Origin of the sequence: Pseudomonas sp. 8O (assembly GCF_902506495.1) — a bacterium.
GTDB lineage: Bacteria > Pseudomonadota > Gammaproteobacteria > Pseudomonadales > Pseudomonadaceae > Aquipseudomonas > Aquipseudomonas chaetocerotis.
Map to the genome: position 1 here is coordinate 342,268 of NZ_LR733263.1, position 115,343 is coordinate 457,610.

General features: G+C 62.9%; 89 protein-coding genes, 1 other RNA gene and 2 pseudogenes (2 of these 92 only partly in view). 48 read left to right on the forward strand and 44 right to left on the reverse strand.

Annotated elements, in window-relative coordinates; translation table 11 throughout:
• A protein-coding gene (locus GV002_RS01575; protein ID WP_160016753.1) for an adenylate/guanylate cyclase domain-containing protein crosses the window boundary here: on the forward strand, positions 1 to 1,164 show its 3' portion. Its footprint begins 225 nt before the window's first position; only the last 1,164 of its 1,389 coding nucleotides appear in the window; its start codon lies beyond the left edge, outside the window; the stop codon is at positions 1,162 to 1,164.
• Positions 1,165 to 1,354: 190 nt separating this feature from the next.
• Here the strand turns inward: GV002_RS01575 and GV002_RS01580 are convergent, their stop codons facing one another.
• Together GV002_RS01580 and GV002_RS01585 are read right to left on the reverse strand one after the other, a co-directional pair.
• The gene (locus GV002_RS01580) at positions 1,355 to 2,383 is read right to left on the reverse strand and encodes a glycosyltransferase family 4 protein (protein WP_160016754.1); all 1,029 of its coding nucleotides are present in this window, start codon (positions 2,381 to 2,383) and stop codon (positions 1,355 to 1,357) included.
• Entirely contained in the window at positions 2,380 to 3,192 is an 813-nt protein-coding gene (locus GV002_RS01585; RefSeq protein WP_160016755.1) for a UDP-2,3-diacylglucosamine diphosphatase, read from the reverse strand. Before GV002_RS01585 ends, GV002_RS01580 begins: the two co-directional genes overlap by 4 nt.
• Before the next feature lie 134 nt (positions 3,193 to 3,326).
• On the opposite strand from GV002_RS01585, the gene GV002_RS01590 reads away from it, so the two are divergent.
• The 3 genes from GV002_RS01590 (at position 3,327) to GV002_RS01600 (ending at position 5,432) form a co-directional block, all read left to right on the forward strand.
• On the forward strand, positions 3,327 to 4,073 hold the full coding sequence (locus tag GV002_RS01590) for an AraC family transcriptional regulator (protein ID WP_160016756.1): 747 nt from the start codon (positions 3,327 to 3,329) through the stop codon (positions 4,071 to 4,073).
• 175 nt (positions 4,074 to 4,248) lie between these two features.
• Entirely contained in the window at positions 4,249 to 4,584 is a 336-nt protein-coding gene (locus GV002_RS01595; RefSeq protein ID WP_160016757.1) for a tRNA-binding protein, read from the forward strand.
• The gene (locus tag GV002_RS01600) at positions 4,581 to 5,432 is read left to right on the forward strand and encodes a DMT family transporter (RefSeq protein WP_160016758.1); all 852 of its coding nucleotides are present in this window, start codon (positions 4,581 to 4,583) and stop codon (positions 5,430 to 5,432) included. The genes GV002_RS01595 and GV002_RS01600 overlap by 4 nt, the downstream gene beginning before the upstream one ends.
• A 24-nt stretch (positions 5,433 to 5,456) precedes the next feature.
• Here the strand turns inward: GV002_RS01600 and GV002_RS01605 are convergent, their stop codons facing one another.
• Positions 5,457 to 5,738 (reverse strand): SelT/SelW/SelH family protein, encoded by a 282-nt coding sequence (locus tag GV002_RS01605; protein WP_160016759.1) that lies wholly within the window; start codon positions 5,736 to 5,738, stop codon positions 5,457 to 5,459.
• Positions 5,739 to 5,809: 71 nt separating this feature from the next.
• Here GV002_RS01605 and GV002_RS01610 point away from each other — a divergent pair, with 71 nt between their 5' ends.
• A complete protein-coding gene (locus GV002_RS01610; RefSeq protein WP_160016760.1) occupies positions 5,810 to 7,996 on the forward strand; it encodes a patatin-like phospholipase family protein in 2,187 nt (728 codons plus the stop codon).
• A gap of 51 nt (positions 7,997 to 8,047) precedes the next feature.
• Here the strand turns inward: GV002_RS01610 and GV002_RS01615 are convergent, their stop codons facing one another.
• The 3 genes from GV002_RS01615 to recQ all read right to left on the reverse strand — a co-directional run bounded on the left by GV002_RS01615 (position 8,048) and on the right by recQ (position 13,139).
• Positions 8,048 to 10,084, reverse strand: a complete 2,037-nt coding sequence (locus tag GV002_RS01615) for a FimV/HubP family polar landmark protein (RefSeq protein ID WP_160016956.1) — start codon at positions 10,082 to 10,084, stop codon at positions 8,048 to 8,050.
• A 338-nt stretch (positions 10,085 to 10,422) separates the two neighbouring features.
• On the reverse strand, positions 10,423 to 10,854 hold the full coding sequence (locus tag GV002_RS01620; RefSeq protein ID WP_090336714.1) for a MarR family transcriptional regulator: 432 nt from the start codon (positions 10,852 to 10,854) through the stop codon (positions 10,423 to 10,425).
• Between the two features lie 152 nt (positions 10,855 to 11,006).
• Entirely contained in the window at positions 11,007 to 13,139 is a 2,133-nt protein-coding gene (recQ, locus tag GV002_RS01625; protein ID WP_160016761.1) for a DNA helicase RecQ, read from the reverse strand.
• Positions 13,140 to 13,310: 171 nt separating this feature from the next.
• On the opposite strand from recQ, the gene GV002_RS01630 reads away from it, so the two are divergent.
• The 4 genes from GV002_RS01630 (at position 13,311) to lapD (ending at position 17,155) form a co-directional block, all read left to right on the forward strand.
• A complete protein-coding gene (locus tag GV002_RS01630; RefSeq protein WP_160016762.1) occupies positions 13,311 to 13,895 on the forward strand; it encodes a YecA family protein in 585 nt (194 codons plus the stop codon).
• Between the two features lie 45 nt (positions 13,896 to 13,940).
• On the forward strand, positions 13,941 to 14,339 hold the full coding sequence (locus GV002_RS01635; protein ID WP_160016763.1) for a YbaN family protein: 399 nt from the start codon (positions 13,941 to 13,943) through the stop codon (positions 14,337 to 14,339).
• Positions 14,340 to 14,518: 179 nt separating this feature from the next.
• The gene (lapG, locus tag GV002_RS01640; protein WP_160016764.1) at positions 14,519 to 15,199 is read left to right on the forward strand and encodes a cysteine protease LapG; all 681 of its coding nucleotides are present in this window, start codon (positions 14,519 to 14,521) and stop codon (positions 15,197 to 15,199) included.
• 9 nt (positions 15,200 to 15,208) lie between these two features.
• Positions 15,209 to 17,155: a cyclic di-GMP receptor LapD gene (gene lapD, locus GV002_RS01645; protein ID WP_160016765.1), complete on the forward strand. Its 1,947-nt coding sequence runs from the start codon at positions 15,209 to 15,211 to the stop codon at positions 17,153 to 17,155.
• A gap of 96 nt (positions 17,156 to 17,251) precedes the next feature.
• Here lapD and GV002_RS01650 read toward each other — a convergent pair whose 3' ends face one another.
• Entirely contained in the window at positions 17,252 to 17,593 is a 342-nt protein-coding gene (locus tag GV002_RS01650; RefSeq protein WP_079784014.1) for a tryptophan synthase subunit beta, read from the reverse strand.
• 151 nt (positions 17,594 to 17,744) lie between these two features.
• Positions 17,745 to 28,829, reverse strand: a complete 11,085-nt coding sequence (locus GV002_RS01655) for a retention module-containing protein (protein ID WP_160016766.1) — start codon at positions 28,827 to 28,829, stop codon at positions 17,745 to 17,747.
• Positions 28,830 to 29,274: 445 nt separating this feature from the next.
• Between GV002_RS01655 and GV002_RS01660 the strand changes: the two genes are divergently transcribed.
• Genes GV002_RS01660 through GV002_RS01670 form a run of 3 tightly spaced genes read left to right on the forward strand, consistent with a single transcriptional unit; the run spans position 29,275 to position 34,185 of the window.
• Positions 29,275 to 30,630 carry a TolC family outer membrane protein gene (locus tag GV002_RS01660; RefSeq protein ID WP_160016767.1) on the forward strand — a complete coding sequence of 452 codons (1,356 nt, stop codon included), beginning with the start codon at positions 29,275 to 29,277 and terminating at the stop codon, positions 30,628 to 30,630.
• Between the two features lie 33 nt (positions 30,631 to 30,663).
• Positions 30,664 to 32,814 (forward strand): type I secretion system permease/ATPase, encoded by a 2,151-nt coding sequence (locus tag GV002_RS01665; protein ID WP_160016957.1) that lies wholly within the window; start codon positions 30,664 to 30,666, stop codon positions 32,812 to 32,814.
• Positions 32,815 to 32,826: 12 nt separating this feature from the next.
• Positions 32,827 to 34,185 carry an HlyD family type I secretion periplasmic adaptor subunit gene (locus GV002_RS01670; RefSeq protein WP_160016768.1) on the forward strand — a complete coding sequence of 453 codons (1,359 nt, stop codon included), beginning with the start codon at positions 32,827 to 32,829 and terminating at the stop codon, positions 34,183 to 34,185.
• A gap of 228 nt (positions 34,186 to 34,413) precedes the next feature.
• Here the strand turns inward: GV002_RS01670 and GV002_RS01675 are convergent, their stop codons facing one another.
• From GV002_RS01675 to GV002_RS01685, 4 genes and pseudogenes are all read right to left on the reverse strand, one after another.
• Positions 34,414 to 35,007, reverse strand: coding sequence for a tRNA-uridine aminocarboxypropyltransferase (locus GV002_RS01675; RefSeq protein WP_160016769.1), 594 nt, complete (start codon positions 35,005 to 35,007; stop codon positions 34,414 to 34,416).
• 81 nt (positions 35,008 to 35,088) lie between these two features.
• Positions 35,089 to 36,129 (reverse strand): methyl-accepting chemotaxis protein, encoded by a 1,041-nt coding sequence (locus tag GV002_RS01680; RefSeq protein ID WP_372241812.1) that lies wholly within the window; start codon positions 36,127 to 36,129, stop codon positions 35,089 to 35,091.
• Positions 36,130 to 36,372: 243 nt separating this feature from the next.
• A pseudogene (locus tag GV002_RS24505) lies at positions 36,373 to 36,654 on the reverse strand (PAS domain-containing protein); the annotation flags it as partial.
• Positions 36,655 to 36,771: 117 nt separating this feature from the next.
• Positions 36,772 to 37,665, reverse strand: coding sequence for a LysR family transcriptional regulator (locus GV002_RS01685; RefSeq protein ID WP_104729638.1), 894 nt, complete (start codon positions 37,663 to 37,665; stop codon positions 36,772 to 36,774).
• A gap of 415 nt (positions 37,666 to 38,080) precedes the next feature.
• On the opposite strand from GV002_RS01685, the gene GV002_RS01690 reads away from it, so the two are divergent.
• From GV002_RS01690 to GV002_RS01735, 10 genes are all read left to right on the forward strand, one after another.
• Positions 38,081 to 38,923, forward strand: a complete 843-nt coding sequence (locus GV002_RS01690; protein ID WP_160016771.1) for a sugar phosphate isomerase/epimerase family protein — start codon at positions 38,081 to 38,083, stop codon at positions 38,921 to 38,923.
• Between the two features lie 9 nt (positions 38,924 to 38,932).
• Positions 38,933 to 39,973, forward strand: a complete 1,041-nt coding sequence (locus GV002_RS01695; protein ID WP_160016772.1) for an isopenicillin N synthase family dioxygenase — start codon at positions 38,933 to 38,935, stop codon at positions 39,971 to 39,973.
• Positions 39,974 to 40,015: 42 nt separating this feature from the next.
• Entirely contained in the window at positions 40,016 to 40,822 is an 807-nt protein-coding gene (locus GV002_RS01700) for an ABC transporter substrate-binding protein (protein WP_160016773.1), read from the forward strand.
• Positions 40,823 to 40,950: 128 nt separating this feature from the next.
• Entirely contained in the window at positions 40,951 to 42,465 is a 1,515-nt protein-coding gene (locus GV002_RS01705) for an amino acid ABC transporter permease/ATP-binding protein (RefSeq protein WP_160016774.1), read from the forward strand.
• Positions 42,462 to 43,184 carry a class II aldolase/adducin family protein gene (locus tag GV002_RS01710; protein ID WP_160016775.1) on the forward strand — a complete coding sequence of 241 codons (723 nt, stop codon included), beginning with the start codon at positions 42,462 to 42,464 and terminating at the stop codon, positions 43,182 to 43,184. The genes GV002_RS01705 and GV002_RS01710 overlap by 4 nt, the downstream gene beginning before the upstream one ends.
• A 170-nt stretch (positions 43,185 to 43,354) precedes the next feature.
• Positions 43,355 to 44,314, forward strand: coding sequence for an agmatinase (gene speB, locus GV002_RS01715; RefSeq protein WP_072424662.1), 960 nt, complete (start codon positions 43,355 to 43,357; stop codon positions 44,312 to 44,314).
• A 79-nt stretch (positions 44,315 to 44,393) separates the two neighbouring features.
• A complete protein-coding gene (locus GV002_RS01720) occupies positions 44,394 to 45,788 on the forward strand; it encodes a YjiH family protein (protein WP_160016776.1) in 1,395 nt (464 codons plus the stop codon).
• A gap of 73 nt (positions 45,789 to 45,861) precedes the next feature.
• Positions 45,862 to 47,463, forward strand: coding sequence for a 5-guanidino-2-oxopentanoate decarboxylase (locus tag GV002_RS01725; RefSeq protein ID WP_160016777.1), 1,602 nt, complete (start codon positions 45,862 to 45,864; stop codon positions 47,461 to 47,463).
• Between the two features lie 185 nt (positions 47,464 to 47,648).
• The gene (locus tag GV002_RS01730; protein ID WP_160016778.1) at positions 47,649 to 48,989 is read left to right on the forward strand and encodes a purine-cytosine permease family protein; all 1,341 of its coding nucleotides are present in this window, start codon (positions 47,649 to 47,651) and stop codon (positions 48,987 to 48,989) included.
• A gap of 284 nt (positions 48,990 to 49,273) precedes the next feature.
• Positions 49,274 to 50,005 (forward strand): MBL fold metallo-hydrolase, encoded by a 732-nt coding sequence (locus tag GV002_RS01735; RefSeq protein ID WP_160016779.1) that lies wholly within the window; start codon positions 49,274 to 49,276, stop codon positions 50,003 to 50,005.
• 6 nt (positions 50,006 to 50,011) lie between these two features.
• Here GV002_RS01735 and GV002_RS24225 read toward each other — a convergent pair whose 3' ends face one another.
• The gene (locus tag GV002_RS24225; RefSeq protein ID WP_017677423.1) at positions 50,012 to 50,140 is read right to left on the reverse strand and encodes a PA1414 family protein; all 129 of its coding nucleotides are present in this window, start codon (positions 50,138 to 50,140) and stop codon (positions 50,012 to 50,014) included.
• Positions 50,141 to 50,227: 87 nt separating this feature from the next.
• Positions 50,228 to 51,946: a bifunctional isocitrate dehydrogenase kinase/phosphatase gene (aceK, locus tag GV002_RS01740; RefSeq protein WP_160016780.1), complete on the reverse strand. Its 1,719-nt coding sequence runs from the start codon at positions 51,944 to 51,946 to the stop codon at positions 50,228 to 50,230.
• Positions 51,947 to 52,157: 211 nt separating this feature from the next.
• Here aceK and GV002_RS01745 point away from each other — a divergent pair, with 211 nt between their 5' ends.
• The gene (locus GV002_RS01745) at positions 52,158 to 53,048 is read left to right on the forward strand and encodes a DMT family transporter (RefSeq protein WP_160016781.1); all 891 of its coding nucleotides are present in this window, start codon (positions 52,158 to 52,160) and stop codon (positions 53,046 to 53,048) included.
• A 72-nt stretch (positions 53,049 to 53,120) separates the two neighbouring features.
• Here the strand turns inward: GV002_RS01745 and cysK are convergent, their stop codons facing one another.
• The gene (cysK, locus tag GV002_RS01750; protein ID WP_160016782.1) at positions 53,121 to 54,092 is read right to left on the reverse strand and encodes a cysteine synthase A; all 972 of its coding nucleotides are present in this window, start codon (positions 54,090 to 54,092) and stop codon (positions 53,121 to 53,123) included.
• Between the two features lie 207 nt (positions 54,093 to 54,299).
• Between cysK and GV002_RS01755 the strand changes: the two genes are divergently transcribed.
• The gene (locus GV002_RS01755; RefSeq protein WP_160016783.1) at positions 54,300 to 55,145 is read left to right on the forward strand and encodes an AAA family ATPase; all 846 of its coding nucleotides are present in this window, start codon (positions 54,300 to 54,302) and stop codon (positions 55,143 to 55,145) included.
• A 134-nt stretch (positions 55,146 to 55,279) separates the two neighbouring features.
• Positions 55,280 to 56,458 carry a vWA domain-containing protein gene (locus GV002_RS01760; protein ID WP_160016784.1) on the forward strand — a complete coding sequence of 393 codons (1,179 nt, stop codon included), beginning with the start codon at positions 55,280 to 55,282 and terminating at the stop codon, positions 56,456 to 56,458.
• A 127-nt stretch (positions 56,459 to 56,585) separates the two neighbouring features.
• On the opposite strand, the gene GV002_RS01765 is transcribed toward GV002_RS01760, so the two are convergent.
• Complete coding sequence (locus GV002_RS01765; RefSeq protein WP_160016785.1) at positions 56,586 to 57,632, reverse strand: DUF2167 domain-containing protein; 1,047 nt, start codon at positions 57,630 to 57,632, stop codon at positions 56,586 to 56,588.
• Positions 57,633 to 57,847: 215 nt separating this feature from the next.
• Entirely contained in the window at positions 57,848 to 63,940 is a 6,093-nt protein-coding gene (locus GV002_RS01770) for a peroxidase family protein (RefSeq protein ID WP_160016786.1), read from the reverse strand.
• 553 nt (positions 63,941 to 64,493) lie between these two features.
• Between GV002_RS01770 and GV002_RS01775 the strand changes: the two genes are divergently transcribed.
• Entirely contained in the window at positions 64,494 to 65,966 is a 1,473-nt protein-coding gene (locus GV002_RS01775) for a sensor histidine kinase (protein WP_160016787.1), read from the forward strand.
• Between the two features lie 11 nt (positions 65,967 to 65,977).
• Here GV002_RS01775 and GV002_RS01780 read toward each other — a convergent pair whose 3' ends face one another.
• From GV002_RS01780 to GV002_RS01795, 4 genes and pseudogenes are all read right to left on the reverse strand, one after another.
• The gene (locus tag GV002_RS01780; protein ID WP_160016788.1) at positions 65,978 to 66,646 is read right to left on the reverse strand and encodes a response regulator; all 669 of its coding nucleotides are present in this window, start codon (positions 66,644 to 66,646) and stop codon (positions 65,978 to 65,980) included.
• Between the two features lie 79 nt (positions 66,647 to 66,725).
• Positions 66,726 to 67,874 (reverse strand): calcium-binding protein, encoded by a 1,149-nt coding sequence (locus GV002_RS01785; RefSeq protein WP_256667013.1) that lies wholly within the window; start codon positions 67,872 to 67,874, stop codon positions 66,726 to 66,728.
• Positions 67,875 to 67,890: 16 nt separating this feature from the next.
• Positions 67,891 to 68,046: pseudogene (locus tag GV002_RS01790) on the reverse strand (aspartate aminotransferase family protein); the annotation flags it as partial.
• A 126-nt stretch (positions 68,047 to 68,172) separates the two neighbouring features.
• Complete coding sequence (locus GV002_RS01795) at positions 68,173 to 69,531, reverse strand: glutamine synthetase family protein (RefSeq protein ID WP_160016789.1); 1,359 nt, start codon at positions 69,529 to 69,531, stop codon at positions 68,173 to 68,175.
• 795 nt (positions 69,532 to 70,326) lie between these two features.
• Between GV002_RS01795 and GV002_RS01800 the strand changes: the two genes are divergently transcribed.
• From GV002_RS01800 to aguA, 5 genes are all read left to right on the forward strand, one after another.
• Positions 70,327 to 71,706: a glutamine synthetase family protein gene (locus tag GV002_RS01800; protein ID WP_160016790.1), complete on the forward strand. Its 1,380-nt coding sequence runs from the start codon at positions 70,327 to 70,329 to the stop codon at positions 71,704 to 71,706.
• A gap of 177 nt (positions 71,707 to 71,883) precedes the next feature.
• On the forward strand, positions 71,884 to 72,942 hold the full coding sequence (locus GV002_RS01805; protein ID WP_160016791.1) for a polyamine ABC transporter substrate-binding protein: 1,059 nt from the start codon (positions 71,884 to 71,886) through the stop codon (positions 72,940 to 72,942).
• Between the two features lie 71 nt (positions 72,943 to 73,013).
• Positions 73,014 to 73,658, forward strand: coding sequence for a TetR/AcrR family transcriptional regulator (locus tag GV002_RS01810; RefSeq protein ID WP_160016792.1), 645 nt, complete (start codon positions 73,014 to 73,016; stop codon positions 73,656 to 73,658).
• Between the two features lie 253 nt (positions 73,659 to 73,911).
• Positions 73,912 to 74,796 (forward strand): N-carbamoylputrescine amidase, encoded by an 885-nt coding sequence (gene aguB / locus GV002_RS01815; protein ID WP_160016793.1) that lies wholly within the window; start codon positions 73,912 to 73,914, stop codon positions 74,794 to 74,796.
• 70 nt (positions 74,797 to 74,866) lie between these two features.
• A complete protein-coding gene (gene aguA / locus GV002_RS01820) occupies positions 74,867 to 75,973 on the forward strand; it encodes an agmatine deiminase (protein WP_160016794.1) in 1,107 nt (368 codons plus the stop codon).
• A 76-nt stretch (positions 75,974 to 76,049) separates the two neighbouring features.
• Here the strand turns inward: aguA and GV002_RS01825 are convergent, their stop codons facing one another.
• From GV002_RS01825 to GV002_RS01885, 13 genes are all read right to left on the reverse strand, one after another.
• Positions 76,050 to 77,039 carry a cytochrome-c peroxidase gene (locus GV002_RS01825; protein ID WP_160016795.1) on the reverse strand — a complete coding sequence of 330 codons (990 nt, stop codon included), beginning with the start codon at positions 77,037 to 77,039 and terminating at the stop codon, positions 76,050 to 76,052.
• A gap of 117 nt (positions 77,040 to 77,156) precedes the next feature.
• Positions 77,157 to 77,345 carry a DUF2892 domain-containing protein gene (locus tag GV002_RS01830; RefSeq protein ID WP_160016796.1) on the reverse strand — a complete coding sequence of 63 codons (189 nt, stop codon included), beginning with the start codon at positions 77,343 to 77,345 and terminating at the stop codon, positions 77,157 to 77,159.
• 14 nt (positions 77,346 to 77,359) lie between these two features.
• Complete coding sequence (locus tag GV002_RS01835; RefSeq protein ID WP_160016797.1) at positions 77,360 to 77,779, reverse strand: DUF6691 family protein; 420 nt, start codon at positions 77,777 to 77,779, stop codon at positions 77,360 to 77,362.
• 2 nt (positions 77,780 to 77,781) lie between these two features.
• Positions 77,782 to 78,216 carry a YeeE/YedE family protein gene (locus tag GV002_RS01840; protein ID WP_160016798.1) on the reverse strand — a complete coding sequence of 145 codons (435 nt, stop codon included), beginning with the start codon at positions 78,214 to 78,216 and terminating at the stop codon, positions 77,782 to 77,784.
• Positions 78,213 to 78,527 (reverse strand): ArsR/SmtB family transcription factor, encoded by a 315-nt coding sequence (locus tag GV002_RS01845; RefSeq protein ID WP_160016799.1) that lies wholly within the window; start codon positions 78,525 to 78,527, stop codon positions 78,213 to 78,215. Before GV002_RS01845 ends, GV002_RS01840 begins: the two co-directional genes overlap by 4 nt.
• Positions 78,528 to 78,861: 334 nt before the next feature.
• Positions 78,862 to 79,251 (reverse strand): glycine cleavage system protein GcvH, encoded by a 390-nt coding sequence (gcvH, locus tag GV002_RS01850; RefSeq protein WP_072423510.1) that lies wholly within the window; start codon positions 79,249 to 79,251, stop codon positions 78,862 to 78,864.
• A gap of 94 nt (positions 79,252 to 79,345) precedes the next feature.
• Positions 79,346 to 80,443: a glycine cleavage system aminomethyltransferase GcvT gene (gene gcvT, locus GV002_RS01855; protein WP_160016800.1), complete on the reverse strand. Its 1,098-nt coding sequence runs from the start codon at positions 80,441 to 80,443 to the stop codon at positions 79,346 to 79,348.
• Positions 80,444 to 80,816: 373 nt separating this feature from the next.
• Positions 80,817 to 82,433 (reverse strand): ABC transporter permease, encoded by a 1,617-nt coding sequence (locus GV002_RS01860; RefSeq protein WP_160016801.1) that lies wholly within the window; start codon positions 82,431 to 82,433, stop codon positions 80,817 to 80,819.
• A gap of 201 nt (positions 82,434 to 82,634) precedes the next feature.
• Positions 82,635 to 83,636: an extracellular solute-binding protein gene (locus tag GV002_RS01865; RefSeq protein ID WP_160016802.1), complete on the reverse strand. Its 1,002-nt coding sequence runs from the start codon at positions 83,634 to 83,636 to the stop codon at positions 82,635 to 82,637.
• 111 nt (positions 83,637 to 83,747) lie between these two features.
• Entirely contained in the window at positions 83,748 to 84,965 is a 1,218-nt protein-coding gene (locus GV002_RS01870; protein ID WP_160016803.1) for a 2-octaprenyl-3-methyl-6-methoxy-1,4-benzoquinol hydroxylase, read from the reverse strand.
• Positions 84,966 to 85,058: 93 nt separating this feature from the next.
• Positions 85,059 to 86,243: a 2-octaprenyl-6-methoxyphenyl hydroxylase gene (ubiH, locus tag GV002_RS01875; RefSeq protein WP_160016804.1), complete on the reverse strand. Its 1,185-nt coding sequence runs from the start codon at positions 86,241 to 86,243 to the stop codon at positions 85,059 to 85,061.
• 93 nt (positions 86,244 to 86,336) lie between these two features.
• Complete coding sequence (gene pepP / locus GV002_RS01880) at positions 86,337 to 87,671, reverse strand: Xaa-Pro aminopeptidase (protein ID WP_160016805.1); 1,335 nt, start codon at positions 87,669 to 87,671, stop codon at positions 86,337 to 86,339.
• A gap of 19 nt (positions 87,672 to 87,690) precedes the next feature.
• A complete protein-coding gene (locus GV002_RS01885; protein WP_160016806.1) occupies positions 87,691 to 88,245 on the reverse strand; it encodes a YecA family protein in 555 nt (184 codons plus the stop codon).
• Positions 88,246 to 88,435: 190 nt separating this feature from the next.
• Between GV002_RS01885 and GV002_RS01890 the strand changes: the two genes are divergently transcribed.
• The 4 genes from GV002_RS01890 to GV002_RS01905 all read left to right on the forward strand — a co-directional run bounded on the left by GV002_RS01890 (position 88,436) and on the right by GV002_RS01905 (position 89,845).
• Positions 88,436 to 88,645, forward strand: a complete 210-nt coding sequence (locus GV002_RS01890) for a TIGR02449 family protein (protein ID WP_003458652.1) — start codon at positions 88,436 to 88,438, stop codon at positions 88,643 to 88,645.
• On the forward strand, positions 88,642 to 88,947 hold the full coding sequence (locus GV002_RS01895; protein ID WP_003458649.1) for a cell division protein ZapA: 306 nt from the start codon (positions 88,642 to 88,644) through the stop codon (positions 88,945 to 88,947). The genes GV002_RS01890 and GV002_RS01895 overlap by 4 nt, the downstream gene beginning before the upstream one ends.
• A 67-nt stretch (positions 88,948 to 89,014) precedes the next feature.
• Positions 89,015 to 89,193, forward strand: a non-coding RNA gene (gene ssrS / locus GV002_RS01900) — 6S RNA.
• A 55-nt stretch (positions 89,194 to 89,248) separates the two neighbouring features.
• A complete protein-coding gene (locus GV002_RS01905) occupies positions 89,249 to 89,845 on the forward strand; it encodes a 5-formyltetrahydrofolate cyclo-ligase (protein ID WP_160016807.1) in 597 nt (198 codons plus the stop codon).
• 54 nt (positions 89,846 to 89,899) lie between these two features.
• Here the strand turns inward: GV002_RS01905 and GV002_RS24230 are convergent, their stop codons facing one another.
• Positions 89,900 to 90,031: a hypothetical protein gene (locus GV002_RS24230; protein ID WP_256667014.1), complete on the reverse strand. Its 132-nt coding sequence runs from the start codon at positions 90,029 to 90,031 to the stop codon at positions 89,900 to 89,902.
• A 193-nt stretch (positions 90,032 to 90,224) separates the two neighbouring features.
• Here GV002_RS24230 and GV002_RS01910 point away from each other — a divergent pair, with 193 nt between their 5' ends.
• Genes GV002_RS01910 through GV002_RS01930 form a run of 5 tightly spaced genes read left to right on the forward strand, consistent with a single transcriptional unit; the run spans position 90,225 to position 97,542 of the window.
• The gene (locus GV002_RS01910; protein WP_160016808.1) at positions 90,225 to 90,674 is read left to right on the forward strand and encodes an EVE domain-containing protein; all 450 of its coding nucleotides are present in this window, start codon (positions 90,225 to 90,227) and stop codon (positions 90,672 to 90,674) included.
• 49 nt (positions 90,675 to 90,723) lie between these two features.
• Positions 90,724 to 92,580, forward strand: coding sequence for a diguanylate cyclase (locus GV002_RS01915; protein WP_160016809.1), 1,857 nt, complete (start codon positions 90,724 to 90,726; stop codon positions 92,578 to 92,580).
• 44 nt (positions 92,581 to 92,624) lie between these two features.
• Positions 92,625 to 93,716 carry an HlyD family efflux transporter periplasmic adaptor subunit gene (locus GV002_RS01920; RefSeq protein ID WP_160016810.1) on the forward strand — a complete coding sequence of 364 codons (1,092 nt, stop codon included), beginning with the start codon at positions 92,625 to 92,627 and terminating at the stop codon, positions 93,714 to 93,716.
• Positions 93,713 to 96,418, forward strand: coding sequence for a ribosome-associated ATPase/putative transporter RbbA (gene rbbA, locus GV002_RS01925; protein ID WP_160016811.1), 2,706 nt, complete (start codon positions 93,713 to 93,715; stop codon positions 96,416 to 96,418). Before GV002_RS01920 ends, rbbA begins: the two co-directional genes overlap by 4 nt.
• Positions 96,418 to 97,542, forward strand: coding sequence for an ABC transporter permease (locus GV002_RS01930; protein WP_160016812.1), 1,125 nt, complete (start codon positions 96,418 to 96,420; stop codon positions 97,540 to 97,542). The genes rbbA and GV002_RS01930 overlap by 1 nt, the downstream gene beginning before the upstream one ends.
• Positions 97,543 to 97,625: 83 nt before the next feature.
• Here GV002_RS01930 and GV002_RS01935 read toward each other — a convergent pair whose 3' ends face one another.
• Positions 97,626 to 98,030, reverse strand: a complete 405-nt coding sequence (locus tag GV002_RS01935) for a flagellar basal body-associated FliL family protein (RefSeq protein ID WP_160016813.1) — start codon at positions 98,028 to 98,030, stop codon at positions 97,626 to 97,628.
• A gap of 155 nt (positions 98,031 to 98,185) precedes the next feature.
• Between GV002_RS01935 and GV002_RS01940 the strand changes: the two genes are divergently transcribed.
• Entirely contained in the window at positions 98,186 to 99,166 is a 981-nt protein-coding gene (locus tag GV002_RS01940) for an NADPH:quinone oxidoreductase family protein (RefSeq protein WP_160016814.1), read from the forward strand.
• Positions 99,167 to 99,233: 67 nt separating this feature from the next.
• Here GV002_RS01940 and GV002_RS01945 read toward each other — a convergent pair whose 3' ends face one another.
• From GV002_RS01945 to GV002_RS01965, 5 genes are all read right to left on the reverse strand, one after another.
• Positions 99,234 to 100,202, reverse strand: coding sequence for a CDP-6-deoxy-delta-3,4-glucoseen reductase (locus GV002_RS01945; RefSeq protein WP_160016815.1), 969 nt, complete (start codon positions 100,200 to 100,202; stop codon positions 99,234 to 99,236).
• Entirely contained in the window at positions 100,202 to 101,668 is a 1,467-nt protein-coding gene (gene ubiD, locus GV002_RS01950; RefSeq protein WP_160016816.1) for a 4-hydroxy-3-polyprenylbenzoate decarboxylase, read from the reverse strand. The genes GV002_RS01945 and ubiD overlap by 1 nt, the downstream gene beginning before the upstream one ends.
• Positions 101,669 to 101,802: 134 nt before the next feature.
• Positions 101,803 to 103,062 (reverse strand): transcription termination factor Rho, encoded by a 1,260-nt coding sequence (rho, locus tag GV002_RS01955; protein WP_003458629.1) that lies wholly within the window; start codon positions 103,060 to 103,062, stop codon positions 101,803 to 101,805.
• Positions 103,063 to 103,371: 309 nt separating this feature from the next.
• The gene (gene trxA, locus GV002_RS01960; protein WP_003458627.1) at positions 103,372 to 103,698 is read right to left on the reverse strand and encodes a thioredoxin TrxA; all 327 of its coding nucleotides are present in this window, start codon (positions 103,696 to 103,698) and stop codon (positions 103,372 to 103,374) included.
• 109 nt (positions 103,699 to 103,807) lie between these two features.
• Complete coding sequence (locus tag GV002_RS01965) at positions 103,808 to 104,512, reverse strand: FadR/GntR family transcriptional regulator (RefSeq protein WP_160016817.1); 705 nt, start codon at positions 104,510 to 104,512, stop codon at positions 103,808 to 103,810.
• A gap of 287 nt (positions 104,513 to 104,799) precedes the next feature.
• Here GV002_RS01965 and GV002_RS01970 point away from each other — a divergent pair, with 287 nt between their 5' ends.
• The 6 genes from GV002_RS01970 (at position 104,800) to ppx (ending at position 109,740) form a co-directional block, all read left to right on the forward strand.
• Positions 104,800 to 105,585 carry a transporter substrate-binding domain-containing protein gene (locus GV002_RS01970; protein WP_160016818.1) on the forward strand — a complete coding sequence of 262 codons (786 nt, stop codon included), beginning with the start codon at positions 104,800 to 104,802 and terminating at the stop codon, positions 105,583 to 105,585.
• Positions 105,586 to 105,602: 17 nt separating this feature from the next.
• On the forward strand, positions 105,603 to 106,268 hold the full coding sequence (locus GV002_RS01975) for an amino acid ABC transporter permease (RefSeq protein ID WP_160016819.1): 666 nt from the start codon (positions 105,603 to 105,605) through the stop codon (positions 106,266 to 106,268).
• A complete protein-coding gene (locus GV002_RS01980; protein WP_178094578.1) occupies positions 106,265 to 106,915 on the forward strand; it encodes an amino acid ABC transporter permease in 651 nt (216 codons plus the stop codon). The genes GV002_RS01975 and GV002_RS01980 overlap by 4 nt, the downstream gene beginning before the upstream one ends.
• Entirely contained in the window at positions 106,902 to 107,633 is a 732-nt protein-coding gene (locus GV002_RS01985; RefSeq protein WP_160016821.1) for an amino acid ABC transporter ATP-binding protein, read from the forward strand. The genes GV002_RS01980 and GV002_RS01985 overlap by 14 nt, the downstream gene beginning before the upstream one ends.
• The gene (locus GV002_RS01990; RefSeq protein ID WP_160016822.1) at positions 107,630 to 108,151 is read left to right on the forward strand and encodes an ureidoglycolate lyase; all 522 of its coding nucleotides are present in this window, start codon (positions 107,630 to 107,632) and stop codon (positions 108,149 to 108,151) included. Before GV002_RS01985 ends, GV002_RS01990 begins: the two co-directional genes overlap by 4 nt.
• A gap of 86 nt (positions 108,152 to 108,237) precedes the next feature.
• Entirely contained in the window at positions 108,238 to 109,740 is a 1,503-nt protein-coding gene (gene ppx, locus GV002_RS01995) for an exopolyphosphatase (RefSeq protein ID WP_178094550.1), read from the forward strand.
• 255 nt (positions 109,741 to 109,995) lie between these two features.
• Here the strand turns inward: ppx and ppk1 are convergent, their stop codons facing one another.
• Positions 109,996 to 112,179, reverse strand: a complete 2,184-nt coding sequence (gene ppk1 / locus GV002_RS02000) for a polyphosphate kinase 1 (RefSeq protein WP_160016823.1) — start codon at positions 112,177 to 112,179, stop codon at positions 109,996 to 109,998.
• Between the two features lie 19 nt (positions 112,180 to 112,198).
• Entirely contained in the window at positions 112,199 to 113,212 is a 1,014-nt protein-coding gene (gene hemB, locus GV002_RS02005; RefSeq protein ID WP_160016824.1) for a porphobilinogen synthase, read from the reverse strand.
• 334 nt (positions 113,213 to 113,546) lie between these two features.
• Here hemB and GV002_RS02010 point away from each other — a divergent pair, with 334 nt between their 5' ends.
• Entirely contained in the window at positions 113,547 to 114,101 is a 555-nt protein-coding gene (locus tag GV002_RS02010; protein ID WP_160016825.1) for a DedA family protein, read from the forward strand.
• Between the two features lie 59 nt (positions 114,102 to 114,160).
• Here GV002_RS02010 and GV002_RS02015 read toward each other — a convergent pair whose 3' ends face one another.
• Positions 114,161 to 115,343 carry the 3' portion of a sterol desaturase family protein gene (locus GV002_RS02015; RefSeq protein ID WP_160016826.1) on the reverse strand. 98 nt of this gene lie beyond the right edge of the window, so 1,183 of the gene's 1,281 nt are visible here — the last part of the coding sequence; the start codon falls outside the window, past its right edge — the gene reads right to left on this strand; the stop codon is at positions 114,161 to 114,163.

The following is a 115,343-nucleotide window of genomic DNA, read 5'->3' on the forward strand; positions in this document are numbered from 1 at the left end:
ACCGACCTTGCCCTGCTGTTCTTCGATGCCCTGCACGCCGGCGCATCCTGCGTGCTGCTGGGATTTTCCGCCGTACCCAGCCTGATGTTCCTGCTGACTCTCTGTTTCAGTGCACTGGTCGTCGGCGGCATGCGCTATCTGGGTCTGGTGCTGTTGGTGGCCGCCAGCGGCATGGCGCTGTGCGCCGCGCTGGTTGGGGTTCATCCCAATACCGACACTCCAACTGTGGTGGCGCTGGTCAGCATCCTCTTCACCACGCTGTACATCTGCATCACCGCCTACTTCGTCAACCAGCAGGGCCTGCGCCTGGCCCAGGTACGCAGCGAGATCAAGCGTGAGCAGGAAAAGGCCGCACGCCTGGCGCGCAACCTGGCCAAGTACCTGTCGCCGCAGGTCTGGGAGTCGATTTTCACCGGCAAGAAGAGCGTGCGCCTGGAAACCCAGCGCAAAAAGCTCACGGTGTTCTTCTCCGACATCAAGGGCTTCACCGAGCTGTCGGAAGAGCTGGAAGCCGAAGCGTTGACCGACCTGCTCAACACCTACCTCAACGAAATGTCAAAGATCAGCCTGAAATACGGCGGCACCATCGACAAGTTCATCGGTGACTGCGTCATGGTGTTCTTCGGCGACCCGAGCAGCAACGGCGCCAAGAAGGACGCGGTCGCAGCGGTGTCCATGGCCATCGCCATGCGCAAGCACATGAAGGTGCTGCGCCAGCAATGGCGCGCGCAGGGCATCACCAAGCCGCTGGAAATCCGTATGGGCCTCAATACCGGCTACTGCACGGTGGGCAACTTTGGCGCCGACACGCGTATGGATTACACCATCATCGGCCGCGACGTGAACCTTGCCAGCCGCCTGGAAAGCGCCGCCGAATCCGGCGAGATCCTGATTTCCCACGAGACCTATTCGCTGGTCAAGGACGTGATCATGTGCCGCGACAAGGGTCAGATCGCCGTCAAGGGCTTCACCCGCCCGGTGCAGATCTACCAGGTGGTGGACTTCCGCCGTGACCTGGGCGCCACCTCCAGCTACGTCGAACACGAACTGCCGGGCTTCTCCATGTACCTGGACACCAACGGCATTCAGAATTTCGACAAGGAACGGGTGATCCAGGCGCTCAACCAGGCGGCCGAGAAGCTGCGCGACAAGGTCATTCTCTGAAGCGAACCGCTTGGAGTGCCATTCGCGGCTGAAGCCGCTCCTACGGTGAAGCAGGCGCCGAACCTGCCTTTGTGGGAGCGGCTTCAGCCCGTAGGGCGGACCGGGACGCCGGCCGCTCGTAGCGAAGCGAACAGTCCGCCGTTTTCCGGTGCTCCACACGTACGGCGGCGTACTGCTTCGCGAGTACGCCCTACGCCTCCAGTGCCTCGGTCAACACTGGCTCACCGTCGATCAGCGCCTGCAACGCCAGAAACTCCAGCGCCGAGGCGCGCCAGGACTGCGCTGCCGCCAATTCTGCGCAACGCTTACGATCCAGCTCCAGCGCGCCCAGGCAGGCGGTGTGCAGATCATCCTCCATCACCCCACTGAGCCCCTGCTGCAGCACATCCAGCGGCCCGGCCACGGGAAACGCAGCCACCGGCGTACCGCAAGCCAGCGCTTCCAGCATCACCAGCCCATAGGTATCGGTACGCGAGGGGAAGACCAGCACCGAGGCATCCTGATAGGCCTCGGCCAACGCCTGGCCATGGCGATAACCGAGAAAGCGCACCAGCGGATACTGCTGTTGCAGCGCCTCACGCTGCGGGCCGTCGCCGACCACGCGTTTCTCTCCCGGTAGATCCAGATCGAGAAAGGCCTGCAGGTTCTTTTCCGGAGCGATGCGTCCGACATAGAGAAACACCGGCCGCACCGGACGAGTGCGCGTCTCGTCCGGCCGGAACAATCGGGTATCCACCCCTTTGCGCCACAGTTGCAGCCGTTGCAGAGCCCAGTTGGCGAACTCCTCGCGCAACCGCTCGGTGGTCACCAGCACGGCCTGACTAGGGCGATGGAACGCGCGCAGAAAGGCATAACCGAAGCGCGGCGCAATCCACGGCCAGCGGGTGCTGACGTACTCCGGGAATCGCGTATGGATAGCCGTGGAAAACGCCAGCCCACGCTTGACCAGCCAACGCCGCGCTGCCCAACCCAGCGGCCCCTCGGTCGCGAGGTGCACGCAGTCTGGACGAAAGTCGCGAATCGCCGCACCGACACGCCACAGATCCCACACCAGCGGTATCTCCGGGTACGTCGGACAGGGCACAGCGCGAAAATCGGCGGGCGACAGCAGTTTGACCTGATGGCCCAACCCACGCAGTTCGCTGACCAACGCGGCCAGGCTGGTGACCACGCCATTGACCTGAGGCGCCCAGGCGTCGGAGACGATGAGTATCCTCATGTGCCGGTCTCGAGGGCGACGGCCGGCTCCTCGCTGGCCAGTTGCGCTTCGGCCAGACGATAGAGTTCGATCTGCCCGTCCCAGTGCTCGATCAGCGCCGTGCAGGATTCCACCCAGTCGCCGCAGTTCATATATTCCACACCGCTCACCTGGCGAATCTCGGCATGGTGGATATGGCCGCAGACCACGCCCTGCAAGCCGCGTTTGACGCACTCGTGAGCGATGGCTTCCTCGAAGTCGCTGATGAAATTCACCGCCGTCTTGACCTTGTGCTTGAGGTAAGCCGACAACGACCAGTATCCGTACCCCCAGCGGCTGCGCCAGTGATTGAGCCAGCGATTGAGGGTCAGGGTGAACTCGTAGGCAGAGTCACCGAGAAAGGCCAGCCAGCGGTGATAACGGGTGATCACATCGAACTGATCGCCATGGATCACCAGCAATTGACGGCCATCGGCCGTGACGTGCACGGCCTCATCCACCAGTTGGATATTGCCCAACAGCAGGCTGGAGTAACGGCGCAGGAATTCGTCATGGTTGCCGGTGACGTAGATGACCTCGGTACCGCGCTTGCTCATGGTCAGCAGGCGACGGATCACGTTGGTGTGCGCTTGCGGCCAGTAAATGCCACCGCGCAGTTTCCAGCCATCGATGATGTCGCCCACCAGATAGATGCGGTCAGCGTGATAGCGCTTGAGAAAGGCTGCCAGGTGTTCGGCCTGACAATCGCGCGTGCCAAGGTGCACGTCGGAGATCCACAGGGTACGGACACGTTGCTTGCGGCTGGGCTTGGCGAGCTGGGCGCTGGTCATGGGCGACCTCCGGCTGGGTTTAGTCGAGCTTGAGGGGTCGCGGTGAAATGCTTGTGACAGGAAAAAGACCGTTCGATGACGCAGCATCACCTCGGCCCAGGCGTTACACTCCGGCGGTTACCGAGGAAACCGCCATGCTCCCGACCCTGTCCCTGCGTCATTACAGTCACGAAGTGCTCAGCCATAGCCACGACCATGCGCAACTGGTGTTCGGCCTGGCGGGCGAGCTGCAATTCGAAGTGGATGGTCAGGGCAGCCAGGTACTGCGCCACCATCTGGCCGTAGTACCGGCCGAAGCCCGCCATACCTGCGGCAGCCCACGTGGCAGCCAGTGCCTGGTACTGGACCTGCCGGCCAACGACTGGCTGGAACGCCAGCTCGGCCACCATGCGAACGATATCCAGCGTCTGCTGGACAAGCCCAACGCCCTGCAACTCGATGCCTCGCAGGGCCAGCTCCTCAACTGGCTGGCCAGCAGCCCGATCAATGACCCGATCATCGCCGGCCAGGGTGCGGCTTTGCTACTCGGCAGCCTGGCCTGCAGCCGCCGGCATGCCGAAGTGCCCGGCTTGCCGATGGCGGCACTGGATCACTACATCGAGCAGCACGCGGCGCATCCGCTGCAGGTGGCAGATCTGGCGCGCCTGGCCGGTCTGTCGGTGGCGCGCTTCCACGCCCGCTTCCTCACCGAGACAGGGCGCACGCCCATGGAACACATTCGCCAACAGCGCCTGCACCTGGCCGAGCAACTGCTGCGCGGCAGCGACCTGGCCGTTGGCGAAATCGCGGCCCGAGTCGGCTACAACTCGCAAAGCGCGTTCACCGCTGCCCTCTCTCGCCATCTCGGCATGACCCCGCGACAGTTGCGCCGCACGCGCTAACAACCTTATTCGCGCCCCGCCCGTGAAATCGCCCCGGATTTCATCCGGGCTACAGCGGGTTCGCCGCACGCACCCGAGATGCTAACGAGAGTCTGGCGACAAAACTCATCACTCCCGCGACAGACAGCTGCCGTCTGCGCCGCCTAGACTGCGCCGCATTATCGAGGAGTAGCCCATGCAAACCATCGAATGGCAGGATTTCGAGAAAGTGGAGCTGCGCGTCGGCACCATTCGCAGCGCCCGCCCCAATGAAAAAGCGCTGAAGCCGGCCTACGTGCTGGAGGTGGATCTCGGCGAGCTGGGCATCAAGACCTCCAGCGCCCAGATCACCGCGCACTACAGCTGTGGCGAGCTGCCAGGTCGCCAGGTGCTGTGCGTGTGCAACTTCGCCCCCAAACGCATCGCCGGCGTGCGCTCGGACGTGCTGGTCACCGGGGTGTATGACCGCGAAAACCGCGTTGTCCTCGCCGGTTTCGACCAACCATTGCCCAACGGTGCGCGCCTGGCATGACGGAACGTAACGCCCTGCTGGCGATTCACCTGGGTGCACTGCTGTTCGGTCTGTCGGGCATCTTCGGCAAACTCGCGGCGACCACGCCGAACATGATTGCAGGCGGCCGCGCACTTTTTGCCGTGCTCGCCTTGAGCCTGGCTGCGCTGCTCTGGCGCAGTCGCAACGCGATTCGCCCGAGCCTGCGGCAGATGGCTTTGCTGGCACTCGGTGGCCTGCTGCTGGGCACGCACTGGGTCACCTTCTTCGAAGCGGTGAAGGTCTCCGGCGTGGCCATCGCCACCCTGGGTTTCGCCAGCTTCCCGGCCTTCACCGTACTGCTGGAGGGTCTGCTGTTTCGCGAACGCACCCGTCCCAGCGAGTTCGCCATGGTCGGCGTGGTGTGCGTGGGGCTGATCCTGGTTACGCCGCAGTTCAGCCTGAACAGTGATGCCACAGTCGGATTGCTGTGGGCGGTGCTGTCAGGTTTTCTGTTCGCTCTGCTGTCGCTGCTCAATCGCGCCAGCACCCGTGGCCTCGATCCGGTAAAGGCCGCGTTGTACCAGAACATCACCGTGCTGCTGTGCTTCCTGCCCCTGGCCTGGCCGCTGCTGCCCAGCGTGCGCGCGGTGGACTGGCTGTGGCTGGCCATGCTCGGCATCTTCTGCACGGGCCTGGCACACAGCCTGTTCGTCGCCAGCCTGCGCGTGCTCAAGGCGCGTACCACGGCAGTGATCTTCGCCCTGGAACCGGTCTACGGGATTCTGTTCGCCTGGTGGCTGTTCAGTGAACAGCCGACGCTACGCATGCTGGCCGGAGGTGTGCTGATCGTCAGCGCCATCTTCGTTTCAGCGCGCATGGCGCGTTGAAACGAGCGGTGCGCACGGCGCACCCTACCGGTCGTTGTGGCCCAGGTCGCGGGTTGGATCGATGAGATCGCGCACCCGTTGCTTGAGCACCTTGGCCTCGGGGAAGCCACCATCGGCCTTGCGTTCCCAGATCTGCTGGCCATCACAGACGATGCGGAACACGCCGCCCGTGCCCGGCTCCAGGCTGACCCGGCCCAGCTCGTCGGCAAAGGTGCTCAGCAGCTCCTGAGCCAGCCAGGCGGCGCGCAGCAGCCACTGACACTGAGTGCAATAGGTGATGACGATTTCAGGCTTCTGATCAGGCATGGCAGCGGCTCTACTGTGGGGCTTGATGCCTATAATAACGGCCTTTGCCTCTGCTCCTGCCGGAATCCACCATGCGCCGCCTGCTTCTTTCGCTGCTCTGCCTGTTCACCCTGTCCAGCCTGCCCGTCATCGCCGCCGAACGTATCGGTCTGGTGCTGTCGGGCGGCGCCGCTCGCGGCCTGGCACACATTGGTGTGCTCAAGGCGCTGGAAGAACAAGACATTCGCATCGACGCCATCGCCGGTACCAGTATGGGCGCCATCGTCGGCGGGCTGTATGCCGCCGGCTATTCGGTGGCTGAGCTTGAGCGCCTGGCGCTGGAACTGGACTGGCAACAGGCGCTGTCCGACTCACCGCCACGCGAGGACATCCCCTTTCGCCGCAAGCAGGACGACCGCGATTTTCTGATCAAGCAGAAACTCAGTTTCCGTGACGATGGCAGCCTGGGCCTGCCGCTGGGCGTGATTCAGGGCCAGAATCTGGCGCTGCTGCTGGAGAGCCTGCTGGTACACCGCAGTGCCACCCGCGACTTCGATCATTTGCCGATCCCCTATCGCGCCGTGGCCACCGATGTGGTCACGGGTGAACAGGTGATCATGAGCAGCGGCCACCTGCCGCAGGTGATGCGCGCCAGCATGTCGATCCCGGCGGTGTTCGCCCCGGTGGAAGTGGACGGCCGCCTGCTGGTCGACGGCGGCATGGTCAACAACGTGCCAATCGACGTCGCGCGGCAGATGGGCGTCGATCACGTCATCGTCGTCGACCTGGGTATGCCACTGAAACCGGCCAAGGAACTGCTCACCGTGGTCGACGTGATGAACCAGTCGATCAACCTGATGATGCGCAAGAACTCCGAGGCCCAACTCGAAACCCTGGAGGCGGACGACGTATTGATCCTGCCTCCTCTGGCCGGTTTTGGCGTCGCCGACTTCAATCGTGGCGAACAGATGATAAACGCCGGTTATCGTGCCACGCAGATCCAGGCAGAGCGCCTGGCCCGCTTGCGTACCAGCAGCGCCGGCAACCCTGCGCTGGCCATGGCGCGCTCGCGCGAACAGCGCACACCGGTGATTCGCGAGATCCAGGTGGAAAACGACTCGAAAGTCGGCGACGCGGTGATTCGTCGGCACATTCGCCAACCCCTCGGCGAGCCGCTGGACATGAATCGCCTGCAGAAAGACATGGGCACGCTGTACGGCCTGGACTACTTCGAGCGCGTGCAATACCGCGTGGAGCCGCTGGACGAACAAGGTAGCGCGCTGGTGATCGATGCGCGTGGCAAGCGCACCGGAACCGACTACCTGCGCCTGGGGCTCAATCTGTCCGACGACATGCGTGGCGACAGCGCTTTCAACATCGGCGCCAGCTACCGCGTCAACGGCATCAACGAGCTCGGCGCCGAATGGCTGACACGCCTGCAGCTGGGTGACCGCCAGGAGCTCTACAGCGAGTTCTATCAGCCGCTGGACGCCGGCTCGCGTTACTTCGTCGCGCCCTACCTGTTCGGTGAGGCGCAGAACGTCGAAGCGATCCTGGACAACGACCCCATCGCCGAATACCGCCTTGAGCGTTACGGCTATGGCCTCAACCTCGGCCGGCAGATTGCCAACAACGGCGAGATTCGTTTCGGCATTGCTCAGGCCTGGGGCGAAGCGGATGTCCGCGTCGGCGAGCGCGATCTGCCCAGCTTCAGTTTCAGCGAGGGTTACTACGAACTGCTGTACTCCTTCGACACCCTGGACAACCTCGACTTCCCGCGCACCGGCGAGGACATCGGCCTGATGCTGCGCAAGTACGACCGGGGGCTGGGCTCGGACGAGGAATATCGACAATGGCAGCTGAAGCTGGACAAGGCCTACAGCCATGGCCCCAACACCTGGCTGTTCGGCGGGCGCTACGGACGCACGCTGGATGAGGCGGAAGTGGTCACCTCGGGCTTCATTCTCGGCGGCGCCCAAGAGCTGTCGGGCTTTCGCCAGGACTCGCTGAGCGGCCAGAACATGGCGCTGGCGCGGATGATCTACTACCGACGCATGACACCAACCTCGATGTTGCCGCTGAACTTCCCGCTTTACCTGGGCATGTCGCTGGAGCGCGGCCGCGCCTGGAACAACGACAACGCCTTCGACAGCGGCTACATCAACGCCGCCAGCATCTTCCTCGGTCTGGATACACCGCTGGGGCCGCTGAACTTCAGTTACGGCTTCAACGACGAGCGGGAAAAAGCGCTGTACCTGAACCTGGGCAAGAGCTTCTGAAACGACGAGGCCGCGCATCTGCGCGGCCTCGTCACATGACAGCGGGGTCGATCAGGCGATTTCTGCCAGCAACTGGCGAGCGGCCTTTTTCTGCTCGTCGTCACCGTGATCGATCACCTCGTTGAGGATGTCGCAGGCGGTGGCGATATCGCCCTGTTTGATATAGGCCAGCGCCTGGTTGAGCTGGGCCATATGCTCCGGATTGCCCGCCAGGTGGTCGATATCGCCCTGCAGCGCGGCAGTGGCATCGGCATCGCCGGCGAAAGCGTCGAGGAAGTTGTCATCCAGCCCCGGCGTGTCATCGCTCAGCACCATTTCCATCTCACCGAAGGCGCTCAACTGTTCGTCTTCATGATGCAGCTCGAACACCTCGGGCAGCTCCTGCAGGTTGCTGGCGAACGACGCATCGAACTCCGGCTCCGCAACAGCCTTGGGTTTGGCCTTGGCGGCAGCCGGAAACGGGCTGACCAGATCCCAGTCGGCATCCAGCGACAGATCATCGAGATTGAGCTGAAAATCAGGTTCAGTCGCAGGCACTGCCGCAGGCTGCAGCGCAGCGACAGGGTCGAGAGGTGCCTGCTGAGTCACCCGCAGATCAGGATGACGCGCCTTCAGCGCATCGATGCGTGCATCATCGAACGCTTCGGCGCGCAGCACGGCCTCCTCACGCGCGAAGCCCGCTCCATCGCCCAGCAGTGCCAGAACTTCCAATAGACGGAAGCGCAGATCGCTGCGCTGCGGGTCCTGAGCCAGCGCCTTGTTCAGCTCACCACGCGCCTCACTGACACGACCGTAGGCGATGTAGACATTGGCTGCCTCGAGCGGATCGACCGGCCCTGGCGCACGCACCGGGGCTGGAGTCGGTACTGCCTTGGCCACCAGAGCTGCGCCAACGGGAGCGGCAACCGCCGCGAGTTGTGGACGGGGCGGTTGCTGAGGCGGCTGCGCCTTTGGCTGCACCTGCACCACCGTCTTGGTTTTCTCGCCACGCCGCCGCACGGCCCAGAAAAGCGCACCGAGCAATAGCAGAAGCCCAATACCACCGGCCAGCAGTGTCGACCACCAGCCTCGTTCTGCTACCGCAGGCTCCTCGATACCGGCCGGTGCTGCGGCAATGGGCTGGGCGACCGGCTCGGCCGGCGTACGCGCAGCCAGCTCAGCCAACTGAGCATCCTTCTGCGCCAATTGCTCCTGCAACTGCTGCAGTTGCAATTGCAGTTGCGCCAAGCCTTGTTGCAGCTGCAGATTTTCCGCCGCCTGATTGGCCAGCTCCAGATCGACCTGACGCTGCTTCTCGGCCAGCAGCTCCAGGCTTCCGGTTTGCTGCGGTGCTGGCTCCAGGGCGGCCAGGGGCGCGCTCACGGGCCCTTCGGCAGTGTTTTCAGCAAGCGCAGGTGCGGCCTCGGCAGCAGCCGGGGCAGCAGTCGGCTGGGCAGCCCCCGCACGCGCCGCATCAGGCAGCAGCAGGTCGGCGCCAGCCTGTAGACGACTTGGATCGCCGCCAGCAAAGGCATTCGGGTTGAGGGCCAGAATGCCCTCCATCAGCGCCTGCTGAGATAGCGTACTGCCCTGCTCACGCAGACGCGCAGCGATGGACCAAAGGCTGTCGCCACGGCTGACCTGATGACGGTGCCCTGCAGATGCACTCGGTGGTGTGACCGTGCTGACCGGCGAGAGCGGTGCTACGGCGCGAGTGGTAGGTTGCGCAAGGGCTGCTGCGCTTGGCGCAGCCACAGCGGAGTAAGCCGAAGAGCTGGGAGGGTCCAGCAACACGGTGTATTCACGCAGCAACTGGCCATTGGGACGCGCCACTTCGACGATGAAGTTCAGGTATGGCTCACGAACCGGACGGTTCGACACCACGCGGATCACGCTACGTGACCCCTGTAGAAGCGGCGTGAAACGCAGATCATTGAGAAAGTAGAAGCGCTCGACACCCGAACGGCTGAACACTTCGGCCGGTGCCAGAGCGACACGCAGATCCTGCGCGCCCAGATCGCCCACTTCCAGCAGCTCGATTTCAGCCTCGAAAGGCTGATTCAGCGCCGAATGCAGCGTGATTTCACCCAAACCCAGCGCCGGCGCCATTCCCGAATAGAGAGCGGATCCCGACGCCAAACCCAACATCAACTGACGCACCCGAGCCATGTGACCTCCAGGGTTATCCGGCTCGAACGCCACCTCCTCGACTTCCTGTCTGAGCATCCCTTGGCCGGGAGGCTGGCGCCCTTGATAGTTTCGAAACGGGTGACAAGGTCCTTGTCGAGGCCGTCTCGAATTGCATTATGGCTACTAATTCACAAAGTAGCGGCTTGGACGCCAGTTTGCCGACGAAAGCACGGTGCCATCAAGGTAAATCAGTCAAAAATTAGGCACAGAAAAAATCCGATCAAAAATTGATCGGATTTTTGACAGTACAGACAGACTCACTTCATCAGGTTGCCGAGCACTCGAGCATGCACCTGCTGACAGCGACGCAGATCCTCCTCGTCGATGCCGGCGAAGACTTCATGGCGCAGTTGGGTGGAAATCGCTTCGATCTTCTCGATCAAAGGCTGCGCGTCCGGCTGCAACGCAATCTTCTTGGCACGGCGGTCTTCGGGTACCGCCACGCGAATGACCAGCCCCTGGCTTTCGAGACTGTCGAGCAGGCGTGCCAGCGTCGGCCCTTCCACGCCGATGCTTTGCGCCAATTCACGCTGGGTCGGCATTTCGCTGAAGCGCGCCAGGTGCAGCAGCACCAGCCAGCGAGCCTGGGACAGGCCCAGCCCTACCAGGCGTCTATCGAGTTCAGAACGCCAGGCACGGGATAGCTGGGCAACCTGCATGGCAAAGCGATGTTGATCGGGGTAAGACATGGGCAAGCGGACTCATACAAAGGTCAAAAACTAATTATTAGCCAGCTAGCCATAACCCGATGCGCAGGGCAAGCGCAGATTGCGTCACGAGCATTGCAGAATGCGACCGACTCGCAGCCCCGGCTCCAGCTCAGGCCGCTACCAAGGGACGCTTACACCTCGAACTCGGCCTGCAGTGCTGCACGCACGCAGTAGAGCACCGCCTCGTCGACCCGCCCGGCGAACAGCGGGGCGATCTCGCTGACTGTCGGCAACTCGCCCTCGCCATCGAGGAAGGCCTCCTGAATCTCGCCCAGCAGTTCCTCCGGAAGATCCAGCGCCTGTTCCAGGCTCAATTGCTGCTGGGCGATGGCCTCGGCCAGCAGGCTGTAGACGTTTTTCTCAGTGCACCCCAACTGGCCGGCGATCTGCGTCGGGGTCATACCCGCGCGAGCCAGGCTGACCAGCTCGTGACGCAAATCGGCCACCGGAGCCGGCGCGTCATCTGCGCCGCTGCCGTTGAGCACTTCCAGGAAGGCCTGGCCGTAGCGCTCCAGCTTGCGCGCGCCAACGCCACTGACCTCGGCCATATCGCTCAGCGAGCTGGGCTGGCTGCGCAGCATCTCCAACAACGTGGCATCGGGGAAGATCACGTACGGCGGTACGCTGTGCTCCTCGGCCAGCTTACGACGCAGACTGCGCAGCGCCTCCCACATTTCCCGCTCATGGCCACGCACCAGTTGGCTGGCGGCGCTGCTGGAGGCCTTGGCCGCCTGCGCCGGCTTGGGTTCACGGCGCAGTTGCAGGCTGACCTCACCACGCAGCAGTGGCCGGCAGGTCTCACTCAGGCGCAGACCGCCGAAACCGTCCAGATCGACATCGGCCAGGCCGCGGGCGACCAACTGGCGGAACAGGGTGCGCCATTCGACTTCGGAAAAGCCCTTGCCCACACCGAATACCGCCAGGTGCTGATGACCAGCGGCGCGAATCTTCTCGTTGTCACGGCCCAGCAGAATGTCCACCAGATGGCCGACGCCATAGCGCTGGCCGCTGCGATAGACGGCCGACAACGCCTGGCGCGCCGGCTCGGTGGCATCCCAGGTTTCGACGCCATCGATGCAGTTGTCGCAGTGGCCGCAAGGGTTGGGCAATTCTTCATCGAAGTAGGCCAGCAGCGCCTGACGGCGGCAGCGTGTCTCCTCGCACAGGGCGAGCATGGCATCGAGCTTGTGTTGCTCGATGCGCTTGTGACGCTCATCGCCGTCGGAATTGTTGAGCATCTGCTTGAGGAAGATCACGTCCTGCAGGCCGTAAGCCATCCAGGCATCGGCCGGCAAGCCGTCACGGCCGGCGCGACCGGTTTCCTGGTAGTAGGCCTCCAGCGACTTGGGCAGATCCAGGTGACAAACGAAGCGCACGTTAGGCTTGTCGATGCCCATGCCGAACGCGATGGTCGCTACCATGATCAGGCCTTCTTCATTGAGAAAGCGCTTCTGATTGAAGGCACGCAATTCGTTGGGCAAGCCGGCGTGATAGGGCAAAGCCGGGAAGCCCTGACTGCTGAGAAAATCGGCGACCTCCTCGACCTTCTTGCGCGACAGGCAGTAGACGATACCGGCATCGCCCTTGCGCGCCGTAAGAAAACCGAGCAGTTGCTTGCGCGGCTGATCCTTGGGCTGAATGCGGTAGAAGATGTTCGGCCGATCAAAGCTCGACAGAAAGCGCTCGGCGTTGTCCAGATGCAGACGCTGGACGATTTCCTCGCGGGTACGTTTGTCCGCGGTAGCGGTCAGGGCGATGCGCGGCACATTGGGAAAGAGCTCGGCAAGCTGACCGAGTTGCAGGTACTCAGGCCGGAAATCATGGCCCCACTGCGACACGCAGTGCGCTTCGTCGATGGCGAACAGGGCGATATCCAGGCCCTGCAGGAAGCTCAGCATGCGCGGCTGCACCAGGCGCTCGGGCGCCAGGTAGAGCATCTTGATCTGCCCGCGACGGATACGGTCGGCGATCTCGCGCTGCTCGTCAGGGCTCAGCGTGGAATTCAGCGCCACGGCTGCCACACCCAGCTCGTCCAGGGTGGCCACCTGATCATCCATCAAGGCGATCAGCGGAGAGACCACCACCGCCAGGCCCTCGCGCATCAGTGCCGGCACCTGGAAACACAGCGACTTGCCGCCGCCGGTAGGCATCAACACCAAGGCATCGCCGCCGCCGGCCACACGCTCGATGATCGCGGCCTGATTGCCGCGAAAGGCGTCGTAGCCGAAAACGTCTTTGAGAATGCGCATGGCGTGGTCGAGCATGAAGGCCTCCAAATCTAGCCGCGCATTATGCCGCAGGATCGCAGGCAACAGGGCACCTACCCGTCCGAAGCCGCTGAATCACCGTTAGTAGAGCGCCCGTGCTGGTCGCAGAGGCGGCGGTGAACTAGAATCCATCCTCGTTTATCCCCTAAGCCTCAAGGTAACCCCACGATGTCCTTCGCTGAGCAACTGTCCCGCCTGCAAGCCTTTCTCGATGCCGATGAGCTGCACGAAGAGGCGTTGGACTACGTGGCCGCCCATGGCTACCTGACCGCCCTGGCGATCTGCCCGGATCAGGTACCGGAGCGTGAGTGGATCGATGCGCTGTTCGCCGAGACGCCGAACTACCGCAGCGACGCCGAACGCGAAGAGATCGAAAGCACGCTGGTCCACCTCAAAGCCCACATCGCCCGCCAGCTGGCTGGCGAGGAAGAGCCCGAGCTGCCGTGCGACCTGGACCTCGGTGACGAGCCGGATGACTCCGATCTGCGCGGCTGGTGCATCGGCTTCATGGAAGGCGTGTTCCTGCGTGAAGCCGTGTGGTTCGAAGATGCCGAAGACGAAGTCAGCGAATTGTTGCTGCCGATCATGGTCGGCTCGGGCCTGTTCGACGAACAGACCGAGTTTGCCGAGATCGCCCGCGACCGCGACCTGGTGGACAGCATGATCGACCAGATTCCCGAACTGCTTACCGCCCTCTTCCTGCTGTGTCAGGCTCCGGAAGAAAAACCCGCACTGCTCAAGCCCCGCCACTGACCTTACCAGCCGGGGCACTGCCCCGACCGCCGCCAAGACCCGCACATGCCGCGTGACATCCAGCCAAGCCGCCATCGCAGTGTCCGCTACCTGCTGCTGACCATCGGCTGGCTGAGCGTGGCACTCGGGGTTATCGGCATCTTTCTGCCGGTGCTGCCAACCACGCCGTTCCTGCTCCTGGCGGCGGCCTGTTTCGTGCGCAGCTCACGGCGCTTCTACCTCTGGCTGGTCACCCACCCGCGCCTGGGCCCATGGATTCGCGACTACCTGGAGGGCCAGGGCATCCCGCTCAAGGGCAAGGTCTACGCCCTGGTGCTGATGTGGGCCAGCATCAGCTTCTCCTGCTATCTGGTGCCCATGCCCTGGGCGCGAGCCTTCATGCTCGGCAGTGCGGTGCTGGTCAGCCTGTACATCCTCAAGCAGAAGACCCTGCCCAATCCCTGAGTGCTCTGCGTAGCCCGGATGCAATCCCCCAGCGCCAGCCCCGGATTGCATCCGGGCTACGGGAGCCAGTCACCTCCTCGACAACCTTTTGACACTGTTTTCTCGTTCCAGCGAAGCGACCGGCAAAAAGCCGACACCTCGCCTAGACTCTGCCAATCGAGCCTGGAGACGACGACCCCATGCGACGGCTGCGCGTTCAGGGATGGCGTTGGCGGCTGCTGATCCTGTGGATCGGCGGCGGGCTGCTGGCCGCGCTGGCAGTGGCCGATTGGGACTTCGCGGTGATCGTGAAGAACGCGGAAAACCGCTATGGCAACCTCGGCCCTGCACGCAAACGCATTCTCGACTGGGAAGAGTCGATCAAGAGCAGCACCAGCCTGAACGAGGCGGACAAGCTCAACGAGGTCAATCGCTTCTTCAACCGCACCATCCGCTTCGTCGATGACAGTCAGCTCTGGCGCGAGAACGACTACTGGGCAACCCCCGTGGAAATGCTGGTCAAGGGCGCAGGCGATTGCGAGGACTACTCCATCGCCAAGTATTTCACCCTGCGCCGCCTCGGCATCCCCAGCGAGAAGCTGCGCATCACCTACGTCAAGGCACTGAACTACAACCAGGCGCACATGGTACTGACCTACTACGCCAGCCCCACTGCCGAGCCGCTGGTGCTGGACAACCTGATCAACGACATCCGCCCTGCCTCACAGCGCAAGGACCTGCTGCCGGTGTACGCCTTCAACGCCGAAGGCCTCTACCTCGCAGGCTCCAATACGCGCAAGAGCGACACCAAGAAGCTGTCTCGCTGGCAGGACATCCTGAAAAAAATGCGTGCGGAGGGCTTCGCCATCGGCGAAGGCTAGGAGGAACCCATGTCCCTACTCAAGCAGCTGTTTCTCGCCATCTGCCTGTTTCTGGTGGTGGCCTTCACCGGCAGTTTCATCGCCGGCGTGGAGAGCTCGCGCGAACAGTTGATCAGCCAGCTGCGCTCTCACGCCCAGGACGCTGCCACGGCGCTGGGGCTGTCGATGACGCCGCACGTGGACGACCCGGCGATGATCGAGCTGATGGTCAGTTCGATCTTCGACAGCGGTTACTTCGCCAGCATCCGCGTGGTTCGCATTGCCGACGACAGCGTGATCGTCGAGCGCAGCACCGAGATCAGACCTGAAAACCTGCCCGGCTGGTTCGTCGATCTTGTCGATTTGCAGCCCCAGGGCGGCGATGCGCTGATCATGCGCGGCTGGGAGCAGGCTGCCAGAGTGGAGGTGCTCAGCCATCCACAGTTCGCCCTGGCCAAGCTGTGGGACAGCGCCCTCGGCAGCCTGTTCTGGCTGCTGCTGTGTGGCCTGGTCAGTGCCGTGCTCGGTGGCTGGCTGCTGCGTACCCAACTGCGGCCGCTGGACAACATGGTGCAGCAGGCGCAAGCGATCAGCCGCCGCGAGTTCCTCACGCTGCCGCGAGTGCCGCGCACGCCGGAGCTCAAGCGTGTGGTGCTGGCAATGAACCAGATGGTCGACAAGCTCAAGACCCTGTTCGCCGAAGAAGCCGCGCGCAGCGAGAAACTGCGCGGTGAGGCCTATCAGGACACCCTCACCGGCCTGGCCAACCGCCGCCAGTTCGACATACGCCTGAGCAACCAGTTGGTGATCAACGAGCAGCATCCTGATGGCTACCTGCTACTGCTGCGCCTCAACGACCTGGGCGGCCTCAACCAGCGCCTCGGCGGCCAGCGTACCGACGCGCTGATCGCCGCATTGGGCGATCAACTCAAGCAACTGCTGGCGTTACCGGAGCGCAGCCAATGGCTGGCATCGCGCAACCGCGGTGGCGAGTTCACGCTGCTTGCGCCCGGCCTCAATGGCGAAGACGCAGAGCGCCTGGCCAGCGAGCTCAGTGAAGCCCTGAACAGTCTGAAGCAGACCGGTGCCAGTGACTGCGATCCCGTTGCCCACATCGGTATTGCCGCATTTCGCCCCGGCGAACAGAGCGAAGCCGTGCTGAGCCGCGCGGATCAGGCGCTGGCTCAGGCACAGAGCAACACAGACAGGTGCTGGGAACGCCTCGACGACTTCACCGCCCGGACCACTCAGGGCCTGCACGACTGGCGCGCCTGGATCGACGATGCGCTGACCCAGGGCAAATTGCAGCTGTATTTCCAGCCTGTCGCCGAATGCGCTACGGGCACGCTCATGCAACACAAGGTGCTGGCACGCCTGCTCGATCCGGCTGGCGAAGCCATCACGGCCGGGCGCTTCCTGCCCTGGATCGAGCGCCTGGGCTGGGCCGCGCGCTTCGATCTGGCAATGCTCGAACATAGCCTGGCCCACCTCACACAACATCCTCGCCCACTGGCGCTGAGCCTGTCTGCCGCAACCCTGCGCAATGAACAGGACAAAGCGCGCCTGCTCGATGTACTGAACCGTCATGAGGACGTCGCACACCTGATGACGCTGGAAATCGACGAACGTCACCTGCCACCGCCTGCCGAGCTGGAAGCGCTGAGCCAGGCGATTCGTGAGGCGGGTTTCAACCTGGGCCTGCAGCATTTCGGTGGGCGCTTCAGCCTGATTGGCAACCTCACCCACCTGGGCCTGGCCTACCTGAAGATCGATGGTACCTACATCCGCGCCATCGACCAGGAGAGCGACAAGCGGCTGTTCATCGAAGCGATCTTCCGCGCCACCAACAGCATCGACCTGCCGCTGATCGCCGAGATGGTGGAGACCGAAGAAGAACTTGCAGTGCTGACCGAACTGGGCATCCACGGCGCCATGGGCCGCCTGATCGGCGCGCCGGCGCCCTGGGGCAACCAATAATTGCGGGAGCCCCGCCCCAGGGGGGAGTTTCCAGAGGTTACAGGTTGTCGCACCGACTGCTTCGCCGCAGGGCGCGGCTCCTACAATGGCGTGGTTCTAAACCAGATCGTGCTCGTCGTCGCCAAGCAGGCCGCTGAGGCCCTCGATCTCGGCACGGGCGATGGCACGCTGGTCGAGCTTCTGTCGCGCGGCCTCGGGCAGGTCGGTGTAGCGGATAACACCTCGTTCGACCAGCACGCTGACCACGTCTTCCAGTACACGCACCAGCTCCAGGTCAGACTGTTTCAGGCTGTCCAAGCGCGCTTTGACCTCTTCCTTGGCCTCGAGCCAGCTATGCAGCTCTTCGCTCTCGACAGCCAGGTTCTCCGTCATCCCCTCGAAGGGTTCATGTTCGACTCGCAACAAACGCCCGGCCGCGTCGCGCTGTACGTAAACCATTGCTGCCTCCAGCAAACGCCATAAAAAAACCCGCTACTCGGAACGAGTAGCGGGCTTACTCTAGTTGAGTGCACCAACTAAGGAAACTCTGACAAGCATTTCCCCTTGCCTGAAAGGCCGCCAGCGCAGCGCTGACGGCCTCCCTTACACCTCAGGCGACCAACTGATTCTGGTCCAGCATACCCTGGATGATATCCGCAGTATTGCCACCGGAGAGGATGGTGTTCTCCAAGGTGATGGTCTGATCCACCGGTGTGCCACCTCCTGCGCTGGCGATGTTGATCACCGTACTGCCCGGATCGCTGACGAAGTCGAAGCTCAGGTACTGGGTCAACACATCGGCGCTCCCCGGGTCAGTGACGCCCTGCAGCAGCTGGGACAGATCCAGTGCATCCTCGCCATTGCCGAAGTCCTTGACGATATCGTGATAGCTGCCGCCGCGATCATCGACGTTCCACACGAAGGTGTCGTTGCCGGCACCGCCAATGAGGATGTCGTGACCCTTGCCGCCGACCAGGGTGTCATTGCCATCACCGCCCTCCAGACGGTCATTGCCACCCAGACCGTCGAGCGTGTCGTTGCCACCCAGCCCGAGCAACACGTCGCTGCCTTCACTGCCCAGCAAGGTGTCGTTGAGCGCGTCATTGCCCATCACCACATTGGGTTGCACTGCAGCGCTGGAGCCGATACCGACCACCAGACGCGCCGTGCTGACATCGCCGTCGGGCTGGGTCAGCTGATAGGTGAAGACATCTTCCCGGCCCAGGTTGGCGTAGTCGGGATCCGGCGTGTAGATATAGGCGCCGTCGCTGTGCAACAGCAGGCTACCCCACTGCCCGTCGATGGTTTTCGAGGTGCCCACGGCGACGAAGCTGCCGTTGTCCAGCACGCTGAGCGTCGCCCCCTCGCTCCCCTTGCTGTCCACCGCGCCCCATGGATGGTCGCTGTAGAGGTAGTTGTTGGCATCGGTCAGCACGTTGCCCGCTACCGCCGTGGCCGTGTCGACCAGCATGGCAGCAGCCACGGTGATCAGGGTGATGTTGTCTACCCGGACACGGAAGCTGCTGCTGTTGTTGGTGCGATCATTGACCTCGAGGTAGAGGCGATAAGTACCCTCGCCCACGCTGTTGCTGGTGACGGTAGTCGAGTTACTGGAGGCATGGGTGCCGCTCTGCACCAGCGCCCAGGCACTGCCGCTCTGCTTGTACAACGTCCAGGTGAACTGGTCTCCCGAACCGCTGCTGCTGAAGTTACTGATATTGCCCAGGTTGAAAGACACCTTGGCAGTGTTGCCCTCGGCCACCTCGAAGGTCGGTGTTGCAGCCTTGGTACTGACGCCGGCATTACGATTGCTGTCGACGAGCTGCAGGGTACTGTTCTGCACGCTGACGCCATTGGACGAGCTGATTGCGGTCACGCCCCATTTGCTACCCGAAACATCCAGGACACTGGCTTGCGTGATCACCGTGGTTTCATCGCCTGTCACGTTAGTGTTGTTGCTGGTATCGAATATCCAGGGGTTGTAGTTGGGCCCGGAAGACGCCGAATTGCTGGTATTGGAAAAGTCCGCCAGTACCTTGGTTACCGGGTCGGGCGTGACCCATTTCTGCCCGACGATCGCCTGGTTGTAGTTGTCGTAGGCATAGACCTCGCTACTGTCGGTAATGGTCAGATTCAGGTCGGCGGATACCGCATCACCGTCCCGGTCGATCAGGGTGTAGCGGATGGTATCCGTCACATCTTCGGCGATATCGTCATTGACGATGTAGGTGTAAGCCCCGCTGACCAGGTTGACGCTGAACGAGCCACCACCTGCCGTGTTGAAGGTCAGCGTATGGCTCGCCTCATCGTAGGCAGCCGACTCACTGGTGTACGTCACACCGTTGTGAGTGATCGCGGCGATTGGCTGCAGAGCCGGACCATCGGCACCGAAGCCATTGCTGCCTTCGCTGATCAGGTTGCCGGAGATCACCGTCCCCGTCACCGTGCCTTGCAGGGTGTCGTTGAGCTGATTGAGGTTGGAGACCAGGATGCCATCGGTGTTGACGCCCGCCTTGCCGTCATAAGCGATGGGGTTGAGCAAGGTCTTGTCGAGGTCACTGCCCAGCCCCATACCCAGCGCATAGGACTTGATGCCTCTGGCCGTGAGGAAGGCGATCCAGTCCGCCTCTTCGCCGGTACCGATGCCGTCGCCCAGTTCCGGGTTGTATTGACTCCCGCTGTTGTTGTTGCCCGGGTTGGCGTTGGACAGGGTTGGTTGACCATCGGAAAGGAAGTAGGAGACGTTCTGCACCTCGCTGCCGGTCAGCTTGCCGGGCGAGCCATAGGCATCCATCGCCTCGATCAGCGCATCGTCATAGTTGGTCGAGCCATTGCCGGCGTTATTGGCCAGGTCGGTGAGCCAGGCTTTCGCATCGACGGCGGTCATCCAGACTTCGCCCACCGCACTGGCGGTATTGGCAAAGGTGACGATGCGCACCATCACGTCACCGAGGTTGTCGTAGCTGTCGATCAGACGCTGCACGGCATCATTGGCCAGCGCCAGCTTGCTGCTGAAACCGCTGACACCCGACGGCGCTTCGTCCATGCTGCCTGACAGATCCAGCACGACCATCAGGTTGGTCTGGATGCCTTGCGGCTCGCTGGCAGACTTGGCGATGTCGTCGGGCGTGGCCGGCGAGTCGTCATCCACCGTGATCGTCAGGCTACCCGTGGCCGGAGCCGAAGGCGCAGCAGAGTCCCAGAGCGTGTAGGAGAAGGCCAGGTTCAGGTCGTTCTCGTCTGCCGTACCATCGACGTCTGGTGCCGGATGGTCGAGCGGCTTGAACAGCTTGAAGCTGTATTGCCCGGTATCCGAGTTGGTCAGGCTGAGGGTGAAGACCGGATTGCCACCGGCATCGAACGCACTCAGCGTCTTGCCATCAGCACTGAGCTGATAGTTGAGCGCCGAACCGCCTGAAGACAGGCTGCCAAGACCACTGGCATCCCAGGCGAAACCACCGAAGCTGTCCACCTGATAACCGAGCGCACCACCAGCCGTGGTGGCTTCACCAGCCAGGTCGTTGGGACCTCCGGCCAGCCCATGGGTCAAGCCATCCTCGTCGACGCTGCCGGAAGCCTGGCCGCCGACCGGGTCATTGCCGCCAAGCGTGAGAGTCACGGTGGCCGTGGAAACGTCGCCATCGCCGTCGGTGATCTGATAGGTGAACACCTCCGAACCGGCGCTGGCACCACTGCCGGCGCTGTAGACCAGATTGCCGCCGGCATCGATGACCAGCGTACCGCCCTGACTGCCCTGGCCGATGATCTGCACCGGCGAGACGCTTGCCTTGCCATCGTTGCCAAAGTTGTCGTTGCCGATGAGAGCGTTGATGTTGCCGACGACCTGATCGACCGCCGTGCGTGAGACCTCACCGGCAATCTCATCGTTGACCGCCATCGGTGCGTCATCACGGAAGCCCAGCACCTGGCCCAGGTCGATACTGGCCGAGGCCTGATCGTCGTCGGCATCGGTGATGGTGGCCTGCAGTCCGATCTTGTCACTTCCCAGCAGATGCAGTTCATCCGGCTGGGCAGTGGGATGAACCACGGCCCTCAGTTGCGTCAGGGTCACCAGCCCTGCAGCATCGACCCTCAGGGTGAAGACCAGCTCATTGCCGGTTTCGGTACGACCTTCGAGCACCGAACCATTGAACACCAGCTTGACCGCTTCATCGCTCTCGGTATCGACCAGCCCGGAGTCTGGCGATTTGATCACCAGTTGATAGACCAGGGAGCCAGGGCCGTCGGCACCATACTCGCCGTTGAAGGCCGAGCTGAAGTTGCGGCTGACGCTTGCATCCGGCGTACCCAGGTAGGTCTCGTCCACCTGCAGCGGCATACCCCAGGTAACGTTGGTGTTGACGTCGTTGTAGTCATAGTCGGGAGCGTCGGTGAGATCCTCCCAGTTCTGGTTGCCTGGTTCGGCGTTGTCCTGCAGATGCGAGCCGCCCGGGTTGAACTCGGCACGGTCGAACAGCACGTTGGCACCACCAGCGCCAGTCAGTGGCACCCCGCCCAGCAGGGCCTGCCAGTTGCCATCAACATCCTGCTCGAAGGTCAGCTCGGCACCATTGCTCAGCGCAGCATTGGCTGCACCATTGGGGATGATGAAGAAGCCGATCTCACTCGGATCGAGCCCATCCAGATCGAAGGTGGCGCCTGCCACCTGCGCCTTCACATCAGCCCAGATCACCTTGCCCACGGATGGATTGCCGTCGGCATCTCGCGAGTAATAGCCATAGCTGTTTTGATAACCGGCATCGCTGCCGAGGAAAGTGGCCTGCGATTCGAAGCCCGGCTGCATGGCCTGAATGGTCGGGGTGTCGTCGTCGATGTTGACCACGAGCTTGCCCTCGGCGGTATCACCATCACCGTCGGTCACGGTGTAGCCGATCTGCAACTTGATGTCGTTTTCATCCTGGCCAGCCGGATGCATCAGAGGTTTATGCAACTCCAGCTCGTACTTGCCGAGCGCCGGATCGGTCAACACCACGGTCACCAACGTGCCGCGCTCGGCACTGCTGATGGTCAGCGTGTTGGTGACGGCGTTCCAGGTCGAGGTGACATCCTCGCAGCCCAGCACGCTCGGCCCGGACAAGGCGATACCACGCAGACCATCGGAGCCGGCGTCGAACACCAGCGTGCCGGTGACCGTGGTATTCGCCCCAGTTACATCACCCTCACCACCATTGATGCCATTGGGCAGGCCTTCATCGTCCAGCGCATGGGCCGCCTGGGTGATGCAAGCGGAAGGGCCGTCGTCCTCGAAGCCGACGACCTTGCCCAGATCCAGGTTAGAGCTCCACGAGTCGCCGTCCTTGTCATAGACGGTCACACCAAGCTTCAGCACACCGGCACGAATCAGTGCCAGTTCGTCATGGTTGCTGGTCTTGCCGTGGACGATGGCTTCGTATTGCACGAGGGTCACACTGCCATTGCCGGCATTGACGCTGATCTTGAATACGGTCACGCCATCGGCGACACCCAGCACGTTGCCGTCACCGTCCTTGTAGAGGCGAATGTCGCCGCCAGCAGTGGCATCCAGCCCAGAGTCCACGCCGTCCTGACTCAGATTCAGCTGGTAACGGGTACGCGATGCGTCCAGGCCATCCGACCCCGCATCCACGGTGAGCCTGAACAGATCCTTGCCGTCGATGCTGGCGTAGCCGAGCACATCGCCGTGGCCTTGCTCATCGTTCGGCGCAACATGGCCCTGCTCGTTCTGGCTGGAACCTGTGGTGTCGACCGATTCGTCGACGTACAGCTTGGTACCGTGGCGTAACTCGAACTTGGTGAGTTTCGGGCCGTCGTCTTCGAAACCGACAATCTTGCCCAGATCCAGGCTGGCGCTCTGCGAGTCGCCGTCCTTGTCATAGACGGTCACGTTCAGTTTCAGCACGCCATCCTTGAGTAGCGCCAGCTCGTCATGGTTGCCGGTATCACCATGCGCGATGGCCTTGTATTGCACCAGGGTCACGCTGCCGTCAGCGGCGTTGACGCTGATCTTGAATACAGTAACGCCATTGGCCTTACCCAGGATGCTGCCATCGGACTCCTTGTACAGCAGAATGTCGCCACCGGCCGTGGCATTTAGCCCCGAGTCCACAGCATTGCCGGCAAGGCTCAGGGAGAACCGGGTACGGCTGCTGTCCAGGCCATCGGAACCGCCATCGGCGATCAGCTTGAAAAGGTCCTCGCCATCGACTCGCGCATACCCCAGCACATTGCCATGGTCGGGCTCATCGTTCGGCGCAACATGACCTTGCTCGTTCTGATTGGAGCCGCCTTTGCCAACTGACTCGTCAACGTAGAGCTTGACGCCATGCTCCAGCTCGAACTTGCCGATTTTCGGACCATCATCCTGAAAGGAGAAGTAGGACGAATTACCGCCAGCAAGCTCGATCTTCGCGGTACGGGTCACCGCGTCACCATCACCGTCGACACGGGTGACCTGGTACTGCAGCTGCAATGAGCCCTGGTGTTTGATCAACAGATCGACCGCCTCGTCGAAACGCTGATCGTTGTGCGGATGACGGATCGCTTCGAACAGCGTGGTCTGCAGTTGCGGCTGACCATCGACGGTGACGATGGCAATGGTAAAGACCGTATCGCCAGTGGCATCGACACCCTTGATAACCTGACTGTTGGCTGGGTCAACGAACAGCCGGATGGCACCGCCAACGGTGGCCGACAAGTTCGTGGCCAGCCCGTGGGGCGGCACCCCGGAGAAGCTCAGCGTGCCATTGAGCGAAGCCTCGCCATCAGCCCCTGCCGCCCCGCCGACGGTGAACAGCGAGGTCAAGCCGCCAGCGAGCTGAGTGGTGACCCTGGCCAGCGCACCATTGTCGTCATTGGTGTACCCCAGGTTCTGGTCATCGTTGGCGGCGTAACGATCCTGATTGCCACGGGTTTCATCCAGTGCCACTTCCAGTTGAGCCAGTGCCTGAGTGTTGACCCCTAGACTCAGCGTCGGTACATCGTCTTCGATGTTGATCACGAACAGACCGCCGACACCCTCGGGGATGCTCAGCGGATCGTCATCACCATCGGTGATCGCCAGCAGATGGGTGAAGTCGATGCCGAACTGGCCGTCGCTCGACCACAGTTCGCTGTCGTTGCCATCGGCCTGCGGATGATCGATCGGCCCCTGCAAGGTGAAGCTGAAGCTGCCATCGGCATGGATAACCAGAGTGAATACCGGATAGCCACCCACGTCTGCGGCAGCCATAGCGGTCAACGTGGTATTGAGCAGAATGCCGTCGCCATCGAAGTTTTCGCTGACCATGTAGACCAATGGTTTTTCGCCAGAGGTCAGCCCCTGCTCGTTGAGTTGCGAAGTGACCGTAGCGCCGTCTACCAGACCGAAGCTGCCAGGACCATCGGCACCGAAGGCAACCAGCGAAGCCAGCGTGCCGGCACCACCAGCAGTACTGATAACCAACGTCTGCCCGCCCTCCTGATTACCGACATTGGGTGCCGTCAGTTTATCTTCGTGCACCGTGCCACCAATGGCAGATGGCGCCTTGGCAGTCCAGGTGGCCTTGATATTGACGTCGTTGTAGTCGTTGTCGCTGTTGCCGTCGTTGACGTCTTCCCAGTTCTGGTTGCCCGGCGCGGCGTTGTCCTCGACATGGGATTTGCTGTCGGGGTTCAGCGCAGGGTTGTCGAAAACTGCTGGCGCGCCTCCGGCACCGTTGAGTGCGCTACCGTTTGCAAAGGCCTGCCACTGGCCATCGACCAGCTGGAAGGTGACCTCGGTACCGTTACTGACACCGTTGAAGGCGCCATTGGGGATGATGAAGAAACCCACGCTATCGGGGTTGAGCCCTTCCAGAGTCACGCTGCTGCCAGCACTGAGGAAGGTGGTGTTGGCCCAGATCACCTCACCGCTGACGGGTACGCCATCCGGCCCCTTGACGTAATATCCGTAGCTGTTGGAGTAGGAAGCATCGCCCCCCTTGTAGGTCAGGGTCAGGCAGTAGTCCGGCTCGCTGACCACCAACTCAGGCACATCGTCTTCGATATTGATGACGAACAGGCCAGTGGTACCCTCCGGCTGCTGCAGCGGGTCACCGTCACCATCGGTGGCGGTGAACAGCTGAGTGAAGTCAATACCGAATACGCCATCGGAAGACCACAGTTCACCGTCGTTGTCGCTCTGCTCGGGGTGGTCTATCGGTCCCTGCAGCTCGAAGTGGAAGCTGCCATCGGCATTCACCCTCAGCTCGAAAACAGGGTAATTGCCCAGGCTGTCGGCGGAAACCGCAGTCAATGTGGTGCTGACCAATTTGCCGTCGACACGGGTTTCAACCACCTCATACACCAGGTTGTCTCCGCCCGAGGTCAACCCCTGAGCGTCAAGTAACGCAGCAGCGTCGCCGCTGTTGACCAGCCCGAAAGCACCGGGGCCATCCGCGCCAAAAGAGACCAGCGAAGCCAATGTACCGGCACCACCCTCGGTGCTGACCACCCGTGTTTGAGTACCGCCATCCGGGTTGCCGGCGTTCGGGCTGGTCAAAAGGTCTTCGTGCACCGTACCGCCGAGCGCAGGCTGCTGCGGATCGACAGGCTTCAAGGTCGGCACATCATCCTCGACGTCGATGACGAAGCTGGCGCTGGCAAAGCCATCGACAATCGGATCACCATCGCCATCGGTGGCTACCAGCACACCAGAGAAATCCAGCTCCAGGCTGTTGTCACCAAGGGTTTCGGAGTCGATACCGTCCTCCTCCTCGTGGTCCAACGCGCCCTTGAGTGTAAACAGGTAGCTGCCATCGCTATTCACCTCGAGGCGGAAGACCTCGCTGCCACCTTCACCAGCCGTAGCGGTGAGCGTGGTGCCATCCGTAGACACGACGTAGAACAGCGCAACACCACCGGAGCTCAAGGCAAGTGTCTGCAGTCCAGACAGCGCACCGGGCTCCTGACTCAGGTGGAAACCACCACGACCATCGGCTCCGAAGTTGACCAGTACATCCAATGCGCCGATATCACCTTCAACCGTGCGGGTCTGCTCAGGCTCGCTGCCGGGCTCGGCATTGCCGTTACCCAAGACATCTTCGTGCACCAGCCCACTGACCACCGGCTGTTGCGGATTGGGCTGGGCCGGCAACGGCACGTCATCCTGAATCTTGATGACGAACAGGCCTTTCGCGCCTTCAGGCAGCTGTAGCGGGTCGCCGTCGCCATCAGTAGCGGTGAACAGGTGAGTGAAGTCGAGGCCGATGCCGCCTTCGCTCGACCATAGCTCGTTATCGTCGCCATCATCGCTCGGATGATCGATGGGTCCTTGCAACTCGAAGCTGAAACTGCCATCGGCGTTGATTATCAGGGTGAATACCGGGTAGCCGCCAACTTCTGCGGCAGCCGTCGCGGTTAATGTGCTAATCGGGTTGCCGTCAGGGTCCGTGGTCGTGCTGATGCTGTAGAGCATCGGCTCACCGCCAGAAGTCAGGCCCTGGGCACCCAGTACCTCTGCCACCGTTTCACTGCCCACCAGACCGAATGCACCAGGGCCGTCAGCCCCGAAGGACACCAGCGCCATCAAACTACCAGCGCCACCCTCCGTACTGATCAGCAGACGCTGACCAGCTTCAGGGTTACCTGGATAAGGTGTGTCCAATTGGTCTTCGTGCACCGTGCCGCCGACGGGAGCCTTGGTGGTCCATGCCACCTGGATGTTCACATCGTTGTAGTCGTTGTCACTGTTGCCGTCGTTGACGTCTTCCCAGTTCTGGTTGCCCTGCGCGGCATTGTCGTCAACATGGGACTTGCCAGCGGGGTTCAACGCTGGGTTGTCGAACAATACGTCAGCACCACCGGCCCCATTGATGGGTGTATCGCCGATGAAGGCTTGCCACTGCCCCTCCACGAGCTGGAAGGTTACCTCGGTGTTGCTGGTAGCGCCGTTCAAGCCCCCATTGGGAATGATGAAGAAACCAACCTCACTCGGGTCGAGCCCGTGAAGAGTGATCGAGTCGCCCTCTGTCAGACCGGTGGTGTCGCCCCAGATGATCTGACCGCTAATCGGCTCACCATCCGGGCCTTTGATGTAATAGCCATAACTGTTGAGGTATGACGCATCACCGCCCTGATACGTGATGGTAAGGCAGTGTTTGCCAGTGTCCTCAACCAACACGGGGACGTCGTCTTCCACGTCGATCACGAAGCTGCCAGGGTTGAAGCTACCTGATACTGCATCGCCGTCGTAGTCGGTGGCTATCAGCAGCTTGGAGAAGTCCAGCGCGAGGTCCTTGTCGCCCAGCAGTTCGCTATCATCTCCGTCCTTGCGTGGATGATCGATCGGCCCCGACAAGGTGAATACATAGCCACCATCGCTGGTCACGACCAAGGTGAATACCGGCACGCCACCCGCAGTCGCTGTCAGTGTGCTCGTGCTGCCATCTTCCGAGACCGCAACGGAATAGACCAACGGTTCGGTAGCCGAGGTCAGGGCCAACGCCTGCAAGTCAGTCAGCGCCTCAGGGTCGGTACTCAGCTGGAAGCCCCCGCGCCCATCAGCCCCGAAGTTGACCAGCACATCCAGCGCCCCCGGATCACCCATGAGCTGATGGGTTTGCGCGGGCAGGTTGCCGGGTTCGGCGTTGCCGATACTACCCAGGGCATCCTCATGCACCAGGCCCCCGACGACCGGAGGCTCACCTTCGCTTTCGACCAGTTCGGGACTGTCATCGTCGACCATGATGCTCAGGTTGCCGGTCGCAGGGGTGCCGTTGCCGTCCGTAATGGTGTAGGTGAAGGTAAAGAAGAGATCGTTCTCGTCGCTGCCTCCGGGCAGCGGCGGCTCGTGATCCAACGCAGCCAGCAGTTCAAATGTGTAAGTACCGGCCAACAGGTCAGTGACTTCGAGCGTGAAGACCTCCTGATCACCAGCGAAAGCCATCAACGTCAGTCCATCCAGACTCACTTCATAGCTAAGCGCCACGCCCCCCGAAGTCATCCCAAGCTCAGACAGCCCAGCCGCGCTCCAGGTGAAACTACCCGGGCCGTCAGGACCAAAGCTGTAGCCCAAAATACCGAATACCGAAGCAGCCTCACCGGGAAGATCATTTGGCCCGTCGGCAATGCCGCCTGACAAACCCTCATCGTCGACTGCATTGATAGCCTCGCCCCCGGTAGGGGCACCGTCGACCTCGAGTATCACCGCGTCATCCGGATCGACAATCGGCTCGCCATCGGGGAATTCGGGGCCGGTGCTGAGCCCTGCGGTAGGGAAACCTATCACTGGGTCGAGTGCGCCGCCGACCTCGCCGAGCAGCACGAAGGAGTGGCCGCCACCGACGCCGCCTGCACCACCACCACCCGCACCCGGGCCGGCGGCGGTGGCTTCACCTTCGAGGGTCGGGTCGACGCCGGCCTCGATCGCCGCCTGCAGTCGCTCGACGTCGGTCAGATCGCTATCGCTGGGAACGGGGGGCGGCGCATCGGCCGTCGGAGTCTGCGAGTCGGGACTGGTGGCAAGCATCTGCGCGTCGAGCGTCATGCTGCTGTCGCGCCCGAGAGTCAGTTGCTGGCCGTTGGTCATGGCAATGGCCACCGCGCCAAAGGCGCCGGTTACCAGTTGCTCGCCCGCGTAGACCCGGTCTCCTTCACTGATCGGCCGGCGCGATCCGTCGCTCGCTACCGCGAACACTTCGCCGACAACCTGACTGACGACACCAATAAGAGTAGCCATGATTCCATCCTCACTACGGCTGCCGACCACCGCCGACACGTACCTACCGAAAGGGTCAGAACACCTTTTCGAAGCCGAGGAGAAACCCAAGACAGCTGATTGAAATGGAACGGCGCAAAATCCAAAAAACGCTACTGACAAAAAAATGTCACTACAACATGCGTCGAACTACTCCATCAGATGAATCCCCGCCCTGTGATGCCTGACAACCCATTTCAGCTGCACAACCCACGGAAAATGAGGGTTTGCGCAGCTCACAGGTTCAAACAATGTGCTGCTTTTCGCAGAGTTCATAAGATTTTTTCTGAATATAGGTTGTGAAAAAAACATCTTAGGTTCTCCAAAAGTTGTTCTTAGCTCTGATGTTACAAGCCTGAAACGGTTTTACAGGCAAAAACGCCATTTTAATGGCGACAGGATAAGAACTCAGTCAGGAGAAACGCCAATGCGCACCTTGACCCCGCTATGGAGCGCCATGCTTTTGGCGACTGTTTGCAGCCAGGCGCACGCCATGAATCTCTCGGAAGCGATTCAAAGCACGCTGGACAATCACCCGGAAATCCACGCAGCCGCCAATAGTCGACTCTCATCGGATGAGGACGTGAAATTCGCGAAAGGGGGATATCTCCCAACGGTCGACCTGTTGGTCGGCTACGGTCGCGAGCAGACGGACAGCCCCAGTACCCGCGCACTGGGCGATCACAACAAGGAGACACTCAACTACCGCGATGCCGAACTTCGACTGAGACAGATGCTTTTCGACGGCTTCAATACACCCAATGAAGTGGCACGTACCGAGGCCGTGGTGAACTCACGGGCCTATCGCCTGCTCGGCACCTCCGAAAGCCTGGCCCTGCGCACCGTCGAGGTGTACCTCGACGTGCTGATGCGTCGCGAAATGGTCACCCTGGCCCGCAACAACCTGCAGGCACACCAGCGCATCAACGATCAGATCGGCTTGCGCAGCCGCCAGGGCGTTGGCAGCACTGCCGACCTGGATCAGTCCGAAGCTCGCCTGGCACTGGCGCAGAACAACCTCTACACCGAAGAGGTCAACCTGGCCGATGCCGAAGCCAACTTCTTCAGCGCCGTGGGCCGCCTGCCGGACCAGCTGGAAAGCCCGGCTTCGATCAAAGGCGGCATGCCCGCCGATCTGCTCGCCGCGCGGCAAACCGTGATGGACAACAACCCATTCCTGAAATCGGCACAGGCTGACGTCCACGCCGCCGAGAAGCAGTACGAGGTCGCCAAGTCGCCCTTCTACCCGCGCTTCGATCTGGAGCTGGCGACATCGGCCGATGACAACGTGCAGGGCGATGAGGGTCACTACAACACCTGGCGAGCCGCGGTGGTGATGAACTACAACCTGTTCAACGGCATGCGCGACAAGGCCCGGCTGCAGTCGGCGGCGCACCAGATCAACGAGTCGATGGACGTCCGCAACAACGCGCTGCGCGTGCTCAACGAGAACCTCTCACTGGCCTGGAACGCCATGGAGAACGCTCGCCTGCAAACCCCCAAGGCGCGTGATTACGCGGACTACACCTCACGGGTTCGCGAGGCCTATCAGCAGCAGTTCAGCCTGGGTCAACGCACCTTGCTCGACCTGCTCGACAGCGAAAACGAGCTGTTCACCGCCAACCGCCGTTACACCGAAGTGCGCTATGGCGAAGAGTTCTCGATGTACCGCGTCGTTGCGGCAATGGGTGATCTGCTGCGTCAGCAACAGGTCGTGGTCCCGGCGGAAGCTGTAGCCCTCACTGAAGTGAAGAGCGAGGCACGTTTGCCGGATATGAAGTAGTACCGGCTTGAGGAGTAGTAGAAATTGACCACCATGGAACTGCCAGGGGCGGCCAGTGACCCGCGACTCAGCCACGACGATCCGCTGCTGGATGGTTTGTTGATCCTCTGCCGGCTACACGGCTGCTCGGCCAGCCGTGGCACCCTCAGCGCTGGCCTGCCCATGCCGGAGCAACGCATGAGCCCCGACCTGCTGCCGCGTGCTGCGGCACGGGCCGGGCTGCAGGGTCGCCTGCTGCAGCGCGACCTTGCCAGCATTTCCGCCCTCAACCTGCCCGTCCTGCTGTTGCTCAAGGACGGTCGCTGTGCGGTCTTGCGCCAGTGGGGGCCGAAGCAGCAGGCGCAGATCCTGCCCTGCGAGACCGATGGCGGCGAACAATGGGTCAGCCGTGAACAACTGGCCGCCGAGTACAGCGGCAGGGCCTTTTTTGCCCGCCCGCGACATCAGCTGGAGGAGGCCCGCACACCGCTGGTGCCCCGCATCGAAGCCTGGTTCCGCGACACCCTCAAGCTGTCGCGCTGGCTCTACACCGATGCCGTCCTGGCCAGCCTGCTGATCAACCTGCTGGGCCTTATGGTGCCGCTGTTCGTGATGCAAACCTACGACCGCGTGGTGCCCAACCAGGCGACCGCGACACTCTGGGTGTTGGCCATTGGTCTGTTTATCGGTACCGGCTTCGAACTGCTGCTCAAGGTGCTGCGCGCACACCTGCTCGATACCGCAGGCAAGAAGACCGATGTGGTGCTGTCGGCCACCTTGTTCGAGCGCATCACCGGCATGTCGATGAAGGCACGACCGGCCACCGTGGGCGGCTTCGCGCAAAGCATCCATGATTTTCAGGGACTGCGCGATTTTCTCACTGCGGTCACGCTGACCAGCCTGATCGACCTGCCTTTCTCCCTGTTGATGCTGCTGGTGATCGGGCTGATCGGCGGGCCGCTGGTATTCATCCCGCTGCTGGCCTTCCCGATCACCGCGTTGTTCGCCTACGTTATCCAGATTCGCCTGCGCGATACCGTGCAGAAGAGCCTGCAGCTCGGCTCGCAACGCCAGGCGCTGCTGATCGAAACCCTCGGTGGCCTGGAAACGCTCAAGGCCTGTGGCGCCGAAAGCGAGCGCCAGCACCAATGGGAGCAAACCCATGGCGCCCTCACTCGTCTGGACGGCCATGCAAAATTCCTCGCCTCGCTGGCCACCAATGGCACCCTGTTCCTGCAGCAGTTCGCCGGCATGGCCACCATAGTCGCCGGGGTCTATCTGATCATCGCCGGCAACCTCAGTGTCGGTGCGCTGGTGGCCTGCTACATGCTCGGCAGCCGCATCCTCGCCCCACTGGGACAGATCGCCGGGCTGATCACCCGCTACCAGCAGGCACGCCTGACCATGACCAGCACCGATGCCCTGATGGCCCTGCCGCAGGAGCGTCAGGACAAGCAGCGGCCGCTGGATCGCACCCAGCTCAAGGGCGCCCTGGAAATCCGGCAGATCAGCTTCACCTACCCCGAGCAGAGCGCACCGGCGCTGACCAACGTCAGCCTGCGCCTGGGCGCTGGCGAGCGCCTCGGCATCATCGGTCGCAGCGGTTCGGGCAAGAGCACTCTGGCGCGGCTACTGATGGCCTTCTACAGTGCCGACGAGGGGCAGATCCTGCTCGACAACCTTGACCTGCGCCAACTCGACGTCGCGGACCTGCGCCACCAGATCGGCTACGTCGCCCACGATCTGCCACTGCTGGCCGGCAGTCTGCGCGACAACCTGACCCTCGGCGCCCGTTACATCAGCGACGCGCGCATGCTCGAAGTCGCCGAGCTCACCGGCGTGGTGGACCTGGCACGCCAGCATCCGCAGGGTTTCGAACGCCCGGTAGGCGAACGCGGCCAGTTGCTGTCCGGTGGCCAGCGCCAGGCCGTGTTGCTGGCCCGCGCACTGTTGCTCGACCCGCCAATCCTGGTGCTCGACGAACCCACCAGCGCCATGGACAACACCAGCGAAGACCTGCTGCGCCAGCGCCTGCACAAGTGGGTGCAGGGCAAGACGCTGATCCTCATCACCCATCGCGCCTCCATGCTCAGCCTGGTGGATCGCCTGGCCGTGCTGGACAACGGCCATGTGGTAGCGGACGGGCCGAAGGAAGCGGTGATCGAAGCCTTGCGCAAGGGCCGCGTCGGCCCGGCCAGCCTGTAGGAGCGACGAGCGATGCAAGCGACCCAGAGCCTTGGCAACTACTTCAGCAGCCTGCGCGAGAAACGTCAGGACACCGAGTTCATGCCGGAAGTCGAAGGTGCCATTCTGGAAGACTCGCCCTGGCTCAGCCGCGCCACGATCTGGGTGGTCAGCGCCTGCCTGCTGGCAGCGCTGGTCTGGGCGAATTTCGCCGTGCTGGAAGAGGTCACCACCGGCGAAGGCAAGGCCATCCCGTCGAGCAAGGTGCAGGTGATCCAGAACCTGGAGGGCGGCATCGTCAGTGAGATCTTTGTGCGCGAAGGCCAGGTGGTAAACAAGGGCGATACCCTGCTGCGGCTGGATGACACACGTTTTCTATCCAATCGCGGGGAAACCGAAGCGGATAGACTGGCACTGATCGCCCGTCTCGAACGACTGAGCGCAGAGGCCGAAGGGCGCGAACCGCAGCTGCCCGAGGAAATCACCCGCGACGCGCCACAGCTGGCCGAAGATCAATTGGCCCTGTACCGCTCGCGCCAGCAGCGCTTGCGCAGCGAGCAACGCACCCTGGGCGAGCAACTGCGGCAGAAGGAGCAGGAACTCGCCGAATTTCGCTCCAAGGCCCAGCAATACCGTTCCAGCCTCGGCCTGTTGCAGCAGGAGCTGAACATGTCGCAACCCCTGGTGGCCTCGGGCGCCATTTCCGAGGTCGAGGTGTTGCGTCTGCGCCGCAGCGTGGTGGAAGTACGCGGCTCGCTGGAGGCCACCAACCTGGCCATCCCGCGCGCCGAAGCGGCGATGAGCGAGATCAGGAGCAAGATGGAAGAGTCCGAGCTGGCATTCCGCGCCGAGGCCTTCAAGGAGCTCAACGAATTACGCACCGAACTGAAGAAGATCACCGCCACCAGCGTTGCCATCCAGGACAAGGTGACCCGTACCACCGTCACCTCGCCGGTGCGTGGGGTGATCAAGCAGCTCAAGGTCAACACCATCGGTGGCGTGGTGCAGCCGGGCAGCGACATGCTGGAGATCGTGCCGCTGGACGACAGCCTGCTGATCGAGGCCAAGGTCCGCCCGCAGGACGTGGCCTTCCTGCATCCGGGCCAGAAAGCCATGGTCAAGTTCACTGCCTACGACTACACCATCTACGGCGGACTCAAGGCCAACCTCGAACTGATCAGCGCCGACACCATCACCGACGAGGAAGGCAACAGCTTCTACCTGATCCATGTGCGCACCGACAAAAGCCACCTCGGTAGCGAGGAACAGCCACTGCTGATCATCCCCGGCATGGTCGCCACGGTGGACATCATCACTGGCGAGAAGAGCGTACTGGCCTACCTGCTCAAACCCGTACTCAAGGCCCGCTCGGAAGCCATGCGCGAGCGTTGAATACCTGTTGTGCATGCTGTGTAGCCCGGATGAAATCCGGGGAGGTTATGCGTCTCGACAATCAATCCCGGATTTCATCCGGGCTACGCGACATCGCCAGATGCGCCATACGTACCGAGCCCAAACCGTAGCATTCATCAAAAGCCGGTGCGCGCGGCGCACCCTACATGCCTTCACCCTTATAGATCTGCCACGGCTACGCGCGTAGGGTGCGCCGTGCGCACCTCGTTAACGCAGGTGATTGCGGATGAACACCTCTTCCCCCATCGCCGCGATCTGGCCTTCGATCAACGCATCGAAGGGCCGTAGCAATGCATCGAAACTCTGCGGTGCCTCAAGCACATCCAGCGCGGCAACGATCGCTTCGATGGTCGACAGCGCCCCTTCTGCCGGGGCCTTGCGCAGTCGGTAGCGCGAGGGTGCTGCGGCGCTCAGGCTGACTCGCGGCAATGCCATCAGCGACGGATTGAGGTGCAGCAGTTTGCGCGCCTTGCGCCAGGTACCGTCGGGCACTACCAACAGCAGCGGTTTCTCCTTGGACGCGTAGCCTGTCAGGGCGACAGCCTCTTCACCTGGAAACAGCAGGCAGGCTCGATAATCAGGCTGCGCGAGCAATTGCGGTAGATCAGCAAATACCTCACCGACGCGCAACTCGGCATTGCGCAGCCCAAGCGCAGCCAGACGAGCGGTATTGAGGGCATGACCGACTTCGCTCGGGTGCTGCAGGATAAGCACACGAGTACGACTCTCGAGGTCGGGAATCAGCGGGCAGAGACAGTGGCCAAGCGGGCGCTGGCAGCGGGAGCAGGTCGGACGAGGCATGCCGCGCAGTGTGCCAGAACACCTCGAACTCGCGTAGCCCGGATGCAATCCGGGCCCCCCAGACTGCATCCGGGCCAGGGATCAGCGGTTGAAGCGCTCCGCAAGACTGTGCAGGTAATCGGCCATTTCCTCCAGCTCGCGGCTGATGGCCGCGCCCTGATGCGCCTGCCCGGCACTGTGATCGGAAAGCTGGGCAATACGCGTGATCTGCCGGCTGATGTCCTCGGCCACGTGGCTCTGCTCTTCGGAAGCCGCCGCCATCTGCTGGCTCATGCTGGTGATGCGCGTCACTGCCGAGCTGATGCCCTCCAGCGCGTCGCGTACCGACTCCACGCTCTGCACACTGCCGCGGGAAATGTCCTCGCCCTTGCCCGCCGTGACCACCGCACGCTCGGCCCCTGCACGCAAGTCGGCGATGATCTGGTGAATCTGCTCGGTGGACTGGCGCGTACGCGAAGCCAGCGAACGCACTTCATCGGCCACTACCGCGAAACCGCGGCCCTGCTCCCCTGCCCGCGCGGCCTCGATGGCGGCGTTGAGCGCCAGCAGGTTGGTCTGCTCGGCAATCGAGGTGATCACGTCGGCCACACTGCCGATGGACTGCGTGGAGTTGGCCAGCTCGTTGACTGCCTGGCCAATATCGTTGACCGCCTTGGCCATCTGGCGCATGGAATCGAGGCTACCTACAGCCAGATCGCGCCCCTCACGTGCCAGGCGATCAGCCTCTTCGGCAGCATGCGAGGTGTTCTGCACGTTGTGTGCAACTTCCTGAATGGTCGCCGCCATCTGGTTGATGGCCGTGGCCGATTGATCGGTCTCGGCACGCTGTTGATCGAGCATCTGTGCGCTGGATTGCGACAACTCGGCGGACTGCGTGGCGCGCTTCTTGACGTTCTCGCCAGCATCTTCCAGCCGCGTCAACGCCGTCTGCAGTCGCGCCTCCTCACTGATCATCGCCATATCCAGCAACGCCTGTGCGCCACGGTTGTCGCTGTAGGTCAGCGCCACCAGGCCGCTGGTAAAGGCTTTCGGATGCTCGGCCAGCGTGCGGCGGATCAGCTGCCGGGTCCGATAAAGCTGGTAGGAACCCAGCGCGAACAGCGTCAGCACGATAAAAACCATCAGCGGCCAGCCAGAGACCACCCAGTGCGCCGCGAGGATCAGCAGCGACGCGGCGATCAGCGGCCAGGAACGCACCACATCGTACGTCCAGTATTCCAGCTTCGGCACGGGTGATTTGCCAGCCCGCAGCCGGGCATAAAGCGCTTCGGCGCGACGCTTCTGGGCCTCGGTTGGTAGTGAGCGTACCGACTCGTAGCCCGAAACCCGGCCGTTCTCGTAGACGGGCGTGACGTAGGCACTGACCCAGTAGAAATCGCCATTCTTCGAACGATTCTTGACGATGCCCATCCAGGGTTTGCCCTGCTTGATGGTGTCCCACATATGGCCGAATACCGCCGGCGGCATGTCCGGATGGCGCACGAGATTGTGCGGCTGGCCGACCAGCTCCTCGCGGGTGAAGCCGCTGATCTCGACGAAGGCGTCGTTGCAGTAGGTGATCTTGCTGTTGAGGTCGGTGGTGGAAATCAGGCGTTCATCAGCGGGGAAGGTTCTTTCCCGCTGAGTCACGGGCAGGTTCTGGCGCATCGAGGCTTCCCTGTTCGAATTGATGTTGGTACAGACGTATGGATAAGTACTAGCACAGCCTAATAACCGCGCCAGTTGTGGGCTCTAAGCCTTTCGAAGGAGAAAGACGACCCTGTTTCAGATTTGATTCAGTTGCGTCTTGAGCAAGTCGCGAAAAGTCTGAATCAGTGGCTCGCGAGTACGTCCCCGGCGCAGGATCAGCGAGAACGGTGCCTGGTAGCCAAATACCGCTGGCAGCAATACCCGCAGCTTGCCGTGATCCACCCAGGGCTGGGCGTAGTGCTCCGGCAAATAGCCGATGTAGGCGCCTGAGAGCACCAGAATCAGCTGCGCCTCCATCGACTCCACGGTAGCCGCACTGTGCTTGAAACCATGACGGGCCAGTTCGGCCTGGCTCCAGTAGCCACGACCGACCATGCGCTGCTGGGTGATCAGCTCCTCGGGGATTCGCCTCTGCTCGAACAACGCATGCCGCTCGCTGCAATACAGCCAGTGCTGCTCGCGGTACAGCGGCTGGTAGACCAGCCCGTTCATGCGCGTGGAAAAGGCGCCGATGGCCAGGTCCAGGCGGTTGTCCAGCACCGCCAGCTGCAGCTCATAAGGGCTCATCACCGACAGGTGCAGGTGCACGCCCGGGTGCTCCTGGCTGTAGGCGCCGATCACCTCGGCCAGCGGCAGGGCCGGATCGCTGACTGTGGAGTCCAGCACACCGAGGTTGAGGGTGCCGCGCAACTCGCCCTTGAGCGCTGCCGAGTAACGCTCGAAACCTTCCAGTTCGCCGAGCAGGCGCAAGGTTTCCTGGTGAAACAACTCGCCCTTGCTGGTCAGGCTGAAGCCGCCACGGCCGCGATGGCAGAGCACGATGCCGAGCTGACTTTCCAATTGGCTCATGTAGGTACTGATGGCCGACGTGGAAAGATTGAGTTCCTGCTGCGCGGCGGCGAAGCCCTGATGACGCACCACGGCGACGAAGATCTTCAGCAGTTTCAGATCGGGTAAAGCGAGGGACATGGCGGCGCACGGCAGATCAACGGAGCGCCAGTGTAGCGTCATACCAGCACCGCCGGCATCCAGGGCAGCGCTTCGTTCGGGCTATTGTAGGAGCGGATTTATCCGCGAATATCGCGGCTGAAGCCGCTCCTACACCCCCCTGTTCCAAGCCACGACCCGCGAAACTCATGGTGCGCGCGGCGCACCCTACGGGCCGATAGCGTCGTAGCACGGATGAAATCCGGGGCAGCGCATGGCGTATCAATAGTTCAGCAATCACTGAACTAAGTATTTGTTCGATGCGATTTAACCCACTCGCAGGCTGAGCCAACAATGCTGCCATAACCAGGCGCCGACTCGAATCGTCCGCCACCGGGCGCCACACCACGCCCCTTGCCAATCTGCCGCTGACCTTCGCCCTCTCCAGGAGACGGCCATGCGACTGGAAATCTTCCGCACCCTCTGGGGTTATCGCGGCAGTTGGCAGCAAGCGCTCGACGAAGCGCTCGGTGCCGGCTTCGACGGTATCGAAGCGCGCATCCCCGAGACCGCCGCGCAGCGCGCCATCAATGCCCGTCTGCTGCGCGAGCAGAACGTCCCCTATATCGCCACCCTGTTCACCTCCACGCCGGTTCTGCCGCGCCAGAGCGATAGCCCGCAGGTACACCTCGAAGACCTGCGCATGAAGCTCGACTGGGCCGCTGAGCTGAGCCCACGCCTGGTCAACGTACTGCCCGGCAATGATCGCTGGGCGCTGAGCGAACAGGTCGATTTCTTCGGTCGCGCCGCCGAACTGGCCTTGGCCTGCGGCCTTCACGTCTGTTTCGAAATTCATCGCGGCCGTTCCCTGTACAGCCCCTGGGTCACGCTGGACGTGATCCGTCAGGTCCCCGAACTGCGCTTCACCAGCGACATCAGCCACTGGCTGGTGACCTGCGAGCGCCTGCTCGACGACCCCGCCGACGACCTGTCCGCCTTCATCGAGCGGGTCGACCACATCCAGGCCCGCGTCGGCTATGACCAGGGCCCGCAGGTGCCGCACCCCGGCGCACCGGAGTACGCCGAGGTGCTGGCCTTCCATCAACGCCACTGGGAGAGCATCTGGAGCAGCCAGGAGAAGCGCGGCCTGCAGATCACCACCCTGACGCCAGAATTCGGCCCGGACGGCTACCTGCACCACCTGCCCTTCACCGATGTGCCAGTGGCCGACCTGTGGCAGCTCAACCAGTGGATGGCGCGTTGCGAGCGCCAGCACTTCCACCGTTTCACCAGTCGCTGAGGAACCGTGATGAACACCAACGCCAAGCATTTCACCGAAATCCCCGTGGTCGACATCGCTGGCCTGCTCAGCAGCGACCCGGCCACACGCCTGGCCGTGGCCGAAGAACTGGGCCGCGCCGCACGCGAGGTGGGCTTTCTCTACATCAGTGGTCACGGCATCGAGCAGCCCCTGGTCGACGGGCTGCACCACGCCGCCGAGGACTACTTCGCGCAATCGCTGGACGACAAGATGCGCCACTACATCGGCGCCTCGGCCAGCCACAAGGGCTTCGTGCCCGAGGGCGAGGAGCGCTACGGCGCCGGCAAGCCGGACCACAAGGAAGCCTTCGACATCGGCTTCGAAGTCCCCGCCGACAACCCGCTGGTGCTGGCCGGCACGCCGCTGCTGGGGCCCAACGACTGGCCCACTCTGCCTAATTTCAAGGAGGCAGTGCAGGCCTACTACGCGCGCATCTTCCAGCTCGGCCGCACGCTGTTCCGCGGCTTCGCCCTGGCTCTCGGCGTGCCGGAAAACACCTTCGACGAGATGGCCAACTTCCCGCCGTCGAAGCTGCGCCTGATCCACTACCCCTTCGACGGCGACGCCCAGGATGCACCCGGCATCGGCGCCCACACCGATTACGAGTGCTTCACCATCCTGCTCGCCGACCGTCCGGGGCTGGAGGTAATGAACGACCTCGGCCAGTGGATCGACGCCCCGCCGCGCGAAGGCACCTTCGTCGTCAACATCGGCGACATGCTCGAGGTGATGAGCGCCGGCACCTTCGTCGCCACTTCGCACCGCGTGCGCAAGGTCAGCCAGGAGCGCTACTCCTTCCCATTCTTCTATGCCTGCGACTACCACACGCAGATCCGCCCGCTGCCGCAGTTCGAGGCCGCCGGCCAGCGCTACGAGGCCATCAGCATCGGCGAGCACATGTGGAGCCAGGCGCTGCAAACCTACCAATACCTGAAGAAGCGCGTCGAGGACGGCCAGTTGCAGCTGCCCGAACGCGCCCGCGCACCGTCCAGCTTCGGCCACCTGAAGCACCAGCCGAGCGCGCTGTGACTTTCCACGCTGCCAATACAAGCCCTGATCCGGAGATTAACAATGACAACCCGTAAACCGCTGCGCACCACCACCCTGGCTCTGGCCTGCACCCTCGCCGGACTGTTCGCCACCGCCAACGCCGCCGAAACGCCCAAGACTATTGCCAGCGGCGAGCTGAAGGTGGGCATGGAAATTACCTACCCACCGTTCGAATACTACGAAGGCGACAAGGTGAAAGGCTTCGACCCGGAAGTGTCGGCGGCTCTGGCCAAGCGTTTAGGGCTGAGCGCGAGCTTCAACGACATCACCTTTCCCAACCTGATCCTCGGCCTCGACGCCGGCCGCTTCGACACCATCATTTCCGGCATGTACATCCTCCCCGAGCGCCTGGAGAAAGCCGACGCCATTCCCTACGCCAAGACCGGCGCAGCGATCATGGTGCGCAGTGACGCCGAGAAGAAACCGGCCACCCCCGAAGAGCTGTGCGGCCTGACCGTCGGCCTGCAACAGGGCACTTCGTGGATTCCGGCACTGCAGAAGGTTTCCGACGGCTACTGCAAGGAACAGGGCGCCGGCGCCATCACCATCAACCAGTACCCGACCACCTCGGAAACCTCCCAGGCGCTGCTCTCCGGCCATATCCAGGCGCACCTGGAGATCGACGCCGCCTCGCTGCTGATCGTCGAAAAATCCCGGGGCCGCATCGCCATCAGCTCCAAGGGTTCGATCTACCCGCAGGTACTGGGCATCTACGTGAAGAAGGGCAATACCCAACTGCTCGACGCCCTGAAAGCCGCGCTGGACGACTTCAAGGCCAGCGGCGAATACGCCGAACTGCTGAAGAAATACAACCTGGAAGAAGCTTGAGGTAAGTCCGTGGGCGAGTCATATCGTCATGACTCGCCCACGGCCGCTGCGTTGAATGACCGCTTCACCCCACAGGCCGATCCTTGATCCGGCCTGCCACTTTTCGGCTTGAGTCACAGGTGCCCCATATGCCGTTTGAATGGAGCTATTTCTTCTCCCTGTTTTCCATGCCGGCCTTCTGGGCGGCGTGCTGGACGGTGGTGAAACTCAGCAGCCTGGCCTGGCTGCTCGGCCTGGTGCTCGGCTTCGGCCTGGCCAGTGCCAAGCAAGCCGCCAGTCGCTGGCTCAGCGCACCGGCCGCGATCTACGTCTGGTTCTTCCGCAGCGTGCCGCTGTTGGTACTGTTGATCTTCGTCTACAACCTGCCGCAGCTCATCCCGGCCAGCGGCAAGGTATTGTCCAATCCGTTCTACGCCGGTCTGTTCGCCCTGGTACTGACCGAGGCGGCGTACATGGCGGAAATCCACCGTGGTGGCTTGTTGTCGGTAGCCAAAGGGCAGCGCGAGGCCGCCCGTGCCCTGGGTATTGGCCGGCTTGGCACCCAGCGCCTGATCGTCGTGCCGCAGGCCTTTCGCATCGCCCTGCCGACCCTGACCAACGAGTACGTGACCATCGTCAAGCTGACCTCGCTGGTCTCGGTGATTTCCCTCAGCGAACTGCTGCTGGTCGGCCAGCGCCTTTACGCGCAGAACTTCCTGGTGCTGGAAACCCTCGGCGCCGTGGCCGTGTACTACGTGCTGATCGTCAGCCTGTTCGGCTGGGGCCTGCAGTACCTGGAGCGCCATCTCGACCTTGGCCGGCGTAAACCCGGCACCCTCGCCGACGCCCAGGTGGCCAAGCTGCGCAGCGGCCTGCCACAGGTGGCGACCGGCAACGCCCGGGTTCGTGAGCCAGGCACGCCGGCGGCGCTGTACCTGAGCAACATCCACAAGCACTACGGCGACCACCATGTGCTCAAGGGCATCGACCTGAGCGTGCAGCCTGGCGAGGTGATTTCCATCATCGGCCCGTCCGGCTCCGGCAAGACCTCGCTGATTCGTACCGTCAACGGTCTGGAAAGTATCGACGAAGGCGAGATCGTGCTGTTCGGCGAGAGTTTCATCCAGGCCGGCGACCGCCCCGAGAACCGCCGCCAGCGCGAAGGTGTGCGGCGCATCGGCATGGTGTTCCAGAGTTTCAACCTGTTCCCGCACCGCACCATTCTTGACAACGTCCTGCTCGCGCCGCGCTATCACGGCCTGGGTGATACCGCCGAACTGCGCCGGCAAGCCCTGGCGCTGCTCAACAAGGTCGGCCTGCTGGCCCACGCGGACAAGTATCCGCACCAGCTCTCCGGCGGCCAGCAACAGCGCGTGGCCATCGCCCGCGCCCTGGCCATGCGGCCGGACATCATGCTGTTCGACGAGCCCACTTCGGCGCTTGACCCGGAACTGGTGGGCGACGTGCTCGCGGTGATCCGCGACCTGGCCCGCGAAGGCATGACCATGCTGATCGTCACCCACGAGATGGACTTCGCCCTGTCGATCTCCGACCGCGTGCTGTTCATGGAAGACGGTCTTGTCCAGCTCGACGCCTCGCCCGACGCCATCCGCACCGGCGACCACCAACGCGTACGCCGCTTCATTGGCCTGGAGAACGCATGAACGATATCGCCACCCTGCGCCGCGACCTGGCTGCGGCCTACCGCCTGGCTGCCCTGTTCGGCTGGGACGATACCCTCTACACGCACTTTTCCGTGCGTCTTCCGGGCGACGGCGAGCCGCGTTTTCTGATCAACCCCTTCGGCCTGTTCTTCGAGGAAATTCGCGCCAGCGACCTGATCGTGGTGGACATGCACGGCAAGGTGGTCGAGGGCAACGCCGACTACAACGTCGCCGGTTTCACCATCCACAGCGCCGTGCACATGGCCCGCGACGACGCCCATTGCGTGATCCACACCCATACCCTGGCCGGCATGGCGGTGGCGGCGCAAGACGCCGGCCTGCTGCAGCTCAACCAGATCAGCACCGAGTTTCACCAGCGCCTGGGCTACCACGCCTACGAGGGCGTGGCACTGGATCTGGACGAACGTGCGCGCATCCAGGCCTCGCTGGGCGAAAACATTGCCCTGCTGCTGCGCCACCATGGCCTGCTCAGCGTCGGCGCCAGCGTGGCCGACGCCTTCTACGTCATGTATTACCTGAACCGCGCCTGCGAGATCCAGCTCGCCGCCACCGGCGGTGGCCAGCCCTGCAGCGAGATTCCGGCGCACCTGTCGCAGCATGCCTGCGAGCAACTACAGGGCGCGCAATGGCAGCGCCAACTGCTGTGGCAGGCCTGGCTGCGCAAGCTCGATCGCCTCGACCCCAGCTACCAACAGTAGGGTGCGCTGTGCGCACCTGGATCATTTGCGCCGCCAGTCAACGCAGCTGGCACGGGGCTTACAGCTTTACTTCAAACAATTCTGAAGTAAGTTTTTGCCCCAGCCGATTTTTCCCAGCGCCTGGCCGGTCAAGACTCCGGCCACAACCAGAACGAGCCTGAGGCCCACCCATGGACAAGACCTTCCACCAGCCCCTGGGCGGCAATGAAATGCCCCGCTTCGGCGGCATCGCCACCATGATGCGCCTGCCGCATATCCAGAGCCCCGAGGAAAAACGCCAGCTCGACGCCGCCTTCGTCGGCGTGCCGCTGGACATCGGCACCTCGCTGCGCTCCGGCACCCGCTTCGGCCCGCGCGAGATCCGCGCCCAGTCGGTGATGATCCGCCCGTACAACATGGCCACCGGTGCCGCCCCCTTCGACTCACTGAACGTGGCCGATATCGGCGACGTGGCGATCAACACCTTCAACCTGCTCGACGCCGTGCGCATCATCGAGGAGGCCTACGACGAGATCGTCGAACTCGGCATCAAGCCGCTGACCCTGGGTGGCGACCACACCATCACCCTGCCGATCCTGCGTGCCCTGCACAAGAAGTACGGCAAGATCGGACTGGTGCATATCGACGCCCACGCCGACGTCAACGATCATATGTTCGGTGAGAAGATCGCCCACGGCACCACCTTCCGTCGCGCCCAGGAAGAAGGCCTGCTCGACAGCCAGCGTGTGGTGCAGATCGGCCTGCGCGCCCAGGGCTACACCGCCGAGGACTTCAACTGGAGCCGCAAGCAGGGCTTCCGTGTGGTGCAGGCCGAGGAGTGCTGGCACAAGTCGCTGGAGCCGCTGATGGCCGAAGTGCGCGAGAAGGTCGGCGGCGGCCCGGTGTACCTGTCGTTCGACATCGACGGCATCGACCCGGCCTGGGCGCCCGGCACCGGCACCCCGGAAATCGGCGGTCTGACCACCATCCAGGCCATCGAGATCATCCGTGGTTGCCAGGGTCTGGACCTGATCGGTGGCGATCTGGTGGAGGTCTCGCCGCCCTACGACACCACCGGCAACACCTCGTTGCTCGGCGCCAACCTGCTGTACGAAATGCTCTGCGTGCTTCCGGGGGTTCAGCGTCGCTGACCGCCGGCTTTTACTGCTCCGCCCGGGCGCCCCGCGAGGCGCCCGGTACATCCCTACAACAACAAATCAGGGTGCCCAGATGAATCGCGAAGAATCCATGCCGCTGCTGGATGACCAGCCGCCGGCCGATACCTCCTATAGCGTGCGTCAGTTACTGATCTTCCTGATCCCCTCGTTGCTCGGCGTACTGCTGTTTCTCACCCCCATCGTTTACGAAGAAAAGGTCACCATCGGCCTCGGCGTAATGGCTGACGCACTCAAGGCTGCCGTCAGCGATCAGTTGCCTGCCATCGCCACGGGGCTGCTAATTGTCTCGGCAGTCCTGGGCCTGTTTGGCAGTCTGCTCAAGCCACGCTGGCTTACCGAGCGTCGCGCCCTTAACGACCTTTTCGTGTTGCCGCCGCTGTGGCTCGCCCTGCGCGTGCTCGGCGGGCTGTTCGCGGCCATGACGTTCTGGCAATTCGGTCCGGAATGGGTGTGGAACGCCAATACCGGCGGGGTGGTGCTGAAAGACCTGGCGCCGGTGTTGATCACCTTCTTCCTGGTCGCCGGCCTGATCCTGCCGCTGCTGACCGACTACGGCCTGATGGAGTTCTGCGGCACCCTGGTGCGCAATGTGTTCCGCAAGATCTTCGGCTTGCCCGGACGCTCGGCCATCGACGCCATCGCCAGCTGGCTCGGCTCCGGCACCGTTGGCGTGCTGATCACCGCCCAGCAGTACCACAAGGGCTTCTACAGCGCGCGGGAAGCGGCAGTGATCGCCACCAACTTCTCCATCGCCTCGATCGCCTTCAGCCTGCTTATCACCAGCTTCATGAAGCTCGACCATCTGTTCGTGCCCTTCTACCTGACCGTGGTGGTCGCCGGTCTGGCCGCTGCCATCATCACACCGCGTATTCCACCGCTGTCGTGGAAGAAGGACGAGTACGTCGCCGGGGTCGGCAAGCAGATCAAGGAAGATGTGCCGGCCGGTACCTCGCTGCTGCGCTGGGGTCTGTTGCAGGCGGTCCGGCGCGCCAACGCCAATCCCTCGCCGGGGCAGATGGTCAAGGTCGGCGTGCACAATGTGGTCGATATCTGGCTGGGTCTGCTGCCGCTGGTAATGGCTATTGGCACGGTATCGTTGGCCATCGCCGAGTTCACTCCGATCTTCAACTGGCTGTCCGCTCCCATCGTGCCGTTGCTCGAACTGCTGCAACTGCCGGAAGCAGCCAAGGCAGCGCCAGCGATGTTGGTGGGCTTCGCCGACATGTTCCTGCCGGCAGTGCTGGGCAAAGGCATCGAGAGCGAGCTGACGCGTTTCGTGGTGGCCTGCGTGTCGCTGACCCAACTGATCTACATGTCCGAGGTCGGCGTGCTGATCATCAAGGCCAAGCTGCCGCTGAATCTGCTGGAGCTGTTCGTCATCTTCATCATCCGCACCCTGATCACCCTGCCGATCATCGCGCTGATGGCGCACTGGATCGTCGGCTAATCCATTCCCTCCCCTCTCCCCCTGGGAGAGGGGCCGGGGGTGAGGGTCTCCCGTCCCACACAGGATCCATGACATGACCACCTGCGGCGAATTTCTCGTCAAACAACTGGAAGCCTGGGGCGTCGACACCGTGTTCGGCATCCCCGGCGTGCACACCGTCGAGCTCTATCGTGGCCTGCCATCGAGCAGCATCCGCCACGTCACCCCGCGTCACGAACAGGGCGCCGGTTTCATGGCCGACGGTTATGCGCGCGTCTCGGGCAAGCCGGGTGTGTGCTTCATCATCACCGGCCCGGGGATGACCAACATTCTCACCGCCATGGGCCAGGCCTACGCCGACTCGATCCCGATGCTGGTGATTTCCAGCGTCAACGAACGCGCGCGCCTGGGGCTCGGCAAGGGCTACCTGCACGAGCTGCCCAACCAGCGGGCGATGACCGCCGGGGTCAGCGCCTTCAGCCATACCCTGATGAGCGTCGAGGAACTGCCTGGCGTGCTGGCCCGCGCCTTCGCCGTATTCGAAGGCGAGCGACCGCGCCCGGTGCATATCGAGCTGCCGCTGGACATCATCACTGCCGACGCCACGCACATGACCCTGGCGCCACGACCGACGGTGCGCCGCCCGGCGCCCAACCGCACGTTGATCCGAGAGGCCGCCGGCCTGCTCAGACAAGCCGAGCGCCCTCTTCTGCTGCTCGGTGGCGGTTGCGTATCCGCCGAGGCTGAAGCCCGCGCGTTGGCCGCTGCACTGGATGTGCCGACCGCGCTGACCATCAACGCCAAGGGCCTGCTGCAGCCGGGTCATCCGCTGCTGCTGGGCAGCAACCAGTCGCTGCGCCCCGTGCGCGATCTGGCGCTGGAGGCCGACGTGGTGCTGGCCATCGGCACCGAGCTGGGCGAGACCGACTACGACGTGGTGTTCGATGGCGACTTCCGCCTGCCCGGCCGACTGATCCGCATCGACATCGATGCCCAGCAACTGCAGCGCAACTTCACCCCACACCTGGCGATCCAGGGCGATGCGCGCGTGGCCATGCGCATGCTGCTGGCCGAGTTCGACCCGCGCGAAGCCAACGCGAACAGCCCCGGCGCCCGGCGTACCGCGGCCGTACAGGCGCGCCTTAACGAAGACTTCAGCGGCTGGGCACATTACCGCCAGCTGTTCGACTGCATCCTCGATGCCCTGCCCGACGCCCGCTTCGTCGGCGACTCGACGCAGACCGTGTACAGCGGCAACCATCTGGTCGAACTGGACGGCGCGCGGCGCTGGTTCAACGCTTCCACCGGCTACGGCACCCTCGGCTACGGCTTGCCGGCGGCCATCGGAGCCAAGCTGGCCGAGCCAGCGCGCCCGGTGATCAGCCTGATGGGTGACGGCGGCATCCAGTTCACCATTGCCGAGCTGGCCAGCGCCGTGGAAGCGCGAGTCGGCATCATCGTGCTGTTGTGGAACAACGCCGGCTATGGCGAGATCAAGCGCTATATGCAGCGCCGCGACATCGAGCCAATCGGCGTCGATATCTACACGCCGGATCTCATCGCCATCGCCCGTGGCTTTGGCTGCGCCGCCGAACGTGCGCGTGACCATGCGCATCTGACCGAGCTGCTGCGTAGCGCACCCGAAGATCGCCCTTTGATCATCGAGGTGCAGGAGGCAGCGCCCTTTCATCCCTGACTACATTGATCGCGGCTAAAGCCCCTCCCACGGAAATCGAGGTCCCCTGTGGGAGGGGCTTTAGCCGCGACATCCCCGTTCCCCCCCCCGGATTGCATCCGGGCTACGGCCATAACCACAAGATCCAGCTGTATCGCTGACTGCCGCCCACCCATACCAATAATCAAGCATCGGGGAGTCGTTCCATGTTCAAGAATCTCAGCCAGCACTTCGGCCAGGACGGCCTGGCCCCAACCGACAAGGCGCATCGCAGTCTCGGTCTCGGCGGCACCATCGCCCTGTGGCTAGGCGCCAACGTGGTGGTCACCACCATCCTCACCGGCATGCTGCTGGTGCCGGATCTGAAATTCACCCAGGCCATGCTCATCGTCCTGATCGGTTCGGGCATCGGCATCCTGCCGCTGGTACTGGTCGGCCTGATGGGCCAGCGTTCGGGCCTGACCACCATGGTGCTGGCACGCGGCAGCTACGGCGTGCACGGCGCCAAGCTGCCGTCGCTGGTCAACCTGCTGACCCTGCTGGCCTGGAGCTGGATCCAGGCACTGCTGGCCGGCATGAGCCTGAACTACGCGGTGGAGCACCTGACCGGCTACTCCAACCTGCCGCTGTTCACCATCCTCTGCGAAACCCTGGTACTGCTGATCGCCCTGCGCGGCCACCTGGGCATCGAACGAGTCGAGCGCTGGGCCGCCATCGGCATGCTCCTGCTGGCCGGCGCGGTGTTCTACGTGATGGGGCAGAAATTCGAGTTCGGAAGCCTGCTGGCCATGCCCACCGAACCGCGCAACGAGATCACCCCCGGTATTGCCTTCGATATCGTCATCGCCACCGCGTTTTCCTGGATTCCGCTGGCCGCTGACTACAACCGCAACTGCCGCAGCCAGGGCGTGGCGGGAGTCGGTACCTGGGTCGGCTATGTCGCGGCAACGCTACTAGCCATGGGCCTGGGCGCCACGGTGTCGGGCTTCTCTGTATTGACCGGTATGGAACAGACCTACGACCCGGCCGTGCTGCTGGCCGGTTTCGGCTTCGGACTGCCGGCGGCCATCGTGGTGTTCCTCTCGGTGATGACCACCAATGTCATGTGCGTGTACAGCGCGTCGCTGTCGTACCTGAACATCAGCCCGAAAACCCCGTTCTGGAAGCCGGCGCTGGCCATCGGCGTGCTGTCGATCCTCGGCTCGCAGATTCCCGGCATTCTCGACAACTTCCAGAGCTTTTTGCTGGTGATCGGCAGTGTGTTCATCCCGGCCTTTGCGGTGCTGATCGCCGACTACTTCCTGATTAACAAGGGCGACTACGCGGTGGACGAACTGCTCAGTGAAGACGGCGGCCGCTACCGTTACCTGAGCGGCTTCAACCCGGCCGCCTTCGTCGCCTACGGCCTGGGCGCGGTGCTGGCCTACTACTGGGGCTGGGTCTCGCCGCTGGCCTGGGGCGCTTCGCTGCCGGTGTTCCTGATCACCGCCGCCAGCTACACGGTGCTGCGACGCTGGGTGCTGGTGCCACGGGCGCAGCTGGCGTAGCTGGCGTAGCTGGCGTAGCTGGCGTAGCGTGATGACAAATCTGGCGGGTTGCACCCGCCCTACCTGAAACGACTGAGCCTGGCTCACTCTCGTAGGGTGCGCCGCGCGCACCAGCTTGTAATCCGGGACAGCACGATGATCGGTGCGCACGGTGCACCCTACGGGCCTGATGCATCAGCGGTGGGAGTCGCGCCTCACGGCGAATCGCACGTACGCCGCAGAATAATGGCTTCGCCCTGGGCGGGGCTCTTACACTCAGTCGATCGATTGCCGCGAGAGATATCATGAAAATCGTCAGCCGTGACCGTTGGTTCGAAGTGGAGCACCGCCACGATGGCATCTGCCTGATCCACGAGCCCTACGTGCGCCCCTTCTATCGCTGCAACATGTGGCATGTGCAGGGGCGCGAGCATGACGTGTTGATCGATTCGGGCTCCGGGCTGGTCAGCCTGCGCGAGCAACTGCCGTGGCTCACCGAAAAGCCACTGCTGGCGGTGGCCAGTCACTGCCACTTCGACCATATTGCCGGGCATCACGAATTCGATGAGCGCCTGGTGCATCCGGCCGAAGCCGATATCCTCGCCGCGCCGGACGGCGCCAATACCCTGGCCACCGACTTCGTCGGCGACGACATGTTCGAGGCGCATCCGGATTGCCCGCTGTGCTACGCCGAATACCGCGTACGAGCAGCACCAGCCACGCGCCTGATCGAGGATGGTGACGTACTGGATTTGGGTAATCGGGTCTTGCAGGTGCTGCACACGCCCGGCCATTCACCGGGTGGCATCAGCCTATGGGAAGCGCAGACGCAAACGCTTTTCTCCGGCGACATTCTCTACGACGGCCCACTGATCGAAGATGCCTACCACTCGAACCTGGACGATTACGCGCGCAGCCTGAAGCGTCTGCGCGAGCTGCCGGTACGCACCGTGCACGGCGGGCATTTCGCGAGTTTCTCGGGAGAGCGGATGCGCGAGCTGATAGACGCCTGGTTCGACGCCCATCGGCTCACCTGACAAGTTTCAGCGACGCTGACGCTCGCGGCGCAGGCGTTGCTGCTCGGCTTCACTGATGCGAATCGGCTGAGGTTGCGGGGCGAGGCCAAGGGCCTGCAGCAGGGCTTGCAGTTGTTCTTGCAGCTTGGCGAGCATGGGTACGACCTCCTGCCAAGTAAAGGGAAGAGCCAGCGGCTCACCTATAAGATTAGGCCGGGCCAAACGGATTTCAACCAGCCTCCGTCAAATCACCGGACTCTTGCGTCGATAGGGGAACACGTCGATCACCTTGCCCGCCCGAATCGCCTCCTGCAATTGTTTCCAGTAATCGGCCTCATAGAGATTGCCATGCAGCTGACTGAACAGCCTGCGCTGCTTGATATCGGCAAACAGGAACGGCGGAAATTCCTCGGGGAACACGTCCATCGGCCCCACCGAATACCAGGGCTCGGAACTCATCTCGTCCTCGGGGAAACGCGGCGGCGGGATGCGCCGGAAGTTCACCTCGGTGAGAAAGCAGATCTCGTCGTAGTCGTAGAACACCACGCGGCCATGGCGGGTGACACCGAAGTTCTTCAACAACATGTCGCCGGGGAAGATATTGGCCGCCGCCAGTTGCTTGATGGCCAGGCCGTAGTCGTCCAGCGCCTCGCGCACCTGCGCCTCGTTGGCACTTTCCAGATAGAGATTGAGCGGCGTCATGCGCCGTTCGGTCCAGCAGTGCCGTACCAGCACGGTGTCACCCTCCACCACCACGGTCGACGGCGCCACTTCCAGCAGTTCGGCGAGACACTCGGGCTCGAACTTGGCCCTGGGGAACCGGAAGTCGGCGAACTCCTGGGTATCGGCCATGCGCCCCACACGGTCGACACTTTTCACCAGGCGATACTTCTCGATCACCGTCTTGCGATCCACCGTCTTGGCGTGGGCGAAGCGGTCCTTGATGATCTTGAACACGGTGTTGAAGCCCGGCAGGGTGAACACGCTCATGACCATGCCGCGTACACCGGGCGCCATGATGAAGCGATCATCGGTGCCAGCCAGGTGGCCGATCAGGGCGCGGTAGAACTCGGATTTGCCGTGCTTGTAGAAGCCGATCGAAGTGTACAACTCGGCGATGTGCTTGCCCGGCAGGATGCGCTTGAGAAAACCGACGAACTCGGCCGGAATCGCCACGTCCACCATGAAGTAGCTGCGGGTGAAGGAGAAGATGATCGACACCTCTGCCTCGTCGGTGATCGCCGCATCGGCCTGGATACCCTGCCCTTCGCGGTGCAACAGCGGGATCGCCAGCGGCCACTGCTCCTCACGGTTGTAGATGCGCCCGATCAGGTAGGCGCCCTTGTTGCGGTATAGCACCGAGGAGAACAACTCGATGCACAGCTGCGGGTCCTTGCAGACCCAATCCGGCAGGCTGGCGCGCAGCTGCTCCTCCAGGCGCTGCAGGTCGCGCGACAGATCCTCGTAGGGCGCATCGAAACGGTAATCGTCGAAGATCGCCTGCAATGCCAAGAGTAGTTCGCCAGCAGGTCGATAGCTGCGCGTCTGCGCCGCACTGGGCTGCTTGCGCAGGGACGGTCGCGTGGTGTGGATGAACATGCAGCCATCGCTGATCTGGTCATGGCTGAACAGGCTGCAGAAGATCGAGTTGAACCAGGTTTCCGCCAGTTCGTCGTCGAAACGCAGATCGATCAGGGCGATGTAGGCGCTCTTGACCAGCGGCCACTGCGTTACGTCCAGCAGCGAAGCATCGAACCCTTGCAGCAGACGCTCGCGGGTTTCTGCGACCTTCTCTTCGTACAGGTTGATACGCGCCGCCGACGCTTGCTGAGCCTCCTGCCATTGCGCCTGCTCGAAGCGAACGCGCGCGCCATCGGTGATCTGGCGAAAATGCTCGCGATAATCGTCGAAGCCATCGAGGATCAGGCGAGCGATCTCGCTGGCCGACCATTGCTGCGCCATGGAAGTACCTCGCAAGGAAATGAGTGAAGCGAGCTTAGCCTCAAAGCCGGCCAAACGTAGCCCGGATGCAATCCGGGGACTATCGCTCAAGTCTTCCCGGATTTCATCCGGGCTACGGGATGGCACAAACCTCGTTCGAAAGCGCGATGCGGATTGCCATAACCCCGCCCAGCGGCAACACTCTCGGCCCCACCCTGTCGGATGCTTCACCGTGCGTACCGCCGATCTGTTTCGCCTGCTGCTGCTCGCCGCCATCTGGGGCGCGAGCTTCCTGTTCATGCGCGTTGCCGCACCGGTCCTCGGCAGCATGCCGACTGCCTTCTTTCGCGCCAGCTTCGGCGTGCTGGGCTTGCTCGCACTGCTCCTGCTGCTGCGCTGCGATTGGGACTTTCGCGGCAAGTTGCGTATCTGCCTGGGCCTGGGCGTGATCAATGCCGGCCTGCCTTCAGCCATGTATTGCCTGGCGGCGCTGATTCTGCCGGCCGGTTATTCGGCGATCTTCAACGCCACCACCCCTTTGATGGGCGTGCTGATCGGCGCGCTGTTCTTCCATGAGGGCATCACCCGCAGCAAGGCGGCGGGCGTATTCCTTGGTCTGCTCGGCGTGGCGGTGCTGACCCGCACCGGCCCGGTGGCCTTCGATCTGCAACTGCTGATGGGCGCCGGCGCCTGCCTGGTGGCCACCACCTGCTACGGCTTCGCCGGGTTTCTCACCCGCCGCTGGATCGGTCAGCAAGGCGGTCTGGACAACCGCCTGACCGCCTTCGCCAGCCTGGCGGGGGCCAGCCTGTTCCTGTTGCCGCTGTTCATCGGCAGCCTGACGCTGCAACCGCCGGCAAGCTGGGGCGGTATCGAGGTGTGGCTGTCGCTGGCCGGCCTGGGCCTGGTCTGCACGGCATTCGCCTATGTGCTGTATTTCCGCCTGCTGACCGATATCGGGCCGATCAAGGCCAGCACCACCACCTTCCTGATTCCGCCATTTGGCGTGTTGTGGGGCGCCCTGCTGCTGGGTGAGCCGCTGAGCTGGGACTACCTGCCCGGCGGCGTGCTGATCGCACTAGCGCTTTGGCTGGTGGTCAGGCCCAGCGTAACCAGGACGTAGGGTGCGCCGTGCGCACCTAAGCCACCGCGAAACAACCCCGGTGCGCAAGGCGCACCCTACGAAAAAGCCGCTTTACTGCTGCAGCTCCTGCTCGGTGAACATATCGCTGAACAGCATGCTCGACAGGTAGCGCTCGCCAGAGTCCGGCAGGATCACCACGATGGTCTTGCCCTGCATTTCCGGCTTCTCCGCCAGACGCACTGCCGCCACCATGGCTGCGCCACAGGAGATGCCGCAGAGAATGCCTTCCTCGCGCATCAGGCGCAGGGCCATGGCCTTGGATTCGTCATCATTGACCTGCTCGACCTGATCGACCATCGCCAGGTCGAGGTTCTTCGGCACGAAACCGGCGCCGATACCCTGGATCTTGTGCGGCGCGGGTTTGACCTCGTCACCGGCCAGAGTCTGGCTGATCACCGGCGAGCCCACAGGCTCCACCGCAACCGACAGGATCGGCTTGCCCTGGGTTTGCTTGATATAGCGCGAAACCCCGGTGATGGTGCCGCCAGTGCCCACACCAGCGACCAGCACGTCGATGGCTCCTTCGGTGTCGCGCCAGATTTCCGGGCCAGTGGTCTTTTCGTGAATGGCCGGGTTGGCCGGGTTCTCGAACTGCTGCGGCAGGTAGTAATCGGGGTTGGCAGCGGCCAGCTCGTTGGCCTTCTCGATAGCGCCCTTCATGCCCTTGGCGGGCTCGGTCAGCACCAGTTCGGCACCGAGGGCCTTGAGCACCTTGCGTCGTTCCAGGCTCATCGAGGCAGGCATGGTCAGCACCAGCTTGTAGCCGCGTGCGGCAGCGACGAACGCCAGGCCGATACCGGTATTGCCGGAGGTCGGCTCGACGATGGTCATGCCCGGCTTGAGCACACCGCGCTCCTCAGCGTCCCAGATCATGCTGGCGCCGATGCGGCACTTGACCGAGTACGCCGGGTTGCGGCCTTCGATCTTGGCCAGAATGGTCACGCCTTTGGGCCCCAGGCGGTTGATCATGACCAGCGGCGTGTTACCGATGGCCTGGGAGTTGTCTGCGAAGATACGACTCATGACGGAAGTCCTTGCGGGCAGGGAAAACCCCAAGCCTAAGCCTCCCCCTGGCACACGTCCAGCCAGCAGACCGAAAGCCGGGTGACTCGCCATTCAGTGACTGAATACTGCGTCTGCGTTCACAGCCACCGGAGCTGCGCGTTATAGTCGCACTCTGAATTTCTGCTGCGGGCCGGCCCCGCGCGTTACCGTTCCGAGGATTTTCCGATGAAGTTCGAAGGCACCCAGTCCTACGTCGCCACCGACGACCTCAAGCTTGCGGTCAACGCCGCCATTACCCTGCAACGCCCGCTGCTGGTCAAGGGTGAGCCAGGCACCGGCAAGACCATGCTTGCCGAACAACTGGCCGACGCCTTCGGCGCCAGGTTGATCACCTGGCACATCAAGTCCACCACCAAGGCGCACCAGGGCCTGTACGAATACGATGCGGTCAGCCGCCTGCGTGACTCGCAGCTCGACTCGGACAAGGTTCACGACGTTCGCAACTACATCAAGAAAGGCAAGCTGTGGGAGGCGTTCGAGTCCGACGAGCGCGTGATCCTGCTGATCGACGAGATCGACAAGGCCGACATCGAGTTCCCCAACGACCTGTTGCAGGAACTCGACAAGATGGAGTTCTACGTTTACGAGACCAACGAGACGATCAAGGCCAAGCAGCGCCCGATCATCATCATCACCTCGAACAACGAGAAGGAACTGCCGGACGCCTTCCTGCGCCGCTGCTTCTTCCACTACATCGCCTTCCCGGATCGCGACACCCTGAAGAAGATCGTCGACGTGCACTATCCCAACATCAGCGGCGAGCTGGTGGCCGAAGCGCTGGACGTGTTCTTCGATGTACGCAAGGTGCCAGGCCTGAAGAAGAAGCCCTCGACCAGCGAGCTGGTGGATTGGCTGAAGCTGCTGATGGCCGACCACATCGGCGAAGCGGTACTGCGCGAGCGCGACCCGACCAAGGCCATCCCGCCGCTGGCCGGCGCCCTGGTGAAGAACGAGCAGGATGTACAGCTGCTCGAGCGACTGGCCTTCATGACCCGCCGCGCTTCTCGGTAACGGACACTGATCTGAAACTGTAGGAGCCAGCTTGCTGGCGATCCGACGCACTGCCGATGTCACTGATCGCCAGCAAGCTGGCTCCTACACAGAGCGCCCCAAGCGGGGAATGATTCTGCAAGTGAGGGCGCAGCATGCTGCTTAATCTATTCAACGAAATGCGCGCGGCCAAGGTGCCGGTGTCGGTGCGCGAGCTGCTCGACCTGATCAACGCGCTCAAACATAACGTCGTGTTCGCCGACATGGACGAGTTCTACTACCTGGCGCGGGCGATTCTGGTGAAGGACGAACGTCACTTCGACAAGTTCGACCGTGCCTTCGGCGCCTACTTCAAGGGCCTGGAGAACCTCAACCAGCATATCGAGGCGATGATCCCCGAGGAATGGCTGCGCAAGGAATTCGAGCGCCTGCTGAGCGACGAGGAGAAGGCGCAGATCCAGAGCCTGGGCGGCCTCGACAAGCTGATCGAGGAGTTCAAGAAGCGCCTCGAGGAGCAGAAGGAAAAGCACGCCGGCGGCAACAAGTGGATCGGCACCGGCGGCACCAGCCCGTTCGGCTCCGGCGGCTACAACCCGGAAGGCATTCGCGTCGGCGATGCCGGCAAGCGCCAGGGCAAGGCCGCCAAGGTGTGGGACCAGCGTGAGTACAAGAACCTCGACGACCAGGTCGAGCTGGGCACGCGCAACATCAAGGTCGCGCTGCGTCGCCTGCGCAAGTTCGCCCGCCAGGGCGCAGCCGAGGAACTGGACCTGGACGGCACCATCGACCACACCGCGAAGGACGGCGGCCTGCTCAACATCCAGATGCGCCCGGAACGCCGCAACACGGTGAAGCTCCTGCTGCTGCTGGACATCGGCGGCTCGATGGATGCCCACGTCAAGGTCTGCGAGGAGCTGTTCTCCGCCTGCAAGACCGAGTTCAAGCATCTGGAGTATTTCTACTTCCACAACTTCATCTACGAGAGCGTGTGGAAGAACAACATGCGTCGCACCAGCGAGCGCACCTCGACCATTGACCTGCTGCACAAGTACGGCGCCGACTACAAGGTGGTGTTCGTCGGCGACGCAGCCATGGCGCCCTACGAGATCACCCAGGCCGGCGGCAGCGTCGAGCACTGGAACGAGGAAGCCGGCTACGTCTGGATGAAGCGCTTCACCGAGAAGTTCAAGAAGATCATCTGGATCAACCCCTACCCCAAGGACACCTGGAACTACACCGCCTCCACCGGTCTGGTGCGCGAACTGATCGAAGATCGCATGTACCCGCTGACCCTGCAGGGGCTGGAAGACGGGATGAAGTACCTGTCCAAGTAAGACTTCAAGCCGCAACGAAAAACGCCGCGAGCCCTCTGCAGGGTTCGCGGCGTTTTCGTAGCCCGGATGCAATCCGGGAACTCTTGTAAACCCAGGCCCCGGATTGCATCCGGGCTACGGACTGAACTCAGCGTTTGTCCGCATCATCCGGCTTGTTCAGATCCATCACCGTTTGCGCTGACTCTTGCGGTTTGGCCTCGGCAACCGGTGCGACCGGAGCGCTCACCGCTTCGACCGGCGCTTCCTTCTTGCGCAGACCGATACGCTTGAACAGCCAGCCACCCACCACCACCGGGATGAACCAGAACTTCTTCAGCAGTACCAGCAACATGGCCAGCAAACCGGTCTTGGCAGCGACCTTGCCGGCTACCAGCGCGCCGAGGCCGTATGCGGCAACGGTATCCAGATCCGGATCGAACTCGGCATAGCGCTGGCCCGGGTTGAACTCGGTCGCAGCCAGCACAGCCGGCACGCTGGCCTCGATCTCCGCCAACTGATCCATGTTGGCGACGAAGTTCAGCACCAGCACGCCCTTACGACCCAGCACGCGAATGTTGTAATTCAGGGTATTGACGTCGCTTTCGCCGAACTTCAGCTCCTTGGCCCAGTGCAGTTTCTTGCCTGCGGCATCGTAGTGCGGCTCGGCAGCCCAGCCGACCAATTGCACGGCCTCGTAGCCGTTCTCTTCACGCCAGGTGTTGGCCTCACGCATGTCGGCCTGCATGTCCTCGAGCATGTCGCCGTAGTCGATATCGGCGGCGTCCTCGTCGGACACGTAACCGCTGTCTTCGTACTCGACCGTCACACCCCAGGATTCGTCGGCCAAGGGCGATACGCCAGCCGGCAGGATCATGCCCAGCGGCGGGACGTCATCCGGTGGGTTGCCCCAACCATCGACCAGCAGACGCTGAGCGTTCTCGCCGTCGAGAAACACCAGGGTATCGGGCAGATTGAGGGTAGCAAGATCGTTGCCCAGGACGACGCGACCGGTCTTGAACTCCAGGCTGGCGACAAACTCTTCGGGACTGATGAACTGCGCTGCGTCCTCGGTCTCGATGACCTCTTCGCCGACCACAGCATTTTCTGGCTCGGTCTCGGGATTGGCGTATGCAACACAGGTGAACGGCAGGACAGCAGCCAGCACGGCTGCCAGGATCGAATCCTTGATCGGCATGGAAACTCCATAAACACAGGTGGGTAAATGTAACTGTGTATTACATTACCACGCGAATGGAACTCGACATGCGTCCCAGCGCAACTTTTTGCGATATTCCCTCGCGCCTGAAAAGAAGACCACGAAGCACCGCCCCCGCAGGCGATGCTCCGCAGTCAACCTGGCGCCGACCCTGGCTTACCGCGCGTGATCCGAACGCCAGGGATCACGCCACCTCATGCCAACTGAAAGTCGGTGATGGCCACGCTGGTGTGATCGGTTACACCGACCAGGCGGATACTGCCGCCATCTGCACCATTGACAGTCACCAACACATCGTTGCCGGCATCGGCGATTGACACGCGACTGGAGAACGTCGCGGCAGTCAGATTGAATGCGGCGATGTTGAGCAGGTCCTGCCCTCCTGCCGGGTTGGCGTCGAAACCGATGATGGTATCGTTGCCGAAGTTGGGCCCGAACATGAAGATGTCGTTGCCCTGATTGGCATACAGGGTGTCGTTGCCGGCACCGCCGATCACGATGTCGTTACCGGCACCACCATCGAGGATGTCGTCACCGTCGCCGCCGTCGAGGATATCGTTGCCGCCCTCGCCATAGAGGGTATCGGCACCGCTTCCCCCACTCAGGCTGTCAGCGCCAGCACCGCCATATAGCAGGTCATCCCCCTCCATGCCGTTGAGCACATCGTTACCTCCCAACCCTCTGAGGGTATCGTTGCCCACGCCCCCCACCATCATGTTGGCCAGGCCATTACCATTGGCTACCACGGCGTTGCTGCCAACCTGGACGAACATCTCCACGTTGGCACCCAGGGTGTAGCTGGAGGCAGTGGAATACACGGTATCGACCCCTGCGCCAGCAGCCTCGACCACCACATCGCCGGGGTTGTCGACGTAGTAGCTGTCGTTGCCCGCCCCACCGACCAGACGGTCGACTCCGGCGCCGCCATCGAGCACATCGTTGCCTGCACCGCCGGTGATGGTGTTGGCCAACGCGTTGCCGTAGCCGACGAAGTTGCCGCTGCCGATAAAGGTCAGGTGCTCGACGTTCTCGCCCAAACCATAGCTAAGCAGCGTGGTGCGCACGGTATCGGTGCCGGAGCCGACTGCCTCGATCACCTGATCACCGGGGTTGTCGACGATATAGATGTCGTTGCCCAGACCGCCGAGCATGACATCGGCGCCAAGGCCGCCATCCAGGGTGTCGTTGCCCGCGCCACCGTCGAGGATGTCGTTACCGGCCAGGCCGTTGAGCACGTCATTGCCGCCCAGGCCGAGGATATGGTCGTCCAGCGCCGTACCGTTGAGCGTATTGGCCGCATTGGTGCCCATGATCACCGCACTGGCCACCACCGCGGTAGCCGCCGAGGTCAGCGACTCGAAGGTGCCGCGGTTATCGGTGTAGCTGACCTGCACCCGCACCTGCTGGCCGGCCTGAGCCGCTGTCAGGGTGAAGGACTGCGCGGTGGCGCCAGCGATATTGCTGAAACTATCGCCGCTGCCGACCTGCCACTGGTAGGCGAAGGTCGCCCCGACCAGACCGTCGGCATCGGCGATCTGCGCGGCGGAAGCGATCAGCACCTGGCCGACGCTGGGCGAGGCGTTGCTGAGCTGCGGCAGCCCGGTGGGTGCATCGTTGACGTTGAGCACCGGCGCGGTGACCTCAGACACCAGGCTCTCCGGGTTGCCCCAGTCGTCGTTGAAGCTGACCACCACACGCAGCGCCAGCCCGACCTGGGCGTCACCGGGCTGGAAGCTCTGCCCCGTACCGACCTGCACCCACTCGCCGGCTACCAGCGCCTGCCAGGCGTAGCTGAGCACGGCGAACTCGGTACCGTTGGGATCGCTGACGGTGGCGGCCGCCAGCAGCATGTCGTCCTCGGCCGGCGTCATGTTGCTGATCGACACCGTGCCCTCGGCCGGCCGGTCGATCAACCAGACCACCTGGTCGGCGAACTGCAGCCGCTCGATATTGCGGATCAGGTCGGTGCCATCGGTGCCGACGTTATCCACCACCAGTAAGCTGTCGGTGCCGTCGAACGTCTCGATCATCTCGTAGTTGGCGAACGCGCCGCTGAACACTGCGGTGTCGATATCGCCCTCCTGATTGCCGTCGAGAATCTCGCGCACGATATGCAGCTGGCTCGGGTTGATCTCACCAGAGAACATCCGTGCCTGGATGTCCTTCATGCTGTCGACGCTGAACAGTTCGATGCTCGGGTCGAGCGTGCTGCGCACGCTGATGCGCACGTTGAGCCAGGCGTCGCCATCGATCACGTCGTTACCGGCACGCCCCTCGATAACATCGCTGCCGCCCCCGCCGAGCAGGATATTGCCGCCGCTGAACACCACCGGGTCGGAGGCATCGTGCGGGTTGTCGCGTGGCTCGGCCATCATCCCGAGTACAGCCTCCAGCCCGGCGATACGGTTCATCCCGGACAGAGTCAGCTCGTGGTTGAACAACGAGTTCTCACCGGCCGCGGTGTCATCCACGCGGTCGTCGCCGAACAACTGATCGTCGTGAATCCAGCCGGACAGCCCTTCGACCTGATCGAAGCGGTCACGCAGGATGTCTTCGAAGTCGGTGGCGAAGATCGGCGTGGTTAGATCGGAATAGGCCGCCAGGGTATTGCCCTTGTGGATCGCCCAGTCGAAGCCCCACATGCCCTCGTTACGATGGATGCCGGCGCCCTGAACCATGATGTCGTCGCCGGACTCGCCGTCGTAGTCGTTGTCGTTGCCGCCCCCCATCATCACGTCGTGACCAATGATCGGGCTGTTGAAGAACAACTCCGAGTTGTCGCCGGCCAGGGTGTCGAAACCAGCGCCGCCCTCCATCCAGTCGTCGCCCTCGTTGCCGAGGATGAAGCTGGGCCCGTCGCCGCTGAAGATGAAGTCGTTGTCACGTCCGCCGAAGATTTCCTTACCGTCCGGCCCGCCATAGATGAAATCCATGCCACCGCCACCGAACACCAGATCGAGGCCGGGGCCGGTGTGGATCACGTCGTTGCCGTCATCGCCATGGATCACGTCGGCGTCACCGATATCGGTGATGATGTCGTCGCCAGCACCGCCGAAGATATGGTCGATGCCGTAACCGCCTTCCAGGCGGTCGTTACCGCCGTCGCCCCACAAGGTATCGTCGCCTGCCCCGCCGATCAGGATGTCATCACCGTTGGTGCCGCCCAGCACCACATGGGCATCGCCGGTGTAGCGCAGGTAATTGCTGTCCGGTCCGGCTGTGGCTGGATTGTCACGAATAACCAGCGGTGCCAGGGCGTTGAGGACGGGGTTGCTGCCCACCGGATCGGCATACTGCTGACGGTTCATGTCCAGTTCGAGGATGTAGTCCACGCGCTGGAACAGCGCCCCCGGCAAGTGCGAGGCGTTGGGGTCGCCCAGGTCGGTGTTGCGCATCACCAGGGCGGCGAAGCTGTTGGCTTCCAGTTCGTTGAGCAGGTTCATGCCCTGGGTACGGCTGAGGTAGTAGAAACGGTCGCCGTTCTGCAGGTTCTCCATCTGCACTTCGAAGACGAAGTTGAAGGTGGAGCCGAGAATGCCGCCGAACGGCATGTTCTGCTCGGCCAACCCGCCGATCCAGAAGTCCACCAGATCCAGCCCGCCCTTGTTCACGGCATACTCGCCGCGTGCGTTGAGGAAGTCATCGCGGTCCGCCGGTGCGCCCGCGCCTCCCAGCACCAGAGCCATGGCGGCATCGCGCTTGGCCTCCAGGGTGGTGGCCGAGGTGATGCTGCTGTGCGTGCCGTAGGCGGCGATGAAGTTGATGATCGAGGCCGGCGTCTTGATGTTCAGGGTGAAGTCGATCCAGCTGTCGTAAGGCTTGAGCTGGGTATCGCCGGTCATTTCGTAGAACTGCGCACGGGCGTTGTTCAGCGAAGGAACCCCGGTGTCGCGACCGCGGGCGATATTGATCGCCGCCAGGTCCAACGGCAGGCCGACCAGGTTGTTGCGCAGCGCCTCGGTGACGAATTCGTCAATCTCGTTGCCGGTCTGCCGGGTCATGCCGCGGATGATCGAGCCAGCGGCCTGATCAGCGGTGAGGGTGCCGCCCTGGGTGAACTCGATGGGGTTGAGGAAGGCCTCGATCAGGCCGACGTCGCTGGACTGCATGCTGTTGTCCAGGCGCGCCACCGTCTCGTTGAGCATGGAGTGACCGAAGCGATATACCACATGGGCGAACTCGGCAACGATGGCCGGATCGATGTCCGCCGTGTTGGAGAATACGAACACGTCCACCAACGGCTGCACGGTACGGGCGAATTCCTCGAACACCAGGTGCTGGTACTGCATCTCGTTGACGAAACGCGCGGCCTGGAACAAGCGCTCACCGTTCCAGATCAGTTCATCGGCACTTGCCGGCACCTCGCTCACCGGCAGCAACAGCCACTCGTTGATAAAGGCCAGATCGCCGGTATCGAGAATGGTCTGCTTGTTGGCCTCGACCAGACGATTGTGCTCGGCGTGGAACACATGGTGCACCGCAGTCAGGCCGATATTCTCGTTGCCGCGGCCGTCACCCGTGATGAAGTGGGCATCGAGCAGTTCGTTGTCGTACTCAAGGTTACGTCCGGTCATGGGGTTGGCCACCACGGCATTGCCGGCCACCTCATCGGCATCGGCCACCAATTGCCCGCCGACTATCACCGGTACCGCGTTATGGGCGATATCGTCGAGGAAGGCATGGCCGGTGCGGACAGCCCCCTGGGTGCTGATTGGATTGTCCGGATCGCCCTCTACCTGTACTGGCGGGTTACCCGGCATGATCAACATGGCAAACCCGTTCTCGCCACGAATGAATTGGCCGTACTCGTCAGTGGCCAGCAGCGGCACGTTGGTCACGTCGGCATCGGTGAGGTTGATGCCGAGCATCTCGCGGGCCTGCGCCTTGATATCGGCCCAGGTGGCCAGGCCACCATTCTGGCCATCGAGCATATGCCCGGTAGCCATTGGCTTGCCGTCGACCATCACGTACTCGCGCAGGAACACCTGGTGTGAGGCGTGCGAGGTGTAGGTCTGGTTCTGGTCGATGAAGGGCGTCGTCTGGTTGGTGTGTTCGCGGATATCGTCCGCCGTGCCGAGAACGCCATCTGCCCCGGGTTGGTTGGTAGCGCGAGTGAGCACCATGAAGTTGCTGTGCGAACCCTCGACGTACAGCGGGTCGTCTGGCTGTAGCGGGATATATACGGTGCCACTGCCACCTTTGTTGACCAGATCCAGACCATGGTCGAAGAACTGGCCGAACAGGGTCATCCACGAGTTGAAAGGCGCGGTCAGTCCTTCGTCCGGGGCGACATTGGGGATCACTACGGTGCCGTTCTCCACCACGATGCCAAACTCGTCCAGCAGCGTATCCAGCGCCGCCGAAGCGGCAACCACCGCAGCATCGTCGGCGGCAGCCTCAGCCAGTACGGCCTGGTGGGCGGCCGTGTCGCTGGCCAATTGCGTGGCAGCTTCCTGTTCCAGCTGGCTGGCGGCCTGCGCGGCAGCAGCAGATTCGGCAGCCACCGTGCCTTTGGCATTGGCATCAGCCTGGGCCTGGGCGGTGGCGATCGCTGCACTGAGGAAGGCCGCCTGAGCAGTACCTTCGTCCGGCGTACCAATGGCCGCCATGTAGGCCTGCAGGGCCAGGCTCTGCACCTCCACCGCGCTAGCGACCACAGCCAGCGCATCGCTGTAGACCTGGGCATCCTGATTGGCCAGCGTTTGGGCGCTCGCAGCCGCCGCGCTGGCGGCCTGAGCTGCTGCCGTGGACGCGGCCAACGTAGCTGCGCTGGCCTGTACCTGGGCGCTGTTGCCAGCTGCGGCGCTTTCGGCCGTTTTCAATGTGCTGTGCGCCTGCATGACCAGCAACGCATCGGCATAGGAATTTTCCGAGCCTGCGTAATCCAGCGCCGCAATCACCGCCGCCATGTTGCCCAGGCTCTGGTCGACGATCAGGTTGCTGATGGTGCGCGGCTGCGAGTCGACCACGTAGCCGTTGGTCTGGGCATAGCTGGTGCTTTGGCTGCCAGTGGGGAAACCGGGAGGAGCGCCCGGCCCATCGATACCATTTTCTGCATCGCGGAATACCGGATCGAGCAGGCGGGGCATCAGTTGATCGGCCGAGCCATAGTACTGTTGGCCCGGAACCAGGTTGTTATAGGTGCCATCGACGGTGCGCAGACCCCAAGGCAACAGTGGGTTGCCGACCAGGTCATAGAGCGACTCGCCGGCGGCATGGGCTTCGGAAATCTTGATCTGCTGGAGAATTAAAACGAGATCGGCTTGATTGACGGTTAGAGTGGCCATCTTTGTTCCCTCAATGCTGAGTACAACTGACGTTCAGATCAGGAAAACCACATGCATACGGCAACATTGCAACGGCGTGGTCGGACGTTGGCGAACAAGTACAGAAGAGAGGGGATGTGGCAGGCAACTGCGCCGCACACCCCGCGATGGGCAGCAAGCTTCAGGCTCGCCGACCATTCAGGGTGGTGGTGGCCCGTGAAAACGCAGCGCGAATGGATCGGCTGGACTGTCCACCAATCGACTTCTGACAACGAGGCGCAAAGCCATGGTTTACCTTCCCGGATGAGCACGCCCAAAGTTGCGCGCCCTCTCCTGCGCGGGACTCCAGCACGCTCACACTCGACTGCAAGGGCCCTGCGGGGGGCCAGGTCAAGCCTAGGTCCAGCCGATGCCGGCACCGCTCTAGGGCATCGTCGCTACTCCAGTCGAGGCAGTAACCGCTATAAAAGCCACCTCGCAGCGCATCCTGGACTAGCTTGTTGAGACGGGCGTCAACTGATTGCGTCGACTGCCTGCCCAAAGCGCTTGTCACCAGCATCGGGGAGCAAGGCGAATGGCCACAGAGGCAAAGGTCGAATCAAATTCAAAGACTTTCGTCGAGCCTGCAGATCAGACCATGGTCGAATCGCCCGATACCTGGCCCAAGCGCCTCAGGCACCCGCTGGCCGGGCTCAACCGCTCAACCCAATTCATCCTGCTCGCCGCATTGATCCTGGGCCTGAGCATGGCCTTCGTGGGTAGCCTGGTCAGCCAGCAGATCAAGCTGGCAGCCGCGCACAGCGCCGGCGAAGGCGCGGCCATCTATATGGAGGCGTATCTGGACGAATATGTGCAGGAACTGGCCTCGGCCAGCACGCTGAAAGCCGAAAGCGTGCAAGCCATCGACAACCTGATGAAAGACACCTCGCTCAAACAGCACATCCTCTCGGTGAAGATCTGGCTGCCCGACGGACGCAACGTCTACAGCACCAGCAAGCGCCCGGTTTTCTACTATCACCCCGCCGGGCCCATCGCCGAGGCCATGCAAGGCAAGGTGGTAACCCGCCTGAGCCCGCTGGATCATGACGAGCATGCCTACGAGCGCAGCTTCGACCGACCGCTGTACGAAACCTACGTGCCGCTGCGTGAGTTCGGTAGCGGGAAGATCATCGCCATCGGCGAGTTCTACGAGATGGAGCACGAGATCGGCAGCATTCACCTGCAGGTCTGGGCGATCATCGCCGCTGCGACCCTGGCCATGCTGGTGCTGCTGTTTCTCATCGTCCGCCACGGTGACCGCATCATCAGCAAACAGCAGACGGCTCTGCGCCAGCAGATGCATGCACAGCTGGCGCTGCATCAGCAAAATGCCACCCTGCAACGACGCGTCGCCACCGCCAGTCAGGAGTTCGCCACGATCAATGAGCTGACTCACAGACGCCTGGGCGCTGACCTGCACGATGGTCCGGCGCAGCTCCTGACCCTGATTCTGCTACGCCTGGATGAACTGGCGGCGTTGTCAACAAGCACGACCAGCGAGCCTCTGGAGACCATCCGCAATGCCGCCCAGGAAAGTCTGCGCGAGATTCGCGGTATTTCCCGTGGCCTGGCCCTGCCGGAAATCAACGAGCTGAATCTGGAAGAGCTGCTCAAACTGGTGGTGCAACGCCATGAGCAACGCAGCGAAACCAAGGTGCAACTGGAACTCGGCAAGTTGCCCGAGACGCTGAGTCTGCCCTACAAGATCTGCGTCTACCGTCTGGTACAGGAGGCGTTGAACAACGCCTTCCGCCATGCCGGCGGCCAGGGCCAGTTGCTCAGCGCAGAGTGCAGGCAGGGCGTGCTGGAGGTACAGGTGGCGGACGCTGGCGCAGGCATCGCTCAGGGCCTTGAGGCCGCGACAGGGGCACATCGTTCGCGCCTGGGACTGGTAGGCATGCGCTATCGAGTGGAGTCTCTGGGCGGGACGTTCGAACTCGAATCGGCCCCCGGGCAAGGCACCCGGGTCACGGCCAGGTTCGATTTACGCGATGACGATAACCGCTAGGGTCTGTGCCTTCACGGTGCTCCGATGCCCACGGTCCAGGTCTTGTGGCTTTCCCAATAGCGGCGCACAGCTGCCACCGCCTCGACGCGATTGCGCGCATGCAGCTTCTGCATCACGTTGGTCATGTAGTACTTCACCGTCTTCTCGCTCAAGCCCAGCTTGGCCGCCACCTCACGATTGGTCAGGCCGTTGGCGACTTCACGGATGATCTGTTCTTCGCGGTGAGTGAGGTCTACCCCGCGCTGCTCGGTCTGGTGCTTGCGAAAATTGCTCAACAGTCGTGTCGCCAGCGCCGGGGTAATGAAGGTTTCACCCTTGGCCACGGTGCGAATCGCCTGAATCAGCTCGGGACCACTGACCCCCTTCAGCACGTAGCCCTGAGCACCGCCTTCCAGGGCCGAGTACGCATCGTCCTCGGACTCGGACACCGTCAGCATCAACACCTTGACCTTCGGCTGCGCCTTGCTGATGGCGCGCACCGCAGCGAAGGTATCGCCCGGCATGTTGACATCCATCAGCAGCACATCGGGCTGACAGCGCGCGGAAATTTCCCGCGCCTCGTCGGCGCAACCGCCCTGCTCCACCACCTCGAAGTCCTCGACCCGGCCCAGGGTCGCAGCGACCCCCTGACGCAGCATTGGATGGTCGTCGACTATACCCACCTTGATCTTGTCGCTCATCGAATATGCTCCCCGCAAGGTTTATACCCTTGTTGCCAGGGAGCCTGGCCGACGCCAAGCTCCCAGACTCGCCCCTGACTCAACCCAGCTGGAAGTCCGCCGAGGTGACCGTGGTGTGGTTGCTGACGCCCACCAGGGTGATGGTGCCGCCGTTCCCGCCGTTGATGGTCACCAGTGTGTCGGTACCGGCATCGTCGATGGCAACCCGAGCGGCGAAGTTCGCCGCGGTGACCCCCAACGCGGCGACGTTGAGCAGGTCCTGGCCACCGGCAGGGCTGGCGTCGAAGTCGATTATCCGGTCGTTGCCGAAGTTCGGCCCGAACGCGAAGATATCGTTACCCGCCCCGCCGGTGAGCACATCATTGCCTGTGCCACCTCGGATGTAGTTGTTCAACGCATTACCCATGCCGGTGAAATCGCTACTGCCAGCGAACATCAAATTCTCGACGTTGGCTCCCAGCGTGTAGCTCAGCAGTGACGTCCATACCGTATCGGTGCCTTGACCAGCGAACTCGATAACCTGATCACCTGCCTCGGTCACCCCATAGGTGTCGTTACCCAACCCTCCAGACATGCTGTCGTTACCCGCACCACCACTTAGCGCGTCGTTGCCCTCTCTGCCGATCAAGGTGTCGTCACCCGCACCACCGTTGAGCACATCATTGCCCATGCCGCCTCGAATGTGGTTGTTCAACGCATTACCTATGCCGGTAAAATTGCTACTGCCAGCGAACATCAGATTCTCGACGTGGCCTGCCAGCGTGTAGCTCAGCAGTGACGTCCATACCGTATCGGTGCCTTGACCAGCGAACTCGATAACCTGATCACCTGCCTCGGTCACCCCATAGGTGTCGTTACCCAACCCTCCAGTCATGTTGTCGTTACCCGCACCACCACTTAGCGTGTCGTTGCCCTCTCCGCCGATCAAGGTGTCGTCACCCGCACCGCCGTTGAGCAGATCATTGCCTGTGCCACCCCGGATGTAGTTGTTCAACGCATTACCCATACCGGTGAAATTGCTACTGCCAGCGAACATCATGTTCTCGACGTGGGCTCCCAGCGCGTGGCTCAGCAGTGTCGTCCATAGCGTGTCGGTGCCTTGACCAGCGAACTCGATAACCTGATCACCTGCCTCGGTCACCCCATAGGTGTCGTTACCCAACCCTCCAGACATGCTGTCGTTACCCGCACCACCACTTAGCGCGTCGTTGCCCTGTCCGCCGATCAAGGTGTCGTTACCCGCCCCCCCCACTAGCCCACAGGTGCACACCCTTTGCTTCAGTGATGATGCGCGGGCCCTTCTCGGCCAGTTGCTTGTAATCACTGAACGGCGCCAGGTGGTGGGCCTGGCTGAGGGCTTGCCAGTGGGCGGTCTTGGGGTTCTTGGCTTGCTGATTCATCTCAACACCTTGTTTGTGCGAGCCGTCTCGACAACTCGCGAAAAACGTCTGGATCGTGGGAGGCGCTTCAGCGGCGATATTCGCGGCTAAAGCCCCTCCCACAGAGCCATCAGAGGCTACGCAGCGTTACACCGACAGCAGCAGGAACTCGCGCTCCCAGGAGCTGATCACCCGCTTGAAGTTCTCGTGCTCGGCACGCTTGACCGCGACATAGCCGCGCATGAACTTCTCGCCGAGGTACTTCTCGGCCACCTTGCATGCTTCCATCCGCTCCAGAGCGGCTTCGATGGTCAGCGGCAGGCGCAAGTTACGGCGCTCATAGCCACGGCCCTTGACCGGCGCACCGGGTTTGATGCCCTCGGCCATGCCGATGTAGCCACAAAGCAACGATGCCGCCAGCACCAGGTAAGGGTTGGCATCAGCACCGGCCAGGCGGTTTTCCACGCGGCGATTCTGCGGGCTGGCTTCGGGGACGCGCAGGCCCACGGTACGGTTCTCCTCGCCCCACTCCACGTTCACCGGCGCCGAGGTATCGGGCAGGAAACGGCGGAACGAATTGACGTTCGGGGCGAACAGCGGCAACAGCTCGGGGATATATTTCTGCAAGCCACCGATGTGGTGCAGGAACAGCTCGCTCATCGTCCCATCATCATTGGAGAAGAGGTTCTTGCCGGTCTTGATGTCGACCACACTCTGGTGGATGTGCATGGCGCTGCCCGGCTCGTCGGTGATCGGCTTGGCCATGAAGGTCGCCGCCACGTCATGCTTGAGCGCGGCCTCGCGCATGGTGCGCTTGAACACGGTGATCTGGTCGGCCAGATGCAGGGCTTCGCCATGACGGAAGTTGATTTCCATCTGTGCCGGACCGTCTTCGTGGATCAGGGTGTCGAGATCCAGGTGTTGCAGTTCGCACCAGTCGTAAACGTCTTCGAACAGCGGGTCGAATTCGTTGGCGGCATCGATGGAGAACGACTGCCGCCCCACCTCTGGACGACCGGAACGCCCCATCGGCGCTACCAGCGGGAAGTCTGGGTCACTGTTGCGCTTGGTCAGGTAGAACTCCATCTCCGGCGCGACGATGGGCTTCCAGCCCTTGTCGGCATACATCTGCAGCACACGCTTGAGAATGTTGCGCGGCGACAGCTCGATGGGGTTGCCCTGCTTGTCGAAGGTGTCGTGGATCACCATCGCGGTGGGCTCGATGGCCCAGGGCACGAGGAATACGGCATTGGCGTCCGGACGGCAGAACATGTCGATGTCCGCCTCATCCAGCAACTCGTAATAGATGTCATCCTCGACGTAGTCGCCGGTCACGGTCTGCAGCAGCACGCTCTCGGGAAGGCGCATGCCCTTCTCGTCGAGGAACTTGTTGGTCGGCGAGATCTTGCCGCGAGCAATGCCGGTCAGGTCGCTGATCAGGCATTCGACTTCGGTGATTTTGCGTTCTTTCAGCCAGCTCGTGAGCTGGTCTAACTTGGTACTCATAGAGACCTCAGGGTTGTAGAACCAGCTTGAGTTATAGCGGGTTCAGCGTTGCCCCGCCTTCTCCCTGCAAGCCTCACCAAAGGCCTGAAAGAAGGCGAGATATTCGGGTGGATGCTACTAGGGGTGCGGCACCTCCGGCACCTGGCATTTCACTCCACCGAAATAAAATCGCTCACCCTTTTCCACGAACACCGAGCTGTCTGTTTCGCGGCATGGCGCGAGCCCAGCGAAGCCAGCGAGTGGCTTGTGTGTTGCCGAGCGTGGGCCTGAGCGGACGCCAAGGGGCGTTGCGCGGCCACGTACGCTATCGTGCAGGGTATGGAATGAGCGAACGGCCTGGTGAGACAGGCCGCGCGGCGCAGAAGCCGCAAAGGAAAGCTGTTGCTGCGCTGCAGCGGCCATGCTCATGACTGATCGAGCCCGCATGATGAGCAGACTCGCCTCGCTGACGAGGGAAGAGGTCGCGTGACCGATGGTCCTGGTGCAAGCGCTGACGCCGATGGTCGGCAGGCAAAACATGAGACACCCGTATTATTGCTGTTAGTGGGTTTGAACCGAGCTTAGCCTTGTTCATTTTTTTACACAATAGCTCTGTAAAAAATTGAACACACCCCACTGAGCAGCCTGAAAGATCAACGCCCGGAGCACGCTGAAAGGCCTTTAAATGCCCCAAAAATGGCCATCACGCCCCACTACAGGGCATCATGAGGCCAGCTTGACAGTAAAGTGCGTTTCGGATTGACTCACACCCATGCAGTCGCATGATTGATATATTTAACAAAAAGGTGTTGCATCATGTCGGTACCCCCGCGTGCCGTTCAGCTTAACGAAGCGAACGCGTTCCTCAAGGAACATCCCGAGGTCCAGTTCGTCGACCTTCTTATTGCAGATATGAATGGCGTGGTGCGCGGCAAGCGCATCGACCGAAACGCCCTGCACAAGGTGTACGAGAAAGGCATCAACCTGCCGGCCTCGCTCTTCGCCCTCGACATCAATGGTTCCACCGTCGAGAGCACCGGCCTTGGCCTGGATATCGGTGACGCCGACCGTATCTGCTTCCCCATCCCCGATACCCTGTGCAACGAGCCCTGGCAGAAGCGCCCCACTGCGCAACTGCTGATGACCATGCACGAGCTGGACGGCACGCCTTTCTTCGCCGACCCGCGCGAGGTATTGCGACAGGTGGTGCAGAAGTTCGACGAACTGGGCCTGCGTATCTGCGCAGCCTTCGAACTGGAGTTCTACCTGATCGACCAGGAGAACGTGAACGGTCGGCCGCAGCCGCCGCGCTCACCGATCTCCGGCAAGCGCCCGCATTCCACTCAGGTCTACCTGATCGACGACCTCGACGAGTACGTCGACTGCCTGCAGGACATGCTCGAAGCCGCCAAGGAGCAGGACATCCCGGCCGATGCCATCGTCAAGGAAAGTGCCCCGGCGCAGTTCGAGGTCAACCTGCACCACGTCGAAGACGCCATCAAGGCCTGCGACTACGCGCTGCTGCTCAAGCGCCTGATCAAGAACATCGCCTACGACCATGAGATGGATTCCACTTTCATGGCCAAGCCCTATCCGGGCCAGGCCGGCAACGGCCTGCACGTGCACATCTCGCTGCTGGACAAGAAGACCGGCAAGAACATCTTCGCCGCCGACAACCCGCTGGAGAACCAGCCGCTGCGCCACGCCATCGGCGGCATCCTCGACACCATGGCCGCGAGTATGGCCTTCCTCTGCCCCAACGTGAACTCCTACCGCCGCTTCGGCGCGCAGTTCTACGTGCCCAACGCGCCGAGCTGGGCGCTGGACAACCGCACCGTGGCCGTGCGCGTGCCGACCGGCAGCGCCGACGCCGTGCGCATCGAACACCGGGTGGCCGGCGCCGACGCCAATCCCTACCTGATGCTGGCGTCGATCCTCGCCGGCATCCACCACGGTCTGACCAACCAGATCGACCCGGGCGAGCCGATCGAAGGCAACTCCTACGAGCAACTCGAGCAGAGCCTGCCGAACAACCTGCGCGACGCGCTGCGCGAGCTGGACGACAGCGAAGTGCTGAACAAGTACATCGATCCGAAGTACATCGACATCTTCGTCGCGTGCAAGGAAGCCGAGCTGCAGGAGTTCGAGACCACCATCTCCGACCTCGAATACAACTGGTACCTGCACACCGTGTAACACCGAGAAAGCCGGCCGCAGAGCCGGCTTCTTTTTGCCTGCCAACTGCCAACCGACAACTCTGACGCTTCGCGTAGGGACCAGCGGTTCGCCACAAGGCGACTGCGCTGACATGCATCAAACCCCGGCAAACCAGACCGCCGGATACTGTTGCTTTGATCAATCGGGGAGTTACTCATGCAACGCGCTCTTGCCGCCATCCTGCTAGGCCTGAGCTGCGGCCTGGCTCAGGCCGCCGACAGCATCCGTGTCTACAACTGGAACGATTACATCGCGCCGCAGGTGCTGGAAAACTTCACCCGCGACACCGGCATCGAGGTCGAGTACCACACTTTCGCCAGTGCCGAGGAATTGGCGCAAGCGCTGGAAAGCGGTCAGCCCATCGACATCGCCGTGCCCTCGCACAATGACCTGCCAAGACTGATCGCCAGCGGCCGCATTCGCCCGCTGGATTTCAACCTGCTGCCCAACCGCACGCACCTGGACAAGCAACTGCTGAGCAAGCTGGCTGCGGTCGACCCGCAGAACCAGCACGCCATCCCCTACCTATGGGGCGCGGTTGGCCTGGCGATCAATACCCCGCAGGCCGAAGCGGCCTATGGCGGCCCGCTACCGGACAGCTGGAGCCTGCTGTTCGACGCCGAACAGAGCAAGCGCCTGGCCAGTTGCGGCATAAGCGTGCTGGATGCGTCGGATGAAACCCTGTCGTTGCTGCTCAACTACCAGGGCCGCAGCCTGGCACGCAGCGCACCGAGTCGCATCGAGCGCGCCGGAGAGATACTCGACGCTCTGCGCCCGAACCTGCGCTATGTCGACAGCGAGCGCTATATCGAAGACCTCAACAACGGCCGGCTGTGCCTGGCCATGGCCTGGGTCGGCGATGCACTGGCCGCAGCGCAGGCCGGCCAGCCAGTGCGCTTCGTGGTGCCGGACGAGGGCTCGGTACTGTTCATCGACAACCTGGTGATCCCTGCCAATGCCAGCCGCCCGGAGCTCGCCCACCGCTTCATCAACTACCTGATGCAGCCGCAGGTGATCGCGCAGATCACCGCCGAGACGCTCTACCCCAACGGCAATGCCGACTCGGCACAGTTCATCGACAGCGCCCTGCTGGAGCAACCCGGGCTCTATCCGGATCAGGACACCAAGCGCCGCCTGTATCCACTGGAGGTTCTCTCGCAGAAACATGCTCAGGTGCGTAACAACGTCTGGCAGCGCTTCCGCGACGGCAGTTGAACGGATGGCGAGGCTTGCCTCGCCAACACCGCCTGACGTCCAATAGCACCTCGCCCACCGAGGAGCTCACCATGTCGCGTCCTGCCAGCCCCCGTAAGCCGCGCGCCAGCAGTCAGGCACGGATCGCCGTGATCCTCGCGGCAGCACGCGAACTGCTGGCCGAGCAAGGCGTGGCCAATCTGTCGGTCTACACGGTGGCCGAGCACGCGAAGATTCCGCCTTCCTCGGTCTACCACTTCTTCGCCAGCGTACCGGCACTGCTCGAAGGCCTTACTGCAGACGTACACGCAGCCTTTCGCGCCTGCCTGCAGGAACCCGTCGAGCATGCCACCCTGCACACCTGGCATGACCTGTCGCGTATCGTCGAACAACGCATGCTGGACATCTACGCGCGGGACGCCGCAGCGCGCCAGTTGATCCTCGCCCAGCACGGCCTGGCCGAAGTCACTCAAGCTGACCATCAGCACGACCTCGAACTGGGCCGCCTGATGCAGGCATTGTTCGAGCGTCACTTCCCCCTGCCGCAATTACCGACGGATATCGATGTATTCGCCCTGGCCATGGAGCTGGGTGATCGCGTCTACGCCCGCTCCGTGCAACTGCACGGCGAAATCAGCCCCCGCCTGGCAGAAGAGAGCATGCGCGTTTTCGATGCCTACCTGGGCCTTTACCTGCCCGCTGCGCTGCCAAAACGAGCCACGCCGCTTATCCCGTAGGGTATCGCGGGGCCGAGTATGCACACCGCCGACATCTCGGCAATCGAGCCCTTGTGCGCCCACAGGGTTTGCAAACTCATGAACCCGACAAAAATCGAATAATTTTCGAAAATTCGATCATTCACGTCTTCTAATACCGATATTTATCGGATATAAATCGAACATCCCGCCTTGGTCGATGTCCAGCCATGGCACTCCGAGAAGGCCCTCCGGTGAAGCCGGGCTGGCCTGTGAACGAGCCAAGAGGTGCTTCATGTCCCGTATCGTTACCGTCGCTGCGACCCAGATGGCCTGCACCTGGGATACCCCCGCGAATATCGCCAACGCCGAGAAGCTGGTGCGCCAGGCAGCAGCCCGGGGCGCCCAGATCATCCTGATCCAGGAGCTGTTCGAGGCGCCCTACTTCTGCCAGAAGCCGAACGCCGACTACACCCAGCTGGCAACCACGGTGGAAGACAATCCGGCCATCGTGCACTTCCAGAAGGTCGCCGCCGAACTGAAGGTGGTGCTGCCGATAAGCTTCTTCGAGCGTGCCGGCCGCGCCCGCTTCAACAGCATCGCCATCCTCGACGCTGACGGCAGCAACCTCGGTATTTATCGAAAAAGCCACATCCCTGATGGCCCCGGCTATCACGAGAAGTACTACTTCAACCCGGGCGATACCGGCTTCAAGGTCTGGGATACCGCCTATGCGCGCATCGGCGTGGGCATCTGCTGGGACCAATGGTTCCCGGAGTGCGCACGCAGCATGGCCCTGATGGGCGCAGAAATCCTCTTCTACCCGACCGCCATCGGCAGCGAGCCGCATGACCCGAACATCAGCTCGCGCGACCACTGGCAGCGCGTGCAGCAGGGCCATGCCGGCGCCAACCTGATGCCGGTAGTGGCCAGCAACCGCATCGGCCGCGAAGAGCAGGACGGTTACGACATCACCTTCTACGGCAGCTCGTTCATCGCCAACCAGTTCGGCGAGAAGGTCGAGGAGCTGAATCAGACCGAGGAAGGCGTACTGGTGCACAGCTTCGACCTGAGCGAACTGGAGAAGGTGCGCACGGCCTGGGGCGTATTCCGCGACCGTCGCCCGAACCTATACTGGCCACTTTCGACGCTCGATGGTGAAACGCCGTCGATCTCGTAGGGTGCGCTGTGCGCACCTCACCCTCCAAACACTTTGCCGGTGCGCATGGCGCACCCTACGGAACCAGGACATGAACACGCTGACCACCACACCACGCGCCGATGGCTTTCGCATGCCGGCAGAATGGGAACCACACAGCCAGACCTGGATGGTCTGGCCCGAGCGCCCGGACAACTGGCGCAACGGTGGCAAGCCGGCCCAGGCCGCTTTCACCGCAGTGGCCAAGGCCATCGCCCAGTTCGAGCCGGTAACCGTCTGCGTGTCCGCAGCGCAATACGAAAACGCCCGCGCGCGCCTGGATGACGCCAACATCCGCCTGGTGGAAATCACCACCGACGACGCCTGGGTGCGTGACACCGGCCCGACCTTCGTCAGCAACGCCAACGGCGAAGTGCGCGGCGTGGACTGGGCGTTCAATGCCTGGGGCGGCTTCGACGGCGGTCTTTACTGGCCCTGGCTGCGTGACGACCAGGTAGCGCGCAAGATTCTCGAGATCGAAGGCTGCAAGCGCTATCGCACCGAAGGTTTCGTGCTCGAGGGTGGCTCGATCCACGTCGATGGCGAAGGCACCCTGATCACCACCGAGGAGTGCCTGCTGAACAAGAACCGCAACCCGCACCTGTCGCGTGAGGAAATCGAGGCCGTGCTGCGCGAGCACCTGGCCATCGACACGGTGATCTGGCTGCCGGACGGCCTGTACAACGACGAGACCGATGGCCACGTCGACAACTTCTGCTGCTACGTGCGTCCTGGTGAAGTGCTACTGGCCTGGACCGACGATGTGAATGATCCCAACTATCCGCGTTGCCAGGCCGCCATGCGCGTGCTGGAAAACGCGCGCGACGCCAGGGGCCGTCAGTTGACCGTGCACAAGATGCCAATCCCTGGCCCGCTTCACGCCACCGCAGAAGAATGCGCAGGCGTCGACATCGTCGACGGCAGCCAAGAGCGTAATCCGGAAGTTCGCCTGGCCGGCTCCTACGTCAACTTCCTAATCGTCAACGGTGGCATCGTCGCGCCGAGCTTCGATGACCCGAAGGACGAGGAAGCCCGTGCCATTCTTCAACGCGTGTTCCCCGAGCATCGCGTGGTGATGGTGCCAGGCCGCGAGATTCTGCTCGGCGGCGGCAATATCCACTGCATCACCCAGCAGCAGCCGGCGCCGCAAGGGCGCTGAACCATGTAGGGCGGGTGCAACCCGCCCTACATCTATGAACGCCCGGCACATGTCGGGCGTTTTCGTTAGCGCCAACTCACTCGAACGGCTGCGGCCGCGGCGTATCGTTGTTCGACGGCGGCAGGATCGGCAGGGCAAAGCTCGGCTGCTCGCCGGTCAGTGTCTTGAGGAAGGCGGTGATCTTGCCGATCTCCTCCTCGCTCAACTTACGCCCCAACTGCAAGCGCGCCATGATGTCCACCGACTCCTCCAACTTCCAATAGGCGCCGTCGTGGAAGTAGGGATAGGTCAGTTCGACGTTGCGCAGGGTTGGCACCTTGAACTTGAAGCGGTCGGCATCCTTGCCGGTCAGGCCAGCCACACCCTCGGCCGGATTGCTGGTTTCGTAGGGTTCGACCAGCCCCATCTTCTGGAACGAGTTGCCGCCCAGCGCTGGGCCGTTGTGGCAGGCGACGCAGCCGATGGACTTGAACAGCTCGTAGCCCTCCCGTTCGGTCTGGGAAATGGCCTGCTGGTCGCCCTTGAGCCACAGGTCGAAGCGCGAATTGGGCGTGACCAGAGTCTTTTCGAACTCGGCGATGGCGTCGGTCACCTCATCGAGGGTGATTTCATCGGTCTTGTACACGGTCTTGAACGATTCGCGGTATTGCGGGATCGAGCGCAGCACGTCGATGGCGAGAATATGGGTGAAGGCCATCTCCATCGGATTGGCGATGGGGCCGGCAGCCTGTTCCTTGAGGTCGGCGGCGCGGCCATCCCAGAACTGCGCCAGATTGAGACTGGAATTGAGCACCGTGGGCGAATTGATCGGCCCTTGCTGCCAGTTATGACCGATGGAGCTGGGCAGGTTGTCGCTGCCGCCCATCGACAGGTTGTGGCAGGAGTTGCAGGAAATGAAACCCGAGCGCGACAGGCGCGGATCGAAAAACAGCTGCTTGCCCAGTTCCACCTTGGCCGGATCGGTGATCTCGGCCGGTGAGATAGGCTCGACGGGTTCGTTGATCGGTACATTGGCCCAGGCGCTGGCGCCCAGGCACAACCCGACCATCAGGCTCAGAGTGCGCATGCGTATATCTCCTCGGGTATTGGCTGTTCTGGTTATGCCTTGACCATGCCCAGCGCAAACCAAGGGCGACTTGATCTGAATCAAACCGCGTACGCATCTCGCCTCAGTGGATATGTTTCATTTCATTTTGCAGGTGTTGATACCCAGTAGTGGATACACAGGGCAGAAGCGGAAGATGCCGGTTGCCAGTGGCACTACACCGATCCAGCCCCACAGACCGATCATGCCGGCCAGGCTCAGCGCGATCAGAATCAGACCTGCGACGATGCGCAGACTGCGGTCGAGCGTTCCAACATTGGCTTTCATCGAGTTTCTCCAGATCAACGTCCGCGCCGGCCTTCCAGCGCAGTAAAGATCAGCATCCCGGCGAGCATCGCCGCGACGAACAGTAGTGCCTGCCAGTGCCCAGTCAGCAGGATGGCAACGGCCGGCCCCGGACAGATGCCGGCGATACCCCAACCGACACCGAAAAGCAGGCTGCCACCAATCAGACGAACATCGAGGTCGCGACGCCTCGGCAACTGCATGGCACCGCCGAGCAGTGCCTTGGCGCGCCGCTGCGCCAAACTCAACGGCAGCGCCGCGACGCCAATGGCGCCCGTCATCACCAGGGCGAGAGACGGGTCCCAGTTACCGGCCAGATCGAGAAAGGCCAGCACCTTGGCCGGATCGGCCATGCCCGCCAACAGCAATCCAAAACCAAACAGCAGGCCGCAGGCGAATGCACTGAGTCTGACCATGTTCATGCCCCCAGCAGATGACGCAGGACAAATACCGTGACGAAACCGCTGGCCATGAAGCCCAACGTGGCCACCAGCGAGCGCGGCGACAGACGGGAAATACCGCAGACGCCATGGCCGCTGGTGCAGCCGGAGCCGTAGCGGGTGCCGATACCCACCAGCAAGCCGGCAACGATCAAGCCCAGGCTTCCCGTCTCGAACCGAATCTCCGGCAATGCCGTGAATACTCCCCAGAGCAAAGGCGCCAGAAGCAGGCCGAGAAGGAACGCCCCCTTTTCCCCTCGCCCCTCAGCACCGCGTTGCAGCAGGCTGCCGAGCAAGCCGCTGATACCGGCAACCCGCCCATTTACCAAGGCGAACACGGATGCCGCCAGGCCAATCAGGGCACCGCCAGCCAGAGCACTCCAGGGCGTGAAAGCGGCCCAGTCGATGTTCATTGCTTGCCCTCGCAGAACAGCCGATACAGGGTCTCGATCACCGCCAGCGCCGCCGGGCTGCTGATGCTATAGAAGATCTGCTTACCGTCGCGACGGGTTGCCACCAGCCCTTCACGACGCAGCACGGCCAGTTGCTGTGACAGCGTGGGCTGTTGGATACCGAGCAGCGTCTCCAGCTCACTGACGTTGCGCTCGCCTTGCGACAGCTGGCAAAGCAGCAGCAGGCGATCCGGATTGGCCAATGCCTTGAGCAGTTGCCCGGCAGCGTCGGCATTGGCTCGCAGTTGCTGGATATCGATGGATTCGACCACGGGACACCTTCACTCAATACAATATGTATTTTTATATATTGTATTTCGGGAAATTGCTAGCCCGACTGGCCGGCGGTTAAGAAGGGGCTTGAACAGGCCTTACAGGAGCGCGACTACCTGCATCAACCGATGCATGCACAGCACAAATCGTGGGAGGGGCTTTAGCCGCGACAAGAGCTCGCCGCTGAAGCGCTCCCACAAGGGGTATCGTCACTCTCCGGATTACATCCGGGCTACCACTGAAGGTATCAACGCCGGCGCACAACGGAGAACCCGCCCTACACGATAAACGCGAAAACCCGCCGAGGCGGGTTTTCTGGACGCTGCGGATGAATCAGGCGTCGGCGTCAGCAGCGGCTTGATAGGCTGCAGCGTCCAGCAGCTTGTCCAGCTCGCTGGCGTCGCTCGGCTTGAGCTTGAAGAACCAGCTGCCGTATGGGTCGCCGTTAACGCTTTCCGGGCTGTCGGCCAGCGCTTCGTTGATGGCGATCACTTCGCCACCAACTGGCGCATAAATGTCGGAAGCAGCCTTGACCGACTCCACCACGCCCGCTTCCTGACCAGCGTTCAGTTGCTTGCCAACTTCCGGCAGCTCGATGAACACCACGTCACCCAGGGCTTCCTGGGCGTGGTCGGAAATGCCCACGGTCACGCTACCGTCAGCCTCCAGGCGCGCCCACTCGTGGCTGGCGGCATAACGCAGATCGGCGGGGATATTGCTCATGTTTGATTCCTCGTAAACGGTGACGGCAAGTGGGCCGTCAGGACAATTTAGCAGGCCGCAGCGCCAGGGGAAGCCAGCACCGCGACCTGATGATTCAGATAAGGGTTTTGCCATTACGCACGAAGCCCGGCCTGACCACACGCACCGGGTACCACTTGCCGCGGATCTCCACCTCGGCACGATCCCCGGTCGCTGCCGGCACCCGTGCCAGCGCGATGGATTTGTTCAGCGTAGGCGAGAAGCTGCCACTGGTGATCTCGCCATCACCGATACCTTCGACGCGCACTACCTGGTGCGCGCGCAGCACGCCACGCTCCTCCAGCACCAGGCCAACGAGCTTGCTCGGGCAACCGACAGCACGCTGCACCTCCAGCGCCGTGCGCCCGATGAAGTCGCGCCCGGCTGGCTCCCAGGCGATGGTCCAGGCCATATTGGCGGCCAGCGGGCTGACCTGCTCATCCATGTCCTGGCCGTAGAGGTTCATGCCCGCCTCCAGGCGCAGGGTGTCGCGTGCGCCAAGGCCTATAGGCGCAATACCGGCACCGACCAGATCGTTGAGCAAGGACACCACCTCAGTCACCGGCAACACGATCTCCAGTCCGTCTTCGCCGGTATAGCCGGTACGCGCGATGAACCAGTCGCCCTCGGGCAACCCCTGGAACGGTTTGAGCTCATGGATCAGCGCGGCACGGGCCTGGCTCAGCAGTTCGGACACGCGCGCACGCGCCTTGGGCCCCTGAATGGCGAGCATGGCCAGGTCGCAACGCTCACGCAGCTGCACATCGAAATCGCCAGCCTGGGCGTGCATCCAGGCAAGGTCCTTGTCACGGGTACCGGCGTTGACCACCAGCCGATAGCCCTGCTCTTGGGAAGATGAGCTGGTGAGGTAGACGATCAGGTCGTCGATCACCCCACCCTGCTCATTGAGCATGGCGCTGTAAAGGGCCTTGCCGGGGCTCTCCAGACGGGCCACGTCGTTGGCCAGCAGACGCTGCAGAAAGGCCTGGGCCTGGCTGCCGCTCACGTCCACCACGCACATGTGCGAGACATCGAACACGCCGCACTCGCGGCGCACCTGATGATGCTCCTCCACTTGCGAACCGTAGTGCAGCGGCATGTCCCAGCCGCCGAAATCCACCATCTTGGCCCCCAGTGCCAGGTGCAGGTCATAGAGGGGGGTGCGCTGTCCCATGGGTGTCTCCTTCCGGGCTTGGCGAAGCGATTCAGACCCCCGAGAAGCTAGCTGCGTTGCCATTGCTGCGTTGCACTGGCGGCCTCGCTTACGCTTCTCGGCACGTCCGCCGGGTTACCCCGGCTCGCGAATGGCGCGCATTGTAGCCGCAAGGTTGGCGGGGGTCATCTGACCAAAGGTCGCGCGGAGCGGCGGATCGGAACGCCGACCGCTCGTAGCGCCAGCGAACAGTCCGCCAAGGTGCACAACTTGCCATCGAGCCCAATGGTGTAATGCTTCGCGAGTACCCCCTCCCAACGAGGGAACGCACACCCAGCCGTAGAGCAGGTCGGGACGAGGACCGCTGGGAACGCCTGCAGACAATCCACCACCCTCAACCGAAACCGCGTGCCGAACGACGAATCAGCAAAATCACCGGCAGCAGGCCGACCAATACCAGGGTCAACGCCGGCAGCGAGGCGCGCGCCCATTCGCCCTCGCTGGTCATTTCGAAGACTCGTACCGACAACGTGTCCCAGCCGAACGGGCGCATCAGCAGGGTCGCAGGCATCTCCTTGAGCACATCGACGAACACCAACAACGCCGCCGACAACGTGCCAGGCAGCAGCAGCGGCAGATAGACCCTGAAGAACAGCCCGAAGCTACCGACGCCAAGACTGCGCGAGGCCTCGGGCAGGGACGGACGAATACGCGCTAGGCTGGTTTCCAGAGGCCCGAAGGCCACCGCCATGAAGCGAATCAGATAGGCCACCAACAGCGCCGCCAGGCTACCCAGCAATAGCGGCTTGCCGGCACCGCCCAATACCGTGGACAGTGGAATTATCAGCTCACGATCAAGAAAGCTGAACGCCAGCATGATCGCCACCGCCAGCACCGAACCCGGCAAGGCATAGCCGAGGTTGCCCAGCGCCACACCGAAACGCACGCCGCGATTCGGCGCCTGACGCCGGGCGAAGGCCAGCAGCATGGCCACGCTGACGGTGATCAACGCCGCCATGCCGCCCAGATAGAGGGTATGCAGGATCAGCCCGGCGTAGCGCTCATCGAGGTCGAAGCGGCCGCGCTGCCAGAACCAGGCCAGCAGTTGCAGCAGCGGGATAACGAAGGCGCAGGCGAACACCAGACCGCACCAGGCGCTGGCGGCGAAGGCCTTCCAACCGTGCAACTGATACAGCGCCTTGCCCCGTGGCCGCTCGTTGGCTGGCCGCGCGGCGCCACGCGCACGGCGCTCACCATAGAGCACCAGCGCCACCGCCAGCAGCAGCAGACTCGCCAACTGAGTGGCGCTGGTCAGGCTGTAGAAGCTGTACCAGGTCTTGTAGATCGCCGTGGTGAAGGTGTCGAAATTGAACACCGAAACCGCACCGAAATCGGCCAGGGTTTCCATGACCGCCAGAGCCAGGCCGGCACCGATGGCTGGCCGCGCCATCGGCAGCGCCACACGCCAGAACGCCTGCCATGGGCTCTGCCCCAGTACCCGCGCTGCCTCCATCAGGCCCTTGCCCTGGGCCAGGAAGGCACCTCGGGCGAGCAGGTAGACGTAGGGATAGAACACCAGCACCAGAACGATGATCACGCCACCGGTAGAGCGCACTCGCGGCAAGCGCAAGCCGCTGCCGAACCATTCGCGCAGCAGCGTCTGCACCGGGCCGGCGAAATCCAGCAAGCCTACGAAGACGAAGGCCAGGACATAGGCGGGAATGGCGAAAGGCAGCATCAGCGCCCAGTCCAGCCAGCGCCGCCCGGGGAACTCGCAGAGGCTGGTGAGCCAGGCCAGACTGACGCCCAGCAGCGTCACACCCACACCGACCCCCATCACCAACGTCAGCGTGTTACCAATCAGCCGCGCCATCTGCGTCTGCCACAGGTGCGACCAGATTTGCTGATCGACCTCATGCCAGCTCAGCAGCAATACCGACAGGGGCATCAGCACAAGAACGGCGACGGCAAGAACGATGGGATACCAGCGACGCTGGACGGGATGCGGCACGCGGATTCCTCTACTACGGAAATGACGACGCCCCGGCTAGGCGGGGCGTCGCAGTATAACGGCAGCGCTGTGCTCGTCGATGATCGTTCCCACGCTCCGCGTGGGAATGCAGCGCTCGACGCTCCAGCGTCAGAAGCCAACAGGCGTGACGCGGAGCGTCACTGGTGACGTACCCACGCCGGAGCGTGGGCACGATCTCCTTTACTGCCAGCCGGCGCGATCCATCAGCATGGTCGCTTCAGCCTGACGCTTGCCCGCCACTTCGGTCGCAACCGAGTCAGCCTTGAAGGTACCCCAGGCAGCCACTTCCTCGGACGGTGCGACCGCCGGGTTGGCCGGGAACTCCTGGTTGACGCCGGCGAAGATGCTCTGCGCTTCCGGGGTGGTCATCCACTCCAGCAGCTTCTTGGCCTGTTCGGCGTGCGGTGCATGCTTGGTCACACCGGCACCGGCCAGGTTGACGTGCACGCCACGGTCGTCCTGGTTCGGCCAGAAGGGTTTGACCTTCAGATCCGGCTGCTGCTTGTGCAGACGGCCGTAGTAGTAGGTGTTGGTAATGCCCACGTCGCACTGGCCGGCGTCGATGGCCTGCAGCAGTGCGGTGTCATCCGGGAATACGTCGGTAGCCAGGTTGTTGACCCAGCCCTTGACGATCTCCTCGGTCTTCTCGGCGCCATGGGCCTCGATCAGGGTGGCGGTCAGCGACTGGTTGTAGACCTTCTTGCTGGTGCGCAGGCACAGGCGGCCTTCCCAGTTTTTGTCAGCCAGGGCTTCGTAGGTGGACAACTCTTGCGGCTTGACGCGCTCGGTGGAGTAGAAAATGGTCCGCGCACGCAGCGACAGGCCAGTCCAGCTGTCGGTGCTGGAGCGGTACTGGGCGGGGATGTTGGCGTCGATCACGTCGGACTTGGTCGGCTGCAGCACGCCTTCCTGCTCGGCCTGCCAGAGGTTGCCGGCGTCGACGGTAATCAGCAGGTCGGCCGGGGTGTTGGCGCCTTCGGCCTTGAGACGGGCGATCAGCGGGGCTTCCTTGTCGGTGATGAACTTCACCTTGACCCCAGTTTTCTCGGTGTAGGCATCGAACACCGGCTTGATCAGCTCATCGATACGGGCGGAATAGACCACCACTTCGTCGGCAGCCTGAACGGCGGTTGCCAGGGTGCTGAGAGTGAATGCAGCGAGAAGCGCGTTGCGAGCCTTCATGGGACCAGCCTCTTGTGGGTGAGCAAAGTGGCTGAATAGTAGTGAATGTTATTTGCCTTCTCAACGTAAACAGCAAGACAACACGCAGCAGTTATTACAAGTTGCGTCCGCTCAGGCCCGCGCCAATTCCGGCAGGTCACCGGCCAGCCCAAGCGCCTGACGCACGAACAGCGCCTTGGCCTCGGCCTGACCGTCCACCAGATCGAGACCGACATTGCGCAGCAGGCGCAGCGGCAAGGGGTCGGCCTGGAACAGGCGCTGAAAGCCTTCCATCGCCGCCATCATCGCCAGGTTGTGCGGCATGCGCCGACGCTCGAAACGGCTCAGCACGCGCTCATCACTGAGGTGCTCACCCCGTTCGGCGGCATGCAGCAGCACCTCGGCCAGCACAGCAGCGTCAAGGAAACCCAGGTTGACCCCCTGCCCCGCCAGTGGATGGATGGTGTGCGCGGCATCGCCGATCAGCGCCAGCCCAGGCTCCACATAGCGCTTGGCATGACGCTGGCGCAGCGGGATGCACAGACGGCGATCAGCATGCAGCACCTTGCCCAGGCGCAATTCGAAGGCCTTGCCCAGTTCGACACAGAAGGCCTCGTCGTCCAGCGCCATCAAGCGCTCGGCTTCGACCGGCACGGTCGACCAGACGATCGAGCACCAATGCTCGCCGGCAGGGCCTGCCAGCGGCAGGAAGGCCAGTGGACCATCGTCGGTAAAGCGTTGCCAGGCAGTGGCCTGGTGCGGCTTCTCGCAACGCACGCTGGTGACGATGGCATGGTGCAGATAATCCCATTCGCGCGTGGCGCAACCGGCCAGGCGCCGCACCGCGGAATTGGCGCCATCAGCCGCCACCAGCAGCGGCGCACGCAACTGACGGCCGCCTTCCAGGGTCAGCAGCCAGTCATCGCCGCTGCGGCGCAGTTGCTCCAGGCGTGTGCCGGGCAACAGACCGATCTGGCTGTCGTGCAGACGTTCGAGCAGGGCATCCTGCACCACGCGATTCTCGACGATATGACCAAGCGTCTCGGCATGCACGCTGGCGGCGGCGAAGTGAATGCTGCCGGTGCCGGAGCCGTCCCACACGCGCATCTCGCCATAAGGGCAGGCACGCCGCGCAGCGATGCCCTGCCAGGCGCCCAGGCGCTCGAGAATGCGCTGACTGGCCATCGACAATGCACTGACGCGCGGCTCAAACGGCGCCTGCGCATCGAACGGCGCCACGCTCAGCGGGCTGCCATCGACGATCAGAATCTTCAGACCGCTGTGTTCCAGCGCCAGAGCCAGGGTACTGCCGACCATACCGGCACCGACGATGATCAGATCCGCGCGCATATCACTCCTCAAACCGTAGGGTGCGCTGTGCGCACCCTGGCTTCCGATTGGTGCGCACGGCCTGGGCGGCCCCGCGACACCCTACGGAATTGCTCATAGATTGCGGGTTCCCATGCCCATGGCCTGGCGGGCGAACCAGCGCTTGGCCGGCGGCAGCAGGTCAAGGCCGAGCAACCCCAGGTTACGCCCGGCGGTCAGCAGCGGCTGCCCATTACTGAACAGACGCGTCACCTGGTCGGAGAAACCGACGGTCATTTGTTGATCGAGCTTTTGCCGTTGCTGGTAACTCTGCAGGGTGGCGAAATCGCCCAGTGCTGCCTCGCTGCCGATCAGCACCTCGGCCAGCGCCAGGGTATCGCGCAGAGACAGGTTGTAGCCCTGACCGGCGATAGGGTGCAGGCTGTGCGCGGCGTTGCCCAGCACCACCAGATGCGGGCGCACCTGCTCCTGCGCCTCGACCAGGCTCAGCGGATAGAGATGTCGCGCACCCACCTGCTTCAAGGCGCCCAGGCGATAACCGAAAGCCTGCTGCAACTCACCGAGAAAGCTCGCCTCGCTGGCGCGCAGCAGGCGCTCGGCGTCAGCGGCGGCGCGCGTCCAGACCAGCGCGCAACGGTTATCGCTCAGGGGCAGCAGCGCCATCGGGCCATCATCGGTGAAACGTTCGAAGGCCTGCCCGCGATGCGCCTCCAACGGGCTGACGTTGGCGATCAGCGCACTCTGCCCGTAAGGCTTGCTGCTGACGCCAATACCGAGTTGCTCACGCAAGCCGGAACGTCCACCGTCGGCGAGAATCGCCACGTCGCAGTCGAGGCAGGTTTCATCGTTCAGGGTGAGGCGATAGCCGTCGTCGAGACGCTGCATACCGACCACTTCGGCCGGGCAGCGCCACTCGATCACATCCTGATCCAGCGCCTGCCACAGGCAATGGCCGAGCCAGGCGTTCTCCGCTACGTAGCCGAGCGCCGGCACGCCTTCCTCGATGGCCTGCAGACGCGTGGCACCGAAACGGCCACGGTCGGAAACATGGATTTGCTGAATCGGCTCGGCACGCTGGGCAATGCTCTGCCACAGGCCCAGGCGGTCGTATATCAACCGGCTGCCATAGGACAGCGCGGTAGAGCGGGCGTCATAGCTGGGCTGGTATTCGCTGCCCGGGGCGAAGGGTTCGATCAGGGCGATGCGCCAGCCACGCTGGCGTGCCGTGTCCTGCAGGGCCAGCGCCAGGCTGGCGCCGACCAGACCGCCGCCGATGATGGCCAACTGTACCCGCGTCATCGACATGCCTCCGCCGTCAGCATCAGGCTGGCACCGAACCATTCACCAACAGCCCCGCCACCGATGAGCGCCAGATTCACACGTGACATGGGCTCAGGCCGCCTCGGTGCGCGCGGCCGCCATCAGTGCCTCGATCTCGGCAACGGTCTTGGGCACACCGTTGGTGAGAATCTCGCAGCCCTTCTTGGTGACCACCACGTCGTCCTCGATGCGCACGCCGATGCCGCGCCATTTCTTGGCGACCTTGTCGTTGTCGGTGGCGATGTAGATGCCCGGCTCCACGGTCATCGCCATGCCGACTTCCAGCACCCGCCATTCGCCGCCAACCTTGTAGTCGCCGACATCGTGCACATCCATGCCCAGCCAGTGGCCGGCGCGGTGCATATAGAAAGGTTTGTAGGCTTCGCTGGCGATCAGCTCGTCGACATCGCCCTCGAGCAGGCCCAGTTCAACCAGACCGGCAGTGATCACCCGTACCGTGGCTTCGTGGGCCTCGTTCCAGTGCTTGCCCGGGGCGATTTCCTTGAATGCGGCTTCCTGCGAAGCCAGCACCAGCTCATAAATAGCCTTCTGCTCGGGGGAAAACCTGCCGCTGACCGGGAAGGTACGAGTGATGTCGCTGGCGTAGCAGTCGATCTCGCAGCCGGCGTCGATCAGCACCAGGTCGCCGTCCTTGAGCACCGCGTCGTTCTCACGGTAGTGCAGGATGCAGGCATTGCGGCCGGCGGCGACGATACTGCCGTAGGCCGGCATCTTCGCTCCACCCTTGCGGAACTCGTAGTCCAGCTCGGCTTCCAGGTGATATTCGAACAGCCCGTCGCGACTCGCCTGCATCGCGCGTATGTGGGCACGCGCACTGATCTCGGCCGCTTCCTTCATCACTTTCACCTCGGCAGACGACTTGTAAAGGCGCATGTCGTGCAGCAGATGGTTGAGGGCGACGAATTCGTTTGGCGGCGTCGCGCCCTGGCGCGCCTTGGCGCGGATATGGTTGACCCACTCCATCAGCCGATGATCGAACTCCTGATTGCTGCCGATGGCGTAGTAGACACGCTCGCGACCTTCGATCAGCCCCGGAAGAATGTCGTCGATGTCGCCAATGGGGAAGGCATCGTCGGCGCCAAACCGGCTGATCGCACCGTCCTGGCCGGCACGCAGACCATCCCATAGCTCGCGCTCCGGATCGCGTTCACGGCAGAACAGCACGTACTCACCGTGCTCGCGCCCAGGGATCAGCGCCATCACCGCTTCCGGCTCCGGGAAACCGGTGAGGTACTGGAAATCGCTGTCCTGACGGTAGACATGCTCGACGTCACGGTTGCGGATATACACCGGCGCCGCTGGCAGAATGGCGATGCTGTTGGGTTCCATCTGCGCCATCAGCGCCTTGCGCCGACGGGCATATTCGGACTTGGGGATGCTGATCAAGGCAGGCTCCGACGAACAATCAGTGCAGGGACGGTTTGGCAGCAGGCGCCGCAGGCTTGGCGCACTCGGTGAACAGCAGCAGTGGCGCGACCCGCAGGTATTCCATCACCTCCATGTAGTCGCTCTCGCCATCTTCCGATTCTTCCAGTGCACTCTGCACCTGGGCGATGGCGGAGAGATCCTGCAACACTTCCATGGCTTCGGCACTCAGCGCATCGTCGCGAGCGGTCAGGCCGAAGCCACCGAGAAAGCCCTGACACCACTGACCCAGAGCGACTGCGCGCTGCGCCAACGGGGTTTCGTCATCCGGCAACAGCAGCACCACGGTGACGTCTTCGCTGCACAACTCACCCTTGACCATTTCCTGCAGACCGATCAGCGCCTGGCGCACGCTGTCCTGCGGCTCGCCACCGAGCAGGTCGGCAGCGTCGAGCAGCCAGGCATCGGCATCGAAGCCGGCGCCGGCACAGCTGCGGCCCAGCAGCAGGCCATGCAGTTCGGCAGGGGAAACGGAATGCCCGGCGCTGCTGAGCAGGGCGGCGAAGGCGGCGTAGGGAGAGCTTGGAATCGACATAGATAGCTAGGCGCCAGACGGCGCAATCTCTAGAATGGAGGCCTCGTATCCTAGCACCGGCAGACGCGGCAAGACCATCCGAGGCCGCCGGGGTGATGCCGTCATCTGCATCACACCACTGCTATCTGGGTTTGACCCCTAACCGGGACAGGCCTATACAGTCCAGCCAGCCATCCCATAGCGAGAGCCCATGGAAGACGCCGATCTGCACGCATTGACCGCCAAGCTGGAACTGCTGATCCAGCGTGTCGAGCAGCTAAAGGCTCACAACCGACTCCTGCTGGCGAATGAACAGGCCTGGCGCGAGGAACGCGCCCATCTGATCGAAAAGAACGAAATGGCCCGGCACAAGGTCGAATCGATGATTTCGCGCCTTAAAGCCCTGGAGCAGGACTCATGACCCAGTCGAACACCGTGACCGTCCACATTCTGGACAAAGAATATTGCATCGCCTGCCCGCAGGACGAACGCGCCAATCTGGAAAGCGCGGCTCGCTACCTGGACGGCAAGATGCGCGAGATCCGTACCAGCGGCAAAGTGATCGGTGCCGACCGCGTCGCCGTGATGGCAGCCTTGAACATCACCCACGACCTGCTGCACAAGCAACAACGCCTGGATCAGGACGCCAACTCCACCCGCCAGCAGGTGCGCGATCTGCTCGATCGTGTCGACCATGCGCTGGCCGACGACCCGAGCGCCTGAGCGCCGTCATGCCTGCCAGTTCGTCGCAGGCCGCCCCGCAGACCCTCTGTTCGGGTATACTGGGCGCAACTTCCTGGGGTGTGCGCCAGTCGGTGATGTCCCTGAGCCGATACGCACAACCACGGGGGTTGCACGTTGGGGCCGGTGTGCATGTCCGCCTGACGGAAAGCCTTAACGCCTCCTGCAACCTCCACCTTGAACTTTCGGGTTCAAGGGCTAAACCGACAGCGGCACGCCGGGAAGTCATCATTTCCAGCAGTGACCTTCAGCGCTGCTACCCGCCTCGTCCAAGCCCCAATTCATGACTACGCCAGCCACGATCAGTCGCCCGCAACTGCGCCGCGTGCTGCGTCAGCGTCGTCGCGCGCTCAGCCGCAGCCAGCAACGTCTTGCCGCACGCAACCTGTATCGCCAGTTGGCACAAAGCCCGCAGTTTCGCCGCGCCAGGCATATCGCCCTGTACCTGCCCAACGATGGCGAAATCGACCCGAGGCCTTTGCTGGCCGCTGCACAGAAGCGCGGCAAGCGCACCTACCTGCCGGTACTCAGCGCCTGGCCGCGCACCAAGATGGTGTTTCAGCGCGTCACTCGGCACGAGAAACTGGCGGGCAATCGCTTCCGCATCCTCGAGCCACGCACACAGCCCAAGCGCCAACGCAAGGTCTGGGCGCTGGACCTGGTGCTACTGCCGCTGGTGGGCTTCGATGATCGCGGCGGCCGCCTGGGCATGGGCGGCGGCTTCTACGACCGCAGCCTGGCTTACCTGCGCATGCGCAAAAATTGGCACATGCCGACACTACTGGGCCTGGCGCATGAATGTCAGCACGTGGAGGAACTGGCGATGGCCAGCTGGGACGTACCCTTGCAGGCAACGGTGACGGACAAGGCGTGGTATTGAATCGAAAGATGCGGCACCGCGTTCCCTGCGGCGCTTACGCTGGCAGCCCGCGAATCAGGGCTGCTGCGTTACATTGATCGGAGCGTCGCTCTGGCGCTCCCAAAAGCTCTGGGTGTAACCCGTGGTAACCACGCCCAGGCTGAACAGTACGACGAGAACCCACAAAAGATCTGGCTTGCGTTTCATCTATTGCCTCCCCCTTCAAGGCAATGCGCGCGTTGGTCGCGCGTTATTGTTGTGTGCAATACGACGGCGCCAAGCTTTAGCCGGGCATTGTCCGTCAGCGCCAAGCACTGTGCAATTTCTGGCGCCAACCGGCCGTCGGAGATATCCCTCAAACGAGCGTCCGCTTACGGACAGACCTGCAGGAGCAAAGTTCATGCCTTATTGGCTGATGAAGTCCGAACCCGATGAATTGTCCATCCACGACCTGCAACGACTGGGCAAAACGCGCTGGGATGGCGTGCGCAATTACCAGGCGCGCAACTTCATGCGTGCGATGAAGCCCGGCGATCTGTTCTTCTTCTATCACTCCAGTTGCCCGCAACCCGGCATCGCCGGCATCGCGCGCATTGCCGGCGAGATCTACCCGGACCCCACCGCACTGGACCCGCAAAGCCATTATCACGATCCCAAGGCCAGTACCGAGAAAAATCCCTGGAGCGCCCTGGACGTCGAGTTCGTCGAGGCCTTCGACGAGGTGCTGGCGCTGCAGCAACTGAAGAACAATCCGCTACTGGCCGAACTGGCATTGGTACAACGTGGCAGTCGCCTGTCGGTGATGCCGGTGAGCGATGCCGAATGGGCAGCAATTCTCGCCATGCGTTGAGTAGCATGCGGCACTGTGCTATCACCACACAGAGCCAAGGAGTTTTTTCATGCCGGCATCCTCCGCCTGGCCGGCGCGACTTGCGCTGGCGTTCCTGTTACTGGTGCTGAGCGGCGCCAGCGTCCTGCTTTGGCGTCAGATCGAAGCCGTGCAGCAGCAGCGCGTCGATGAACGCATCGGCTACCAGGCACGCAGCCTGGCACGTCAGCTGGAGAGCACGCTGCACCTGGAAGTGGCCAGCCTCGAACGCATCGCTCGCTTGTGGAACAGCCTGGGCCGCCTGCCGCGCGCCAGCTGGGACGAGGAGGTAGAGCGCGCAATACGCGGCTTTCCCGTCTATCAATCAATCCAGTGGGTTGGCGATGATCTGCGCATGCGCTGGCTGCTACCGGTAGCCGGCAACGAAGCGGCGCTGAATTTTCGCCTGCACCCTGAGCACCCCAACTACCCGCTGGCGATGGAAGCTCGCGAGAGCGGCGAGCAGCGCTTTTCCAACAGCTTCGACCTGGTCCAGGGTGGACGCGGCTTCGTCCTCTACACACCGCTGTACCGCGAACAGGACGGCAGCAAGGTGTTCGACGGTTTCCTCCAGGGCGTTTTTCGCGTCGAAATGCTGATGCTGCAGTTGCTCACCCAGATCGATCGCGAAGCCTTCAACCTCGAGCTGCTGGAGAACAGTCATAGCTTGTTCCGTCATGGTGCAGCGGACACCGATGCGCGGCACAGCCTGCAACTGGGCCTGAGTCTGCTCAACAATCAGGACTTCAGTCTGCGCCTGAGCCCTACCGAACAATTGCTCGATCAACTCGAGTCGCCCCTGCCCGGCGTGGTACTCGGCGCCAGCCTGGCGATCAGCCTGCTACTGGTGGCCGCCCTGGCCCTGGCGCTGGAAAACAGCCGCCGTGCCCATGCCCTGCAACTGGCCAACCGCCGCTTCAAGCTGGAGGCCGAACGCCGCGAAGAGACCGAGCAGCGCCTGCGCGAAAACCGCGAACGCCTGCAGCTGGTGCTCGACCTGACCGACTCCAGCCATGACGGTCTGTTCATCTTCGATAGCAGCACCCGCGAACTGCTGCACATGAATCAGGCCACCTACGCCACGCTCGGCTATCGCCCGGAACAGTTCGCCGAGCTGCTGCGCGATGATCCGGAAAAACTCCTGCCAGGCTTCCATCGCTGGCTGGAGCAGGCGCGCCAGGCGCAGCGCGACAATCTCTCGCGGATATTCCAGCGCGAGCTGATCCGCCGCGACGGCAGTCGCCAGCCTGCCGAGATCAACACCCAGTTGGTGCAGTTGCATGACCGCGAATACCTGATCGCCGTTTCCCGCGACAATAGCGAGCGCCTGCAACTGGAAGCGCAACTGCAACGCCTGTCGCAGCTCGACGGTCTTACCGGGCTGTACAACCGCCGCTACTTCGATCAGCAACTGCTGGCCGAATGGCGCCGCCTGCGCCGTCTCGGCGCGCCCCTGGCGCTACTGATGCTCGATATCGACCACTTCAAGGCCTACAACGATGCGCTCGGCCATCTCGCTGGCGACGACGCGCTGCGTAAAGTCAGTGCAGCCCTGCGCGAAAGCCAGCAACGCGAAGGCGACACGGCCTGTCGCTATGGCGGCGAGGAATTCGCCATCATTCTCGCCAACACCAACCTGGAGGGTGCCGAACAGGTCGCCGCACGCATCCATGCGGCCATCGCCGGCCTGGATATCCATCACCCCGCCAGCCCATTCGGTCGGCTGACCCTGAGCATCGGCCTCACGGTGGCCGACCCGGTGAGGGACGAACAACCAGGCGAACTGCTCGCCCAGGGTGATCAGGCGCTGTATCGTGCCAAGCATGAGGGTCGCAACCGAACCTGCCTATGGCAGCCCCCCGCGCTTGACCTGCATCAAGCCCCCTGAGGCGCATCTGGCAGACAATGGAAATGTCGTGAAAGCCTCCAGCTATGGGGCGCTACAGGGAAGCTGAGATGACCAACGCAAAACGCCGCCTGCCCTATTTGATCGCCGTCGGCGTCGCCGTCCTGGCCGCCGTGGCCTGGTGGCAGCTGCGCCCGACAGGCCTGGGCGAGGGGTTCGCCAGCGGTAACGGGCGCATCGAAGCCACCGAAGTGGATGTGGCGACCAAACTCGCCGGGCGCGTCGCCAGCATCGAAGTCGACGAAGGTGACTTCGTCGAGCCCGGCCAGATTCTCGCCCGCATGGACACCCAGGTACTCGAAGCCCAGCTGGCCCAGGCCCGCGCCCAGTTGCGCCAGGCAGAGAATGGCCAGATCACCGCCGCCAGCCAGATCAGCCTGCGCCAAAGCGAAAAACTTGCCGCCGAGGCCGTGGTGCACCAACGCCAGGCTGAGCTGGATGCCGCGCGCAAACGTCACGCACGCAGCGCCACGCTGGTCAAGCGCAACGCCCTGCCTCAGCAGACTCTGGATGACGATCTGGCCCGCCTGCAGAGTGCCGAGGCCGCGCTGGCCGCCGCCCGCGCTCAGGTCAGCTCGGCCGAGGCCGGCATAGCTGCAGCCCAGTCGCAGGCCATCGAAGCGCAATCGGCGACCGAAGCGGCCCGCGCCAGCGTCGAGAGGCTGCAGGTGGACATCGACGACAGCCAGCTCAAGGCTCCACGCGCCGGCCGCGTGCAATACCGCGTCACTCAACCCGGCGAAGTGCTGGGTGCCGGCGGCAAGCTGCTCAACCTGGTGGATCTGACCGACGTCTACATGACCTTCTTCCTGCCCGAGCGCCAGGCCGGCCGCGTCGCGTTGGGCAGCGAGGTGCGCCTGGTGATCGACGCCGCGCCGCAATACGTGATCCCGGCCAAGGTCAGTTATGTCGCCAGCGTCGCCCAGTTCACGCCGAAAACCGTGGAAACCGCCAGCGAGCGCGAGAAACTGATGTTCCGGGTCAAGGCGCGCATCGACCCCGAGCTGCTGAGCAAGCACCTGCAACAGGTCAAGACCGGCGTACCGGGCATGGCCTACCTGCGCCTCGATCCTGACGCCGAGTGGCCCGCGCATCTGGCGATCAAGGTTCCGCAATGAACACGCCGGTCGCACGCCTGAGCGGCGTCGGCCTGCGCTATGGCCAGACCCACGCCCTGCAGCAGATCGACCTGGCCCTGCCAGCCCGTCGCATGGTCGGCCTGATCGGCCCGGACGGCGTCGGCAAGTCCAGCCTGCTGGCGCTGATCGCCGGGGCGCGCAAGCTCCAGGAAGGCAACGTCGAGGTGCTCGGTGGCGACATGGCCGATGCCAGCCACCGCCGCCGCGTCTGCCCGCATATCGCCTATATGCCACAGGGCCTCGGCAAGAACCTCTATCCGACGCTCTCGGTGTTCGAGAACCTGGATTTCTTCGGCCGTCTGTTCGGCCAGGACGCTGCCGAGCGCGAACGGCGCATCGACGACCTGCTGCGCAGCACCGGCATGGCCGCCTTCCGCGAGCGTCCGGCCGGCAAGCTGTCCGGCGGCATGAAGCAGAAGCTCGGGCTGTGTTGCGCGCTGATCCATGACCCGGATCTGCTGATCCTCGACGAGCCAACCACCGGCGTCGACCCGCTATCGCGCAACCAGTTCTGGGAGCTGATCGCGCGCATCCGTGAACAGCGCCCGCAGATGAGCGTATTGGTGGCCACCGCCTACATGGAGGAAGCCGAGCGCTTCGACCACCTGGTGGCGATGGACGCGGGCCACATACTCGCCGAAGGCAGCCCGGCCGAATTGCGCGCCCAAACCGAAAGCGCCAGCCTGGAGCAGGCCTTTATCGCCCTGCTGCCCGAGGAACGCCGGCGCGGCCATCAGCAGGTGGTCATTGCGTCCCTGCAAGACAGCAACGAAATCGCCATCGAAGCCAAGGGCCTGACCATGCGCTTCGGTGATTTCGTCGCCGTCGATTCGGTGTCGTTTCGGATCCGCCGTGGTGAGATTTTCGGCTTCCTCGGCTCCAACGGCTGCGGCAAGAGCACCACCATGAAGATGCTCACCGGCCTGCTGCCGGCCAGCGAAGGCGAGGCGCTGCTGTTCGGCCAGGCGGTCGATCCGCGCGACATGGCCACGCGCAAGCGGGTCGGCTACATGTCCCAGGCATTCTCCCTGTACGGCGAGCTGACGGTGCGGCAGAACCTGGTGCTGCACGCCCAGCTGTTCCATGTACCGACCGACGAGATCGAGCCGCGCGTGGCGCACATGGCGGCACGCTTCGACCTCGGCGAAGTCATGGACATGCTCCCCGAGCGATTGCCACTGGGCATCCGCCAGCGCCTGTCGCTGGCCGTGGCGGTGATCCACAAGCCGGAGATCCTGATCCTCGACGAGCCCACCTCGGGCGTCGATCCGGTCGCCCGCGACGGCTTCTGGCAACTGATGCTCGACCTCTCGCGCCAAGACGGCGTGACCATCTTCATCTCTACCCACTTCATGAACGAAGCGCAGCGCTGCGACCGCATCTCGCTGATGCACGCCGGCAAGGTGCTCGACAGCGATACCCCGCAGGGCCTGATGGCCAAACGCGGGCTGGACAGTCTGGAAGCCACCTTCATCGCCTACCTACAGGAAGCGGTTGGCGAGCAGCCGGTGAACACGGCACCGCCGCTGGAGCAGGCACCACCGCCACAGCGTCAACGTTTCAGCCTGCGCCGCCTGCTCAGCTATGCCCGCCGCGAAGCACTGGAGCTGCGCCGCGACCCGATTCGCGGCGGCATGGCCCTGCTGGGTACAGTACTGCTGCTGTTCATCATCGGCTATGGCATCAGCCTGGACGTGGAGGACCTGACCTTCGCCGTGCTGGATCGCGACCAGACCACCACCAGCCAGCAATACCACCTCAACCTGTCCGGCTCCCGCTACTTCCTGGAGAAGGCGCCGCTCTCCGACTACGCCGAGCTGGAACGGCGCTTGCGGGACGGCGATATCAGCCTGGCGGTAGAAATTCCGCCGCACTTCGGCCGCGACCTCAAGCGCGGCGCCAGCCCACAGATCGGCATGTGGATCGACGGCGCCATGCCAACCCGCGCCGAAACCATCAAGGGCTACGTCACCGGCCTGCACCAGCACTACCTGAGTGAGCTGGCGCGCAGCTCGTCACAACCGCAGGCAGCCAACGCCGCCGAGCTGGAGGTGCGCTATCGCTACAACCCGGACGTGGAAAGCCTCGAGGCCATGGTGCCGGCGGTGATACCGCTGCTGCTGATGCTGATTCCGGCGATGCTCACCGCGCTTGGCGTGGTCCGCGAGAAGGAACTGGGCTCGATCATCAACCTCTACGTCACCCCAGTTACCCGCCTGGAATTCCTGCTCGGCAAGCAGCTGCCCTATATCGCCCTGGGCCTGTTCAACTTCGTCCTGCTGGTGCTGCTGGCGGTCACCGTGTTCGACGTGCCGCTCAAGGGCAATCCGCTGACCCTGCTGGCCGGCGCCCTGCTCTACCTGGCCTGTTCCACCGGCCTCGGCCTGCTCATGTCGACCTTCACCAAGAGCCAGATCGCCGCCGTATTCGGCACCGCCATCGTCACCTTGCTACCAGCTATTCAGTTTTCCGGGTTGATCTACCCGGTGGCCTCGCTGGAGGGCGCAGGCGCGGTGATTGGGCAGCTCTACCCGACCTCGCAATTTCTGGTGATCAGCCGCGGCATCTTCTCCAAGGCGCTGGAGCTGCAGGACCTGGCCAGCTACTTCTTCGCCCTGATGCTGACCATCCCGCTGCTGACCCTGCTCAGCGCCAGCCTGCTGCGCAAACAGGAGGTCTGATGGAACGCCTGGCCAATATCCTGTACCTCGGCATCAAGGAGCTGCGCAGCCTGCAGCACGACCTGGCGCTGGTGCTGCTGATCCTCTGGGCCTTCAGCATGGGCGTCTACTCGGCCGCCACCAGCATGCCGGAGAGCCTGCACAACGCCGCCATCGCCGTGGTCGACGAAGACCAGTCGCAGCTCTCCGAGCGACTGATTCAGGCCTTCCAGGAACCCTATTTCCGTACCCCGGAGCGTATCGACCTGAGCGAGATGGATCGCGGCATGGATTCAGGGCGCTACACCTTCACCCTGAACATTCCGCCGAACTTCCAACGCGACGTGCTCGCCGGCCGCAACCCGGCAATCCAGCTCAACGTCGATGCCACCCAGGTGAGCATGGCCTTCACCGGTGCCGGCTACATCCAGAACATCGGCGCCAGCGAAGTTGCCGAGTTCGTCCGCCGCTACCGTGGCGAGCTGCAGCAGCCGGCCGAGCTGGCGCTGCGCATACAGTTCAACCCGAATCTGACGCGTGCCTGGTTCGGCTCGGTGATGGAGGTGATCAACCAGATCACCATGCTGTCGATCATCCTCACTGGCGCGGCGCTGATTCGTGAGCGCGAGCACGGCACCGTGGAGCATCTACTGGTGATGCCGGTGACGCCGCTGGAGATCATGCTGGCCAAGGTCTGGTCGATGGGGCTGGTGGTACTGACGGCGGCGACGCTGTCGCTGCTGCTGGTGGTGCAAGGCTGGCTGCAGGTGCCGATAGAGGGCTCCATCGCGCTGTTCCTGGTCGGCGCGGCGCTGCATCTGTTCGCCACCACCTCGATGGGCATCTTCTTCGGCACCGTGGCGCGCTCGATGCCGCAGCTGGGCCCGCTGATCATCCTGGTGCTGCTGCCATTGCAGATCCTCTCCGGTGGCACCACGCCACGCGAGAGCATGCCGGAGCTGGTGCAGCAGATCATGCTGGCGGCGCCGACCACTCACTTCGTCGCGCTGGCCCAGGCGATTCTCTATCGCGGCGCAGGGTTCGCGATCGTCTGGCCTTACATGCTGGCCATCGCCGCCATCGGCACGCTGTTCTTCGTCGCGGCGCTGACGCGCTTTCGCAAGACCCTGGCGCAGATGGCCTGAACAAACTGTAGGGGCGGCTTCAACCGCGAATCACTTTGGCCTTCACCGCCGAAGCAGCGCCCGAACGCCAAGGGGATTCGCCGTTACTGGATGATCAGATTGTTGAACAGCAGGTCTTCGACGATGGGCTTGCCCTCTTCGCTGTTGATAGCATCCTGCACCCTCTTCAACGCTTCCAGGCGCAGATTCTCACGGCCATCGGGAGCGTTGATGATCTCGCTGGTCTGGGCCGAGAACAGCATCACCATCTGATGACGGATCAGCGGCTCATGCTGCTTGAGCTTCTCCTCGGCCTCGGTGCCGGTCACCCGCAAGGACACATCGGCCTTGAAAAACTTCAGACGATTGCCCTGATCCGCCAGGTTGCCGATCAGGGCCGGGAACAGGTTGTGATAAATCGTCGTCGGCGCCTCTTCCTTCTCTTCCGAAGAGGCCAGGGCAGGCAGGCAGATCGACAGGCTCAGCAGCAGGGCGGTCAACAGTTTCACGTTCGGCACTCCATCGGGGATGTGCCTAGCATAGCCATCCACAGGCCAGCACCCAAGCCCGGCGCTTATGCCGACCTATCAGGCATCGGCATGCTCGTTGACCCTCGGCGGGCGCTTTCTACACTGCAAGGCACCCCGCAAGAGGAATGACCTTGATGAAAGCCCTGCTGTGCAAAGCCTTCGGCCCCGCCGACACCCTGGTACTGGAAGACCTGCCAAGCCCCGAACCGAAAAAGAACGAGGTGCTGATCGAGGTGCAGGCTGCCGGGGTCAACTTCCCCGACACGCTGATCATCGAAGGCAAATACCAGTTCAAACCGCCCTTCCCCTTCGCCCCGGGCGGCGAGGTAGCCGGCGTGGTCAAGGCCGTTGGCGAGAAGGTCAGCCACCTGCGCGTCGGTGACCGGGTCATGGCGCTGACCGGCTGGGGCGGCTTCGCCGAAGAAGTCGCCGTACCGGCCTACAACGTGCTGCCGGTGCCCAAGAGCATGGACCTGACCACCGCAGCCGCCTTCGGCATGACCTACGGCACCTCGATGCACGCCCTCAAGCAGCGCGCCAACCTGCAACCGGGCGAAACCCTGCTGGTGCTCGGCGCCTCCGGCGGCGTCGGCCTGGCGGCGGTGGAAATCGGCAAGGCCATGGGCGCCAAGGTCATCGCTGCGGCGAGCAGCGCCGAGAAACTGGAAGTGGCGCGCAAAGCCGGCGCCGACGAGCTGATCAACTACAGCGAGCAGAGCCTGAAGGACGAAGTGAAGAAACTCACCGGCGGCCAGGGCGTGGACGTGATCTACGACCCGGTGGGCGGCGCACTGTTCGAGGAAGCCTTCCGCAGCATCGGCTGGAACGGCCGCTTCCTGGTAGTGGGTTTCGCCGCCGGCGGTGGCATCCCGGCCCTGCCGGCCAACCTGCCTTTGCTCAAGGGCGCTTCGCTGGTCGGCGTATTCTGGGGTTCATTCGCTCAGCGCCAACCGCAGGACAACGCCGACAACTTCCAGCAGCTGTTCGCCTGGCATGCCGAAGGCAAACTCAAGCCGCTGGTCTCGCAGACCTTCCCACTGGAGCGCGGCGGCGAAGCGATCGATGCCCTTGGCCAGCGCAAAGCCGTCGGCAAGGTGGTGGTGGAAGTCCGGTAGGGTGCGCCGCGCACCGAAGCTATTCGCAATGACGTAAACAGGGCCGCCCTCGGGGCGGCCTTTTCACTCAACCTCGTGGCGCGTAGGCGAACACGTCGGCGCGCATCTGGTGCGCGTCCATCCCCGCTTCGACCAGCGCATCGAGCGTGGCGTAGACCATCGCCGGTGAACCGCTGGCGTAGACGTGCAAGGCCTTGAGATCCGGGAAGTCCTCGCGCACCGCTTCGTGCAGCAGACCGCAACGACCCTGCCAGCCGCACTGGTCGCTGACTACCTGGTGCAGGAACAGATTGTCCAGCTGTTGCCACTGCGCCCAATGTGGCAGTTCGTAGAAATCCTCGGGCCGACGCGCGCCCCAGTACAGGTGCACCGGATGGGTGAAACCCGCCGCGCGGCAATGCTCGATCAGGCTGTGCATCTGGCCCATGCCGGTGCCAGCAGCGATCAGCACCAGCGGGCCATCGGGCAGGTCGGCGAGGTGGGTATCACCGTAGGGCATCTGCACGCGAGCCATGCCGGTGCTGCGCAGATGTTCCAGCAGGGCAATGCTGCTGTCTTCGCGGGCGAGGATGTGCAGCTCCAACTCACGCCCGGCGTGCGGCGCCGAAGCCAGGGAGAACGCCGCCATCTCGCCATCCGGGCGCTGTAGCAGCAGGTACTGCCCGGCGTGATAACGCGGCGCCTTGCCGGCTGGCGTACGCAAGCGCACACGGAACACGTCGCCACCCACTTCCTGGCACTCGATCACCTGGCAGCTCAGTTCGCGCACGGGCAACTCACCCGGTGCCAGCACGCCGTCCCAGTGCAGCACGCAGTCTTCCAGCGCTTCGGCCAGGCAGGTGAAGAACTCACCATGATCCAGCTCGGCGTCGTTCTGCCTGACCCGACCCTCAACCAGCAGCGCGGCGCAGATATGGCAGTTGCCGTTGCGGCAGCTCTGCGGGCAGTCGTAGCCCAGGCGACGGGCACCATCGAGGATGCGCTCACCCGGCTGCAGCGCGAGAGTGATACCGGAAGGTTGCAGGGTGACGTTCATCAATCGATTCCCAGCTCGCTCCAGAGCGCGTCGACGCGCGCCACTACGGCAGGGTCCTTCTCGATGGCACGGCCCCACTCGCGAGTGGTCTCACCCGGCCACTTGTGGGTGGCGTCCAGCCCCATCTTCGAGCCCAGGCCGGAGATCGGCGAGGCGAAGTCGAGATAGTCGATCGGTGTGTTGTCGATCATCACCGTGTCGCGCTTGGGGTCCATGCGCGTGGTAATCGCCCAGATCACGTCATTCCAGTCCCGTGCGTTGATATCGTCGTCGGTGACGATAACGAACTTGGTGTACATGAACTGTCGCAGGAACGACCAGACACCGAGCATTACGCGCTTGGCGTGGCCCGGGTACTGCTTCTTCATGGTCACCACCGCCATGCGGTAGGAACAGCCTTCCGGCGGCAGGTAGAAGTCGGTGATCTCGGGGAACTGCTTTTGCAGGATCGGCACGAACACCTCGTTCAGCGCCACGCCGAGGATCGCCGGCTCATCTGGCGGCCGGCCGGTGTAGGTGCTGTGATAGATCGGATCGCGGCGACGGGTGATGCGCTCGACGGTGAACACCGGGAAGGTGTCGACCTCGTTGTAGTAGCCGGTGTGATCGCCATAGGGGCCTTCCGGCGCGGTCTCGCCCGGATGGATAACGCCTTCTAGCACGATCTCGGCACTGGCCGGCACCTGCAGCTCGCTGCCACGCGCCTTGATCAGCTCGGTGCGATGGCCGCGCAAGAGGCCGGCGAAGGCGTATTCGGAGAGGGTATCGGGCACTGGCGTCACGGCGCCGAGAATGGTCGCCGGATCGGCACCCAGTGCGACACAAACCGGGTAAGGCTTGTCCGGGTGCTTCTGGCACCACTCACGGTAATCCAGCGCGCCGCCACGGTGGCTGAGCCAGCGCATGATCACCTTGTTGCGGCCGATCACCTGCTGGCGATAGATACCGAGGTTCTGGCGTTCCTTGTTCGGGCCCTTGGTGATGGTCAGGCCCCAAGTGATCAGCGGTGCCACGTCACCCGGCCAGCAGTGCTGGATCGGCAGTTTGCCCAGGTCGACGTCGTCGCCCTCCTCGATCACTTCATGGCACGGCGCATCCTTGACCACCTTGGGCGCCATGGAAATGACCTTCTTGAAGATCGGCAGCTTGCTCCAGGCATCCTTGAGGCCCTTGGGCGGCTCGGGCTCCTTGAGAAAGGCCAGCAGCTTGCCGATCTCGCGCAGTTCGGACACCTCTTCGGCGCCCATGCCCAGCGCCACGCGCTTGGGCGTGCCGAACAGGTTGCCAAGCACCGGCACGTCGAAGCCGGTGGGCTTTTCGAACAGCAGCGCCGGGCCGCCCTTGCGCAGGGTGCGGTCGCAGATTTCGGTCATTTCCAGAACGGGCGATACCGGCGTCTGGATGCGCTTGAGTTCGCCGCGTTTTTCCAGTTCACGGATGAAGTCGCGCAGGTCGCGATACTGCATGCAGGAGCCTCGTGTCGGACAGGCAAGAGTCGGCCGCAAAGTTTAGCGCCGAAGTCGGGCTTTCAGAAGCGCCCATGAAAGTAACGGACAGCAAAAGGCCGGGTTTCCCCGGCCTTTTGGCAAGACGTGATGTCTTACTTGCGCTTCATCGACAGGAAGAACTCATCGTTGGTCTTGGTCGCTTTCAGCTTGTCGATGAGGAACTCGATGGCCGCAATCTCATCCATCGGGTGCAGCAGTTTGCGCAGAATCCACATGCGCGACAGCTCTTCTTCACCGGTCAGCAGTTCTTCGCGGCGGGTGCCGGACTTGTTGATGTTGATCGCCGGGAACACGCGCTTCTCGGAAACACGGCGATCGAGGATCAGCTCCATGTTGCCGGTGCCCTTGAATTCCTCGTAGATCACTTCGTCCATCTTCGAGCCGGTTTCCACCAGCGCGGTGGCGATGATGGTCAGCGAGCCGCCTTCTTCGATGTTACGCGCGGCACCGAAGAAGCGCTTGGGCTTCTCCAGGGCGTGGGCGTCGACACCACCGGTGAGTACCTTGCCGGAGCTCGGGATCACGGTGTTGTAGGCACGCGCCAGACGGGTGATGGAGTCGAGCAGGATGACCACATCCTTCTTGTGCTCGACCAGGCGCTTGGCCTTCTCGATCACCATTTCGGCAACCTGGACGTGACGGGTCGGCGGCTCGTCGAAGGTCGAGGCAACCACTTCGCCGCGCACGGTGCGCTGCATTTCGGTCACTTCTTCCGGGCGCTCGTCGATCAGCAGAACGATCAGGTGGCACTCGGGGTTGTTGCGGGTGATGTTCGAGGCGATGTTCTGCAGCATGATGGTCTTGCCCGCTTTCGGCGGGGCGACGATCAGGCCGCGCTGGCCCTTGCCAATCGGCGCGCAGAGGTCGATCACACGGCCGGTGATGTCCTCGGTGGAGCCGTTACCGGCTTCCATGGTCAGGCGCTTGTTGGGGAACAGCGGCGTCAGGTTCTCGAACAGGATCTTGTTCTTGGCGTTTTCCGGACGGTCGAAGTTGATGCTGTCGACCTTGAGCAGGGCGAAGTAACGCTCGCCTTCCTTCGGCGGACGGATCTTGCCGACGATGGTGTCACCGGTACGCAGGTTGAAACGGCGGATCTGGCTGGGCGAGACGTAGATATCGTCCGGGCCGGCCAGGTAGGAGGAGTCAGCGCTACGCAGGAAGCCGAAACCGTCCTGGAGGATCTCCAGCACGCCGTCACCGGAAATTTCCTCGCCGCTTTTGGCATGCTTTTTCAGCAGGGCGAAGATGATGTCCTGCTTGCGCGAACGAGCCATGTTTTCCAGGCCCATCTGTTCGGCCATGTCCAGCAGTTCGGCAATCGGCTTTTGCTTGAGTTCGGTCAGATTCATAGGAATGACGTGATCATCGAGAGGAGAAGAAAGCTGTTAGCTTGAGAGGCCGCGCCGCAGAGAAGGCGACAGGATCGCGAACGAGTTCGTATAGGAATGAATCGGCGACGGCGTGCAGAGAGCTGCATGGAGGATGCAGCGGGGTCGAATTTAACACCGTGAAAAAACAGCGTCTAGCCCCGAAAACGAAAAACCCCGCAAATTGCGGGGCCTTCACCAGGCAACGTAGGGTGGATGACGCTTTTCTCATCCACCACTTGCGATGCCATGGTGGATCGATGAAGCGTGATCCACCCTACTGCTTACGACTCAGATGTTGCTGTCGAGAAACGCCGCCAGCTGCGACTTGGACAGCGCGCCGACCTTGGTTGCTTCGACGTTGCCGTTCTTGAACAGCATCAGGGTCGGGATACCACGCACGCCGTACTTCGGCGGGGTTTCCTGGTTCTCGTCGATGTTCAGTTTGCAGATCTTCAGCTTGCCCTGGTATTCCTTGGCGATCTCGTCGAGCACCGGTGCAATCATCTTGCACGGGCCGCACCACTCAGCCCAATAGTCGACCAGAACCGGACCTTCAGCCTGGATGACGTCCTGGTCGAAGCTGGCGTCGCTGACGTTGGTGATGAATTCGCTCATGAGGAGTCTCCGTGATTCGGAAGCAAAAAAGTGGCGCCATCATAGCCCGGCTTGAGTGACACCGAAAGGCACTGACGATTGAGCCTTTCAATAGCGCTGCATGTACGCCTCAATCGCCCAACGTGGTGAAGGCAATGCCGGTGCGCAGCGCGGCGGCGCGGATGTGCTGCTGCATGGCCTTTTGCGCCGGGCCAGCGGCATGCCGCGCCAGGGCCTTGAGGATCTTGCGGTGCTCCTGCCAGGTCTCCATCGCTCGCTCCGGACGGATGAACGGCAGCTTCTGGCTCTCCAGAAAGATATCGGCGCTGGAGGTGACCAGGGCAAACATCGCCTGGTTGCCACTGGCGGCGAGGATGCGCTGGTGGAACTCGAAATCCAGCCGCGTCGCCTGCTCGAAGTCGCCCGCGCGCAACTCACGGCGCATCTGCTCGACGTTGTCTTCGAGGATATCCAGCTCCCCGGCGGTCATCACGCCAGCCGCCAGGCCACAGGCAAAGCCCTCCAGCGCGAAACGCAGCTGGAAGGTATCGGCCGCCGACACCTGCGCGGCGAAAGGCCAGACAAATCCACCGGATGCCTTGACCCTGCTTGCCTCCTGAACGAACACACCCTTACCGGCCTGCACACTGACCAGGCCCAACGCGCTGAGCGACGACAGCGCCTCACGCAAGGATGCCCTGCTGACGCCCAGGCGTTCGGCCAGATCGCGCTGCGACGGCAGCGCATCGCCGGGGCGATAACCTTCTTCCTCGATCAGGCGGCGGATTGCCTGCAGGGCGTATTCGGGTACCGCGCGGGGAGCAGAAGCATTCATGACTGTTCGGGCCGGTCAGTCCAGTGAAGTCGCCTTTGTACGGCCAGAACACCGTTCCAGGCAAGCGACGCCCCTTTGTGGAACAGCCCATCGCGCGGACGCACCGAGATGGCTCAGGAATACTTCTGACCAACTGGTCAGTTACGCCAACTGTTCAGACCAGTAAGACCTTGTTTCCACTCGTCTGGAACGATGAAAGCCCTTATTTCATTGAACTTGGCACAGCCGATGCACTGCACGAGCCAGGCAAAACGCTTCAGTTTTCGTTCATTCATCGGGAGTTCGACATGCGCAAATTTCACCGCACCCTGCTGGGTACCCTGTTCGCCGCCCTGGCCTTCGGCGCCAGCACCGCTCACGCCGATGCACTCGAGGACATCAGCAAGGCTGGCGTGCTTAAAGTCGCCGTGCCGCAGGATTTTCCGCCGTTCGGCTCGGTCGGCCCGGACATGAAACCGCGCGGCCTGGATATCGACACCGCGCAACTGCTGGCCGACAAGCTGGCGGTGAAGCTGGAACTGACCCCGGTCAACAGCACCAACCGTATCCCCTTCCTCACCACCGGCAAGGTCGATCTGGTGATCTCCAGCCTCGGCAAGAACCCAGAGCGTGAAGCAGTGATCGACTTCTCCGCCGCCTATGCACCCTTCTACCTCGGCGTGTTCGGCCCGGAAGACGCCGCCATCGCCAGCCTCGACGACCTGGCCGGCAAGACCATCAGCGTCACCCGGGGCTCCATCGAGGACATCGAACTGAGCAACGTCGCCCCGAAAGGCGCCACCATCAAACGCTTCGAGGACAACAACTCGACCATCGCCGCCTACCTCTCCGGCCAGGTGGAACTGATCGCCAGCGGCAACGTGGTGATGGTGGCCATCTCCGAGCGCAACCCCAAGCGCGTGCCGAGCATGAAGCTCAAGCTCAAGGATTCGCCGGTGTACGTCGGCGTGAACAAGAACCAGAGCACGCTGCTGGACAAGGTCAACACCATCATCACTGCCGCCAAGGCCGATGGCAGCCTCGATGCGCTCAGCCAGAAGTGGCTGAAGCAGCCGCTGCCGGCCGGCCTCTGAGCCCGGAGAGCTGAGCCATGGCGTACCAGTTCGACTTCGCCGCCGTCCTGCAGCACAGCGATCTGCTGCTGCAGGGCGCGGCCTTCACCCTCGGCCTGACGGCGATCGGCACCCTACTGGGGGTCGGTCTCGGCATCGTCGGGGCGATACTGCGCGCCTGGCGCATCCGCCCGTTCGACCGGATTTTCGGCGTCTACGTGGAACTGATCCGCAACACGCCATTCATCGTCCAGCTGTTCTTCATCTTCTTCGGCCTGCCCTCGCTCGGCGTACGCCTGAGCGAGTGGGAGGCCGCCATTCTGGCGATGGTGATCAACCTCGGTGCCTACTCCACGGAGATCATCCGCGCCGGTATCCAGGCCATCCCGCATGGCCAGCTCGAAGCCGCCGGCGCACTGGCCATGAGCCGCTTCGAGACGTTCCGTCATGTGGTGCTGCGCCCGGCGCTGGGCAAGGTGTGGCCGGCGCTGTCGAGCCAGATCATCATCGTCATGCTGGGCTCGGCGGTGTGCTCGCAGATTTCCACCGAGGAGCTGTCGTTCGCCGCCAACTTCATCCAGTCGCGTAACTTCCGCGCCTTCGAAACCTACCTGCTGACCACCGCGCTGTACCTGCTCATGGCCATCCTGATTCGCCAACTGCTGGCCTGGTTCGGCCGCCGCTTCATCATGGGAGAGCGCTGATGGACTTCACCCTCTGGGACATCCTGCGCAACCTGCTCACCGGCCTGCAATGGACACTGCTGCTGTCGCTGGTGGCCTTCGTCTGCGGCGGTATCGCCGGCCTGCTGGTACTGCTGGCCCGGCTGTCGCCGCTTTCTGCACCGCGCATCCTTGCCCGTGGTTACATCGAACTGTTCCAGGGCACGCCGCTGCTGATGCAGTTGTTCCTGGTGTTCTTCGGTATCGCCCTGCTCGGCATCGACGTGTCGCCCTGGCTGGCGGCAGCCACCGCACTGACGCTGTTCACCAGCGCTTTTCTCGCCGAGATCTGGCGCGGCTGCGTCGAGTCGATCACCCGCGGCCAATGGGAGGCCGCCGAAAGCCTGGCCATGAGCCGCCTGGAAACACTGCGCCATGTGGTGCTGCCGCAGGCCCTGCGTATCGCCGTGGCACCCACCGTCGGCTTCTCGGTACAGGTGGTCAAGGGCACTGCGGTGACTTCGATCATCGGTTTCACCGAGCTGACCAAGACCGGCAGCATGCTGGCCAACGCCACCTTCGAGCCCTTCATGGTCTACGGCTTCGTCGCCCTCGGTTACTTCCTGCTTTGCTACCCGCTCTCGCTCGCTGCATACCGCCTGGAAAGGAGGCTGAATGTCACTGCTTAACGTCACCGCCCTGCACAAGTATTACGGCGACAACCACGTGCTCAAGGGCATCGACCTCAAGGTCGAAGAAGGCGAAGTGGTCGCCATCATCGGCCGCAGCGGCTCGGGCAAGAGCACCTTCCTGCGCACGCTCAATGGCCTGGAGTCGATCAACGACGGCGTGATCGAAGTCGATGGCGAGTACATCGACGCCGCCCGCGCCGACCTGCGCAGCCTGCGGCAGAAGGTCGGCATGGTGTTCCAGCAGTTCAACCTGTTCCCCCATCTGACCGTCGGCGAGAACGTCATGCTGGCACCGCAGGTGGTGAAGAAGACCTCGCGCGCTGAAGCCGAGAAGATCGCCCGGCAGATGCTCGAACGCGTCGGCCTGGCGGAGAAGTTCGACGCCTACCCCGAACGCCTGTCCGGCGGCCAGCAGCAACGGGTAGCCATAGCCCGGGCCCTGGCCATGTCGCCCAAGGTGCTGCTGTGTGACGAGATAACCTCGGCGCTCGACCCCGAGTTGGTCAACGAGGTGCTGGCGGTGGTCAAGCAACTGGCCAGCGAGGGCATGACCCTGATCATGGTCACCCACGAGATGCGCTTTGCCCGCGAAGTGGGTAACAAGCTGGTGTTCATGCATCACGGCAAGGTGCACGAGATCGGGGACCCGAAAGCCCTGTTCGCCGCCCCGCAGACCGAAGAGCTGCGCAACTTCATCGGCTCGGTGAACCTGTGAACGCGCCAGCGCCCCTGGCGCTGCGCATCGAGCCGCTGACCCGCGCAGCCTTCGCGCCTTTCGGTGACGTGATCGAAACAGCCGGCGCCAAAGCCTTCCCGATCAACGCCGGCACCACCACGCGCTACCACGACCTGGCGGAGGTGGAGCTGGCCGGCGAATCACCAAGAACCCTGGTGAATATCTTCGAGGGCAAGGCCTGGCACGCGCCCATCGCCATCCGCATGCTCGAACGCCACCCGCTGGGCAGCCAGGCCTTTTATCCGGTGGACGGCGGGCGCATGCTGATCGTCGTCGCCCCGCCCGGCGAGCTGGACGAGTCGCAGATCCGCGCCTTCGTCAGCGCGCCAGACCAGGGTGTGAACTACGCCCGCGGCACCTGGCATCACCCACTGCTTTGTCTGCAGCACCCCGGCCGATTCATCGTGGTGGACCGCGGCGGCGAGGGTCACAACTGCGACGAGCAGGTGTTGAAACAGCCACTGAGCGTGCTGAACCTGCAGCAATCACAGGTCTAGACCAGTTTCATGCGACATCCGTATGCGTTGGCTCATGCGCTCAGTCGTGGCACGATGGCGCGGAAATCGAACGAGATGCCGTAATCATGCCCAAAGCCCCTGCCGAAAGTTTCCCCCTGATCGCTGCCATCGACCTGGGTTCGAACAGCTTTCATATGGTGCTGGCCAAGGCCGACAATCACGAAATTCGCATCCTCGAGCGCCTCGGCGACAAGGTGCAGCTGGCCGCCGGCCTGGACGACGAGCGTCAGCTGAGCGAGGAAGCGATGCAGCGCGGGCTCGACTGCCTGCGCCGCTTCGCCCAGTTCACCACCACGCTGCCGGAAGGCGCCGTCCGTATCGTCGGCACCAACGCCCTGCGTGAAGCGCGCAACCGCGCCGTATTCATTCGCCGCGCCGAGGAAATTCTCAACCATCAGGTCGAGGTAATTTCCGGCCGCGAGGAAGCACGCCTGATTTACCTGGGCGTCTCCCACAGCATTGCCGACACCCCCGGCAAACGCCTGGTCGCCGACATCGGCGGCGGCAGCACCGAGTTCATCATCGGCCAGCGCTTCGAGCCGCTGCTGCGCGAGAGCCTGCAGATGGGCTGCGTGAGCTTCACCCAGCGTTACTTCAAGGACGGCAAGATCACCCCGGCGCGCTACGCCCAGGCCTACACCGCCGCTCGTCTGGAACTGATGGGTATCGAACAGGGCCTGCGCCGCCTCGGCTGGGAAGATGCCGTCGGTGCATCCGGCACCATCAAGGCAATCGGCCTGACGACCAAGGCTGCGGGTCTGAGCAATGGCGAAATCACCGTCGAAGGGCTGGCCTGGCTCAAGCGCAAACTGTTCAAGCTCGGCGAGGTGGACAAGATCGACCTCGACGGCATCAAGCCGGACCGCCGTGGCATCTTCCCCGCCGGCCTGGCGATTCTCGAAGCCATCTTCGACGCCTGCGAGATTCAGCGCATGAGCCACTCCGAAGGCGCCTTGCGCGAAGGCGTGCTGTATGACCTGCTCGGCCGCCACCAGCACGAGGACGTGCGCGAACGCACGCTGGCGGCTTTCATGGAGCGCTACCACGTTGATGTCGACCAGGCCGCCCGGGTCGAGGCCAAGGCACTGTCGGCGCTGGACAAGGTGTCCGCCGATTGGGGCCTGACCGACGACTGGCATCGCGAACTGCTGAGTTGGGGTGCCAAGGTGCATGAAGTGGGCCTGGACATCGCCCACTACCAGTACCACAAGCACGGCGCCTACCTGATCGAGCACTCGGACCTGGCCGGCTTCTCCCGTCAGGACCAGCAGATGCTCGCCTTGCTGGTACGCGGCCACCGTCGCAACATTCCCAGGGACAAGTTCGCCGACTTCGGCGAGGAAGGCGTGAAGCTGATGCGCCTGTGCGTGCTGCTGCGCTTCGCCATCCTCTTCCACCATATTCGCGGCACGCAGAGCATGCCCGAGGTGCAGTTCAAGGTTGGAGAGAACAGCCTGGAAATCGTCTTTCCGGAAGGCTGGCTGGCCGCCAACCCGCTGACCCTGGCGGACTTCGAAGCTGAAGCTGAATGGCTCAAGCGTATCGATCTGACGTTGAGCGTGCGCTGATACCCCGGTGCGCATGGCGCACCCTACGGGTGGCAGCCTGTAGCCCGGATGCAATCCGGGGGCTCGAAAACCGAAATAACCGTTGTTCTATGAGGTCGACAGCACGCTCTCCCGTGGCCTGATCGCCAGCGATCAGGCGCTCATCGGCGCAGGAAGTGCTTCGCAAAGCTACGGCACGCAGCCTCAACCCTCACCCGGCCTGCGGCCACCCTCTCCCAGTGGGAGAGGGTCATCAGATGGCCGCAAGCGGCTTTTCTAGCGTGCGATGATCACCGGCGCGGTCAGCTTCTCCAGCAGCCCGGACTGAGCGCTACGTGGATTCTGGTTGCCGGTGGGCTGCTGGCGCAGGTAGCGGCCATCGGACTGCAACACCCAAGCCTGGGTGTTATCGGTCAGGTAGCTTTCAAGCTCCTTCTTCACCCGGGTGATGAGCTTCTTGCCCTCGACCGGGAAGCAGGTCTCGACACGCTTGTCGAGGTTGCGCTCCATCCAGTCGGCACTGGACAGGTAGATCTGTTCGTCACCGCCATTGAGGAAGTAGAACACCCGCGTGTGTTCGAGGAAGCGGCCGATGATCGAGCGCACATGGATATTGTGCGACACCCCGGCAATACCCGGTCGCAGGCAGCACATGCCACGCACCACCAGGTCGATCTTCACCCCGGTCTGGCTGGCCTTGTACAGCGCACGGATGATCTTCGGATCGGTCAGTGAGTTGAACTTGGCGATGATCTGCGCCGGCTTGCCCTCGGCAGCGGCCGCAGTTTCCTTGGCGATCAGTTCGAGCAGGGTCTTCTTCAGGGTGAAGGGCGCATGCAGCAGCTTCTTCATGCGCAGGGTCTTGCCCATGCCAATCAGCTGGCTGAACAGCTTGGACACGTCCTCGCCCAAGGCCACGTCGGCGGTGAGCAGGCTGTAGTCGGTATACAGCTTGGCGTTGCCGGCGTGGTAGTTGCCGGTACCAAGGTGGGCATAGCGAACGATTTCGCCATTCTCGCGACGCAGAATCAGCATCATCTTGGCGTGAGTCTTGAAGCCGACCACACCGTAAATCACCACTGCACCGGCAGCCTGCAGGCGGCTGGCCAGGGCCAGGTTGGATTCTTCGTCGAAGCGCGCACGCAACTCGATCACTGCGGTGACTTCCTTGCCGTTACGCGCTGCTTCCACCAGGGCGTCGACGATCTCCGAGTTGGCGCCAGAACGATACAGGGTCTGCTTGATGGCCAGCACGTGCGGGTCCTTCGCCGCCTGACGCAGCAGGTCCACTACCGGGGTGAAGGACTCGAAGGGATGCAGCAGGAGGATGTCCTGCTTGCTGACCACGCTGAAGATGTTCTCGGCGTTCTGCAGCAGCTTGGGGATCACCGGGGTGAACGGCGCGTACTGCAGGTCCGAGTGGTTATCCAGGCCAGTGATGCTGAACAGGCGGGTCAGGTTGACCGGGCCGTTGACCTGGTACAGCTCGCCCTCGGTCAGGCCGAATTGCTTGAGCAGATAATCGCGCAAGTGTTTCGGGCAGCTGTCGACCACTTCCAGGCGCACCGCATCGCCATAACGACGACTGAACAGCTCGCCACGCAGGGCACGCGCCAGGTCCTCGACGTCCTCGGTGTCCACCGACAGGTCGGCGTTGCGGGTCAGGCGGAACTGGTAGCAACCCTTGACCTTCATGCCCTGGAACAAATCATCGGCGTGGGCATGGATCATCGACGACAGGAACACGTAGTTGTCGCCAGGGCCGCCAACGTCTTCCGGCACCTTGATGATGCGCGGCAGCAGGCGCGGCGCCGGGATGATGGCCAGACCGGAATCGCGACCGAAGGCATCGACGCCTTCCAGTTCGACGATGAAGTTCAGGCTCTTGTTCACCAGCAACGGGAAAGGGTGCGTCGGGTCGAGGCCGATGGGGGTGATGATCGGCGCGATCTCGTCGCGGAAATAGCGACGCACCCAGGCCTTGAGCTTGGTGGTCCAGTAACGGCGGCGGATGAAGTTGATGTTGTGCTTGGCCAGCGCCGGGAACAGGGTGTCGTTGAGGATCGCGTACTGGCGGTCGACCTGCTCGTGCACCAGTTCGCTGATTCGCGCCAGCGCCTGGTGCGGCTGCAGGCCGTCTGCGCCAGCCTGTTCGCGGGCGAAGTTGATCTGCTTCTTCAGGCCGGCGACGCGAATCTCGAAGAACTCGTCGAGGTTGCTGGAGAAGATCAGCAGGAATTTCAGGCGCTCGAGCAACGGATAGGACTCGTCCAGCGCCTGCTCCAGCACCCGGATATTGAACTGCAGCTGCGACAGTTCACGGTGGATGTACAGGCTGCTGTCATCCAGGCTGGGAGTCGGAGCCGGCGGCGGGGTTTCCACCACGGGCGTCTCGGCGACCACCTCGACCTGAGGCGGGTTGTTGTCGAGCACTTCGCTGTTGAGTCCTTCGCTGTTCATCGCTGGGTTCCTGAGGGCGTCATCGCCCTTGTTTTAGCAGTTCTGCCGCCCGTACGGCGAAATAGGTGAGGATGCCATCGGCACCAGCACGTTTGAAGGCGGTGAGTGACTCCAGTATGACCGCCTCGCTGAGCCAGCCGTTCTGGATCGCCGCCATGTGCATGGCGTACTCGCCGCTGACCTGGTAGACGAAGGTCGGCACCTTGTAGGCATCCTTCACCCGCCAGAGGATGTCCAGGTAGGGCATGCCGGGTTTGACCATGACCATGTCGGCACCTTCGGCCAGATCGGCGGCCACTTCATGCAGCGCCTCGTTACCGTTGGCCGGGTCCATCTGGTAGCCGAGCTTGTTGCCCTTGCCGAGATTGGCGGCCGAGCCCACGGCGTCACGGAACGGGCCGTAATAGGCGCTGGCATACTTGGCCGAGTAGGCCATGATGCGCACATTGACGTGGTCAGCCAGTTCCAGCGCCTCGCGGATCGCCTGCACGCGGCCGTCCATCATGTCCGACGGTGCCACAACCTGGGCACCGGCCTCGGCATGCGACAGCGCCTGCTTGACCAGGGCATCGACGGTAATGTCGTTCTGCACGTAGCCGGAGTCGTCGAGAATGCCGTCCTGACCGTGGGTGGTGAAGGGGTCGAGCGCCACATCGCTGATCACCCCCAGTTCGGGGAATTTCTCACGCAGGGCACGAATCGCGCGCTGGGCGATGCCGTCCGGGTTCCAGGCCTCGGCACCGTCGAGGGATTTCTTCTCCAGCGGCGTGACCGGAAACAGCGCCAGCGCCGGAATGCCCAGCTCGACCCAATGCTCGGCTTCCTTGAGCAGCAGGTCGATGGACAGACGCTCGACGCCCGGCATCGACGGCACGGCTTCGCGACGGTTCTCGCCGTCGAGGACGAACACCGGCAGAATCAGATCATCGACGCTCAGGCGATTTTCGCGCACCAGACGGCGGGAGAAATCATCGCGGCGATTACGCCGCAGGCGAGTGGCAGGGAACAGACGATTGGCGGGGGTAACGCTCACGGCAGACTCCAGAGCCCGCACGGGCGGGCCAGTGTGACAGGTTATAGAACCTGTGCACGATTTCGCGAGCTAGAGCTGTGCCAGGCAAAAACAGGCGAGGAGGCGGAGTGTGCCCCAGCACATGAGCAGTCTGAGCCTGTTTCTAACGCAGCAGAGCCGACGCGCAGCAGATCGTGGATAGGTTCTACGAACATTATGACCAAATGATGACGACCAAATGACCGCGTGCGACGGCACGTCGCACAGCCAGTCGCGCATTGTGGCATGGCACGCCACCTTCCGGGTTTCCCATGGTCAGAGTAGTCTTCAGCACCTGCATCGTTGAGCTCACGGCATGCTCCAAGATCTTATCCGCCAGTTTGGCTACCCGGCACTGGTACTCGGCACCTTCCTCGAAGGCGAAGTATCCCTGCTGCTGGCGGCCTACATGGCCGTGCGCAACGTGCTTGAGATCGAATGGGTGGCGCTGTGCGCCTTTCTCGGCACCTTCGCCAGCGACCAGTTGTGGTACTACCTCGGCCGCCGTCACGGCCGCGCGCTGCTGGCACGCAAGCCACGCTGGCAACCGCTGGGCGAACGCGCCAGCGCGCTGATCCAGCGCTACCCGGATCTGTGGGTGCTGTGCTTTCGCTTTCTCTACGGCCTGCGCACGGTGATGCCGCTGACCATCGGCCTGTCCGGCTATCCCTGGCGCCGCTATCTGTTGCTCGACGCCATCGGTGCCGGTGTATGGGCTGGCGGCATCAGCCTGCTGGCCTACAGTCTGGGCAATGCCATGGGCGGATTGCTGGAAGAACTGCGCAACTACCAGGTCATCCTGCTCGCGGCTGTGGTGTTGTTGCTCGCCCTCGCCTGGCTAAACCGCTGGCGTCAGCGCCGACGCGGCTGAACGCAGTAGGGCGTACCGGCCGGCGATCCGCTCGCCGCGGGCATTACGCCATTGCAGGCTCAGGTCTCATGCGCCAACGGCGAACTGTTCGCTTCGCTACCAGTGGCCGGCGTTCCGGTCCGCCCTCCGCGCTGCACCAGCCATAATCCGAGCAGGCTGATCAGGCTGTAGCCAGCCAGGCAACTCCAGACAGCTGCATTCATGACCAGCATGTCCAGATCACCGGCCAGCCACAGCAGGGGCAGATTGGCCGCCAGGCGCAATAACTCGAATCTCGACGCCCAGGCACGATTCTCCAGCCACATGCCGATGCTGCAAAGACCCAGGGCCACCCACAGGCACGCCAGCAGCACAGCGCCGATTGCAAGCGAGTCACCCTGCGCCAGCAGCCACACGCCGGCCAGCAGGTAGCAGACGAACTGCAGCAACGCGTAGAGCTGCGCGCCACGTCCCAAAGGCACCTCGAACTTGCGGAAATTGCGCAGATCCGCCTTGGTCTGCGGATAGCGTGCCGCCACGTCGGCAGGACGCCAGCCGGTGGGCATGAACCAGATGCGCAGCCGGTCCCACCAGGAACTGGCGCGTTTGGCATCGCGCCACAGACCGGCATACACCTGCAGGTTGGCCCACAAGGGGTTCCAACTGGCCAGCGGCACGGTCACACCGAAGATCACCGGCTCTTCGTCGAGCTCCTCCTGGAAGGTGCCGAATATTCGATCCCAGAGAATGAACACACCGCCGTAATTGCGATCCATGTAGATAGGGTTCTGTGCATGGTGCACACGGTGGTTGGACGGGGTGATGAACAGCCACTCGAACCAGCCCAGCTTGGGGATATGCCGGGTATGCACCCAGAACTGGTAAAGCAGGTTCAGGGCCGCGACGCTGAAGAACACCAGCGGCGGCACGCCGACCAGCGCCATCGGCAGGTAGAAGATCCAGCCGAAGATGAAACCGGTGCTGGTTTGCCGTAGCGCAGTGGAAAGGTTGTAGTCCTCGCTCTGGTGGTGCACCGCATGGGCGGCCCAGAGCACGTTGCGCTCATGGCCCAGACGGTGGTTCCAGTAGTAGCAGAAGTCGTAGAAGACGAAGGCGAAGAGCCACACCCAGAGGCTGCCTTCGGACAGTTCGAACAGCGCCAGATGCTCCCAGGCGAAAGCGTAGGTCAGCAGGCCTACCACCTTGGTGAGAATCCCGGTGGCCTGCGACAACACGCCGGCACTGAGGCTGTTAAGGGCATCG

Coding starts and splice junctions, on each gene's coding strand:
- GV002_RS01580 (WP_160016754.1), bottom strand. CDS start 2,383: ATGAGGATACTCATCGTCTCCGACGCCTGGGCGCCTCAGGTCAATGGC.
- GV002_RS01585 (WP_160016755.1), bottom strand. CDS start 3,192: ATGACCAGCGCCCAGCTCGCCAAGCCCAGCCGCAAGCAACGTGTCCGT.
- GV002_RS01590 (WP_160016756.1), top strand. CDS start 3,327: ATGCTCCCGACCCTGTCCCTGCGTCATTACAGTCACGAAGTGCTCAGC.
- GV002_RS01595 (WP_160016757.1), top strand. CDS start 4,249: ATGCAAACCATCGAATGGCAGGATTTCGAGAAAGTGGAGCTGCGCGTC.
- GV002_RS01600 (WP_160016758.1), top strand. CDS start 4,581: ATGACGGAACGTAACGCCCTGCTGGCGATTCACCTGGGTGCACTGCTG.
- GV002_RS01605 (WP_160016759.1), bottom strand. CDS start 5,738: ATGCCTGATCAGAAGCCTGAAATCGTCATCACCTATTGCACTCAGTGT.
- GV002_RS01610 (WP_160016760.1), top strand. CDS start 5,810: ATGCGCCGCCTGCTTCTTTCGCTGCTCTGCCTGTTCACCCTGTCCAGC.
- GV002_RS01615 (WP_160016956.1), bottom strand. CDS start 10,084: ATGGCGCCGGCGCTGGGTTTGGGTGAAATCACGCTGCATTCGGCGCTG.
- GV002_RS01620 (WP_090336714.1), bottom strand. CDS start 10,854: ATGTCTTACCCCGATCAACATCGCTTTGCCATGCAGGTTGCCCAGCTA.
- recQ (WP_160016761.1), bottom strand. CDS start 13,139: ATGCTCGACCACGCCATGCGCATTCTCAAAGACGTTTTCGGCTACGAC.
- GV002_RS01630 (WP_160016762.1), top strand. CDS start 13,311: ATGTCCTTCGCTGAGCAACTGTCCCGCCTGCAAGCCTTTCTCGATGCC.
- GV002_RS01635 (WP_160016763.1), top strand. CDS start 13,941: ATGCCGCGTGACATCCAGCCAAGCCGCCATCGCAGTGTCCGCTACCTG.
- lapG (WP_160016764.1), top strand. CDS start 14,519: ATGCGACGGCTGCGCGTTCAGGGATGGCGTTGGCGGCTGCTGATCCTG.
- lapD (WP_160016765.1), top strand. CDS start 15,209: ATGTCCCTACTCAAGCAGCTGTTTCTCGCCATCTGCCTGTTTCTGGTG.
- GV002_RS01650 (WP_079784014.1), bottom strand. CDS start 17,593: ATGGTTTACGTACAGCGCGACGCGGCCGGGCGTTTGTTGCGAGTCGAA.
- GV002_RS01655 (WP_160016766.1), bottom strand. CDS start 28,829: ATGGCTACTCTTATTGGTGTCGTCAGTCAGGTTGTCGGCGAAGTGTTC.
- GV002_RS01660 (WP_160016767.1), top strand. CDS start 29,275: ATGCGCACCTTGACCCCGCTATGGAGCGCCATGCTTTTGGCGACTGTT.
- GV002_RS01665 (WP_160016957.1), top strand. CDS start 30,664: ATGGAACTGCCAGGGGCGGCCAGTGACCCGCGACTCAGCCACGACGAT.
- GV002_RS01670 (WP_160016768.1), top strand. CDS start 32,827: ATGCAAGCGACCCAGAGCCTTGGCAACTACTTCAGCAGCCTGCGCGAG.
- GV002_RS01675 (WP_160016769.1), bottom strand. CDS start 35,007: ATGCCTCGTCCGACCTGCTCCCGCTGCCAGCGCCCGCTTGGCCACTGT.
- GV002_RS01680 (WP_372241812.1), bottom strand. CDS start 36,129: ATGGTTTTTATCGTGCTGACGCTGTTCGCGCTGGGTTCCTACCAGCTT.
- GV002_RS01685 (WP_104729638.1), bottom strand. CDS start 37,665: ATGTCCCTCGCTTTACCCGATCTGAAACTGCTGAAGATCTTCGTCGCC.
- GV002_RS01690 (WP_160016771.1), top strand. CDS start 38,081: ATGCGACTGGAAATCTTCCGCACCCTCTGGGGTTATCGCGGCAGTTGG.
- GV002_RS01695 (WP_160016772.1), top strand. CDS start 38,933: ATGAACACCAACGCCAAGCATTTCACCGAAATCCCCGTGGTCGACATC.
- GV002_RS01700 (WP_160016773.1), top strand. CDS start 40,016: ATGACAACCCGTAAACCGCTGCGCACCACCACCCTGGCTCTGGCCTGC.
- GV002_RS01705 (WP_160016774.1), top strand. CDS start 40,951: ATGCCGTTTGAATGGAGCTATTTCTTCTCCCTGTTTTCCATGCCGGCC.
- GV002_RS01710 (WP_160016775.1), top strand. CDS start 42,462: ATGAACGATATCGCCACCCTGCGCCGCGACCTGGCTGCGGCCTACCGC.
- speB (WP_072424662.1), top strand. CDS start 43,355: ATGGACAAGACCTTCCACCAGCCCCTGGGCGGCAATGAAATGCCCCGC.
- GV002_RS01720 (WP_160016776.1), top strand. CDS start 44,394: ATGAATCGCGAAGAATCCATGCCGCTGCTGGATGACCAGCCGCCGGCC.
- GV002_RS01725 (WP_160016777.1), top strand. CDS start 45,862: ATGACCACCTGCGGCGAATTTCTCGTCAAACAACTGGAAGCCTGGGGC.
- GV002_RS01730 (WP_160016778.1), top strand. CDS start 47,649: ATGTTCAAGAATCTCAGCCAGCACTTCGGCCAGGACGGCCTGGCCCCA.
- GV002_RS01735 (WP_160016779.1), top strand. CDS start 49,274: ATGAAAATCGTCAGCCGTGACCGTTGGTTCGAAGTGGAGCACCGCCAC.
- GV002_RS24225 (WP_017677423.1), bottom strand. CDS start 50,140: ATGCTCGCCAAGCTGCAAGAACAACTGCAAGCCCTGCTGCAGGCCCTT.
- aceK (WP_160016780.1), bottom strand. CDS start 51,946: ATGGCGCAGCAATGGTCGGCCAGCGAGATCGCTCGCCTGATCCTCGAT.
- cysK (WP_160016782.1), bottom strand. CDS start 54,092: ATGAGTCGTATCTTCGCAGACAACTCCCAGGCCATCGGTAACACGCCG.
- GV002_RS01755 (WP_160016783.1), top strand. CDS start 54,300: ATGAAGTTCGAAGGCACCCAGTCCTACGTCGCCACCGACGACCTCAAG.
- GV002_RS01760 (WP_160016784.1), top strand. CDS start 55,280: ATGCTGCTTAATCTATTCAACGAAATGCGCGCGGCCAAGGTGCCGGTG.
- GV002_RS01765 (WP_160016785.1), bottom strand. CDS start 57,632: ATGCCGATCAAGGATTCGATCCTGGCAGCCGTGCTGGCTGCTGTCCTG.
- GV002_RS01770 (WP_160016786.1), bottom strand. CDS start 63,940: ATGGCCACTCTAACCGTCAATCAAGCCGATCTCGTTTTAATTCTCCAG.
- GV002_RS01775 (WP_160016787.1), top strand. CDS start 64,494: ATGGCCACAGAGGCAAAGGTCGAATCAAATTCAAAGACTTTCGTCGAG.
- GV002_RS01780 (WP_160016788.1), bottom strand. CDS start 66,646: ATGAGCGACAAGATCAAGGTGGGTATAGTCGACGACCATCCAATGCTG.
- GV002_RS01795 (WP_160016789.1), bottom strand. CDS start 69,531: ATGAGTACCAAGTTAGACCAGCTCACGAGCTGGCTGAAAGAACGCAAA.
- GV002_RS01800 (WP_160016790.1), top strand. CDS start 70,327: ATGTCGGTACCCCCGCGTGCCGTTCAGCTTAACGAAGCGAACGCGTTC.
- GV002_RS01805 (WP_160016791.1), top strand. CDS start 71,884: ATGCAACGCGCTCTTGCCGCCATCCTGCTAGGCCTGAGCTGCGGCCTG.
- GV002_RS01810 (WP_160016792.1), top strand. CDS start 73,014: ATGTCGCGTCCTGCCAGCCCCCGTAAGCCGCGCGCCAGCAGTCAGGCA.
- aguB (WP_160016793.1), top strand. CDS start 73,912: ATGTCCCGTATCGTTACCGTCGCTGCGACCCAGATGGCCTGCACCTGG.
- aguA (WP_160016794.1), top strand. CDS start 74,867: ATGAACACGCTGACCACCACACCACGCGCCGATGGCTTTCGCATGCCG.
- GV002_RS01825 (WP_160016795.1), bottom strand. CDS start 77,039: ATGCGCACTCTGAGCCTGATGGTCGGGTTGTGCCTGGGCGCCAGCGCC.
- GV002_RS01830 (WP_160016796.1), bottom strand. CDS start 77,345: ATGAAAGCCAATGTTGGAACGCTCGACCGCAGTCTGCGCATCGTCGCA.
- GV002_RS01835 (WP_160016797.1), bottom strand. CDS start 77,779: ATGGTCAGACTCAGTGCATTCGCCTGCGGCCTGCTGTTTGGTTTTGGA.
- GV002_RS01840 (WP_160016798.1), bottom strand. CDS start 78,216: ATGAACATCGACTGGGCCGCTTTCACGCCCTGGAGTGCTCTGGCTGGC.
- gcvH (WP_072423510.1), bottom strand. CDS start 79,251: ATGAGCAATATCCCCGCCGATCTGCGTTATGCCGCCAGCCACGAGTGG.
- gcvT (WP_160016800.1), bottom strand. CDS start 80,443: ATGGGACAGCGCACCCCCCTCTATGACCTGCACCTGGCACTGGGGGCC.
- GV002_RS01865 (WP_160016802.1), bottom strand. CDS start 83,636: ATGAAGGCTCGCAACGCGCTTCTCGCTGCATTCACTCTCAGCACCCTG.
- GV002_RS01870 (WP_160016803.1), bottom strand. CDS start 84,965: ATGCGCGCGGATCTGATCATCGTCGGTGCCGGTATGGTCGGCAGTACC.
- ubiH (WP_160016804.1), bottom strand. CDS start 86,243: ATGACGCGGGTACAGTTGGCCATCATCGGCGGCGGTCTGGTCGGCGCC.
- GV002_RS01885 (WP_160016806.1), bottom strand. CDS start 88,245: ATGTCGATTCCAAGCTCTCCCTACGCCGCCTTCGCCGCCCTGCTCAGC.
- GV002_RS01890 (WP_003458652.1), top strand. CDS start 88,436: ATGGAAGACGCCGATCTGCACGCATTGACCGCCAAGCTGGAACTGCTG.
- GV002_RS01895 (WP_003458649.1), top strand. CDS start 88,642: ATGACCCAGTCGAACACCGTGACCGTCCACATTCTGGACAAAGAATAT.
- GV002_RS01905 (WP_160016807.1), top strand. CDS start 89,249: ATGACTACGCCAGCCACGATCAGTCGCCCGCAACTGCGCCGCGTGCTG.
- GV002_RS24230 (WP_256667014.1), bottom strand. CDS start 90,031: ATGAAACGCAAGCCAGATCTTTTGTGGGTTCTCGTCGTACTGTTCAGC.
- GV002_RS01910 (WP_160016808.1), top strand. CDS start 90,225: ATGCCTTATTGGCTGATGAAGTCCGAACCCGATGAATTGTCCATCCAC.
- GV002_RS01915 (WP_160016809.1), top strand. CDS start 90,724: ATGCCGGCATCCTCCGCCTGGCCGGCGCGACTTGCGCTGGCGTTCCTG.
- GV002_RS01920 (WP_160016810.1), top strand. CDS start 92,625: ATGGGGCGCTACAGGGAAGCTGAGATGACCAACGCAAAACGCCGCCTG.
- rbbA (WP_160016811.1), top strand. CDS start 93,713: ATGAACACGCCGGTCGCACGCCTGAGCGGCGTCGGCCTGCGCTATGGC.
- GV002_RS01930 (WP_160016812.1), top strand. CDS start 96,418: ATGGAACGCCTGGCCAATATCCTGTACCTCGGCATCAAGGAGCTGCGC.
- GV002_RS01940 (WP_160016814.1), top strand. CDS start 98,186: ATGAAAGCCCTGCTGTGCAAAGCCTTCGGCCCCGCCGACACCCTGGTA.
- GV002_RS01945 (WP_160016815.1), bottom strand. CDS start 100,202: ATGAACGTCACCCTGCAACCTTCCGGTATCACTCTCGCGCTGCAGCCG.
- ubiD (WP_160016816.1), bottom strand. CDS start 101,668: ATGCAGTATCGCGACCTGCGCGACTTCATCCGTGAACTGGAAAAACGC.
- rho (WP_003458629.1), bottom strand. CDS start 103,062: ATGAATCTGACCGAACTCAAGCAAAAGCCGATTGCCGAACTGCTGGAC.
- trxA (WP_003458627.1), bottom strand. CDS start 103,698: ATGAGCGAATTCATCACCAACGTCAGCGACGCCAGCTTCGACCAGGAC.
- GV002_RS01965 (WP_160016817.1), bottom strand. CDS start 104,512: ATGAATGCTTCTGCTCCCCGCGCGGTACCCGAATACGCCCTGCAGGCA.
- GV002_RS01970 (WP_160016818.1), top strand. CDS start 104,800: ATGCGCAAATTTCACCGCACCCTGCTGGGTACCCTGTTCGCCGCCCTG.
- GV002_RS01975 (WP_160016819.1), top strand. CDS start 105,603: ATGGCGTACCAGTTCGACTTCGCCGCCGTCCTGCAGCACAGCGATCTG.
- GV002_RS01985 (WP_160016821.1), top strand. CDS start 106,902: ATGTCACTGCTTAACGTCACCGCCCTGCACAAGTATTACGGCGACAAC.
- ppx (WP_178094550.1), top strand. CDS start 108,238: ATGCCCAAAGCCCCTGCCGAAAGTTTCCCCCTGATCGCTGCCATCGAC.
- ppk1 (WP_160016823.1), bottom strand. CDS start 112,179: ATGAACAGCGAAGGACTCAACAGCGAAGTGCTCGACAACAACCCGCCT.
- GV002_RS02010 (WP_160016825.1), top strand. CDS start 113,547: ATGCTCCAAGATCTTATCCGCCAGTTTGGCTACCCGGCACTGGTACTC.